Origin of the sequence: Sphingomonas sp., from assembly GCF_965200135.1 — a bacterium.
Lineage (GTDB): Bacteria > Pseudomonadota > Alphaproteobacteria > Sphingomonadales > Sphingomonadaceae > Sphingomonas.
In genome coordinates this window covers 108,485-220,586 of sequence record NZ_CBDATK010000007.1, presented here as the reverse complement: position 1 = coordinate 220,586, position 112,102 = coordinate 108,485, and the positions used below count along the sequence as shown (strand labels likewise).

Here is a 112,102-nt window from a genome sequence, read left to right as displayed (position 1 = left end):
ACCGGGCTGATGCTGGAACTGGCGCGGATCGATCCCGACGCGCCGGCAAAGGTGCGGGTGCCGCCCGCGGTCGGACCGGTGCCGCCGACAGCGCCGGTGGTGGCCGTCATGCCGCCGGAGCCGGCGGCGGCGGCGCGGCAGCCGCCATGGTGGCGGCGGTGGTTGGGATGACGGGTCGCATAGCGTCGCCGCGATCGGGTCTTCGCCGTCCCGGCGTGGCCAAGATGGAGGCGCGGCACCGCCGCCCCCGCCGATCGTGGCGTTGATCCGTGTTGCCGGAGAGCACGTCGCGCCTGTTCGGGTCGCGTGCGATGCGGTAGGCGTGGGGAATGGCTTCGACGATCAGGTGCGACGTCGCGATCGTCGGCGGCGGGCTGGCGGGCGGGTTGCTGGCGCTGGCGCTCGCCACGCGGCAGCCCGAGCTGGACGTGCGGCTGATCGAGGCGGGCGAGCGGCTGGGCGGTAATCACGTCTGGTCGTTCTTCGGCGCGGACATCGCCAAGACCGACCGCTGGCTGCTGACCCCGCTCGTCAGCCATGCCTGGCCCGGCTACGACGTCGCCTTTCCCGGCCATGCGCGGACGCTGGCGCAACCCTATTACTCGATCGAGAGCGAGCGGTTCGACGCGGGCGTGCGCGCCGCGCTGCCGCCGGAGCGGGTGATGCTGGGCGCGAAGGTGCTGGCCGTGTCGGCGACGGGGGTGGCGCTGCAATCGGGCGACCGGGTGGAGGCGACGGGCGTGGTCGATGCGCGCGGTGCCGGCGACCTGTCGCGGCTGGAGCTGGGCTGGCAGAAGTTCCTGGGCCGCGAACTGAAGCTGGCGGCGCCGCACGGCCGCGCGCAGCCGACGGTGATGGATGCGCGCGTGCCGCAGCTGGACGGCTATCGCTTCGTCTATACCCTGCCGTTCGACGAAACGCGGATGTTCGTCGAGGACACCTATTTCAGCGATACGTCCAAGCTGACCGCCGCGACGTTGCGCAAGCGGATCGACACCTATGCCGCCGCGCAGGGGTGGCAGGTCGCGGACGTGCTGCGCGAGGAGACCGGCGTGTTGCCGATCGCGCTGGGCGGCGATTTCGATGCCTATTGGCACTCGTCCGGGCGCGGGGTCGCCAAGGTCGGCATGCGCGCGGGCCTGTTCCAGCCGGCCACCGGCTATTCGCTGCCCGACGCGGTGCGGCTCGCCGTCAGGATCGCGGACACGCGCGACCTGTCGGGCGCGGCGCTGCACGACCTGACCCACGACCATGCGCGCGCCACCTGGCGCGACCGCCGCTTCTATCGGATGCTTAATGCCATGCTGTTCCGTGCCGCCGATCCACCCGAGCGCGTCCGCGTGATCGAACGCTTCTATCGCCTAGGGCCAGGCGTGGTCCGCCGCTTCTATTCCGGCCGGTCGACGTTCGGCGACAAGGCGCGAATCCTGATCGGCAAGCCGCCGGTGCCGATCGGCCGCGCGTTGACCGCGCTGCGAGGTGTATCGTGAAGACGGCGATCGTGATCGGGGCCGGGTTCGGCGGGCTGGCGCTCGCGATCCGGCTGCAATCGGCGGGTGTGCAGACCACCATCGTCGAGGGCCGCGACAAGCCGGGCGGGCGCGCTTATTATTGGGAACGGGACGGCTTCGTGTTCGACGCCGGGCCGACCGTCATCACCGATCCCGACTGTCTGAAGGAATTATGGGCGCTGTCGGGGCGCGACATGGCGGTCGACGTCGAGTTGGAGCCGGTGTCGCCCTTCTATCGGCTCAACTGGCCCGACGGGACGAACTTCGACTATTCCAACGACGAGGCGCAGCTGACGCGCGAGATCGCGAAGCTGAACCCGGCGGACGTCGCGGGTTATGCCAAGTTCCTGGAATATTCGGCGGGCGTCTATCACGAGGGCTATGAGAAGCTCGGCCATGCCGCGTTCCTCGACTTCGCGTCGATGATAAAGGCCGCGCCCGCGCTGATGAAATATCAGGCGTGGCGATCGGTCTATTCGATCGTGTCGAGTTACGTGAAGAACGAGAAGTTGCGCGAGGCGCTGTCGTTCCACACGCTGCTGGTCGGCGGCAACCCGATGACGACCAGCGCGATCTATGCGCTGATCCACAAGCTGGAGAAGGACGGCGGCGTCTGGTTCGCGAAGGGCGGGACCAACCGGCTGATCGCCGGCATGATCGCGCAGTTCGAACGGCTGGGCGGGGTCGTCCGGCTGGGCGATCCGGTGACCGCGATCGAGACGATGGGCGAGCGCGCCACCGGGGTGACGTGCGCCAGCGGCTGGCAGGGGCAGGCAGACGCGGTCGCCTGCAACGCCGACGTGATGCACGCCTATACGTCGCTGTTGCGCGACAGCCGCTCGGCGCAGCGGACGGCGCGGCGGCTGGAGCGCAAGAAATACTCGCCGTCACTATTCGTGGTGCATTTCGGGATCACCGGCACCTGGCCCGGCATTCCGCACCATTCGATCCTGTTCGGGCCGCGCTACAAGGAGCTGCTCGACGACATCTATACGCACGGCGTGGTGAGCGAGGATTTCTCGCTGTACCTGCACCATCCGACCGTCACCGATCCGTCGATGGCGCCGGAGGGGCATTCGACCTTCTATGCGCTGGCGCCGGTGCCGCACATGGGCAAGGCGCCGGTCGATTGGGACGTGGTCGGGCCGATCTTGGAGAAGCGCATCCTGGACGAGATCGGGCGGCGGCTGATCCCCGACATACACGATCGCATCGTGACGAAGTTCAGCTACGCCCCGCCCGACTTCGGCCGCGACCTGAACGCGCATCTGGGTAGCGCGTTTTCGCTGGAGCCGACGCTGTTGCAGAGCGCGTATTTCCGTGTCCACAACCGCGACGACACGATCGGCAACCTGTATTTCGTGGGCGCGGGGACGCATCCCGGGGCGGGCATCCCCGGCGTGGTGGGAAGTGCCAAGGCGACGGCGAAGCTGATGCTGGAGGAAGGGTGATGGCACACGAGACGCTTGGATACGGCAACCGGTGGTACGACAAGGTGGCGCGGCCGGAGCAGGTCAAGGTGCTCCGCGACTTGGGCTTGGCCCGAGGACGTGTTCGGACGATCTGGATCGTCGTCCAAGGTCTCGGAATCTTGGTCGCGGTGGCTGTCTATCAACTCTTCGCACGATGAAGCGCCTTGCCATCTATTGCGGCTCCGCAACACCGGCCGACCCCGCCTATGTCGACTTGGCCCGCGATGTCGGCCGCGCGCTGGCCGAGCGTGGGATCGGCGTCGTGTATGGTGGCGGTCGGCTGGGGCTGATGGGGGCGGTCGCCGACAGCGCGCTGGCGGCCGGCGGCGAGGTGATCGGGGTGATTCCGCAGGCGCTGGTCGATCTGGAGGTGGCGCATCGCGGGTTGAGCGCGCTGCACGTCGTCGAGACGATGCATCAGCGCAAGCAGGCGTTCACCGATCTGTCGGACGGCTTCGTGACGCTGCCGGGCGGGACCGGGACGATGGACGAGCTGTGGGAGGCGCTGAGCTGGGCGCAGCTCGGCTATCACGCCAAGCCGGTCGGGCTGTTGAATGCGTTCGGCTATTATGACGGGCTGGTCGCGTTCTGGGCGACGATGGCGGAGGTCGGTTTCCTGCGGCCGCAGCATCTGGAGTTGCTGATCGTCGGCAATGCGCTCGACGTGCTGCTGGAGCGGATGGCGGCGTTCGTGCCGGCGAAGGCGATCGTGGCGACGAAGGCGAGCGAGTTGTGAGGTCGACGGAAGAAGCGGGATTCCCGCTTTCGCGGGGATGACGAGGGCGCAGATCGTCGCGGCTGCAAGGGACTCGATTGCGGTCGGGTCGAAGTCCTTCGCTGCTGCGTCGAAACTCTTCGACCCGGTGACGCGCGAGCGGGCGTGGTTGTTGTATGCGTGGTGCAGGCGCTGCGATGACATCGCCGACGGGCAGGATCACGGCCACGGCATGACCGCGGTCGTCGACGCGCCGGCGCGGGTGGCGGAGCTGGCGGCGATGACCGAGGCGGCTTTGCGCGGCGAGAAGACGGGCGATGCGGCGTTCGACGCGCTGGCGCTGGTGGCCGCCGAGGTCGACCTGCCGCCGCAATGGCCGCGCGATCTGGTCGCCGGATTCGCGCTCGACGCGGAGGAGTGGCGGCCGCGCTCGACCAACGATCTGTATCGCTATTGCTACCATGTCGCGGGCGTCGTCGGCTGCATGATGGCGGTGGTGATGGGGGTCCGCCCCGACGACGAGGAAACGCTGGACCGGGCGTGCGACCTGGGGATCGCGTTCCAGCTGGCGAACATCGCGCGCGACGTGGCGGAGGATGCCGCCGCCGGGCGTTGTTATCTGCCGGTCGACTGGCTGGTCGAGATGGACGTGCCGCCGGGCGAACACATGAAGCCGCCGTATCGCCGGCGGCTGGCGGTGCTGGCGCGGCGACTGGCGGCGGGTGCGGCCGGGCATGAGGCGAGCGCGCGATACGGGACACCGGCGCTGCCGTTCCGCTCCGCCTGGGCGGTGCTGGCGGCGGCGGGCATCTACGGTGCGATCGGGCGCGAGGTGGCGGCGAAGGGCGAGCACGCCTGGGACCATCGCGTGACGACGTCGCGCACGGCGAAGCTGCGGTTCGTGGCGCGGGCGGGATGGCAGGCGGCGCGTCGAGAGCGGCTGTATCGACCGAGCGTTCGCGATCCGGCGCTGTGGACGCGGCCGCGCTGACGCGAGATCAGCCCGGTCGGCGCGGCGGCTTGATTTCGGCGACCTGCGCCCCCCGGAGGCGGCAATCGGCCTGGATGGTCGGGAAGTCGACGTCGCTGTTTTCGGCGAGCCGCTGCGGCAGGGCGGCATTGCACTGGGCGGCGGTTTCGTAACGGGCGGGGAGGACGCGCGCGTCGCGGCAGGCGTCGGTGCCGTCACCGCAGCCCATTATCGCCACCACGAAGAACATCGCGCTCATAGCGGGTGAAACGGGCGAGGGCGGGTGGGGTTCCTCGGGTTGGGGGCGACACTCCCGGCGGGTGGTCCGCGGTGAGCCCCCTCCGTCACCGTTGCGCGGCGCCGCCTCCCCGTGCCGGGGAGGATTTAAGCGGGGGGCGCGCGTCCTATATAGGCGTCAATGCCTCCCATGATCTCCGACCCGACCCGACCAGAGCGACCGCTGTGGCCGACGCTGCGGCGCTTTCTGCCGTATCTGTGGCCCGCCGGCGACACGGCGCTGAAGGCGCGGATCGTGGGGGCGATGCTGCTGGTGGCGCTCAGCAAGGTCACGCAGGTCTATGTCAGCGCCTATACGCTGAAATGGGCGGTCGACCGCATGGCGGCGGGACAGCGGTCGGCGGTGTGGGTCGTCGTCGCGCTGGTGGTCGGCTATGCCGGTGCGCGGTTCGCGACGACGCTGTTCGACAACGGCCGCAACGCGCTGTTCGAGCGCGTCGGACAGGATGCGACGCGAACGCTGGCGGTCAAGGTGTTCGCGCATCTGCATCAGCTGTCGCTGCGTTTCCATCTGGAGCGGCGGACGGGCGCGGTGACCAAGGTGGTCGAGCGCGGCACCAAGAGCATCGATACGATGCTGTATTTCATGCTGTTCAACATCGCGCCGACGGTGCTGGAGCTGGGGCTGGTCCTCAATATCTTCCGGGGGTCGTTCGGCTGGGGACTGGTCGCGGCGACGCTGGTGATGGTGGTCGCGTATATCTGGTTCACGCGGTGGGTGACCGACTGGCGCGCGGCGCTGCGGACGCGGATGAACGACCTCGACACCGGCGCGGTGGCGCATGCGGTCGACTCGCTGCTCAATTTCGAGACGGTGAAGTATTTCGGCGCGGAGGCGCGCGAGGCGAAACGCTATGAAAACGCGATGACCGCCTATGCCAACGCGGCGGTGACGTCGGAGAACTCGCTGGCGTGGCTGAACGTCGGTCAGGCGTTCATCACCGGGCTGATGCTGGCGGGCGGACTGGCGTTCGTGGCGCGGGGCTGGGGCGAGGGGCGGTATTCGGCGGGCGACGTGGTGCTGGTGTCGACGCTGCTCAGCCAGCTGTTTCGGCCGCTCGACCTGCTCGGCATGGTCTATCGCACGATCCGGCAGGGCGTGCTGGACATGGGCGCGATGTTCGACCTGGTCGATACGCCGGGCGAGATCGTCGACGCGGCCGGCGCGCTGCCGCTGGTCGTGGGCGCGGGGCACGTGCGGTTCGAGGGCGTGCGCTTCGCCTATGACGCGGGCGAAAAGGGGCGCGAGATCCTGCGCGGGATCGATCTGGACGTGCCGCCGGGCACCACCTGCGCGATCGTCGGCGTGTCGGGAGCGGGCAAGTCGACGATCGCGCGGCTGCTGTTCCGGTTCTACGACCTGACCGGCGGTCGGATCACCATCGACGGCCAGGACATCGCGGCCGTGACGCAGGACAGCCTGCGCCGGGCGATCGGAATCGTGCCGCAGGACACGGTGCTGTTCAACGACACGATCGGCTACAACATCGCCTATGGCCGGGAAGGTGCGGGCGCGGACGAGATCGCGCGGGCGGCGCGGGGCGCGTCGATCGCCGGGTTCATCGAGGCGCAGCCCGACGGCTATGCCACCCGCGTCGGCGAGCGCGGGCTGAAGCTGTCGGGTGGCGAGAAACAGCGCGTCGCGATCGCGCGGACGCTGTTGAAGGACCCGCCGGTGCTGGTGCTGGACGAGGCGACCAGCGCGCTCGACAGCCGCACGGAAGCGGCGATCCTCGACACGCTGGAGGCGGTGGAGCGCGGGCGCACGACGCTGGTCATCGCGCACCGGCTGTCGACGGTGGTGGGCGCGGACCAGATCGTCGTGCTCGACGGCGGTGAGGTGGCGGAGCGCGGAACGCACGCGGCGCTGCTGCGGCGCGGCGGGCTGTACGCGGAGATGTGGAACCGGCAGGCGGCGGAACGCGAGGTCGAGACGCTGGCGGCGGAGTAATCAGCCGCAGGTCAGCCTGATCTGTTTGGCGGCCTTGTCGAAGACCAGGGCGGAGCAGTGCCGGAGCTGGTCGTGACCGATCAGCAGGCTGCTGCGGCCCGGCTTGCCCTTGCCGACCACCTGTACCTCGTCCGGGTCGGCGTCCGCCTCGCGCAGCGTGTTCGCGGCGCCACCGTCGGCGACGCGGACCGCGAGGCTGGCGATCGTCAGCGGCCCCAACGCAAGCGGGTCGGCGAGCGTCAGGGTACGGACCGGGCGCTCCACCCCGAAGGCGATCGGCAGCGGCGCCGGGTCACCCGAAACGGTGCCGCGATGCGCGGCGGCCAGCGCGACCGCGGCCGCAGCGGTCGCCACCGTGCGCGGGGCGAGCGGGTCGAAGCGGACGACCGTGCGGACGCCGCCCAGCGTCATCTGCGCGGTGCCGACGCCCCAGCGGCTGTCGTCGTACGGAATGGTCAGCGTGCGTTCGCCGGGGCGCGACGGGCCGAGCACGAAGCGGACCACCTGCTCGGGCACGCCGCCGGGGCCGATGACGCCGTCGACGCCCTCGGCGAACGGCCGCTCGGTCCAGGCGACGCGGCGCTTGAACGCGACCGGGCCGAGCGTCAGGTCGGCGACGGCGGTGCGCGCGGGAAGCTTGACGGGGCCGACCACGAACCGCGCGCCGAACGGCCCGCCCTTCAGCCGCGCCCGACCGGCGGCGGTATCGGTGAAGACCGGCATCGCCGGCGCGCCCGGCGAGATGCGGACCCGCAGCGACACGCCCTGCACCGTCATCGCCACGATGGCGTCGCCATCGACGAGGCGTTCATCGACGGGCGTTGGCGCAGCGGCGGCGGCGAGCAGGGCCAGGGCGGCGAGGGGTTTGAGCATGACGCCCCCTTGGCCGACGATTGTGGCAACGCGGCGACGCTTCGCCCCGCGAGCGTTCGGCGATATAGGAGCGTGTCCCAATCGGAGTTCTCCATGCGCCGTTCCGTCCTGCTCGCCCCGATGCTCCTTGGCGTCGCGTTCGTCGCCGCGCCCCTGCTCGCCCAGAATGGTGGCCAGCCGCGCTATCTGCCCTGGGGGCTGGAACTGGCCGACATGGACCTGTCGGTGAAGCCGGGCGACGACTTCTTCGCATATGCCGAGGGCACATGGCTGAAGAACCATCCGATCCCGGCCGACAAGTCGAGCGCCGGGTATAACAGCGAGCTGCCCGACGAGATCCTGACGCAGGTGCGCCGCATCATCGAGACCGCCGCCGCCACGCCGGCGGACGCGACGCAGCGCAAGGTCGGCGATTTCTACGCCGCCTGGATGGACGAGGGCGGGATCGAGGCGCGCGGGCTGGCACCGTTGCGGCCGTGGCTGGCGCGGATCGACGCGGTCGGCACGCGCGGCGCGCTGGTGCAGTTGATGATGCGGCCGGGGTATCCGTCGCCGGTCGGGATCGGCATCTCCACCGACGCCGACGATCCGACCCGCTACATGGCCGATGCCGGGCAGGGGCGGCTGGGCCTGCCGACGCGCGATTATTACCTGCTGAGCGGCGAGAAATACGTCGGCATCCGCACGGCGTATCGCGACTATCTTATCCGTATCCAGACGCTGGCGGGGATCGCCGACCCGGCCGCGAAGGCGGATCGCATCATCGCGCTGGAGACGCGGCTGAGCCAGGACCAGTGGACGCCCGAACGGCGGCGCGATCCGGTGGCGACGCACAATCCGATGACGCGCGCGCAGCTTACCGCGCTGGCGCCGGAGTTCGACTGGACGCCGACGCTGGCGGCGATGGGGCTGGGCGGCGCGGCCAAGGTCAATGTGGCGGAGACCACCGCGGTCGCGGCGGCAGGCAAGCGGCTGGCGGACGTGCCGCTGGCGACGTGGAAGGAGTGGATGACCGCGCGCTTCATCAGCGATCACGCCGCCTTCCTGCCGCACGCCTTCGATCAGGCGAAGTTCGACTTCTATTCCAAGACGCTGCGCGACGTGCCCGAGCAAAGGGCGCGGTGGAAGCGCGGCATGGGCCTGATCGACGGCGCGCTGGGCGAGGCGGTGGGGCAGATCTATGTCGGGCAATACTGGACACCCGCGACCAGTCGCGCCGCCGACGAGCTGGTCGCCGACATGCGCGCCGCGTATCGCGAGAAGATCGAGGGCGCGACGTGGATGGACGCGCCGACGCGGCGCGCGGCGCTGGCGAAGCTCGCCTCGTTCGACCCGCGCGTCGGGCATCCGGCGCGGTGGATCGATTATGGCGGGCTGACGGTGAACCGCGCCGACCCGCTCGCCAACGACGTGGCGTCGGACGCTTTCCAGTGGAAGTTGCAGCTGGCGCGCTTTCCCAAGCCGGTCGATCGCGGGCTGTGGTACATGACGCCGCAGACGGTGAACGCCTATTACGATCCGACGCTGAACCAGATCACGCTGCCCGCCGCGATCCTCCAACCGCCGTTCTTCGATGCCAGCGCCGACCCGGCGGTCAATTACGCGGAGACCGGCGCGACGACGATCGGGCACGAGATGGGACACGGCTTCGACGATCAGGGCCGGCAGTTCGACGATAAGGGGCGGCTGCGCGACTGGTGGACCCCGGCGACGGCGAAGCTCTACACGGTGCAGGCCGATCGGCTGGCGACGCAGTTCGACACCTATGAGCCGATGCCGGGCGTGCGGATCAAGGGGCGGCTGACGCTGGGCGAGAACCTAGCCGATCTCGGCGGGCTGGAGACGGCGTATGCGGCATACCGGCGCTATGTGGCGCGGCATGGCGAGCCCGCGGTGCTGAACGGCTTCACGGGCGACCAGCGCTTCTTCCTCGCCTATGCACAGGCGTGGCAGGGCAAGACGCGCGAGGGGGCGCTGCGCGCGCAGCTGCTGTCTGATCCGCATTCGCCGGAGAAGTACCGGGTCAACGGCATCGTCCGGAACTTCGACCCCTGGTATCGTGCGTTCAACGTGCAGCCGGGCAACGCGATGTATCTGCCGTCGGCGGAACGGGTGCGGGTGTGGGGATGATACTGCCCGTAATTTAGGCACGCCGCCGCACTTTGCTGCATTGCGGTGCAGTGATTGCCTCTCCCGCAGAGGCGGGGAGGCGGTGCGGTCGGCAATGCGCGGGTGGCACGCGACGTGCAAAGCCCTCCCTCAGAACAAAGGGGGGCGGGCATGAAGCTTGTCATTGCGATCATCAAACCGTTCAAGCTGGACGAAGTGCGCGAGGCGCTGACGACGCTCGGCGTCGCGGGCATGACCGTCACCGAGGTCAAGGGCTTCGGCCGGCAGAAGGGGCAGACCGAAATCTATCGCGGCGCCGAATACGCCACCAACATGGTTCCCAAGATCAAGGTCGAGGTAGTGTGCGACACCGCGCTCGCCGACCGCGTGGTCGAGGCGGTGCAGCAGGCGGCGAACACCGGCGCGATCGGCGACGGCAAGATCTTCGTGCTCGATGTCGGCCAGGCGGTGCGGATCCGCACCGGCGAAACCGACGCGAACGCGCTGTGACAAGGGGGACGATCATGGGTCGAACGATCAAGGGTTTGGGCGCGGCAAGCCTCGCGCTTTTCGCGGCATTGCCTGCCTGGGCACAGGATGCGGCGTTGCAGAACGCGGCGACACCGCCCGCAGCAGCGACGGTCAACAAGGGCGACACCGCTTGGATGCTGGTTTCCACCGTGCTGGTGCTGGCGATGATCGTGCCGGGGCTGGCCTTGTTCTACGGTGGCCTGACTCGCGCCAAGAACATGCTGTCGACGATGACGCAGATCGGCGCGGTGGCGTGCCTCGCGATGCTGATCTGGGTGATGTGGGGCTATACCATGGCCTTCGGCGACGGCGGCAACGACTTCATCTCCGGTTTCGGCAAGGCGTTCCTGAAGGGCATCACGCCGGATTCGACCGCAGCGACCTTCACCGCCGGCGTCGCGATCCCCGAATATGTCTTCATCTGTTTCCAGATGACCTTTGCCGCGATCACGATCGCTCTGGTGCTGGGGTCGGTGGTCGAGCGGATGAAGTTCTCGGCCGTGATGGCGTTCGCCGCCGTTTGGCTGACGATCGTCTACTTCCCGATCGCGCACATGGTTTGGGCGTCGGGCGGGCTGTTCTTCAAGATGGGCGCGCTGGATTTCGCGGGCGGCACCGTGGTTCATATCAACGCCGGCGTCTCGGCGCTGGTCGCCGCGCTGATCCTGGGCAAGCGGATAGGCTATCCGGTCGAGCGGATGGCGCCGCACTCGCTGACGCTGACCGGGGTCGGCACCGGGCTGCTCTGGGTCGGCTGGTTCGGCTTCAACGCCGGCAGCGCGCTGGAGGCCAACGGGTCGGCGGCGCTGGCGATGATCAACACCTTCGTCGCCACGGCGTCGGCGGGCCTGTTCTGGATGCTGGCGGAGCGGCTGAACGGTCACAAGGGCTCGGCGCTCGGCTTCTGCTCGGGCATCATCGCGGGCCTCGTCGCGGTGACGCCGGCGGCGGGCAACGCCGGGCCGTTCGGTGCGATCGTGCTCGGCGCGGTGGCGAGCGTGATCTGCTATTATGCGGTGACGCTGCTCAAGCCCCGGCTCGGCTATGACGACGCGCTCGACGCGTTCGGCATCCACGGCATCGGCGGCATGATCGGCGCGATCGGCACCGGCATCGTCTACGCCCCGTCGCTCGGCGGGCCGGGCAAGCCGGACTTCGACATGGGCAAGCAGCTCGTGACGCAGATCCTGGCAGTCGGCACCACGATCATCTGGGCGGCGGTCGGCACGGTGATCGCGATCTACGTCGCCAAGGCGCTGACCGGACTGCGCGTCACCGAAGAGGTCGAGCGCGACGGCCTCGACATCGGCGAGCATGGCGAACGCGCCTATCAAGTTTGACAAGATTGGGCGGCGGGGACCCTCTCCCCTCGTCGCCCAACCGCGGTTCCTCCTGCGGACACACCTGGCCCCGGCAGCGATGCCGGGGTCTGTTTTTATGGCCGTGCGTTGGCACCTCTGAAGGAGGGTGAGATGGCCAAACTGGACGCTGACGAGCGCAATCACTTGACCGGCGCGAACTTCGCATTCCCGGATGAGCGCAAAATGCCAATCGAGGACGCCTGCCATGTCCGAAACGCGATCGCACGCTTCGATCAGGTCAAGTACGTGTCCGACCATGAGCGCGATGCCGCCTGGAGGCGGATCGTCGCGGCGGCGAGGAAGTTCGACGTCGAGGTGAGCGAAAAGGACTGGCGGGAGCTCGGCAAGTCGTAAGCTCCCGTCGCCTCAGTGCCCCACCGAGCGCGCGAGCGCGGTGATGAACGCGGCCAGCGGCACGCGGAAGATCAGCGCCACCAGCACGAACGCGGCAGGCCAAGCGAACGCCTCGACCAGTCGGATCAGCGCCAGCTTCCAGTCGGTCCCGGCGGTTGCCGGGACGACGACGGGTTGGGCCACCGGCTGAACCACCGGCTCGGCCGCCACCAGCGGCGCGGCGGCGCTAGCCACGGTTGCCACGCAGCGTCCCGAGCACGACGGCCGCCGCGCCCGCGACGAACGCCGCCGCCGTCCACGGCCGCGCCTTGGCGAAGCTGCGCGCCTTGTCGGCGATCGGGGCGTCGCCGCCGAAGTGCGAACGCAGGTCGTCAGTCAGCGCGGTCTTGCCGTTCGACGGCTGCGGGGCGGGATCGGTCATGAGGGTCTCCTGACGGGCGCGCCAGTGCACCCAACTGCCGTCCCCAACGCCCGATCTGCGGAAGAGTGCCGTAGCGGTCGTCAGCGCTGTGGCGCCGGTCGCCCCTCGACCGGCGGCGAGTATTGTCTGCTCCTTGCCGGCATAGCGGAGATTGCCGGGATTGTTGTCCCGGTATGGGTGCGTACCGTGCAGCGTCAGGGTGTGCCCGTCCGCGAAGACGTAGGTGACGTGCCCCCTGCTCGGCCCGGCGGCGTGGATGGGCAGCGACGCTGGTCCGTCATCGCTCAGTTCTTTTTGGTTGCGGCCAGCATCGCGGCGCGGACGGCGGCGAGATCGCACAACGGCGCGGTTCGCGTCGGCGCGCCGTTCGCCGCCAACACGATCTGCGACTGGCCAGTGTCGCCCGCCGTCCTGGGTCGGTAGAGCCGGATGTTCATGGGCTGTGGCGACGATTGCACATTATCTTCGAGCCGTGCCGCGGGAACCCGCGTCGCCGAGATCACGAGGGGGCGCCGGCCGGTCACCACCTCCACATGCGCCAGCGTGCAGTCCGCTCCCTCGACGTCCGCCAGTTGAACGTCCGGGAGGGTCGGATCGACGACCTGCACTTCCTCGGGCAAGCCGCCGGGTGTCGGCGTGGTCAGGAACACGAATCTCGTTTCCGACCGATCGGGCCGCGCGACGGTGTAGCGGATCAGTCCGGTGATGCCGCCCAGCGCCGCGGGGGCGAAGTGGGTGAGGAGCGCGGGTGCGGCCGCCGCCAGCGGCGCCGCCGCGAGTATCGGGACGAGGACAAGGGCGATGCGCTTCATGCGACCGAGGATATGATCCATTCGCGTCGAGCGCCACGCCGACGCTAGCCGGTCGCTACGGCAAATGGCTTCATCGATCGGCCGACGTCTGGTTCATGGAAGGGGCGCGGATCGGCTGCGCTCCCGCTCGGCCCATTTCGCGCGGATCGTCTCGCTGGTGTCGCGGCTGCCGTCATGGCTCCAGCCGGGCGGGCGCCAGATATAGCCGAGCTTGTGCCGCCACGGCGCGGCGGCGACGTCTCTGGCGATGCCGACCCATTCGTGGAACGCCGCCCATAGCAGCGAAAAGGAGCCGAGGTCCTTGACCAGCCCATAACGCGGCCGGTCGTCGTCGCGCTCGGGGGTGAAGGTGCCGAACAGCTTGTCCCAGACGATGAACACGCCGGCATAGTTGGTGTCGAGGTAGCGCGCGTTGGTGGCGTGATGGACGCGGTGATGCGACGGCGTGTTCATCACCGCCTCGATCGGGCGCGGCAGGCGGCCGACCGCTTCGGTATGGATCCAGAACTGATAGATCAGGTTCAGCCCGGCGACGAAGAACACCATCGCCGGCGGAAAGCCGATGAGGAACAGCGGCAGCCGGAACAGGAAGGCGGCGGAGACGAAGCCGGTCCAGGTCTGACGCAGCGCGGTGCTGAGATTATAGTGCTGCGACGAGTGGTGGATGACGTGGCTCGCCCAGAACCAGCGGACGCGATGCGCGGAGCGGTGGAAGACGTAGTAGAGCAGGTCGTCGAGCACGAAGCAGAGCGGCCACCAATACCAGGCCCAGCCGATCGAGAAGACGGCATAGCGCGACAGCCACGTCGCCAGCGCGAATACCGCCCCGCCCGACAGCACGCCCGCGACGGTGGAGCCGAGCCCGAGTGCGAGGCTGGTCAGCGTGTCGCGCGGACAATAGCGATGCCGATCCCGTGCGCGGGCGACGAGCATTTCCGCCAGGACGAGCACGACGAAGGCGGGGACGGCGTAGTCGATCGGGTTGGGGAGCGTGTCCACCGCGGCAACTTACAGCAATGTCAGCAGGGCAGGCAAATCCTCCCGCGCGCGGTTCCCCCTGCCGTGCCGGGGAGGATCTAGACCTTGGCCAGCCTTCGCAGGTCGATGACGTCGACGCCGGCCAGCATCACGGCGCCGAAGCGACGTTCGTTGGTCTCGATCGTGACGCCGCCCGCGATCGGGCGCACCGCCGACCAGCTGACCTCGCGTACCGCCGCGCGGGCGCCGTGGCGCTTGATCGCGGCGAGGCGGCCGTCCTCGCCGACCGCGAGCGCGCCCGCGCCGTCGGCGCCGACCACCACGTCGGCGGCCGCGAACCCCGCGAGCGCGGCCTCGGCGGCGGCGGCGGCTTCTTCCGGGCTGGCGATGCGCGCGTCACGGCCGAGGCGGAGCGCCCAGGCGATCGCGGCGAGGATCAGGATGGCGGCGAGCGACCCGCCGAGCTGGAACCAGTTCACCGCCGATCCACCGCCGAGTCGGCACTGGCGAGCGCGTCGAGCGTCGGGCGCAGGCCGGCGAGGTCGTAGCCCGCCCCTTCCGCCTGCGCGACCAGCACCGCCGGGTCGCGGCCCGCGCGGGCAGCGGCGAGCGCCCACAGGTTGCACGAGCGCGTCCCCGAGCGGCAATAGGCGAGCACCGGCCCGTCGGCGGCGGTGATCGCGGCGACCATCGCGTCGATCTGCGGATGCGAGAAGCCGGCATGCGTCACCGGGATCTCGGCATAGGCGAGCCCGGCGGCCTCGGCGGCGGCGCGGATGTCGGCGCCGCTGGGCTGGCCGGGCTGTTCGTCGTCGGGCCGGTTGTTGACGATCGCGACATAGCCGGCGGCGGCGATGGCGGGGAGGTCTTGCGGATCGATCTGCGGGGCGACGGCGAAGCGGTCGTTGAGGGGGCGAAGGTCGGGCATGAGCCCTCTTAGGCAATCCTCCCCTGGAAGGGGAGGTGGCATCGCGCAGCGATGACGGAGGGGGTTTTCCGTGTCGCGCGGCGCCCGCGGCCCGCCCCCTCCGTCACGCGTTTTGCGGGCGCCACCTCCCCGCGAGCGGGGAGGCTTTCAGGTGGCGTCGCGGATTACCTGGATGAAGGCGTCGCCATAGGCGTCCAGCTTGCGGGCGCCGATGCCGCTCAGCACCGCCAGTTCCGCGCGCGAGGTCGGGCGGCGCGCGGCCATGTCCCGGAGCACGGAATCGTGGAAGATGACGTAGGGCGGGACGCCGCCCTCTTGCGCCAGCTCGCGGCGGCGGCTGCGGAGCGCCTCGAACAGCGGCGTGTCGGCCGGGTTCGCGGCCGGCGGCTGGTCGCGGCGGCGACGGCGTTCGCGCTTGGGCTGGACCGTGAGCGACAGCGTTTCCTCGCCCTTCAGGATCGCGCGGGCACCGGGGCCGAACTCCAATCCGCCATGCTCGTTGGCGCGCAGCGCGTCGCGGGTGACGAGCGCGCGGTTGACCGATTTCAGCAGCGGCGCGTCGTCGGCGCCGACCAGGTTCCACACCGACAGCGCCTCGTGCCCATTGGTCAGGCTGCGCTCGGTCGACTGGCCGGTCAGCACCTGTTCGATATAGCCCGCGCCGAACAGCTGGCCGGTGCGGAACACGGCAGAGAGGTATTTGCGCGCCAGCTCGGTCGCGTCGACGCTCTGGCCGGTGCCGACGCCCAGGCAGTTATCGCAATTACCGCAGTCCGCCGCGAGTTCTTCGCCGAAGTGGCGGAGCAGCAGGCGGCGGCGGCACCCGGCGGTCTCGACCAGCGCGCCCAAGGCCGTCAGCCGCTGGCGCTCGCCGGGCTGGCGTGACGGCTCGACCTCCGCCAGATGGCGGCGGGCGCGCGCGAAGTCGTCGGCGCCCCAGAACAAATGGGCCACCGCCGGGTCGCCGTCGCGCCCGGCGCGGCCGGTTTCCTGATAAAAGGCCTCGATCGACTTGGGCAGGCCGGCATGGGCGACGAAGCGGACGTCGGGCTTGTCGATGCCCATCCCGAACGCGACGGTAGCGCACATCACCATGTCCTCCGACGCGACGAAATCGGCCTGGTTCTTCTGCCGCAGCGCCGGTTCCATGCCGGCGTGATAGGCACGCACCGGGCGGCCGGTGCGGGCGAGTGCGGCGGCCATGCGCTCGGTGCCGGCGCGGCTTTGCACGTAGACGATGCCGGCGCCGCGCTGTTCGGCGATCAGGTCGGCGATCTGGCGCGTGGCGTTGTCGCGCGGCGCGATGGCGTAGCGGATGTTGGGCCGGTCGAAGCCCGATACGATCAGCCCGTCGGCGGGGATGCCGAGCTGCACCGCCACATCCTGGCGCGTGTGCTCGTCTGCGGTGGCGGTCAGCGCCAGCCGCGGCACGTCGCCGAAGCTGTCGAGCAGCGGTTTGAGCAGGCGATAGTCGGGGCGGAAATCATGCCCCCACTCGCTGACGCAATGCGCCTCGTCGATCGCGAAGAGGCTGATCCTGGTCTGCGCGAGGAGGTCGCGGAAATAGCCCTGCGAGGCGCGTTCGGGCGCGACGTAGAGCAGATCGAGGTCGCCCGCCTTCAGCCGGGCGATCGTCTCGGCGCGGTTTTCGTCCGCCGAGGTCAGCGTCGCGGCGCGGATGCCGACCGCGGTGGCGGCGCGAAGCTGATCGTGCATCAGCGCGATCAGCGGCGACACGACGACGCAGGTGCCGTCCAGCATCGTCGCGGGCAGCTGATAGCAGAGCGATTTGCCCGCGCCGGTCGGCATCACCGCCAGCGTGCGCTCGCCGTTGAGGACGCGCGCGACGACCTGTTCCTGGACGCCGCGAAAGGCGGGGAAGCCGAAGACCTGGCGGAGGGCGGGGAGCGGATCGAGGAGCATGAAGGCGCGCCCTATATCGGGCGGACGGCGCGTCGTGCTAGGGTCAACGGATGGACGTGACCGACAATCGCGGCGAGCGCCGCTACGAGCTGTCGACCGAGGCCGGGCCGGCGATCGCCGCCTATGACCTGGACGGCGACACCATCACCTTTACGCACACCGTCGTGCCGCCTGAGGCGGAGGGGCATGGCGTCGGCTCGCGGCTGATCGCCGGGGCGCTCGCGGACGCAAAGGCGCGGGGGTTGAAGGTGGTGCCGCAATGCCCGTTCGTGGCGGCATATCTGCAGCGTCATCCCGACGCCGCGACGCCGGCCTAGAGCATCGTGCACAATAGCCGACGCACCTTCCTCTGTCCGGCACGAACGGGTCAGATATAGCGCCCGATGCTTTAGCTCCCGTCGAACAGCGGTAGCGCCGCGCCGTCGCCGCCGAAATTGGAGACGGTAACGCCGACCAGTCGGATGCCGGTCTCGGGCGGGTAGATCGATCGCACGAGGTCCAGGCTCGCCTGGCGCAACAGCGCGTGGTCGGCGACCGGGGCGGGGTGGCTGCGGCTGCGGGTGATCTGGCGAAAGTCGCCGAACTTGATCTTGACCGTGACGGTGCGGCCGAACGCCGCCGCCTTCTCGCACCAGGTCCAGACGTCGTCGGCCATGCGGAGCACGCCAGCCTCGATCTCGGCGGGGTCGATGAGGTCGCGGTCGAAGGTGGTTTCGGACCCCGACGACTTGCGGACGCGATCGGGATTGACCGGGCGGTGGTCCTCGCCGCGTGCGATCGCGTGATACCAGCCGGCGCTGCTGCCGAAATGCTCCTCCAGAAAAGCGAGCGGCCTGGCGCGGAGATCGGCGCCGGTCTCGATCCCCAGCCGCTTCATCTTCGCCGCGGTGACCGGGCCAACGCCGTGGAAGCGCGACACCGGCAGCGTTTCGACCCACGCCGCGCCCATCTCGGGCGTCACCGCGAACTGGCCGTTGGGCTTGCGGTGGTCCGACGCGAGCTTCGCCAGGAACTTGTTGTAGCTGATCCCCGCCGAGGCGTTGAGCCCGGTCTCTGCCAGGATGCGCGCGCGGATCGCCTTGGCGGTGGCCCAGGCGGTGGGCAGCGCGGCGCGGTTGGCGGTGACGTCCAGATACGCCTCGTCCAGCGACAGCGGCTGGATCAGGTCGGTATAGTCGGCGAAGATCGCGTGGATCTGGCGCGACACCGCCTTGTACACCTCGAAGCGCGGGCGGACGAAGACGAGGTCGGGACAGCGTCGCAGCGCGGTGATCGAGGGCAGCGCGGAGCGGACGCCGAACGCGCGTGCCTCGTAGCTCGCCGCCGCCACCACGCCACGCGCCGCCGGAGAGCCGACCGCGACCGGCCGGCCGCGCAAGGTAGGCTCGTCGCGCTGTTCGACCGACGCATAAAAGGCGTCCATGTCGATGTGGATGATCTTGCGCGTGACGGGGTCCGGCATCGCGGGCACGTTAGCAGGTCGCGAACGTAGGGGGAACGGCGACCCGCGTCGTCAGGCGGGCTTGGCCGGCATCATGTCCGCGACCTTGCCGATCAGCGCGTCGAGCGAGAAGGGCTTGGTCAACAACTCCATGCCCGGTTCCAGATGGCCGTTGCCGACCGCCGCGTTCTCCGCATAGCCGGTGATGAAGAGCACCTTCAGCCCCGGCCGCAGCGAGCGCGCGGCATCGGCGACCTGACGGCCGTTCATGCCGTTCGGCAGGCCGACATCGGTAATGAGCAGGTCGATCCGCGCGCCCGACTGCAACACCTTGATCCCCGCCGCGCCGTCCGCCGCGCCGATCACGGTGTAGCCGACATCGTCGAGCACCTCGTCGACCAGATGGCGGATCGTCGCCTCGTCGTCGACGATCAGGATCGTGCCGCCGGTGGTGCTGCCCGTCGCGGTGGCGAGGGGAGCGCCGTCGTCGGCCTGCTCGGCGCCCAGATGGCGCGGCAGGTAGATGCACATGGTGGTGCCCGACCCGACCTCCGAATAGATGCGGACCTGCCCCCCCGACTGGCGCGCGAAGCCGTAGATCATCGACAGCCCCAGGCCGGTGCCCTGGCCGATCGGCTTGGTGGTGAAGAACGGCTCGAAGGCGCGGGCGACGGTGTCGGTGTCCATGCCGGTGCCGGTGTCGGTGACGCAGATCGACAGATACTGGCCGGGCGGCAGGTCGCGGTCGCGCGCGGCGCGGTCGTCGAGCCACTTGTTGCCGGTTTCCACCGTGATGCGGCCGCCGTCGGGCATCGCGTCGCGCGCGTTGATGCACAGGTTGAGCAGCGCGTTCTCCAGCTGGCCCGCGTCGATGTTCGCGGTCCACAGCCCGCCGGCGCCGACCACCTCCAGCGTGTTGGCGGGGCCGATCGTGCGGCGCAGCAGCTCTTCCATGCCCGCGACCAGCCGGTTGACGTCGGTCGGCTTTGGATCGAGCGTCTGGCGGCGCGAAAAGGCGAGCAGCCGCTGGGTCAGCGCGGCGGCGCGGCGGCCGGCGCCCTGCGCGGCGACGATGAAACGGTCGAGATCGTCGACCCGCCCACGCGCGATGCGGAGCTGGAGCAGCTCCAGATTGCCCATCATGCCGGTGAGCAGGTTGTTGAAGTCGTGCGCGAGGCCGCCGGTAAGCTGGCCGACCGCCTCCATCTTCTGCGCCTGTCGCAGCGCTTCCTGTGCGCTCGCGAGTTCGGCGTCGCGGTCGCGCTCGTCGGTGATGTCGCGGCCCGATGCGTAGATCAGCTGCCCCTCCGGCGCGGCCACCCAGGAGATCGTGCGGTAACCGCCGTCACGGTGACGATAGCGATTCTCATAGGTCGGCAGGGCCTGTGACGAGGCGGTGACGAGCGCCTGTGCGCTGGACGGATGATCGTCGGGATGGATGATGTCGAGATAGGAGCGGCCGACCAGCTCCTGCTCGGACCAGCCCAGCACGGTGGTCCATGCGGGATTGGCCGCACGGAACGTGCCCGTGTCGTCGAGGACGACCAGCAGATCGCGCGAATTGCCCCACGTCCGGTCGCGATCGACAATGGCGTCGCGGACCCGCTGTTCCAAGGTGGCGTTCAGTGCGCGCAGATCGCTCTGGCTTTGCGATAGCGCGCGGTCGGCGAGCACGCGGCCGGTAGTCTCGTTGGTGAAGACGAACAGCCCGGCGACTTCGCCCATGGGATCGAGGATGCGCGAGTAGGAAAAGGTGAACCAGGTCTCGGCGGGGCCGCGATCGGTGCCGAGCTTCCACGGCAGGTCGGTGAACCGCTGACGGTGCCCGGCGAACGCATCGTCGATGATCGGTTTCGCCTGCTCCCAGCCGTCGGCCCAGACGTCGCGGAACCGCGTCCCCATCGCCCAGGGCAGTCGCGGCCCGAGCAGCGGCGCATAGGTGTCGTTGAAGAAGAAGCTCAGCTCGTCGCGACCCCAGGCGAGGATCATCGATTCCGGCGAGTTTAGCACGGTGCCGAGCGTCACCTTGAGCGTGTCCGGCCAGCCGGCGGGCGGACCCAGCACATGGTCCGACCAATCGCGCGCGAGGATCAGCCGCGTCGCCTCGCCGCCGCCGTCGAGGAAGCGGAGCGACGGGGGGAGCGGGTGGACCGGTGGGAGAGCGCTTGCCATGCCGACACCGCTCTAGCGAACAGGGCGCGTTTTGGAACCGCTCGCGCGCCTGCGAGAGCAACCAGATCATCGAACGGTGGCAGGTCCGGCCATGACCGCCGGTGGCATGGGTCGGAAAGCATGCTAGCCGTCGTCCCGATGCGGCAATCGGAGGGTGCATGGCGGAAGCGACGGAGGCCGGAAATGCGGGCGCGGGCATGTCCTATGACGAGGTCGTGCGCGGCCGCCGCAGCATCCGCGGCTATCGGCCCGATGCGGTGCCGAGGGCGCTGATCGAGGAGGTGATCGGCCTGGCGATGCGGGCGCCGTCGTCGATGAACACGCAGCCGTGGCATTTTCATGTCCTGACCGGCGACGCGCTGGACGCGATCCGGCGCGGCAACACCGAGCGGATGGTGGCGGGCGTGCCGCAGTCGCGCGAGTTCCGCACCGGCGAGGCGTTCGCGGGCCATCACCGCGACCGACAGGTGGGGGTCGCCAAGCAGCTGTTCGCCGCGATGGGGATCGCGCGCGAGGACAAGCCGCGGCGCGACGACTGGGTGCTGCGCGGGTTCCGGCAGTTCGACGCGCCGGTGTGCGTCGTCATCACCTATGACCGGGTGCTGGGCGGCAGCGACGACACCGCCTTCGACTGCGGTGCGGTAGCGACCGCGCTGGTCAACGCCGCCTGGTCGCGGGGTCTCGGCACCGTCATCAACAGCCAGGGCATCATGCAGTCGCCGGTGGTGCGCGAGCACGCGCGCATCCCCGACGATCAGGTCATCATGAAGAGTATCGCGCTGGGCTGGCCCGATCATGACTTTCCGGCAAACGCGGTGGTGTCCGAGCGGCGCGCGGTCGGCGAGGCGGCGACGTTCGTGGGCTTTTCCGACTGAACGAGAACGCTTGCGCCCTCGTGCCGCGCCCATGCGTTGGCATGCGACGACAGAATAGAAACGTCGAGGGAGAGTGTCCGGTGACCGAGCAAGCGCAGCCGCTGCCATGGCGGACGGAGCCGAGTGCGCTGGGATCGACCACCTGCGCCTGGTGCCATCGCGATATCAACCTGCCGGCGCTGCCGTGTTCGACCGAACCGGTCGAGGGGCTGCTCCGGATGAACACGCGGGCGGGGCAGGGCGAGCGCTGCAAATATGAGCTGTCGACCCGCGCGCCCGAACTGCTCGACGCACCGCTGGCGCTTTGACGCGTACCGTTTCGCGACGCGGCCCGACGCGGTAGGCCGGGCCGATCAGGGACGTGAAGTCGAGAATAGGGACGGATAGGATGCGGGCACCGATCTGGGCAGCAGGCGCGATCGCCGCCTTGCTTGCGGTGCCGCCGATCGTCGCGTCGCCCCCGAAGCCGGCACCGCGCGTGGCCAGCTTTGCCGACCACCAGGCGCAGTGCGTGGGCAAGGAGGGGTGGAGCGATCCGGCCCCGCCGATCCGCATCTTCGGCAACGTCTATGACGTCGGCACCTGCAACATCGTGGTCCTGCTGATCGCGGGCGACAGGGGCGCGGTCGTCATCGACGGCGCGACCGCCGAGGCCGTTCCGTCGATCGTGGCCAATATCGAACGGCTGGGGTTCAGGCCGTCCGACGTGAAGCTGCTGCTGTCGACGCACGAGCATGGCGATCATGCCGGCGGTCTGCGCGATCTCCGCCGGCGGACGGGCGCGACGATGGCGGCCACGCCGGCCGCCAGGGCCGCGCTGGAAAGCGGCGTGCCCGCGCGCGATGACCCGCAGCGGACCGGCAGCGTCCCGGAGTTTCGCGGCGTGCCGGTCGACCGGACGGTACGCGACGGCGAGGTCGTGGCGCTCGGCTCGCTGCGGCTGACCGCGCATGCGACACCGGGGCATGCGCCGGGCAGCACGTCGTGGTCGTGGCGGTCGTGCGCGAACGGCATTTGCCATCGGATCGTCTATGCCGACAGCGTCAGCGCGATCTCTTCGGAAGGCTATCGCTTTGCTCGGCACCCGGCCTATGTCGCCGCTTTCCGGGCGAGCCTCGCCAGGATCGCGGCCCTGCCGTGCGATCTGATCGTTACCCCGCACCCCGCCGCGAGCAGCCTCTACGAGCGCCTCGCGGGCAGCATGCCCCTGTCCTCCGCCTCGGCATGCGCGGCCTATGCCGACAGCGGCAGGACGAAGCTGGATCAACGACTTGCCGCCGAAACCAGACCTGGCGCTTCCGGTCAGGATTGACGGCATTTCACCTCGTCATGGCCGGCCGTACTCGATACCGCGTGCCTACAGCGTCCGACGTCCTGAGATGGCTATCGGATGGCTTACCGGATTACGAAGCTGGAGCCTGCGGCGATCGTGATGGCGCGCGCCGCATCAGCATGAAGCGGCTCGGCGCTGCCCTGCTCTGGCTGTAATTTACCGTCATTCCGACGCTGTGCCTCTACTGAACCGGGCAGCCGTTCGGCTTCATCCGGTAGGCATGTTGGAAAGCCGCGAGACCGAACCGGCTAAGTCACTGAAAGGTAATGGAGCGGGTGAAGGGAATCGAACCCTCGTCATAAGCTTGGAAGGCTTCTGCTCTACCATTGAGCTACACCCGCCCGCACCGGCGGCGACGTCGCACAAGAGCGACGCCGCCGTCAACGTCACCAGATGTGGACGCGCTGGTCGGGGGCGAGATACAGCTTGTCGCCCGGCTTGACGTTGAACGCGGTGTACCAGGCGTCGACGTTGCGAACGATGCCGTTGACCCGATAGAATGGCGGCGAGTGCGGGTCGGTCAGCAGCCGCGCGCGCGCCGCGCCCTCGCGGACCTTCGATCGCCACGCCTGGGCATAGGCGAGGAAGAAGCGCTGGTCGCCGGTCAGGCCGCCGATCACCGGCGCGCGGCCGTGCTTCGCCTGGTACTTCTGATACGCCGAATAGGCCGCCTCGATCCCGCCGAGATCGCCGATATTCTCGCCCAGCGTCAGCGCGCCCTGCACGTGCACGCCGGGGATCGGCTCATACTGATCGAACTGGCCCGACAGCGCGGTGGTGCGCTGTTTGAAGGCGGCGTGGGCGGCGGGCGTCCACCAGTTCTCGATCTTGCCGGTCGGCCCGAACAGGCTGCCCTCGTCGTCGAAGCCATGGCCCATCTCGTGCCCGATCACCGCGCCGATCGCACCGTAATTGACCGCCGCGTCGGCGCGCGGATCGAACATCGGCGGTTGCAGAATTGCGGCCGGGAAGGTGATCTGGTTCGACTGCGGGTTGTAATAGGCGTTCACCGTCTGCGGCGTCATCTCCCACAACGCGCGGTCGACGGTCTTGGGCAGCCGGGAGAGATCGAGCTGGTGCTGGAACTCGCCCGCGCGCACCGCATTGCCCAGCGGATCGCCGCGCACGACGCGGAGCGACGTATAGTCGATATACTGGACCGGGTGGCCGATGCGGGGATCGAACGCGGCGAGCTTCGCCAGCGCCTTCTCGCGCGTCGCCGGGTCCATCCAGCTGCTGGCCGAGATGCGGTCGTGATAGGCCGCGCGCAGGTCGCCGATCAGCTCGGCCATCTTCGCCTCGCTCTCCGGCGGGTAGTGGCGCGCGATGTAGATGCGGCCGACCGCCTCGCCCATCGTGCCGTTGACCAGCCCGACGCCACGCTTCCACCGCGCGCGCTGCTCCTGCTGATCGCTGAGCGTGCGGCCGTAGAAGTCGAAGGTCGCGTCGTCGAAGGTGCGCGGCAGCACCGCCGCATTGGCCGCGACGAAGCGGAACTTCATCCAGTCCTGCCAGGTCGCGACCGGGGTCGCGGCGTAGATCTTGCCCAGCTCCGTCAGCGCCGTCGACGTGCCCATGATGATCGGGCCGCTGCCGATGCTGCCATAGCCGGCGGTGGTCAGCATCGATGCCCAGTCGAACTCCGGCGCCAGCCGCTGACGCCCGGCGGCGTCCATCGGCTTCAGCATCGCCATCAGGTCGCGCTCCTGGACGGGCGACCACTCGACCTTCGCCATCGCGGTTTCCAGCGCGACGATGCGGTCGGCGCGCGCGCCCGCGTCGGCGACGCCGGCAAGCGTCAGCATCTTTTCGACATAGGCGCGATAGGCGGCGCGGAACTGATCGTATTTGGCGCCGGTCAGCAGGTAATAGTCGCGCCCGCCCATGCCGAGCGACCCCTGGCTGGCGGCGACGGTGTAGCGGGTCGGGTCGGTCGGGTTGGGCAGCTGGCCGATCTCGACCGGCGAAGCGTAGCCGACGGTCGCGAACAGCGTCTGCAGCTTCGCCTTGTCGCTGGCGGCGTCGATCTTCGCGAAATAGGGGCGCAGCGGCGCGGTGCCGGCGCGCTCGATCGCGGCCTCGTCCATGAAGCTGGCGTAGAGGTCGCCCATCTGCTGCGCGCCCGCGCCGATCGCGGCGGGGTTCTTCGCGGCATCGTCCAGGATCGCGCGGACCTGCAGCTCGGCCTGGTCGACCAGCACCACCGCCACGCCCGCCGAGGTGCGGTCGGCGGCGATCGCCGTGCGCCGGTCCCAGGCGCCGTTGGCGAAGGTCCAGAAGTCGTCGCCGGGCTTCACCGCCGGGTCCTGCGCGGTCAGGTCGACGCCGAAACTGCCGTAGCGCGGGCCGGCGGCGGGCTGGCTCGCAGTCTGGGCGGGGGTCGGCGAGGCGGTCTGGGTCATGGCGGGGCCAGCGAAGAGCAACAGCGCGCCGCACAACGCAGATTGTCGGTGGAAACGGAACGACATGGTATTTCCCCTCTCGATCGCTGCATCGCTATGCCGCGTCACGGGTTGGCGCAAGTCACCTTGGACAAACAGGAAAGTCGGGAGATCGGGTTGCGGAGCGAAGGGGTGACGGTGGCGATCTGCGTGCCGGTGCGCGATGAGGCGGCGGCGTTGCCGTCGCTGCTCGACGCGCTGGCGGGACTCGATCGGCGCGGGCTGGCGGTGACGTTCTGCTGTTATCTGGACAGCTGTACCGACGCGAGCGAGGCGCTGCTGCGCGCCGCGCCGGTGCGGGTCGAGGTGGGGCCGATGCGCGCGGACGCCAACGCGGGCCGCGCGCGGGCGGCGGCGATGGCGATGGGGCTGGCGACGGTCGGCTATGAGGCGGGCGCGCTGCTGCTGTCGACCGATGCCGACAGTCGGCCGCGATCCGACTGGTTGCAGGCGGCGTGCGCGGCGCTGGCGGTCGCGGACGTGGCGGCGGGGCGCATCGAATGCGATCGCGTCGACGCACGGCAGGTCAGGGTGGAGCGCTATTACGACCGGCTGCACGGCTATCGCCGCGCGGTCGATCCGGTGCCGTGGGAGGCCGGCGGGTGCCATCATGCCGGCGGCGCGAACCTGGCGGTGCGCGCCGACGTCTATCATGCGCTCGGCGGGTTCCTGCCGCTGCCGGCGGGCGAGGACGCGCGGCTGCTCGACGATGCCGCGCGGGCCGGGTTCCGGGTTCGGCACGATCCGGCGATGGCGGTCGAGACGTCGGCGCGGCGGATCGGTCGCGTGCCGGGCGGGCTGGCGACGAGCCTCGACGCGCTGGCCGCGAACGGCCTGCCGCGCGTCCAGCACCCGGCGGCGGCGGCGTGGCAATACGCGCGTCACGCGCTGGCGCGGGCGATGTTCGCGCGGGGTGACTGGGCAGCGGTCGGGCAGGCGGTCGGGCTGAGCGCGGACCATGTGCTCGGCGTCGCGCGCGACTGCCCCAATGCGGAGGCGTTCGCGATGCGGATCGTGCCGGCGGCGCCCGACGCCGCGCGGCTGGTGCCGCTGGCCGAGGCGGAGCGGGCGCTCGCCGCGCTGGAGCTGGCGCTGTGCCGGGGGGCGGCATGACGATGAATACGCTGTTGCGCGGCGCGATCGACGCGGCGGGCTGGCGCGGGACGCCGGCGGGCGATCCCGCGGGGTTCGATGCCTATGTCGATCTGCTGCGTGTGCTCTACGAGACGGGACGGCGCGACCTGCCGCTGGGGCGACTGCTGGAAGGGCATGTCGACGCGACGCAGATCGTGCGGCGCTATGGGTCGCCCGATCAGGTTGCGGCGCTGGGCGAGGCGATCGGCGGCGGCGCGCTGCTCGGGGTGTGGAACGCGTGGCTGGCGGGCGAGCCGCTGGTGCTCGCCGACGGACGGCTGTCGGGGGGCAAGAGCTATGCGTCGGGCGCGGGCGTGCTGACGCATGCGCTGGTCACCGCCGACACGCCGGATGGCGCACAGCTCGTGCTGGTCGATCTGGCGCGCACCGTGCCGGCGATCGATCGCGACTGGTGGCGGACGACGGGGATGCAGCGCTCCGAGACGCATCAGGTGCGCTGGGCGGACGCGCCGGTCGCGGCGGGCGATCCGGTCGGCGCGCCGGGCGACTATGTGCGTGAGCCGTATTTCAGCGGCGGCGCGCTGCGCTTCGTGGCGGTGCATGCGGGCGGCGTCGCCGGGCTGGTCGACCGCACGCGCGATCACCTGGTCGCCGCGGGCCGCGCGGCCGATCCGTTCCAGGCGGCGCGGCTGGCCGAGCTGTTCGCGCTGGCCGAGGGCGCGGCGGCGGCGGTGCGGCGGGCCGCGCGATCCTGGTTCGAGGTTGACGGTGAAGCGCGGCTGGCGCGGGTCGCGGCGGCGCGGCTGGCGGTCGCGGAGGCGGCGGGGCGGGCGATCGCGGTAGCGCAGGAGGCGGTCGGGCTGCCGGGGCACTTCGTGTCGCATCCGTTGTCGGCGCAGCTGGCGGACCTCGCGGTCTATCTGCGCCAGCCCGCGCCCGACGCGCAGCGGCTGCGGGTCGGCGCGGCGGTGGCGGCGGGATTGCTTGGGCCGGCGCTGTGAAGGCGATCGACCTGGCCGGGTTCGGCGCCAAGTTCGCGGGCGAGGATGATCCCTGGGCGACCTTCACCGCGCGTGACGAGGCGGTGAAGCGCGCCGCGATCCTGCATGCGCTGGGGCCGGGCCCGTGGGGGCGGGTGCTGGAGTTGGCGAGCGGCAACGGCTCCAACAGCGCCGCGATCGCGCCGGGCGCGCTGCGGCTGGACGCGACGGAGGGCACGGCGGAGGGGGCGGCACTGACCGCGCGGGCGATCGAACGCTGGCCGCGCGCGACGGCGAGCGTGCTGGTGTTGCCGGGCCGGGCGCCGCGACCGGTCTATGACGCGGTCGTGCTGGCGGAGCTGCTCTATTACCTGTCGCCGCGCGAGATGGCGCGGGTGGCGCGCGACGTGGCGGCGGTGCTCCGGCCGGGCGGGCGGCTGGTGCTCGCGCATCACCGCATCGACTATTACGACTTCGCGCAGCACGCGGCGGGCATCCAGGCACGTTTCCTGCACGCGGCGGGGCGCCGGTGGCGGGTGCGGCCGGTGCGGTTCACGGGCAAGTGGCAGGTGGTGGTGGCTAGCTAATTCCTCCTCGCTTGCGGGGAGGGGGACCGCTCGCGCAGCGAGTGGGGAGGGGGTGGGCCGCGCGCGTCGTCCCTTGAGGATAGCCCCCTCCGTCACGCGCTTCGCGCGCGCCACCTCCCCGCAGGCGGGGAGGATTAGTGGGATGCTTACCGTTCGACCCGCATAGCGCCGCGCGATGTATCACGATCCCGCGCTCGCCAAGGCCCTGGCCGACCCGCGCCCCGTTTCGGCGGTCAGCGCGGGCGCGGGGCTGGCGGGGCTGGCGGGGGTGATCGGCTGGGTGGCGGTGGCGCGCGCCGTCGGCATGGACGGGCCGTATGCGGCGCTGTGCAACCTGCTCGCCTGCGCGGTGCCGATGGTGATCTGGTCGCTCGCGGTCGACAAGGTGCATCGGCGGCCGTCGACCGGCATCGACTGGGCGCTGCGGCGATCGTGGCGCGACACGCTGGACGTCAGCCTGGTCAAGCTCGCCGGGTTGTTCGCGACCTGGGCGGTTATCGCGCTCGTCTATGCGACGGGGCGCTTCTACTGGCAGGGCAATTTCGCGTTCGCGATGTGGTGCTTCACCCGCGCTGCGCCGGTGCTGTTCGTGGTCGCGCTCCCGTACGTGCTGTGGCTCGACCGCTATGTGGTCGAGCCGAAGGACGGTGCGTGGCATCTCGGCGCGTGGCTGTGCGGACAGGCGGGGGTCGAGCGCGACGCGATCGCCGATCATGCGCGGAACTGGGCGGTGAAGGGGTTCTTCCTCGCCTTCATGCTGGCGATCGTGCCGCCGGGCTATGCCGACTTCGTGCGACGCGACATGACCAGGCTGTTGACCGACCCGGTGGCGCTGACCGGGTGGCTCGTCACCTTCATGTTCGTGGTCGACGTGGCGTTCGCGAGCGTCGGCTACATGCTGACGCTGCGGCCGCTCGACAGCCACATCCGCTCCGCCAGCCCGTTCGCGAGCGGCTGGGCGGCGGCGCTGATCTGTTATCCGCCCTTCATCCTGATGGCGGACGGCGGGCCGCTGGATTATCATCCGGGCACCAGCGACTGGACGCACTGGTTCGCGGGGCATCCGCTGTCGCTGTGGCCGGTCGGCGCATGCCTGGTGGCGCTGACCGCGATCTACGCGCTGTCGACGGTGGCGTTCGGGCCGCGCTTCTCCAACCTCACGCATCGCGGCATCATCACGCATGGGCCGTATGCGTGGTCGCGGCACCCGGCCTATCTGTCGAAGAACCTGTTCTGGTGGCTGTCGACGCTGCCGGTGCTGACGCTCGGCAGCTGGGTGGACGCCGGCCGCGCGACGCTGATCCTCGCGGCGGTGAGCGGCGTCTATTGGTGGCGGGCGAAGACGGAGGAGCGGCATCTGGGGCTGGACCCGGCCTACCGCGCCTATGCCGACTGGATGGAGCGCCGCGCGCCGATACCGCGCCTGTTCCGATGGGTGCGCGGCGGCTAAAAGCTGTATTCGTCGTACACCCGCGAGACGTCGCCGTTCCACTCGCCATGATAGCGGTCGAGCAGCACCTGCGCCGGCACCTTGCCCGCGCGGACGATCTCGCGCAGCGGGTCGAGGAAGCCGGTCTCGTTGTCGCCCGCGACATTGCCGCGCGCTCGCGCCGCCAGCCCGGCATGCGCGATGTCCAGCACCTCGCCGGCGATGTCGCGGAGCCGCCCGCCGCCCGGCAACGGCGCGTCGAGCGCCAGCCGGGGAACGCTGTCGCGCAGCGCTTGGCGCCCCTCCAACGACCAGTCCTTGACCAGATCCCATGCCGCATCGAGCGCACCGTCGTCATAAAGCAGCCCGACCCACAAAGCGGGCAGCGCGCAGATGCGGTTCCACGGCCCGCCGTCGGCGCCGCGCATCTCCAGAAAGGTCTTTAGCCGGACCTCCGGAAAGGCGGTCGACAGATGGTCGGTCCAGTCGTCCAGCGTCGGCAGCTCGCCCGGCAGCACCGACAGCCGCCCTTGCAGGAAGTCGCGAAACGACAGCCCTGCCGCGTCGATGTAGCGGCCGTCGCGATAGACGAAGTACATCGGCACATCGAGCGCATAGTCGGCGTAGCGTTCGTAACCGAAGCCGTCCTCGAACACGAAGGGCAGCATGCCCGTGCGCGCCGGATCGGTGTCCGACCAGATATGGCTGCGGAACGAGAGCATGCCGTTGGGCTTGGCCTCGGTGAAGGGCGAGTTGGCGAACAGCGCGGTCGCCAGCGGTTGCAACGCCAGCCCGACGCGGAACTTCTTGGCCATGTCGGCTTCGGACCGGTAGTCGAGATTGACCTGGATCGTGCAGGTCCGCAGCATCATGTCGAGCCCCAGCGAGCCGACGCGCGGCATGTGGCGGCGCATGATGTCGTAGCGGCCCTTGGGCATCACCGGCAGCTCGGCGCGGGTCTTGTCGGGCCACATGCCGAGGCCGAGGAAGCCGAGGCCGAGCCGTTCGCCGACCGCCTTGACCTGATCCAGATGCCGGCCGGTCTCCGCACAGGTCTGGTGCAGCGTCTCCAGCGGCGCGCCGGACAGCTCGAACTGACCGGCGGGCTCCAGGCTGACCGACCCGTCCGCGCCCGACAGCGCGATCATGGTGTCGCCCTCCATCACCGGCGTCCAGCCATAGTCGCCCAGCGCCGTCAGCAGGTCGCGGATGCCGCCGGGCTCGTCATAGGAGGGGGCGTGGTGGTCGGCGCGGGCGTAGACGAACTTCTCGTGCTCCGTCCCGATCCGCCAGCGCTCCGGCGGCTTTTCGCCGCGGGCGAACGAGGCGATCAGCTGGTCGCGCGATTCGATGACCGGCGAGTTGCTCTTGGAAACCATGGTGGTCGTCATCGCCCGCCCTTACGCCGCGATCATCGGCTTCGCCAGCGGGTCTTGGTCGCCGCGAGTCAGCTCGGTCGGGGCGTCCGGATCGGCGTGAACTGGGCGGAGACGAGCTGCCACTTTGCGGCGGCGTAGCGCGCGACGTAGAGGACACGTATCGCGCGCTCGCCGATCGACTGCCGCTCGGTGACGATCGCGGTCGTGCCGGCGATGCTGACGGTCCGCTCGTCGGTGGTGATGACGGGGACGGGCGTCTTCTTGTCGGCGGCGTAGAAGCCGAGCATCTTCTCGCGCGGATCGACCTCGCCGATCGGCGATACCTCGACATAGTCGGGTGCGGTCAGACGGGCGAGCGCGGCCTGGTCGAAGCCGCGCCGCGCGGCGCCGACGGCGTCGATCAACGCCGTCACCGCCGTCACGTCGGCAGGTCGCGGCTGGGCCGCGCCGGCTGGAACTGCGGCGATGGCGAGCGCCATCGTGACAAGCGCGCTACGGATCATGACTCTCCTTCGACAATGCGCCCACCTACGGCGGCGGCGACGCGATCGCCAGCGGCTATCGGGTGGCGAGCCGGGTCAGGCCGTACATCGCGTCGCGGGTGCGGCGGCGGTCGCGCAGCGTGTCGATCGCGGCCGGCAGGGTCGCGGCGCGACGCGCGTCGGCCTCCGCCACCATCGCGGGCTGCGCGCGCATCGCGCGGGCGCGGGTGTCGGCGCAGGCGGCGCGAGCGGCATCGACGACCGCGTCGGTCGCCGCGTCCGTGTACGAGGCACGGACGGCGGCACCGACGACGCAGGCCTCATAGGCTTCGACATGGCCATCGCCACCGGTGGCGAGCGCGGGCGCGGCACCGAGCGCCCCGACCAGGATCATGGCGAAAACGATCGGCTTCATCGCGCGGCTCCCCCTTGCAATCGTTACGGTAGTGACACGGGTTCGTTAACGACCGCTACCCCCAAACGGTAAACGTCGATGCAATCCGCCCTCACCAGTCGCCCGCCGCCGCCATCCACAGGCTGACCGCCGCCGCCGCCGCGGTCTCCGCGCGCAGGATGCGCGGGCCGAGCGTGACGCCGACTGCGTAGGGCAGCGCGCGGATGATGGCGCGCTCCTCGTCGTCGAAGCCGCCTTCGGGACCGATCAGGATCGCCGCCGGGCCGGGCTGGGCGCGCATCGCCGCGAACGCAGGCACGCCGCCGGTCTCGTCGGCGAAGAACAGCGTCCGTTCGCCCCCTGCCTGCATCGACGCCCAGTCGCGGATCAGCGCGGGAAGTTTCACCGCGTCCGCCATCGTTGGTATCGCCGTCCGGCCACATTGCTCCGCCGCCTCGATCAGGTGTGCGCGCAGCCGGTCGGTATTGGGATGATCGACCACGGTGCGCCGCGTCACCACCGGCACCAGCCGCGCGACGCCCAGCTCGCATGCCTTTTCCGCCAGCCAGTCGACCCGGCCTTTCTTCAGCGGCGCGGCGCAGAGCCACAGGTCGGGCACCGGTTCGCGCGGGCGGAGCCGCTCGGTCACGGCGAGGACCAGACGGCGCTTGCCGACCTCGGCGACGGTAGCGAGCCACTCGCCGGTGCGGTCGTCGAACAGCTTGACCGGATCGCCGATCTTCGCCCGCATGACCTGCGCGAGGTAATGCGCGGGCGGGCCGTCGAGCGTCAGCGGACCGGGCACGAGTTCGTGGTCGACGAACAGCCGCGGCGTCGAGCGCGGCGGCCAGGCGGGGACGGCGGTCATCGGCCGCCCCGGCGCTTGCGTCGCCAGCGGCGGATCAGCACGGCGGCGACGACCAGCACCAGCGCGCCCGCGAACACCGCCGTCGCGACGGTGCCCGCGACGCGCAGGATCGCCCAGAACAGCGCCTCGATGAAGCGCCCGATCGCGACTGAGAGGCCTACCAAGCTGTTGCGAACCCGAGCATCCGACATCGGATAGCGGGTGTGGGGTGCCGGGGCCACTTTTCCGTCACCCGGTCTTGAGCCGGGATCCCAATTCTTCTGCCGACCCAGGTAGCGGGACCCCGGCTCAAGGCCGGGGTGACGGAAGAGCGCTCGGACGGTAACGCCGCCTCCATGTCCGACCTCACCCCCGACACCCAGCACCCCGGCCTGATCGGGCTGCTGCCACGTACGGTGCGCGGGCTGGCGCTGCTCGCGCGGTTCGATCGGCCGATCGGGTGGTGGCTGCTGTTCTGGCCCGGCGCGTGGGCGGTGGCGCTGGCGGGCGGCGCGTTCGCGCGCTGGCCGTTGCTGCTGTTGCTGCTGGTCGGCAGCATCGCGATGCGCGGCGCGGGCTGCGTCTATAACGACATCGTCGACCGCGATCTGGACGCGCAGGTCGCGCGCACCCGCGCCCGGCCGATCCCGAGCGGCGCGGTGTCGGTGCGTGGGGCGGGGGTATGGCTGATCGTGCTCTGCCTCGTCGGGCTGACGGTGCTGGTGCAGCTGCGGCCGCTGGCGGCGGCGGTGGCGGTGGCGAGCCTGCTGCCGGTCGCGGCGTATCCGTTCATGAAGCGGATCACCTGGTGGCCGCAGGCGTGGCTGGGGCTGGTGTTTTCCTGGGCGGCGCTGGTCGGGTGGGCGGAGGTGACGGGCCGGTTCGCGCCGGCGGCGGTGCTGCTCTACGCCGGCTCGATCGCGTGGGTGATCGGCTACGACACGATCTATGCGTTGCAGGATCGCGAGGACGACGCGCTGGTCGGCGTGCGCTCGTCGGCGCTGCGGCTGGGGCGGCATGTCCGTGGCGGCGTCGCGCTCGCCTATGCGCTGGCAGTGGCGCTGTGGGCGGCGGCGATCTGGACGGTACGTGCGGATCCGCTGGCGGGCGTCGCGCTGGTGCCGGCGGCAGGGCATCTGGCGTGGCAGGTGCTGACGCTGCGCGCGGACGACGGCGCGGGCGCGCTGCATCGCTTTCGCAGCAACCGCTTCACGGGGCTGCTGGTGTTCATGGCCTGCCTGGTCGTCGGCACGGCGCCGTGAGCGCGGGGTTTGGGGTGGCGCCGCGCGCGCGCCGACCCTAGATCGCGTCCATGCTCTCCCCCGATCAAGCCCGCGAGCGCGCGGCGGATATCGTCGCGCGCGCGACCCGTGGCGGCGCGGATGCCGCCGACGCGGTGTTCGCCGCCGACGCCTCGACCGAAGTCTCCGTCCGCCTGGGCAAGCTGGAGGACGTCGGCCGCTCCGAGGGCGCGGAACTCGGCCTGCGCGTCTTCGTCGGCAAGCGTTCCGCCTCCGTCTCGACCTCCGACCTGTCGCCCGCCAGCCTCGACACCGCCGTCGAGCGCGCGGTGGCGATGGCGCGCGAGGCGCCGGAGGACCCGTGGGCGGGCCTCGCGCCTGCCGACCGGCTGCTCCACGGCGAGCCGCCGCAGCTCGACCTGTGCGACGCCGAGGACGCCGATCCCGCCGAGCTCAAGGCGCTGGCGCTGGAGGCGGAGGACGCCGCGCGCGCGGTGCCCGGCGTCACCAACAGCGAGGGCGGCGGCGCGTCGGCGTCGCGGCACGTCTGGGCGCTGGCGACGTCGACCGGCTTCGCGCACGCCTATGCGACGACCGGCTTCGGCCTGTCCGCGAGCGTGCTCGCGGGCGTCGCCGAGACGGGGATGCAGCGCGACTATGCCTATCATTCCAGCCGCCTTCGCCGCCACCTCGACCCGGCCGCCGAGATCGGCCGTCGTGCCGGCGAGCGGGCGGTCGCGCGCGTCGATCCCGGCAAGCTGGACAGCGGGCCGATGCCGGTGGTCTTCGATCCGCGCGTCGGCGGATCGCTGCTCGGCCACTTCATCGGCGCGATCGCGGGCCAGTCGATCGCGCGCAAGACCAGCTTCCTGCTCGAATCGCTGGGCCGTGAGGTGTTCGCGCCCGGCATCACGATCGAGGACGATCCCCACCGCCCGCACGGACTGCGCTCGCGGCCGTTCGACGGCGAGGGGCTGCCGGTGTCGCCGTCGACGATCGTCGCGGCGGGGATGCTGGAGACCTGGCTGCTCGATTCGGCATCGGCGCGTCAGCTCGGGCTGGAGCCGACCGGCCATGCCGCGCGCGGCGTCAACGGCGCGCCGGGCGTGTCGACGGGCAACCTCCACATGGTCGCCGGGCACGTGCCGCCGGAGACGCTGATCGCCGACGTCGGCGACGGCGTCTACATCACCGAGCTGATGGGGCAGGGCGTCAACGGCACCACCGGCGACTACAGCCGGGGCGCGGCGGGGTTCCGCATCGTCGGCGGCGAGTTGGCCGGGCCGGTCGCGGAGTTCACGATCGCGGGCAACCTCAAGGACATGTTCATGGCGTTGACGCCTGCCAGCGACCTTGATTTCCGCTATGGCACCAACGTGCCGACGCTGCGGGTCGACGGGATGACGATTGCCGGCGGCTGACCTGCTCGACGCCGTGACCGCGATCACGGCCGAGGCGGGAAAGCTGGCGCTGGGGCGGTGGCGCGGCGATTTCGCGCGCTGGCAGAAGGACGACGCCTCGCCGGTGTCCGAGGTCGATCTCGCGGTCGACGCCTTCCTGCGCGCCGAGCTGTCGCGCCTGTCGCCGCGCGCCGGCTGGCTGTCCGAGGAGACGGCGGATCATCCCGACCGGCTCGCCTGCGACCGGGTCTGGGTGGTCGATCCGATCGACGGGACGCGCGACTATATCCGCGGCCGCGACGGCTGGTGCGTGTCGGTGGCGCTGGTCGAGCGCGGCCGCGTCATGCTGGGCGTGCTGGACGCGACCGCGCGCGGCGAGATGTGGCGCGCGGCGGTGGGCGAGGGGGCGTGGCTGAACGGCGCGCGCCTCCAGACCGGCACGCGAACCGAGCTGGCCGGCGCGCGCATCCCGGCGGACGCGCTGCCCAAGGCGGACCGGCTCTTCGCCTGCGTCGCCAAGCCCAACTCGATCGCGCTCCGCATCGCGATGGTCGCCGCCGACCGGGCCGATCTGGTCGCGACGCTGCGCTGGGGGCACGAATGGGACATCGCCGCCGCCGCGCTGATCGCGACCGAGGCGGGCGCGCGGGTCACCGACGCGCTGGGCGTGCCGCTGCACTTCAACAAGCCGGACCCGCAGGCGTTCGGCGTGCTGGCGACCGCGCCGGGGCTGCACCGGGCGGCGGTGGAGCATCTGGCGGAGCGCGCCGGACGGCTTTCGTACATCGGTTGACCCGGCGGTCCTTCCGCTTGCGCCGGCGCCGCCACGCTGTCAGCGTCCGCCGATGACCGCCCGATCGCTCAATGCCGCCGAACGCGAGTTCGCCCGCAACGTCTACCAGGACAGCATCAAGTACGACGACGTGTCGATCAGTGACGTTTCGGCGGGGGGTCAGGTCATCACCACCCACTTCAACGGTCACTTCACGATCCGGTGGAAGAACGGCTACACCGACATCATGAGCAGCGAGGGTCGCAAGGCGACCTTCATCCACGAGATGTGCCATGTCTGGCAGGGCAGCAACAACGGCCGCTGGTCCGGCACCTACCAGGCCAAGTCGATCGCGGCGCAGATCGGCGCCGGCATCAGGGACATCATCCACGAGGGCGATTATGCGGGCGCGGTCAAGCATTGGGACGAGCACCGCGGCAAGGCCTATCTGATCGACGCCGCCCAGTTCGGCCAGCCCTGGACGAGCTTCAACGTCGAGCAGCAGGCGATGATCGTCGAGACCTGGTACGAAAATGACGCGGTGCGCCGACAGTATAGCGGCGACGACGGACCCGGCGTGTTCGGCGCCGGCATGTCGCTCTACGACGCCCGCTATCCCTATATCCGCGACGTGATCCGTGGCCGCAATCCGCTGGCGGCGTACCGGCCGGTGGACCTGCCACCAGGCGCCGATCCACAGATGAAGGCGATTCAGGACACGCTGGTGGCGCTCGGCTACCTCTCGCCCGGGCAGGCGGACGGACTGGTCGGCCGCACGCGAAGCGCGACGCTGGATGCGGTCAAGGCGTTCCAGGCGAGGAACGGGCTCGACCCCGACCGCGATCTCGGCGGCCCGAACAGCGCCACGCGGCTGGCGCTCGCCAGGCCGGCGTCGACGTTGCGGCGCGCGCCGTGATGCGGCGCCTCTCGATGATGGGGTGGACCGTGGCGGCGCTCGCCTGCTTGGCCTGCGCCAGGGCCGATCGGGGCATGCTGCAGCCGCTGGCCGACCCGGGCGTCCTGCTGGTCTCGACGCAGGGATTGCCCGGCGACACGGCTCGGCTGGCGGCGGGCGGCGTCACCGCCGACGTCACCGGCGCCTGGTCGTCGAGTGGCCCGTCGGTCGAGGTCGTCTATCGCGGCGGCGCGGTGCCGGCGCGCGTGCCGGTCGCGCCGACGCTGACGTGGCGCGGTCGGACGACGTCGGCCAGCCACGCGTGGGACACCACGGCCGCCGTGCCCGGCAACGCGGTCGGCCGGCCGTTGCTGGCGGGTTCGCTGACGATCGGCCGGCGCGAGCGGCGGCGTGTGCAGATCGAGTTCTCGGGCGCGGGCGACGGGCCGACGATCGACGACGAGGTAACGGTGGCGGTGCCGATGCCGGATCGGGCGCGCCCCGTCCGCTTCAAGCTGTCACCCGAATAGCCGCCGTTCAGCCCTGCCCCTCGTCCTTGTACTTCAATTCCAGAAACCGCCCGCGCGTCTGCAGCTGGTCGAGGTCGCCCGCCGCGAGCCGCCCGGTCATTTCCTCGATCTCGCGCTCGATCAGCTTGAGGCCGTCGACAAGTTCCGCGTCCGGGCTGCGGCCGTTGCGTTCGACGGCGCGCAAGGTGGTCGGGACGCGGCCATAGTCCTGAATGAACGCGGGCAGCTGCTCGCCGACCAGCCTGCGGACCTCGAACGCGGGTTCGCTATTGTCCTCGACGCGCGCGAGTTGCGGCGTCAGCGCCTCCAGCCGCTGATTGATGCGATCGACCAGCCGGACGGCGGGGGCGGGGAGCGCGGGGCGCTGCGCTTCCAGCCAGCGCTCGGTCTGCGCGGGCAGCGACTTCAGCTCGACCTGGCGCAGCTTTTCCTCGGTCGGCGCGCGCGGGCCGGGGGCGAGCAGGATGGCGAGGTTCACCGCCATCAGCAGCATCACCACCGACAGGAAACCGAACAGCCCGATGCCGCCGACGACCAGCCCCAGCACGATCGCCGCGACCAGGATCAGCGCGTCGGCGATCGCGACCTGGCGCAGCTTGCGGCCGACCTGGCCCGCGGTGCGCCGCACGCGCCGCCGATGCGTGTCGACGCGCGTGCCATAATCGCCCGCGATCCGTTCCATCGCGGCGCGCGCGCGCGCGATCTGATCGTCGACGTCGCTCATCGGATCAGATGGCTTCCAGCTGGAACTGCGCGGGCGCGGGGCCGGACAGCTTGCCCTGCGACGCCCCCTCGGCGCGCGCGATATAGCCCTTCGACTTCTCGACCTCGCTGCCCAGCGCGGTCACGGTGGTCTTCATCGAATCGAGCGCCTTGGCCTTGAAGGTGTCGATCGCGTCCATCGTGTCGTAGATGTTCTGGAACGCGCGTTGCAGCGTCTCCAGCGGGATCGTCGCCGACGCCGCCTGTTCGTGGATGCGCGCGGTGTTGTCCTTCAGCAGCTTGCCGGTCGAATCGATGATGTTCGCCGTCGTCGTGTTGAGCTGGGTGATCGATTCCAGCACCAGCCGCTGGTTGGTCAGTGCGCTCGCGACCGTCACCGCCGTCCGCAGCGCCGACACGGTGGTGGTGGACGCGCGATCGACGCCCTTCACCAGCTCGACATTGTTCTTCTTGACCAGGTCCAGCGCCAGATAGCCCTGCACCGTCACCGCCATCTGCGTCAGCAAATCCTGCGTGCGCTGGCGGGTGTAGAACAAGGCGGTCTCACGGATCGCCTTGGCCTTGGCGGGGTCGGTGTGGTCCAGCTCGTTCGCCTTGTCCTCCAGCCGCGCGTCCATCGTCTTGGACAGGTGGATCATCTGTTCCAGCTTGCCCATCGCCCCCCACAGATTGGCACGCTCGGTGTCGATCGCGGCGTTGTCCATCAACAGCTCGTCCTTGCCGCTGGCGAGGCTCTTCAGGATCGAGCTGATGTGCGTCTGCGACGATTTGTAGCCGTCGAAGTAATTCCGCATCTTGTTGCCGAACGGAATGATCCCGAACAGCTTCTGCGGCGCGGTCAGGTTGCCCTTCTTGCCGGGATCGAGGTCCTCGACGACGCGGCGCAGCTCGGCCAGGTCCTTGCCGACCCCGCCCTCCTGATCCATCGCGCGCACCGGGCGGTCGAGGAAGCGGTTGGACTGGCCGGCGGCGTCGCGGATCTCCTTGCCGCCCATCGCGGTGATCGCATCGACGCGGCGACCGAAGTCGGGCGAGTTGACGTCCTGAGCGACCAGCTCGGCGACGAAGGTATCGACCCGCTCCTCCAGCTTCGACCGGGCATCGTCGCCGACCGGCACCAGCCCCGCCGCCTTCTCCGCGCGCACGACGGGCACGGGCGTGGGCGGGGTGAGCACCAGGTCGGGCTCCGCGGTCAGTGTCTCGGTCGTCGTCGCCATCGAAATCTCCACGGGCCTTGGCCGCGATTGTGGCCCTGACGGCGCCGCCGTTCAAGTGTATTGTTGAACTAGGACGCCGGGCTTCGCGACAAGCGTGCGACGGCGTGGCTTGACGGGCAGGGGACCGGCGGGGCCTATCCGCGCTCGAAACGCATTGGAGTCGCAGCCATGTTTCGCCGAGCATTGGTGCCGTTGCTGGCCGTCGCGCTGGCAACGAGCGGGGCAGCCGCTGCGCCCTCCCAGCCGCGTATTGCGGGGTTCAAGGCGTTCCTGTTCAACAGCGAGACGGGCACGCTGTCGAAGGACATGATGCCCAACCAGAGCGAACTCGGCAATGTGGTGGCGGGCGATCTTGCCTCGGTGTCGACGTTCGTCGTGGTCACGGTCAGCTTCGGCCCACAGGCCGCGATCCCAGACCGCCCGCGTGTCCGGCTGCTCGCCCGCACCGAGGGCCGCCGGGGGCGCTTGCTGCTCGACCGGACCTCCCGCGTCGGCCCGGTCGCGCGAGACGGAACGACGCATGTGGGTTTTTGGCTGGACGACACCGGGTGCGAGACGATCGACCTACAAGCCACCCTGATCGGCGCCACGGCGCCGGCTCGCGTGAACGAGACGCTGTCGTTCCATTGCTACGAGTGAGGGAGGCGAACCATGCAGGCGATCGTCGGAGCGGTTGGAGACGGAGCGGCGAACGCGATCAGCGATGTCGCGCTGGTGCAGGCGATCCTGGTCAAGACAGTGCGGGCCGCGGGGGCTGCGCAACCCGCATCGCCTAGTCATCCCGCGGTGCCCGCGCGGGCGGCCGGCCCATATCTGGCGAGCTATAGCGGCACCTTCGGTCCGACGACGAACGCGGCGATCCGCGCCTTCCAGGCGGATCATGTATTCCGGTCGCCGGCGGGGCAAACCGTCGCCAACGCTCGCGCGACCGAGGGGACGGTGGCGCCCGGCGACGCGACATGGGAGCGGCTGGTCGCGCAGGTCCCCGCCGACTTCAAGAATCTGCGTGCGCTGGTCGGTCACAAGACGGTCTACATCGAGGCGACCGCCGACGAGCTGCAGGCCAAGCTGACCGAGCTGGCAGGCAAGACCTTCACCGACACCTTTCGCGTTAAGGTGGCAGCGACGATCAGGCGCATGCATGCCGATCACGGCATTGCCATCGGTGTCGATCCGCGCGGCGACCGGCGCGACTTCCAGACGCAGTGGAGGATAAGACACGATACCCCGGCGAACACCAACGCCGGGCCGGGCGAGAGCAACCACAATTTCGGCGGCGCCGTCGACCTCGGCTTCGACGGGTGGCGCTGGCTGAAGTCGGACGGCACCGTGGTGACGGAGCAGCCATGGTTGAACCGCATGACGAAGCTCGACGCGGCGGCGACGACGCCGTTCTGGGATGCGTTACGGACGGCGGGCACGGCGTCGGGCGCCTTTCGCGGTCCCGCCGGCGATCGTCCCCACCTGCAGAACTGGAATGACGCCAACGTGTCGATGCGGACCAGGTTGGCGGCGCATCTGGCCGCTTCGGGGACCATGCAATGGTCTGCGGCGCACGGAGTGTACAGCTGCGACTTGGGTTTCGGCGGCGCCAAGATCGCGGTCGGAACGGCGATGGAGGTGTGGAACCACGAGGCGACGGTTGATGCCGCGGCAATAGCCCGCTTGCGTGCCGCCGCGCCGCGTCGGCCGGGCGCGCCGGGTGCGGGCGGACCGCCGGGACGTCCGGGGGCGCCGCCTACTGTCCCACAAACGCGACCCGGCGCGCCGGCTGCAGCGACAGCGGGGCGGCCAGCCGCACCAGTCGACCCGCGCGCCGCTGCCGCGGCGGAGGTCACGGCCATGCGCGACGCCCTGCGCCACGAGTTCGAATTGGCTGACACGAACTGGAGGAATTGGACAGCCAACTGATCGCGCGTGGCGAATAGTCGAGGCGTCGCCGCACGCCACCCTTCCCGCATCGCAGCAATTCGGCTATGGGCGCCGCCGAACCTTTGGGCGCACGCGCCCTCGCTTGAAATCGGGACCCGCAATGAACCTCCGCAACGTGGCGATCATCGCCCACGTCGATCACGGCAAGACGACGCTCGTCGACCAGCTCTTCCGTCAGTCCGGCACCTTTCGCGACAACCAGCGGATCGAGGAGCGGGCGATGGATTCGAACGACCTCGAAAAGGAGCGCGGGATAACCATCCTCGCCAAGCCGACGTCGGTCGACTGGACCCCGCCGGGCGGCACCGAGTCGATCCGCATCAACATCGTCGACACGCCCGGCCACGCCGATTTCGGCGGTGAGGTGGAGCGCATCCTGTCGATGGTCGACGGCGTCGTCCTGCTGGTCGACTCGTCCGAGGGCGCGATGCCGCAGACGAAGTTCGTGACCGGCAAGGCGCTGGCGCTGGGCCTGAAGCCGATCGTCGTCGTCAACAAGGTCGACCGCAGCGACGCGCGTATCCAGGAAGTGCTGGACGAGGTGTTCGACCTGTTCGTGTCGCTGGACGCCAATGACGAGCAGCTCGATTTCCCGGTGCTCTACGCCTCGGGTCGCAACGGCTATGCCTCGACCGACATGGACGCGCGCGAAGGCACGCTGATCCCGATGTTCGAGACCATCGTGTCGCATGTCCCGGCCCCCGAGGTCGAGGTCGAGGACGTGCCCTTCACCTTCCTGGTGACGCTGCTGGATCGCGACAACTTCCTCGGCCGCATCCTGACCGGCCGCGTCAATTCGGGCACGGTGAAGCTCAACCAGCCGATCCATGCGCTCGATAACGACGGCAACATCGTCGAGACGGGCCGCGCGTCGAAGATCCTGTCGTTCCGCGGCCTCGACCGCGTGCCGGTGGACGAGGCCAAGGCGGGCGACATCATCAGCCTCGCCGGGCTGGCGGTCGCGACCGTGTCGAACACGATCGCCGACCCGGCGGTCAGCGAGCCGCTGCACGCGCAGCCGATCGACCCGCCGACGCTGTCGATGCGCTTCGCCGTCAACGATTCGCCGATGGCCGGACGCGAGGGCACCAAGGTGACCAGCCGCATGATCCGCGACCGCCTGCTCCGCGAAGCCGAATCCAACGTCGCGGTGAAGGTGACCGAAGCCGCCGATCGCGACAGCTTCGAGGTCGCCGGGCGCGGCGAGCTGCAGCTGGGCGTGCTGATCGAGACGATGCGCCGCGAGGGCTTCGAACTCGGCATCAGCCGGCCGCGCGTGCTGTTCGGTGAGGACGAGGCGGGCAAGAAGACCGAGCCGTACGAGACCGTCATCATCGACGTCGACGAGGAGCATTCGGGCACGGTCGTCGAGAAGATGGCGATCCGCAAGGCGGAGCTGACCGACATGCGCCCGTCGGGCGGCGGCAAGACCCGCATCACCTTCTCCGCGCCGTCGCGCGGGATGATCGGCTATCACGGTGAGTTCCTGTCGGACACGCGCGGCACCGGCATCATGAACCGGCTGTTCGAGAAATACGGCCCGCACAAGGGCAACATCGAAGGTCGCAAGAACGGCGTGCTGATCTCCAACGGGTCGGGCGAGGCGAACGCCTATGCGCTTGGCTTCCTGGAGGAGCGCGGCGTGCTGATGGTGGCGCCGGGCGACCCGTTGTATGAGGGCATCATCATCGGTGAGAACGCCAAGACGGACGACCTCGAGGTCAATCCGATGAAGGCGAAGCAGCTGACGAACTTCCGCGCGTCGGGCGGCAAGGACGACGCCATCCGCCTGACCCCGCCCAAGAAGCTGACGCTGGAACAGGCGATCGCCTATATCGATGACGACGAGATGGTCGAGGTGACGCCGAAGTCGATCCGCCTGCGCAAGCGGTTCCTCGACGCGAACGACCGCAAGAAGGCGTCGCGGCAGAAGGTCGCGGCCTAGACCGGGTCGACAGTCGGGGCTGAAGTGGTGTGTCTGCCGGAGCGTCAGCCGGTGCATTGCCCCTTCAGTCGCTGGCGCCACGCAGGCGGAGGGAGTGGGTGTTCGAAGCGCTCACGACCGATTGCGCCGACAGCTTCGTTTTGCTGGAAAGCATCGTCGTCCGCGCGCACCAGCAGGCGGCGAACGGAAAAGGGAAGTCAGCATCAGGGGCCGGGGCGCGCGCGACGTGGTCCGACGATCAAGGTCCATGGCCTGGTGGGCGCGGTCGGTCGATCGCTGCGCCTGACGGCATCGCCGGTCAGGCTGGCAATGCCTTGCGCGCAGCCATCGTCTCCTAGCTTGCCGAACGGGTAATCCTTCGAGTCGCTGTCGAGAGGTTGCGGTATTCCGTCCCACACGACCTCGTCGCCGAGGGACGCCGCGACCGCATCGAGCGCTGCTTCAGCGGGCTCAAGCACGTCCGCCGCTCCGCCGCACGCCATGACCGGCGCACTGTCCGGTTCGCCGGGTCCGTACCCCGCGACCATGATCTAGTCGGTCGAGCGTCGATCCCATCTAGTGAGCCGGCATCTCCATCAGCTCGACCAGCACGCCCCCCATGTCCTTGGGGTGGACGAAGACGATCGGCGTGCCGTGCGCGCCGATGCGCGGCTCCCCCAGCACGGTCGCGCCCGTTGCTTTGAGGTCGGCGACGGCGACGTGGATATCCGGCACCTCGAAGCAGACGTGATGCTGCCCGCCGGCGGGGTTCCTGCGGAGGAAACCGGCGATCGGCGAGGCGTCGTCATACGGCTCGATCAGCTCGATCTGCGTGTTGGGCGCGTCGACGAAGCAGACGCGCACCCCTTGCGCGGGCAGGTCGAACGGGTCGCCGATCGCGGCGGCGCCGAGGAGGGTCCGCCAGATTTCGATCGACCGCTCGATCGACGGCGTCGCGACCCCGATGTGGTTGAGGCGGCCCAATGCCGATACCGTTGTCACTCCTCGATCCGCCGCTGCCGCGCCGCCATCGCGGCACCCTCGATCACGCCTTCGAGACGACTGACGCGATCGCGAAGCTCGCCATGCGCTTCCGCCAGACGCGACAACCGCTCACTTTGCGCCTTCGCCGTGTCCCTGAGAAGACGAACATCCTCCTGCAGCAGCAACACGGTGCGAAGTGCTTTTAAGGCATCGCCTATCCCGCTCACTGCCGATCACCCTCTCCATCAAGGACACGGTCGACCACGCTGTTGGCACGCTGGATCGCGGCGATCGCTTCCTGGATATCGGCCTGCATCCGGGGAACCGCTTCTTCGACCTCTTTCGCCAGCAGCGCCAACGCTTCTTCCTGATCCGCTTGGCCTTCGGTAATGAACCGGCCGGTGGCCTCCCGGACGACATGCCCGACGGAGTGTCCGCTGATGGCCGCGAAGGCGTCCAGCGCGGCCTTGTGGTCCGGTGTGGTCAGAAAGGTGACGCGTTCGGTCTGCATCGGTTGCATCCTTCACATCACCTTATAATGCAATCCCGCCTCATTCACAACGGGATGTTGTCATGCTTCTTCCACGGGTTTTCCAGCTGCTTCCCCCGCAGCTTCCGTAATCCCAGCGCGATCCGCCGCCGCGTCGAGTGCGGCTGGATGACCTCGTCGATGAAGCCCTTGCTCGCCGCCACGAAGGGGTTGGCGAACCGCGCTTCATATTCGGCGGTCCGCTCGGCGATCTCCTCCGGCGTCCTTCCGCGGAAGATGATCTCCACCGCGCCCTTCGCACCCATCACCGCGATCTCGGCGGTCGGCCAGGCGTAGTTGAGGTCGCCGCGCAGGTGCTTGGACGCCATCACGTCATACGCCCCGCCATACGCCTTCCGCGTGATGACGGTGATCTTCGGGACGGTCGCCTCGGCATAGGCGAACAGCAGTTTGGCGCCATGTTTGATGATGCCGTTATGCTCCTGCGCGGTGCCCGGCAGGAAACCCGGCACGTCGACGAAGGTGACGATCGGGATGTCGAACGCGTCGCAGAAGCGCACGAACCGCGCCGCCTTTTTCGAGCTGTTGATGTCGAGCACGCCGGCCAGCACGGTCGGCTGGTTGGCGACTAAGCCGACGCTGCGTCCCTCGACCCGCCCGAAGCCGCAGATGATGTTGGCGGCGTGGCCCGGCTGAACCTCGAAGAAATCGCCCTCGTCCACGACTTTCGCGATCAGCTCGTGCATGTCGTAGGGCTGGTTCGCCGACGCGGGGATCAGCGTGTCCAGCGACGCCTCGATACGGTCCCACGCATCGGCGGTCGGCCGCTCGGGCACGCCCGCCTTGTTCGACGACGGCAGGAAGTCGATGAAGTCGCGCGCCGCCAGCAGCGCCTCGATATCGTTCTCGAAGGCATTGTCAGCGACGCTGGTCTTCGTGGTGTGCGTCACCGCCCCGCCCAGCGCCTCCTGCGTCACCACCTCGTTGGTCACCGTCTTGACCACGTCGGGACCGGTGACGAACATGTAGCTCGAATCCTTCACCATGAAGATGAAGTCGGTCATCGCCGGCGAATACACCGCGCCGCCCGCGCACGGCCCCATGATGAGCGACAGCTGCGGCACCACGCCCGACGCCAGCACGTTGCGCTGGAACACCTCGGCATAGCCGCCCAAGGACGCGACGCCCTCCTGAATGCGCGCGCCGCCCGAATCGTTGAGGCCGATCACCGGCGCGCCGACCTTCAGCGCCATGTCCATGATCTTGCAGATCTTCTGCGCGTGGCGTTCGGACAGCGAGCCACCGAACACGGTGAAGTCCTGGCTGAACACGAACATCAGCCGGCCGTTGATCGTGCCCGACCCGGTGACGACGCCGTCACCCGGAAAGACCTGATCCGCCATGCCGAAGTCGACCGCGTTGTGCTCGACGAACATGTCGAGCTCCTCGAACGAGCCCTGGTCGAGCAGCACGTCCAGCCGCTCGCGCGCGGTCAGCTTGCCCTTGGCGTGTTGCGCGGCGATGCGCTTTTCGCCCCCGCCCAGGCGGGCGGCGGTGCGGCGGCGGTCCAGTTCGGCGATCGTCGAGCTCATGCCCCATGTCATTCGCCAAGCCCGACCCGATTGCAACCTAGCGGAGCACGTCGCGCAGCCGGTCGCGGTCCAGCGCGCCTTCCCACCGCGCCACCACGATCGTCGCGACCGCGTTGCCGATGAAGTTGGTCAGGCTGCGGCATTCGGACATGAAGCGGTCGACGCCCAGGATCAGCGCCATGCCCGCGACCGGCACCGTCGGCACGATCGACAGCGTCGCCGCCAGCGTAATGAAGCCGGCGCCCGTCACGCCCGCCGCGCCCTTCGAAGACAGCATCGCGACGCCGAGCAACAGCAGTTGCTGCTCCAGGCTCAGCGCCGTGCCCGTCGCCTGCGCGATGAACAGCACCGCCAGCGTCATGTAGATATTGGTGCCGTCCAGGTTGAACGAATAGCCGGTCGGCACGACCAGCCCGACGACGGGCTTGGCGCACCCCGCCGCCTCCAGCTTTTCGATGAGCGCCGGCAGCGCGGCCTCCGACGACGAGGTGCCGAGCACCAGCAGCAGCTCGGTGCGGAGGTAACGGATCAGCTTCAGGATCGAAAAGCCCGCCAGCGCCGCGATGGCGCCGAGCACCACCAGCACGAACAGCGCCGAGGTGAGATAGAAGGTCGCGACCAGCCCGCCCAGATGCGCGAGGCTGCCCAGCCCGTATTTGCCGACGGTGAACGCGATCGCGCCGAACGCCCCGATCGGCGCCGCGCGCATCAGGATCGCGACCATCCGGAACACGACCAGGCTCAGCCGCTCCATCAGCTCAGCGACGGGCCGCGCGGGGGCGCCGACCAGGCTCAGCGAGACGCCGAACAGCACCGCGACGAGCAGTACCGGCAGGATGCTGGTGCCCGTGAACGCACCGACCAGCGTGTCGGGAATGATGCCCAGCAGGAAGTCGACGATGCCGCTCTCGTGCGCCTGTTGCGTGTAGGTGGCGACCGCGCCGGCATCCAGCGTCGCCGGATCGACCCGCATCCCCGCGCCCGGCCGCACCAGATTGCCGATCACCAGCCCGACGACGAGCGCCAGCGTCGACACGGTGAAGAAATAGGCGAACGCCTTGCCCGCGACACGCCCCAGGTCCTTCAGCGCCGCGATGCCGGCGATCCCGGTCGCCAGCGTCAGGAAGATGACGGGCGCGATAATCATCTTTACGAGCTTGATGAACGCATCGCCGAGCGGCTTCAGCGACGCCCCGAACGCGGGGTCGATGGCGCCGACCGCCGCGCCGAGCGCGATGGCGACGATGACCTGGAGGTAGAGGTGGCCGGTCCAGTGGCGGCGGGGTGGGGGTGGAATGGCTATGTCCGCGACCATCCACCGCTCCCCGGACATGAAAAAGGCGGGGCCGTAGCCCCGCCCTTAATTTGGTGCAGTCAAGCTGCTTGTTAACAGCTGGACGCGATCTCTGAGGTGCGATGGATCAAACAGAATTATGTAGAAGTCAAGCCCACCTGTGACCAAGGGTGAAATGGTCGCGACCTAGCTTGCCACTTCGACTGCGAGCCGTAGGTTCGGTCCTGGAGAGGATCGACATGCAGAGGCTCGGCTTAGATATCGGCACGAACAGCATCGGTTGGTGCCTGACGGAACACGACAGCCGAATCGTCGATATCGGCGTGCGTATCTTCAGCGATGGTCGGGATGCCAAATCCGGCGCCTCTCTGGCAGTCGATCGCCGCGTCGCGCGGGGGATGCGGCGGCGGCGCGACCGCTATCTGGGCCGGCGATCCGCGTTTCTGGACGCGCTGGTCGACCACGGTCTGATGCCGGCCGATGCCGACGATGCGAAGCTCATCGCGGCGAAGGACCCATATGACCTGCGCGCCCGGGCGCTGACCGAGCGGCTCGATCCGTACGAGATCGGCCGCGCGCTGTTCCACCTCAACCAGCGTCGCGGCTTCAAATCCAACCGCAAGGCGGAGCGGCGGGCGAGCGACAACGAAGACGGCAAGATCGCGAGCGGTGCCAGGGCGCTGGATCAGGCGATGGCCGAGGCCGGTGCCGACACGCTGGGCGAGTTCCTCGCCGGCCGCGAGGAAAAGCGCGTCCGCATGGACAGCGACGCGCAGGCCTACGACTTCTACCCCCAGCGCCGTCATGTCGAATATGAGTTCGGCCGCATCTGGGAGGAGCAGGCGGCCCACCATCCCGACCTGCTCACCGTTGGCGCGCGCGCCGCGCTGCACCGCATCCTGTTCTTTCAGCGACCGCTGAAGGAGCCGGAGGTCGGCGTCTGCACCTTCGTCAACAGCGACCGCCGCCTGCCCAAGGCGCACCCGCTGTTTCAGGAGCGGCGACTCTACGAAGAGGTCAATCAGCTGGAGATCACCGTCCCCGGCGAGGCCTCGCGCAAGCTGACGCTCGACCAGCGCGACACGCTCGTCCGCATCCTGCGTGAAAAACGCGAGGTCGCCTTTACGACGTTAGCGGGTGGCAAGTGGTTGAAGCTGCAACCGGGCGAGAGCTTCAACAAGGCGAGCGAGACGCGCACCCACCTGCGCGGGAACGAGGTCTATGCCGCCCTCGCCGACAAGAAGCGGTTCGGCGGAACGGCATGGGCGAACAAGCCGCCCGAAGCGCAATGGCGGATCGTCGAGCGGCTGCTGGAAGAAGAGGACCCGGACCTGCTCCACTCCTTTCTGACCGAGGAATGCGGCCTGGACGAGGAGCAGGCGCGAGCATCCGCCAAGGCGCCACTACCCGAAGGACACGGACGTCTCGGCGAAACGGCGACGCGGCTGATCCTGGCAGAGCTGAAGAAAGAGGTCGTCACCTACGACGAGGCGGTCCGGCGCGCGGGCTGGCACCATAGCGACGACCGCACCGGCGAGGTGCTGGAACAGCTCCCCTATTACGGCGAACTGCTCAGCCGCGACATTCCGCCGGGCACGCAGCTTGCGTCCGATCCGCCGGAGAAGCGGTGGGGCAAGATCACCAACCCGACCGTTCACATCGGGCTTCGACAGCTGGAGAAACTGGTCAACGCGATCATCGCGGTCCACGGCCGCCCGGACCAGATCGTCGTCGAACTCGCCCGCGATCTGAAGCTCAACGAGAAGGACAAGGAAGAGCATAACCGGCGCATCGGCAAGGACACGGCCGCCGCGGTCGAGCGCAGCGAGAAGCTGCGGACGGAAGGCATCCCGGACACCGGCGCCAACCGGGCGCTGCTCAAGCAATGGGTCGAGTTGAACCCGGCCAATGCGCTCGATCGTCGCTGTCCGTATTGCGCGGAGCCGATCGGCATGCGCCAGCTGTTCTCTGGCGAGGCGGATGTCGATCACATCATCCCCTATTCCCGCTCGCTGGACGACAGCGGCGGCAACAGGATCGTCGCGCATCGGAGCTGCAATCGGGCGAAGGGCAATCGCACCCCCTTCGAACGCTGGGGCCACGAGCCGGATCGATGGGACCGCATCGCCGTCCAGGTCGCGCGGCTGCACAAGTCGAAGCAGTGGCGCTTCGGCCCCGACGCGATGGCGCGGGTGGAAAAGGACGGCGGCTTCGTCGCGCGGCAGCTGACCGACACGCAATATCTGTCGCGGCTCGCGGGTAAATATCTGCGCTCGCTCTACCCGACCAAGGACGACGGCAGCGTCTATGTCATTCCCGGCCGGATGACGGCGATGCTGCGTCGGCTATGGGGGCTCAACGGCCTGCTGCCCGACCATAACTATGTCGAGAACAGGCACAGCGACGCACCGAAGAACCGCCTCGATCACCGTCATCACGCGATCGACGCGGCGGTGACGGCCGTGACGACGCGCGGTTTGCTTCAGCGCATCGCCCGCACCGCGGGGCTTGCCGAGGACAAGCACCTGGATCGCCTGTTCGAGGATCTGGAGCAGCCCTGGGAGGGGTTTCGCGAGGAATTGCGGGAGCGGGTGCTGCGGGTGACCGTCAGCCACAAGGCCGATCACGGACGCCAGAGCAAGCCGTCACGCCATCACGACAATACGGCGGCCCGTCTGCACAACGATACCGCCTACGGCCTGACGGGAGCGGTCGCCCGCGACGGCAAGACCCCGATCGTCGTTCACCGCATCGCGCTGACCAGCATTAAGCCGGAAGATATCTCCAATTCGGATCGAATACCCGATGCCGAACTGCGCGACGTGCTGCGCGAGGCGACCCACGGCCACACCGGGGCCGCGTTCACCGCGGCGCTGATGAAGCTGAAGCGCGAGGGCGCCACCTCGCGCCTCGATCGTAACGGCCGCCCCCAGTTCAAGGGGTTGCGTCATGTCCGTGTCCGCGAGCCGCTCAACGTGATCGCGATCAACGATCGCGACGGCAAGCCGTACAAGGCGTACAAGGGCGACGCGAACGCCAGGTTCGAGCTGTGGCGCCTGCCCGACGGCAAGCTGCACACGCGCGTGGTGACGATGTTCGAGGCGCATCGGCCCGACGGCGACGACCAGCGCCCGCATCCGGCCGCGAAAAGGCTGTTGAAGCTCCGTCAGAACGACATTCTGGCGATCGAACGCAACGGCAACCCGCGCGAGATCGTCCGCGTCACCGGCTTCAACGTCCAGGGCCGGTTGACGCTCGCCGCGGCCAACGAGGCGGGCAATCTGAAGGAGCGCGACGCCGTCAAAGGCACCGATCCGTTCAAATATGTCTATCTGTCCGGCGGCAGCATCCTCAGGGCGAAGGCACGTCAGGTGCGAATGGACCCATTGGGGAGGATTTTCGACCCCGGCCCGCGCTGACTTGCGTCCCGGTTCGCGCTAGCCTCCACCGGGGGAGGCCAGCGTGGATCGCATCATCGACATCGCCACCGATGGCCGGCACCTCTCCGCGCATCGCGGCTTCATGATCGTCGCGGAGGGGCACGAGGAGGTCGGGCGCGTCCCGCTCGACGATGTCGGCGCGGTGATCGTCCACGCGCACGGCGTCACCTGGACCACCAGCCTCGTCGTCGCGTTGGCCGAACGCGGTGCGGTCATGCTGCTGTGCGGGGCTAACCACGCGCCCGTCGCCGTGTGCCTGCCGATCGCGGGTCACCACGCGCAGAACGGCCGCATGCGCGCGCAGTGGGAGGCGCGGCGGCCGCTCGCCAAGCAATTGTGGCGCGCGGTGGTGGTCTCGAAGGTGCGCTGGCAGGGCGCGGTGATCGCCGCGCACGGCGGCTCGGCCGCGCCCTATGACTTCCTCGCGCGGCGCGTCGGCTCGGGCGATCCCGACAATATCGAGGCGCAGGCGGCGCGCCGTTATTGGAGCGAGTTGATGGGCGGCGGCTTTCGCCGTGATCGCGACGCGAGCGGCACCAACGCGATGCTCAACTACGGCTATGCCGTCATGCGCGCCGCCTGCGCCCGCGCGGTGGTTGCGGCTGGGCTTCATCCATCGGTGGGCATTCATCACGCCAACCGCGGCAACCCCCTGGCACTCGCCGACGACCTGATCGAGCCGTTCCGGCCACTGGTCGATACGCTCACCGTGCGGCTGCGCGCCGACGGCCATGACGAGGTCACGCCGGCGGTGAAGCGGGCCTATGCGGGACTGATCGCCGTCGACCTGCCGGGCGAGGACGGCGTTACCACCGTCTGGCAAGCCGCCACCCGCGCCGCCGCGACGCTGGCGCGCAGCTTCCAGTCGGGCAGCGCCGCCGACCTGATCCTGCCGCGCCCACCATCCGCGCTCGAGCTCGCCGGGCTCGCGACGCCGGTTGCGTGAGCGCGACGCAGCTCAGCGGCTATCGCCTGATGTGGATATTCGTCATGTTCGATCTGCCCGTCGGCACCAAGGCCGAGTCACGCGCGGCGACGAAGTTTCGCGAATATCTGCTCGACGAAGGTTTCGAGAAGTCTCAGTTCTCGATTTACGCGCGGTTCTGCAACGGCAAGGAACAGTATGAGGCTTATTTGCGCCGCATCGAGGGCAACCTGCCGGACCGGGGGGACATCCACATCCTGAGCTTCACGGACAAGCAATACGAGAACATCGTCCGATTCGCGGGCCAACGCCGACGGCGTGTCCGGAAGAATCCCGATCAGTTGGCGCTTTTCTGATGCGAGGGTTGGCGATTTGGCGGGCTGGGGAAGCGGGTATCTCGTTGAAGATCAACGACATACCCGCCCCTCGGTCATAACCGCTCAGAGATCGCGGTCCAACAGCAACGTGGCGGTTAGATCAAGAACCGGAGGCGTAGTCATAACCGCTCAGAGATCGCGGTCCAACAGCAACGCGATCACCGACCACATGGGAAAGGGTGTTGTCATAACCGCTCAGAGATCGCGGTCCAACAGCAACTACAACGAGCTTCAGGCCGCCGCTGCCGGCGTCATAACCGCTCAGAGATCGCGGTCCAACAGCAACCGACGAGGCGACGGAGTGGTTCGTCTTCCTGTCATAACCGCTCAGAGATCGCGGTCCAACAGCAACCGGAAGCAGCGTCAGCTGGTGCGAACCGTTGTCATAACCGCTCAGAGATCGCGGTCCAACAGCAACTTCTTCGTACGCATCGGCGTTGGCGTCAGAGTCATAACCGCTCAGAGATCGCGGTCCAACAGCAACTTCCTCCTCCCACGTGAAGCCGTCGCCGCCGGTCATAACCGCTCAGAGATCGCGGTCCAACAGCAACTCGATCCTGCTCAATCACCCAATTCGCCCAGTCATAACCGCTCAGAGATCGCGGTCCAACAGCAACGAAGGCCATTGTTCGGCCATAGCAGCTAGAGTCATAACCGCTCAGAGATCGCGGTCCAACAGCAACTGGTATCTGAGCGCCAGCGTCGCCTACTACGTCATAACCGCTCAGAGATCGCGGTCCAACAGCAACCCGCATGTGGTCGAGCTGTCCGGCTTCGGCGTCATAACCGCTCAGAGATCGCGGTCCAACAGCAACATCAGCACTACCGTGGAATGAGGCGGCGCGTCATAACCGCTCAGAGATCGCGGTCCAACAGCAACCATCCGAGGTGTCTCTACGCTGGATCGTCGGTCATAACCGCTCAGAGATCGCGGTCCAACAGCAACACCGTTGGGGCCGCTAATCTCCGTGGCCTTGTCATAACCGCTCAGAGATCGCGGTCCAACAGCAACCTTGCGCGCCCACGTCCCCGGCACCCGCCAGTCATAACCGCTCAGAGATCGCGGTCCAACAGCAACGCCAGTGTAGTGCAGGTGGCTTGGGTCGTGGTCATAACCGCTCAGAGATCGCGGTCCAACAGCAACCCCAGTCGAAACCGTGCCTCCACTGCCTACGTCATAACCGCTCAGAGATCGCGGTCCAACAGCAACACCTTGAAGTTGCGGCCGGCGCCGATGAAGGTCATAACCGCTCAGAGATCGCGGTCCAACAGCAACGCTAGCGCCAGTGCTGCGCCGTTCGCGACGGTCATAACCGCTCAGAGATCGCGGTCCAACAGCAACCGTCAGGACGATCGTGGCGCGGGGCGGCGCGTCATAACCGCTCAGAGATCGCGGTCCAACAGCAACGTCGTGGACCTGAGCCACGATGCAGAGGAAGTCATAACCGCTCAGAGATCGCGGTCCAACAGCAACGCGTCCAACCTCGTCCGCGTCGTTCCCGGCGTCATAACCGCTCAGAGATCGCGGTCCAACAGCAACATCAGAGACGATTGGACCATCGGTCGAAGTGTCATAACCGCTCAGAGATCGCGGTCCAACAGCAACACGAGCAAGGCGCTGCGTAGCCTCGACATTGTCATAACCGCTCAGAGATCGCGGTCCAACAGCAACTCATCGAGCGTCATGCCAGAGCCATGACAGGTCATAACCGCTCAGAGATCGCGGTCCAACAGCAACGCAGTCCTCGTCCATCCAGTCGATCAGTGAGTCATAACCGCTAAGAGATCGCGGTCCAACAGCAACGCCGTGCCAATCGCAGCCGTCCCGCCTTGCGTCATAACCGCTCAGAGATCGCGGTCCAACAGCAACTGTATTCCACTTGGCGCACTGGCGTAAGCTGTCATAACCGCTCAGAGATCGCGGTCCAACAGCAACCATCCACCTATCGTACATCGTGCGCGCTAAGTCATAACCGCTCAGAGATCGCGGTCCAACAGCAACGCGTCCGCAGTCCATCGGGCGTCGGCGAGCGTCATAACCGCTCAGAGATCGCGGTCCAACAGCAACAGAGCAGCCGCGCGCGACGTGTCGCGATCGGTCATAACCGCTCAGAGATCGCGGTCCAACAGCAACGTCAAACACCGTGGGGAAGCCGACTTCGGTGTCATAACCGCTCAGAGATCGCGGTCCAACAGCAACGCGGTCGCTGACCGCACCCATCGCCCGGTCGTCATAACCGCTCAGAGATCGCGGTCCAACAGCAACAAGCCGAGGACGCTCATCGGTTGGAAATCCGTCATAACCGCTCAGAGATCGCGGTCCAACAGCAACGATCGTGGCCTTGTGGTGTGACTGCCAGCGGTCATAACCGCTCAGAGATCGCGGTCCAACAGCAACTCGAATTGCGAACGCACGATGTCACGTTGCGTCATAACCGCTCAGAGATCGCGGTCCAACAGCAACAACGACCTGGTCTGGATCGACACTACGCAGGTCATAACCGCTCAGAGATCGCGGTCCAACAGCAACTTTTAGACCCCCGACAGCGGCCGATCCGAAGTCATAACCGCTCAGAGATCGCGGTCCAACAGCAACCTGACCGATCTCGTGCCCCCCGGCTTTGCAGTCATAACCGCTCAGAGATCGCGGTCCAACAGCAACCACCGCCGTGGTGTAGCGCGAGCGCAGCGTGTCATAACCGCTCAGAGATCGCGGTCCAACAGCAACTCTTCTATGACAACAACAGCGCGCACGGCAGTCATAACCGCTCAGAGATCGCGGTCCAACAGCAACTGACCGGCGCTGGAGGGGTCAGTTCGAGCAGTCATAACCGCTCAGAGATCGCGGTCCAACAGCAACCTCGTTGGTCTCGAACAGCACGAGCTCGCTGTCATAACCGCTCAGAGATCGCGGTCCAACAGAAACGGCGACGCGGACGTCGCGGCGACGGTAAGTGTCATAACCGCTCAGAGATCGCGGTCCAACAGCAACGGCGGGCAGGTGCAGCCCGCCGACAAGCCCGTCATAACCGCTCAGAGATCGCGGTCCAACAGCAACGATCAGATTGTCGGGGTCCGTCGACAGCCCGTCATAACCGCTCAGAGATCGCGGTCCAACAGCAACGCGTTCCTCGTCGAGCGATCTGGGGCCGTAGTCATAACCGCTCAGAGATCGCGGTCCAACAGCAACCTGCTGTCGACGGGCGCGGCCGACGCCAGCGTCATAACCGCTCAGAGATCGCGGTCCAACAGCAACGTGAACGCGGCGGCAATGATGGTGGCGGCGGTCATAACCGCTCAGAGATCGCGGTCCAACAGCAACTTCGGCAATAGATGCCCGTCCGACACGGCAGTCATAACCGCTCAGAGATCGCGGTCCAACAGCAGTTAGCGATCCTTGTGGCCGCGCACCGGGTGGGTCATAGCCGCTCAGAGATCGCGGTCCAATAGCATTGGCTGACACAGGCCGAGACCGGCCATTGCGGTCCGCAAAATAGATGGAGCCTGCAACGTGCCGACCCAAACCGTTGTCTCCCCGGACGCAAGCGTGCAGCATCTGGCGCGGGAGGTCCGTGATGCCGGACGTCACCTTCAGTCCGACACCGACATGCAAACCGGATGGACGCGCGCCGACATCCGCGCGCTGTTCGACCTCCCCTTCGCTGAGCTCCTGTTTCGCGCCCAGACCGTCCACCGCGCTCGTCACGCCGCCAACGAAGTCCAGCTCTGCACGCTGCTGTCGATCAAGACCGGTGGCTGCCCGGAGGATTGCGGCTACTGCTCGCAGTCCGCGCACCACGGCACCGGGCTCAAGGCCGAGAAGCTGATGGACGTCGAGAGCGTACTCGCCGCCGCGCGTGAGGCCAAGGCCGCGGGATCGCAGCGTTTCTGCATGGGTGCCGCGTGGCGCAGTCCCAAGGATCGCGACATCCCCAAGGTCGCCGCGATGATCCAGGGCGTCAAGGCGATGGGGCTGGAGACGTGCATGACGCTGGGGATGCTCGACGCGCCGCAGGCTCGCGCGCTCGCCGACGCGGGGCTCGATTACTACAACCACAATCTCGACAGTTCACCCGAATATTACGAGCGCGTCACGACGACGCGGACGTTCCAGGACCGGCTCGACACGCTCGGCCACGTTCGCGACGCGGGGGTGGCGGTGTGCTGCGGCGGTATCGTCGGGATGGGCGAGACGCGCGAGGACCGTATCGGCTTCGTCCATGCGCTCGCCACACTTCCGCGCCATCCTGAAAGCGTTACCGTCAACGCGCTGGTGCCGATCCGGGGCACGCCGCTGGGCGACATGCTCGCGGGTACGCCGATGGCCAAGATCGACGACATTGAGTTCGTCCGCGTCGTCGCCGCCGCGCGGATCGCCATGCCGCTCAGCATGGTGCGGCTGAGCGCGGGGCGCGAGAGCATGTCGGAGGCTACTCAGGCATTGTGCTTCATGGCCGGTGCCAACTCGATCTTCACCGGGGACAAGCTGCTGACCACCGGCAACGCGGGCGACAGCGCCGATGCGGCGTTGTTGGCGAAATTGGGGCTGGTGCCGATGGCGGGCGAAGAACCGATGCGGGTGGCGGCGGCTTGACGTTGCGGCGCGCCGCGATGTTCGTCCTTTTCTCTGCCCTGTTCGCGGGCGTGGCGACCTACGCCGTCGCCTTGGCGCAATGGGGCGACTGCTCGCCCTCCGCCGTTCACTGCGAGGCGGATCGGGTGCGGGACGGGCGCGTCATCCTCGCGGTTTGCGTCGTCGGTTATGCCGCTTGGGCGCTGTTCATCCTGAAGCGTTGGAAGGTTCTCTAGTGTTCAAGAAAATCCTGGTCGCCAATCGCGGCGAGATCGCGTGCCGGGTCATGCGGACCGCCAAGCGGATGGGGATCGCCACGGTCGCGGTGTACTCCGACGCCGACGCGCGCGCGCCGCATGTGCTGATGGCGGACGAGAGCGTGCGGCTGGGGCCGGCACCGGCCGCGGACAGTTATCTCAAGGCCGAGCTGATCCTGCTCGCCGCGCGCGAGACCGGCGCCGACTGCATTCACCCCGGCTACGGCTTCCTGTCGGAGCGCGAGAGCTTCGCGCGCGCCTGTGCCGATGCGGGGATCGCGTTCGTCGGTCCGCCGCCCAACGCGATCGCGGCGATGGGCGACAAGATCGAGTCCAAGAAACTCGCCAAGGCGGCGGGCGTCAACGTCGTGCCGGGCTTCCTGGGCGAGATCGCCGACACCGACGCCGCCGTGAGGATCGCGGGCGACATCGGCTACCCGGTGATGATGAAAGCGTCGGCGGGCGGCGGCGGCAAGGGCATGAGGCTCGCCTGGTCCGAGCAGGACGTTCGCGAGGGCTTCGAGGCGACCAAGCGCGAAGGGCTCGCCAGCTTCGGCGACGACCGCGTGTTCATCGAGAAGTTCATCGAGAGCCCGCGCCATATCGAGATCCAGGTGCTCGGCGACCAGCACGGCACCGTGTTGTATCTCGGCGAACGCGAATGCTCGATCCAGCGTCGTCACCAGAAGGTGGTCGAGGAAGCGCCATCGCCGTTCGTGACGCCCGCGATGCGGCGCGCGATGGGCGAGCAGGCGGTCGCGCTCGCCAAGGCGGTCGGCTATTACTCCGCCGGGACGGTCGAGCTGATCGTCTCGGGCGCCGACACCACCGGTGAGGGCTTCTACTTTCTCGAGATGAACACCCGGCTTCAGGTCGAGCACCCGGTGACGGAGGCGATCACCGGCCTCGACCTGGTCGAACAGATGATCCGCGTCGCCGCCGGCGAGCCGCTGGCGTTCGGACAGGACGACGTGCGACTCGACGGCTGGGCGATCGAAAACCGCGTCTATGCCGAGGACCCGTATCGCGGTTTTCTGCCGAGTACCGGCCGGCTGGTCCGCTACGCGCCGCCCGAGGCGGAAGCACATCAGGAACCGGTGCTGCGGGAAGGTGCTTCGACTTCGCTCAGCAGGAACGGCATGGGGAGCGATGGTGTCTCTCAACCTCCGTTCGCCCTGAGCGAAGTCGAAGGGCAAATCCCCTACACCCGCGTCGACGACGGCGTCCGCGAGGGCGGCGAGGTGTCGATCTTCTACGATCCGATGATCGCCAAGCTGGTCACCTGGGCACCGACGCGCGAAGCCGCGATCGACGCGCAGATCGCGGCACTCGACCGGTTCGTCATCGAGGGCGTCGGCAACAACATCGATTTCCTGTCGGCGCTGATGCAGCACCCCCGCTTCCGTGACGGCGCGATCACGACGGGCTTCATCGCCGAGGAATACCCAGACGGCTTCCACGGCGCGCCCGCCGACGCCGCGCTGATCCGCACGCTTGCCGCCGTCGCCGCCTTCGCCGCCACCGCCGAGGCCGATCGCGCGCGTCGCACCGACGGTCAGCTCGGTTACCGTCTGTCACCGCCGGGCGAGTGGGTCGTCCGCATCGGCGAGCACGCGCATCAGGTCCTGCTCGCCGCCGACGCGATCGTGGTCGATGGCGAAGAACTCGACTTTGCCGCCGAGTACACGCCCGGCGACACGCTGGTCGAAATCGAGGCGGAGGGCGAGCATCTCGCCGTTGGGCTGCGGCGCACCCGCGACGGATTCCGCCTCACCGCCCGCGGCGCAGGCCATGTCGCCCGCGTCCTTCCCGCGCACGTGGCGCCCTATGCGCGACACCTGATCGACAAGGTGCCGCCCGACCTCAGCCGCTTTCTGCTCGCGCCCATGCCGGGCCTGCTCGTCCGCCTCGATGTCGGTGAGGGCGACAAGGTCGAGGCGGGACAGCCGCTCGCCGTGGTCGAGGCGATGAAGATGGAGAACATCCTGCGTGCCGGGAAAACGGGCGTGGTGAAGTCCGTCGAGGCAAAGGCGGGGGAGAGCCTGGCGGTCGATCAGGTGATCCTGGAACTGGAATGAGCTGCGTCAGCCCGTCATTTTGCCGGGTCGATCACGCCTGACGCGTGCCCGACACGACGACGCACGGCAAAGCTTGCGACATATTCGCACTGGACCGCAACGCGCCCCGTCCCCATCTGCGCCAGCGATGCGCCGTTTTGCCGCCCTTGTCGCGCTAGCCGCCCTTGGCGCCTGCACCGTCGGTCCCGACTACCACCCGCGTACGACCGCCCAGCTCGGCGTGCCCGACGTGTATTCGCTACCCGCCGGCCCGCGTGCCGAGGACCTGACGCACTGGTGGCAACGGTTCGGCGACCCCGAGCTTTCCCGTCTGGTCGAGCAGGCGCGCACCACCAACACCGACCTCGCGCAGGCGGTCGGCCGCCTGCGGCAGGCGCGCGAGTCGCTGGTTCAGAGCCGCGCGAACCTGCTCCCCACCATCAGCGGTTCGGCCGGATACAACCGCTCGTTCAACCTGCGTGGCGGTGCCAGCAACCTGACCCTGCCGGACGGGACGGTGACCACCATCACCCGCTCCGCCGGCGACAGCTTCTCGCTCGGCGCCGACGCGCAATATCAGCTCGGTCTGTTCGGCGAGGTCCGCCGCACCGTCGAGGCGAGCCGCGCGGAGAACGACGCCGCGCGCTTCGACTATGCGACCGTGCTGGTGTCGGTGACGAGCGAGGTCGGACGCAACTACGTGCTCGCCCGCGCCTATCAGGCCCAGATTGCGAACGCGCAGGCGTCGCTCGCCATCCAGGACGACAATCTTGAGATCGCTGGGTTTCGCGTCCAGGCGGGGCTGGTGTCGTCGCTCGACGCCGAGCAGGCGCGCACGCAACGCGCGCAGACCGCCGCCACGGTGCCGCAGCTCCAGCAGCAATATGACCAGACCGTCGCGCGGCTGGGCGTGCTGACCGGGCAGGCGCCCGGTGCGCTCCGCGCCGAGCTGGCGGCGACCCGGCCGATCCCGACCGCGACGGCGGTGGGCGCGGGCATCCCCGCCGACGTGCTGCGCCAGCGTCCCGACGTCCGCGCCGCCGAGCGCGCGCTCGCCGCCGCCACCGCGCGGATCGGCGTCGCCAAGGCGCAGCTGTATCCGGCGCTCGCGATCACCGGCAACATCGCCACCAACGCGACCTCGCTCGGCAATCTGGCGAGCACGGTCACCGGCGGATTGTTCGCCGGGCTGACGCAGGCGATCTTCAACGGCGGGCGGCTGCGCTCGCAGGTGCGCGGGCAGGAGGCCGCCGCCGACGTCGCGCTCGCCGCCTACAAGGGCACGGTGCTGACCGCGCTGGAGGATGTCGAGAATGCGCTGTCCGCGTTGACCGCCGCCGACGCCCGCCAGCGCGAGTTCGCGATCGCGTTCGACGCCGCCAGCAACGCCGCGATCCTGGGCCGCTCGCAATATCGCAGCGGCCTGACCGACTTCACCACGCTCCAGAACCAGGAGCTGGCGCTGCTTTCCGCGCGCAACGGGCTGACCGGGGCGCAGGCCGACCGCGCCGCCGCGCTGGTCCAGCTCTACGCCGCGCTCGGCGGCGGCTGGGACGAGACCATTCTTCCCGATGGGCGCGTGCCGCCCGCGAACACAGGCGCACGCTGATGGCCGATGCCGCGATAGACGACTTCCTCGGCGTGAAACCCGCGCCAGCGTGGCACCGCTGGGCCAAATGGGCGTTGGTCGCGATCGGCGTCGTGCTGCTGCTCCTGCTGGCGCAACGGTTGATCTTCGGCGGCACCGTCGCGGCCGAATATGCCACCGCCCCCGTCGCGCGCGGCGACCTGACCGTCAGCGTGTCGGCGACGGGCAAGCTCGCGCCGACCAATCAGGTCACGGTCGGCTCGCAGCTGTCGGGGCTGGTCACCAAGGTCGTGGTCGACGTCAACGACCGTGTCGTCGCCGGCCAGCCGCTGGCACTGATCGACCCGCAACAGATCGACGACCAGATCCGCGCCGCCGAGGCCACGCTCGCCGCCAATGGCGCGCAGGTCGCGCAGGCGCAGGCGACGGTGGGGGAAGCGCAGGCGCAGCTGGCGCGGTTGAACGAGGTCTATCGCCTGTCGAAGGGCCGGGTGCCGTCGGCGACCGAGCTTCAGACCGGCCGCGCCAACGCGCAGCGCGCGGTCGCCGGCCTGCGCGTCGCGCAGGCGCAGGTCGCCGCCGCCCGCGCTCAGCTCGCGCAATCGCAGACGCAGCGCGCCCGTGCCATCATCCGCTCGCCGGTGTCGGGCGTCGTGCTGGCGCGTCAGATCGATCCCGGCGCCACCGTCGCCGCCTCGTTCAACACGCCGACGCTGTTCGTCATCGCGGAAGACCTGACGAGGATGAAGCTGGAGGTCGCGATCGACGAGGCGGACGTCGGCGCGGTGCAGACCGGCCAAAAGGCGAGCTTCACCGTCGATGCCTTTCCCGGCCGCACCTTTCCCGCACAGATCACCCGCGTCGACGTCGGCTCCAACCTGACGGTCAGCTCGGCGAGCGCGACCACGACGACGACCACCACCACCGGCCAGGTCGTCAGCTACGCCGCCGACCTGTCCGTCGCCAACCCGGACGGCCAGCTCCGGCCGGGCATGACCGCGACCGCCGACATCGTCACCGCCGACAAGCGCAACGCGCTGCTCGTCCCCAACGCCGCGCTGCGGTTCAAGCCGGCCGCCGCCGCGGCGGGACAGGGGGGCATCACCAGCTCGCTGACCTTCGGCCCCCGTCGCAATCGTCCGGAGCGTACCGCAACGCTCGGCCGCGGTGCCACACAAACGGTCTATATCAAGGGCGCGGACGGCACCCCGCAGGCGGTGCAGGTCACCACCGGCGACACCGACGGCACGCAGACCGAGGTGCTGAGCGGCGGCTTGCGGCCGGGGATGCAGGTCATCACCGGCGTGTTGTCGACCGACGACGCGGGCGGCGGCGGGGCACGACGTGGCGGCGCGCGGCGGCAGGGGGCGAGCGGTGGCAACTAGGGCCCTCTCCCCCGCAGGGAGAGGCTAGGTGGACCCGCTTATCTCGCTGCGGGCCGTCACCAAAACCTATGGCGCCGGCGCGACCGCGTTTCAGGCGCTGAAGGGCGTCGACCTCGACATCGCGGCGGGGGATTTCGTCGCGATCATGGGGGCGTCGGGGTCGGGCAAGTCGACGACGATGAACATCCTCGGCTGCCTCGACGTGCCGAGCGCGGGCACCTTCCTGTTCCGGGGGCATCATGTCGAGGCGCTCGACCGCGACCAGCGTGCGCTGCTGCGGCGCCGCTATCTCGGCTTCGTGTTCCAGGGCTTCAACCTCCTCGCCCGCACATCGGCGCTGGAGAACGTCGAGCTGCCGCTATTGTATCGCGGCGACGAGAAGCGCGCGCGCCACGACCTCGCGATGGCGGCGCTCGACAAGGTCGGGCTGGCGAACTGGTGGGATCACACGCCGGCCGAACTGTCGGGCGGGCAGCAACAGCGCGTCGCCATCGCGCGCGCGATCGTCACCACGCCCGACGTGCTGCTCGCCGACGAGCCGACCGGCAATCTCGACAGCGAACGCTCGGTCGAGATCATGGAGCTGCTGACCCAGCTCAACCGCGACAGCAACATCACCGTGCTGATGGTGACGCACGAACCCGACATGGCCGCGTTCGCGCGGACGGTGGTGCATTTCAAGGACGGGCTGGTGGAGCGGGTCGAGGCGCAGCATCGCCCGGGCGAGGCGGTGGACGGATGACACGTACCATTTTGCGCCCATGATCGGCACCACTCTCCTCCTCGCGCTGCGGTCGATCGCGCGGCACAAGCTGCGGTCGTTCCTGACGATCCTCGGCATCATCATCGGCGTCGGCGCGGTGGTGACGATGGTGACGCTGGGCAAGGCGACCACGGCCGCCGTGCAGAAGCAGATCAGCGCGCTCGGCACCAACATCCTGCAGGTCCGGCCCGGCCAGGGCTTCGGGCGCGGCGGCGGTGGCCCGCGTCCGCCCGACTTCAAGCCGGAGGACGTGACCGCGATCGCCGCGCAGGTCGCGGGCGTCACCGCCGTCGCGCCGCAGGCGTCGGCGACCGCGACCGGCATCTACGAGGGTGCGAACTGGTCCACCACGGTCAACGGCACCACCGACGCGATCTGGCAGGTCCAGCCCTGGCCGCTCGTCAAGGGCCGCACGTGGACGCCGGCGGAGGAACAGGCGGGAAAGGCGGTCTGCGTCATCGGCAATACCGTGCGCAAGAACCTGTTCCCCGGCATCGACGCGGTCGGCAAGCGTTTCCGCATCGGTGCGGTCTCGTGCGACGTGATCGGCGTGCTCACCACGCGCGGACAGGCGGGGTTCGGCGGCGATCAGGACGACACGGTGGTGATGCCGATCAAGGCGGTGCAGCGCCGCTTCACCGGCAGCCGCGACATCCGCCTGATGCTGGTCGGCGTCGATACCCGCTTCGCGACCAGCGCCGTCCAGTCCTCGATGACCGACCTGCTGCGCGAGCGGCGTGGCATCACCGTGGGCAAGGACGATGATTTCAACATTTTCGACACGAAGCAGATCAGCGACACGCTGACCGGGACGACGACATTGCTGACATCGATCGTTGCGGTGGTGGCGGCGATCAGCCTGGTCGTCGGCGGCATCGGCATCATGAACATCATGCTGGTGTCGGTCACCGAGCGGACGCGCGAGATCGGCATTCGCCTCGCGATCGGCGCGGTGGCGCGCGAGGTGCTGTTGCAGTTCCTGGTCGAGGCGGTGGCGCTGTCGTGCCTGGGCGGGCTGATCGGGCTGGTGGTGGCGCAGGGCGTGATCGGCATCATCACGCCGCTGATCCAGGTGCCGTGGATCTTCGTGCCGGAGATCAACGTGGTGGCGTTCGCGATCTCGGCGGTGATCGGCGTGGTGTTCGGGTATTTTCCGGCAAGACGCGCGGCTGGGCTGAACCCGATCGACGCCCTGCGGCACGAGTGAGGCGCGATCCTCCCCGCTTGCGGGAAGGTGGCACGCGCGTAGCGCGGGACGGAGGGGGCGGGCCGCGAGCGTAGCGCGATGAGGAGAACCCCCTCCGTCACGCTACGCGCGCCACCTCCCCGCAGGCGGGGAGGATTTCAGACCATCCCGCGCAGCCGCGCCAGCTCCGCCGGCGTATCCACATCGACCAGGTCCGCCGCGTCCGTCACCACGTGCCGCCCCGCGCGGATCAGGTCGCGCGCGCCGTTTTCCCCCTCCAGCGCCAGCAGCGCCTCGAACCGCCCGCGCCCGAACAGCGCCGGGGGCGTCGCCGCGTGTCCGTCGCTCGACGCCACCACCGTATCCGGCCCCGTCGCCGCGTCGAACAGCCGCAGGACATGCGTGGCGGTGACGCACGGCATGTCGGCGAGCGCGACCAGCACCGCGCTCGCACCCTGTGCCTTGGCGTGGGCGACGCCGAGCCGCAGCGACGACGCCATGCCCTGCGCCGGGTCCGGGTTGGCGATCATCCGAAAACCGAGCGTGTCGTAGGACAGGGGGTCATCATCGACCACCGCGACCTGCTCGCGGAACGGCAACGCCGCCAGCGTCACCGCCGCGTGCATTCCCAGCGGCCGGTTCAGGAGCGGCTGGTGCAGCTTGGGCGCGTCGCCGAACCGCTGCGACAGACCCGCCGCCAGCAGCACCAGAACCGTGTCCTCAACCGCGATCACGCCCCATCCCGTGCCAGCTGCCGACCATCGCCGCGGCGATCGACAGCGCGATCTCCGACGGGCCGATCGCGCCGATGTCGAGGCCGACGGGCGCGTCGATGCGGTCGATGTCGGCCGCCGCGACGCCCGCCGCCGCCAGCCGCTCGCGCCGCGCCGCATGGCTCTTGCGGCTGCCAAGCGCGCCGACATAGCCGGCCGAACTCGCCAGCGCCGCGAGCAGCGCCGGATCGTCGATCTTGATGTCGTGGCTGAGCGTCACCACCGCCGTCGCGGGTCCCGGCCGATAGGCGGCGACCGCCTCGTCCGGCCAGCGATCGTCCAGCGTGACGCCGGGAAAGCGCTCGTCGGTCAGGAACCGCGCGCGCGGGTCGATCACCACCGTCTCCACCCCCAGCGCCGCCGTCAGCTTCGCCAGCGTCTGCGCGATCTGCACCGCGCCGACGATCAGCAGCCGGCGCGGCGGGTCATAGCGGTTGAGGAACGCCTCGCCCGTCGCCTGCGGGCGCAGGTCGCTGTACCCGCTCGTCAGGTCGGTGGTAACGGTCAGCGCGTCGCCCCGGTCGCGCGCCTCGGCGACGCGCTCGAACAGCTCGGGGTCGAAGCCCTCCGCCGACACCGGCTGCACGATCACCTCGATCTCGCCGCCGCACGGCAGCCCGACCTCCCACGCCGCCGCGTCCGCGACGCCATAGCGGCGGCGCTGGAACGGCGCGCCCGCGATCACCTGCGCGGCGGTTTCCATGATGTCGCTCTCGACGCAGCCGCCCGAAACGGAGCCCTCGAACCGCCCGTCGCCATGGACCAGCATGTGGCTCCCGCGCGGTCGCGGCGCCGATCCCCAGGTGGAGATCACGGTGGCGAGCGCCAGCGGCTCACCCTTCCACGCCCGCGCGGCGGCGATGACGGAATCGTTCTCGGCCATTCTCTACTCCAGTCCTCCCCACATAGTGGGGAGGGGGACCGCCGCGCGCCAGCGCGGTGGTGGAGGGGGCTCACCGCGGGCGACGCACTCGCGGCCCGCCCCCTCCACCACCCGGCTGCGCCGTGCGGTCCCCCTCCCCGCAAGCGGGGAGGAATTACATCGCCGGCAAGCCGGCCAGCAGCTTGTCGGGCGTGATCGGCAGGTCGTACACCCTGACGCCGCAGGCATTGTAGACCGCGTTCATCACCGCCGCGCCCGCGCCGGAGATGCCCAGCTCGCCCACGCCCTTGGCGCCGACCGGATTGGCGTGGTCGTCGACCTCCTCGATGAAGTTCACCTCGATCGCCGGCACGTCCGCCGACACCGCGACGTGATACTCGCCGAAGTCGGGCGTCACGAACGCGCCCGTCCGCACGTCGACCACGGCGTGTTCCATCAACGCGTAGCTGATCCCCCAGATCATGCCGCCCAGGATCTGCGACCGGGCGGTCTTCTCGTTGAGCACTCGGCCGATGTCGAACGTGCCGACCATGCGGCGCACCCGCACCTCGCCCGTGACCGCGTTGACCGCGACCTCCGCGAACTGCGCGCCGTGGCTCGCCTGGCTGGTCGCCTTGCTCTCCTTGCCCGGCCCGGTCTTGCCGGTCGCCTCGATCGGCGTTCCCCGCGTCAGCTCCGCCAGCGTCGCCTCGCGGCCGCCGGCGCGGACGCAGCCGTCCTTCAGCGTCAGCTCGTCGGGCGCCGCGTTCATCCGTCGCGCCAGCTCGACCAGGATGTCCTCGCATGCCAGCGCCACCGCGCTCGCCGACGACCCCGCGCCGAACGACCCGCCCGAACCGGCGGTCGGCGGCAGGTCGGTGTCGCCCAGCCGCACGTCGACGCGATCGACCGGCATGCCCAGCATCTCGCCCGCGGTCTGCGCCAGGATCGTGTAGGTGCCGGTGCCGATGTCGGTCATGTCGCACTCGACCGTCGCGCGCCCGTCCGCCTCCAGCCGCACCCGCGCCTGCGCGTTGACGGTGAAATTGCCGCGCAGGCTGGCCGCCATGCCGACCCCGATCAGCCACTCGCCCTCGCGCCGCGATCCCGGCGTCGGCATCGTGTCGGACCAGCCGAACCGCGCCGCGCCCTCGGTGTAGCAGTCGAGCAGCCGCCGCGTGGAGAACGGCTTGCCGCTCAGCGGATCGACGTCGGGCTCGTTGCGGCGGCGCAGCTCTATGGGATCGATCCCGATCATCTCCGCCAGCTCGTCCATCGCGCCCTCGACCGCGAACGAGCCGATCGCCTCGCCGGGCGCGCGCACCGCGCCGGTGGCGGGCAGGTCGACGCGGACCAGATCGGTGCGGAAATGCCGCACCTCGCCGCGATACAACGGCAGCGTCCCGAACGGCACCGGCTCCAGGAACTTCGAATCGTCGTTCTGCGCCGCCACGCTTTCATGCGCGATCGCGCCGATCACGCCGCGTTCGTCCGCGCCGAGCCGTACCCGCTGCACCGTGTCGGAGCGGTGATGAACCAGCGCCGCCGACTGTGCGCGCGGGATGGAAACCTTGACCGGCCGCCCGATCCGCTCCGCCGCGATCGCCGCCAGGATCACCTCCGGCCCGACCCCGGTCTTGCCGCCGAAGCCGCCGCCGACGAACGGCGCCAGCACCCGCACACGATCGGCGTCGATGCCCAGCGCCTTGGCGATCGTCGCCTTCGCCGCGCCGATCACCTGATTGCTCGACCGGACGGTGAGCTTGCCGTCCTCCCACCACAGCGTCGAGCCATGCGGCTCCAGCGCGGCGGGGAAGTGGACCGGCGTGCGCCAGGTCCGGTCCAGCGTCACCGCACTCGCCGCCAGCGCGCCCTCGAGGTCGCCCTTGGCGATGGTGGGCAGGAAACCGATGCCGTGATCGCTGACCGGCGTCTCCGCCGCGACGTCGTAGCGCCCCGGCACCTCGTCGACCGCGACCCGCACCCGCCGGGCCGCCTCGCGCGCGATCTCGGCGCTCTCGGCGACGACCAGCGCCACCGGCTGGCCCAAATGGAAGATCCGCGCCGACCCCTGCGTCGAGAGGTTCTGCGAGTTCGATCCTCCCGCCGGCATCCGCGCGTCGTCGTGGATCACCGCCAGCACCCCGGCCAGCGCCTCGGCGGCGGCGGCGTCGATCCCCGTCACCCGGCCCGCGCCCACCGGCGCGCCGACGATCGCGGCATAGGTGGTCCCCGCCGGTGCCCGCTCGACCGCATATTGCGCGTCGCCGGTCACTTTCGCCGGCCCGTCGATCCGGTCGAGCGGCCGGCCCAGCACGCCCTGCTCCGCCCGGTCGAGCGCCGCCGGCCGATACGGCGCGTCCATCATCAGCTCAGCCATCGGTCAGCTCCCTGAGTGAGGCGATCAGCACCCGCCGCGCTAGCGGGATCTTGAAGTCGTTGTCACCCGCGCCGCGCGCCTCCGCCAGCAGCACGTCCGCCGCGCGTGCGAACAGCGCGTCGGAGGGGGTCTCGCCGACCAGCACCGCGTCCGCCGCCGGATCGCGCCACGGCACGGTGCCCAGCCCGCCGAACGCCAGCGTCGCGTGCTCGATCCGCCCGTCCGCCATCCGCACCACGCCCGCCACCGACACCAGCGCAAAGGCATAGGACGCGCGGTCGCGTACCTTGCGATAGACCTGACGGTCACCGGCGGGCGGCGGCAGCTCGATCGCGACGATCAGCTCGCCCGGCGCCAGCACCGTCTCCACCGCGGGCGTCTCGCCGGGCCGACGGTGGAACTCGCCGAGCGGCACCTGCCGCCGGTCGGTCACCACGACGGCATCCAGCGCCCGCAGCGCCACCGCCATGTCGCTCGGATGCGTCGCGAAGCACTGCGCGGAGCCGCCCAGCACCGCCAGGTTGCGCGTATAGCCGCCCTGCGCCGCACAGCCGCTGCCCGGCACCCGCTTGTTGCAGGCGGCGGCGGTGTCGTAGAAATAATAGCATCGCGTCCGCTGCAACAGATTGCCGCCGACCGTCGCCATGTTCCGCAACTGCCCCGACGCGCCCGCCAGCAGCGCCCGCGCCAGCACCGGATAGCGCGCGATCACCGCCGGGTGCGCCGCCAGGTCGCTGTTGGGCACCAGCGCGCCGATCCGCAGCCCGCCGTCGGGCAGGTCCTCGACCCCGGCGAGCTCGAGGCGGCTGATGTCGACCAGCGTCGCCGGCGCCTCGATCTCCAGCTTCATCAGGTCGATCAGGTTGGTCCCGCCCGCGATGAACCGCGCGCCGGCCGCCGCCCCGGCCGCGACGGCCGCCGCCGCCGAGTCGGCGCGGACATAGTCGAACGTCCTCATGCTTCGGCGACCTCTGCTATCGCATCGACGATGTTGGGATAGGCCGCGCACCGGCACAGATTGCCGCTCATCCGCTCCGATATCTCGGCCCGGTCGAGCACCGGCGCGGCGAGGTCGCCCGTGGCGTGGCTCGCCCACCCCTTGGCCGCCTCGTCCAGCATCCCCACCGCCGAACAGATCTGCCCCGGCGTGCAATAGCCGCACTGATAGCCGTCATGGGCGATGAACGCCCGTTGTAACGGATGCAGCGCGTCGCCGTCGGCGATCCCTTCGATCGTCGTGATCGCATCGCCCTGGTGCATCACCGCCAGCGTCAGGCAGCTCAGCACGCGTCTACCATCGATCAGCACCGTGCACGCGCCGCACTGGCCGTGGTCGCAGCCCTTCTTCGCGCCGGTCAGACCGACATGCTCGCGTAACAGATCGAGCACAGTGGTGCGGATGTCGGGCTCCGCATGGTAGGCCCGGCCGTTGATCGTCCATTCCATCGCGAAAGGCTCTCCCGATGCTCGCCGCCCTATCGAGCGCGCTGTTCGCCGCATCGACGCTAGCGCTCGCCGTCACCGCAAGCCAGAGCGAACCGGTGTCCCAGCGTCCGATCCTCATCGCCCATCGCGGCGCCAGTGGGCTGCGGCCCGAACACACGCTCGCCGCCTATGAGCTTGCGATCGAGCAGGGCGCCGACTTCATCGAGCCCGATCTGGTGCCGACCAAGGACGACGTGCTGGTCGCGCGGCACGAAAACGAGATCGGCGGCACCACCGACGTCGCCGCGCACCCGGAGTTCGCGAGCCGCAAGACGACCAAGACGATCGACGGCCAGCAGGTCACCGGCTGGTTCACCGAGGACTTCACCCTCGCCGAGCTGAAGACGCTGCGGGCCCGCGAGCGCCTGCCGCAACTGCGGCCCGGCAACGCCGCCTATGACGGCCGGTTCGAGATCCCGACGCTGGCGGAGATCATTGCGCTCGCCAAGCGCCGCTCGGCGGAGACCGGGCGGACGATCGGCATCTATCCCGAAACCAAGCACCCGACCTATTTCGCGTCGATCGGCCATCCCACCGACGCGGCGCTGGTCACGCAGCTGCGCGCCGCCGGCTGGGACCGGGCGGACGCGCCGGTGTTCATCCAGTCGTTCGAGGTAAAGAACCTCCAGCGGCTGCATGGTATGACGAAGATCAGGCTGATCCAGCTGCTCGACGGCACCGGCGCCCCCGCCGATGGCGCGCAGCCCAGCTATGCGGCGATGACCACCCCCGCCGGGCTCGCCGCCGTCGCGCGCTATGCCTATGGCATCGGCCCGAACAAGGCGATGTTGTGGTCGGGCGATACGCCCAGCCCGCTCGTCGCGCAGGCGCATGCGGCGGGGCTGAAGGTCCACCCCTGGACCTACCGCGCCGAGGAGATGTTCCTGCCCGCGCGCTTCAAGGGACAGGCGGGCCACGCCGGCGTGCGCGCGGAGATCGCGTCGGCACTGGAGCAGGGGATCGACGGCTTCTTCACCGATTTTCCGGCGGACGGCGCGCTGATGCGTGATAGGGAGTGAGGATGCGTCGACTGGCCCTGCTACTCCTCCCGCTGGCGGCGGGCGGCTGCGTCCGCACCGTCGCCTCCGTCGTCACCGCCCCGGTCCGCGCGACCGCGCAGGTGGTCGACTGGACGACCACCAGCCGCTCGGAGGCCGACCGCAACTACGGTCGCAAGATGCGAAAGGCGGAGGAGCGCGAGGGCAAGGAGCGCCGCGCCTGGGCGAAGCGGTGCGACGGCCACCCCGAGCGCGAGGATTGCGACGGGTATCACGGCTTCACCGCGGACAGCGTGCGGTAGGTCGAAGACCAGCGGCCGAAGGCGGCGGCTCCTCTTCTACCCCGCCAGCACCCGCGCCACCGCCAGCAGCACCTCGGGCTTCACCTGTACGCCCAGATGCGGACTTCGCACCTCGATCGCTGCGCCGACCTCGTCGCGACAGATCGCGCCCGCCACCAGCCCGTCCGACCGGCTCCAGATCGCCGTCGACGGCACCGGCAGCGGCCCGGCGATCAGCGCCGCGCGCGCCATCACTGCCGGATCGTCCAGTCGCTCGCCCGTGACCCATTCGAACGCGCGCCAGACGTTGGTCGCCTTGCCCGGCCCCGCGAAGGGCGACGAGATCGTCACCACCTGCCGCACCAGCTCGGGCCGCCGGTGCGCCACCAGTCGCGCGAGCATGCCGCCCAGGCTTACCCCGATCAGCGTCACCGGCCCCGCTTCGGCGTGCAGCGCCGCCACGCCCGCGACGATCCGCTCGCCGTCGACCCCGACCGTGCGCGCCCCCAGGTTGCGCCCCAGTCCCCACCCGACCGCGCGATAGCCGAGCTGCGTCAGGAACCGCCGCAGCACGAAGGTCGACCGGTCCGAGTTGAACAGTCCCGGCAACAGCATCACCGCCCGCCCGTCGCCACGCGGCGCGGCGTTCAGCGCGGCGCGATGCCGGGGCCAGCTCGCCACCGTCCACGCCGCGCGCGGCAGCTCCGCCGCCCACAGGGCCTTGGACGGCGCGCGCGGCGCATCGGCGGGATCGGGCGTGGTCATCTTGGCGCTGTCCTACAGCGGCGAGGGCATGTCACGGTCCGCGTCGTGCCGATCCGGTCCGCCTCACCCACGTCGCCCGCGCCGCATTTCCGCGGTGACGGGGTGCGAGGATCGTGAGGTTCCGGCGTTCGCCACCGAGCGCCCGGCGATGCGCCACCGCTCAGAACCACCCCATCACCGTCACCGGAAACGGCGTCCACCGGCCGACCCGCACGCCCGCCGCCGCCAGCGCCGCGCCCGTCCAGCTGTTGCAGGTCCAGAACAGCGAATAGCGCCCGCGCGCCTCGTAGAACACGTCGTTGCCCGCATAGCCCGGCCAATGCCGCCGGCTGAGCAGCGACGCGCGGATATAGGCCGCCAGCCGGCGATACTCCTCGGGCCGCAGCACGATCCGGCGCACCGCCACGCCCGCGCGCGGCGCCGGCACATGCTCGACATGGAGCAGCGTCCGGTCGCTCCCCCACGCCGCGCCGATCACCACCTGCGGCCGCACGTCGCCCCAGGTCGCGGTCTTGAGGTAGAAGTCGCGCTCGCCCCAGCCGATCGCGACATGATCGTAACCGGCGAAGCGGGGGTCGCGCAGGTCGGCGGCCGGGGCGAACCCGCGCCAATCCACCCCCGCCGCCGCCTTGGGCATCACCAGCCCGGTGTGGATGCCGTTCGATTCGACCCAGATCGTCACGCCGTTGGCGGGCGGTCGCCACCCGGCGTTGACGGGCACCGACCCGCCGATCAGCCCCGCCGCGGCATAGCCGAGCAGCAGCATCAGCAATGCCTGCCCTGCCCAGGCAACCGCGACGCGCAGGCGAGCGTTTCGTGTCATCGATCCGGGGTGCTAGGGTAAGCGCATGGCAGAAGATACGCACGTTCTGGACCGCCCGCCGCCGGGCGCCGCCGCCGACTGGACGATCCCGCAGGGCTGGGACGCCTATACGCCTGAAGAACACGCCACCTGGGACACGCTGTTCGCGCGGCAGCGCAAGCTGCTGCCTGGCCGCGCGTCGGCCGCCTATCTGCGCGGGCTCGACGCGCTGAAACTGTCCGAAGGCGGCATTCCCGATTTCGAGGAGCTGTCCGAGCGGCTGGGCAAGCTGACCGGCTGGCAGGTCGTCGCCGTCCCCGGCCTCGTGCCCGACGAGGTGTTCTTCGACCACATGGCGAACCGCCGCTTCGTCGCGGGCAGCTTTATCCGCCGCCCCGACCAGCTCGATTACCTGCAGGAACCCGACGTCTTCCACGACGTGTTCGGCCACGTGCCGATGCTCGCCGACCCGGTCTTCGCCGACTATCTGGAGGCCTATGGCAAGGGCGGCCAGCGCGCGATGCAGCACGACGCGCTCAAATGGCTCGGGCGGCTGTACTGGTACACGGTCGAGTTCGGCTTGATCCGCGAGGACGGCGACCTGCGGATCTATGGCTCGGGCATCGTCTCCAGCTTCGCCGAGACCAGGTTCGCGCTGGACGATGCGTCGCCCAATCGGATCGGCTTCGATCTCGCCCGCGTGATGCGGACCGAGTATCGGATCGACGACTTTCAGCAGAACTACTTCGTCGTGCCCGACTTCGACGAGCTGCTGCGGGTGACGGTCGAGACCGACTTCGCACCGCTTTACGAGCGGCTGAAGCAGCTCCCCGACATCCCCGTCGCCGAAGTTCTGCCCGAGGACCACGTCATCACCGCCGGCACGCAGGCGTATGCGAAGCGTCGCACTTAAATCCTCCCGGCACGGGGAGGTGGCAGCCGCAGGCTGACGGAGGGGCGGGCCGCGAGTACCGCGTTGGCGCGCGATCCTATAAATCCAACGCCCACCCGTCGCGCCCGCGCGGATCGGGCGGCGTGCTCGGCACGAACCGCTCAGGCCCGGCGGCCAGCCGCAGGATCGTCCAGTCGCCGCGCACGTCGGCCGCGACCAGCCGACACCCGCACGCCTCGTAGGCCGCGAGCACCTCGCCGCGCTGCGTCTCCAGCAACCCCGCCAGCACGATCGCCGCGCCGGGCGCCGCGATCGCCGCCAGCTCCGCGGCCATCGACACCAGCGGCCCGGCGAGGACGTTGGCGACGATCAGGTCATAGGGCGCCCGCCCGGTGATCGCCGGGTCCAGCGCCCCGTCGGCGACGGCCCAGTCGACCCGCTCGACCCCGTTCACCTCGGCATTGCGGCGCGCGACGTCCACCGCCACCGGATCGATGTCCGTCGCCATCACCGCGCTCGCCGGCCACAGGTGCCGCGCGGCAAAGGCGAGCAGCCCCGTTCCCGTACCCACATCGATGACGTTGCCGACATCGCGCGCCGCCATCGCGTCCAGCATCGCCAGGCACCCGGCGGTGGTCTGGTGATGCCCCGTCCCGAACGCGCGCCCGGCATCGATCAGGAAGGCGCGGCCCCCTGCCGGTGCCGCGACCTCGTGTCCGGCGGTATGCACCACGAAGCGCCCCTCGCGGATCGGCTCCAGCCCCGCCTGGCTCAGCGTCACCCAATCCTCGTCGCCTAGTCGTTCGATGACCGGCGTCGCCTCCCACGCGCTCGGCGCGAGATCGCGCAGCCCGGCGATCGCGACCGCATCCGGCTGGCGCTCGAAATAGGCGTCGAGCCGCCAGCGCTCGCGATCGTCCTCGACCTCCTCGGTCGTCATCAGCACGGCGTCGAGGTCGATCACCCCCGCGTCGATCGCCTCCGCCTCGTCGCGGGTGCAGGGCAGGGTGACCTTCCAGCTACCTGACATAGGAGGCCCCGTTCACGTCGAGCACCGCGCCGGTCATCGACGGCGGCGCCTCCAGCGCCAGGAAGCGGACCACGTCCGCCACCTCCGCGGGGTCGGCGACCCGCCCGAGCGGGATATCGGCAAGCAGCTTGTCGCCACCCCGGCTCGCTAGATAATCCTCCGCCATGCCGGTCATCGTGAAGCCGGGACACACCGCAAAGGCGAGGACACCATCGCGCGCGTAACCCCGCGCAATCGTCTTGGTCATCGCGACCATCCCCGCTTTCGAGGCCGCGTAATGCCAGTGCTGGGGCGAGTCGCCGCGATACGCCGCGCGGCTGGCGACGTTGACGATGCGACCGGGCCTGTTCGTCGCATGCCAGTGGAGCACCGCCAGCCGGCAAAGCTCGGCGGACGCGGTCAGGTTGACCCGCATCGTCCGCTCCCATCCCGCGAGCCAGGCGTCGTCGTCGCCGTCGAGCGGGTTCGCCTCGAACACCCCGGCATTGTTGACGAGCACGTCGATGCGGCCGTCCGCCGCGGCGAGCGCGCGCTGCCACAGGTCGCCCGCCGCGCCGGGCCGATCGAGGTCGGCAGCCAGCCCTGAGCGGGTGGCATGGCCGATCACGGTCGCGCCGGCGGTGGTCAGGGTCTGCGAACAGGCCGCGCCGATGCCGCGCGACGAGCCGGTGAGGAGGATGGTGGTCATGGCGGCACCATAGCCATCCGGGCCGGCGCGGGGGAGGGGGTTAGGCGACCTTCGCCAAGAACGCTTCGGCTGCGTCTTCCAGTTCGCCGAGCCGACCGTCGACCTCGCCGAAGTCCCGGCCCAACCGGTCGATCTCGCGCGCTACGCCCTCCGTATCCGCGCGGATCGATGCGATCGTTTCCGACGATGAATCCGCGGCGAGGGCGGTTTCGTCGACGGCGGCGGTGATGGCGGTGACGGTCTGGGCCTGGGCTTCCATGGCGAAGCGGATGCGCTCCGCTGATTCCTGGACCTCGGCGACGGTCGATTTGATCGACGCGTTGGTGTCGACGGTCGAGCGGGTCGCGGACTGGATCGCGGCGATCTTGGCGGCGATGTCGTCGGTGGCGCGCGCGGTCTGGCTGGCGAGGCTCTTCACCTCCTGCGCCACCACCGCGAAGCCGCGCCCGGCGTCGCCGGCGCGCGCCGCCTCGATGGTGGCGTTGAGCGCGAGCAGATTGGTCTGGCCGGCGATGTCGCGGATCAGCCCCAGGATGCTCTCGATCGACTTGGCGTGGTCGGAGAGCGCCTCGCTCATGCCCACCGCACGGCCCGCCTGCGCGCTGGCGCGGTTGGCGATGTCGGCCGCCGCCTCGACCTCGGTCCTGGCGTCCTCGATCGCACGGATCAGCCCCGCCGCGGTCTGCGCCGCCTCGCGCATCGCCACCGCCGACTGCTCCGCCGCCGCCGCGACCTCGCTCGCCTTGCCCAGAACACCGCGCGCGGAGGTGGAGGCGTCGCCGGCCTGCACGCGGATGCGTGTGCCCAGCTGCGCCGCACCGCCGATCGCCCGGGCGATGGTTTCACGGAACGCATCGCCTCGGGTCTGCCGCTCCAACCGCGCGCGCCGCTCGTCGTCCTGCGCCAGGTGCGTGGTCATGATGTCGGATTCGACCAGCGACAGGCGCATCACCGTATCCGCCAGACGCTGCAGTCGAGCCGCATCGGCGCCGCAATGCGCGGCCACGCGGGCGATCGTGATGCTGTGCGAAATGGCCAGTGCCGATTGCATCGCGGGTAGCGGCACGTTCGCCGCGCGCGAGTCGACCGCATGGCGCACGGCCATCTCGGCCCACGCCTCTCCGCAAGGTGCGGCGTATTTGGTGCGCGCGTAGAGCACGCTGCCCGTCACCCGCCGATCGAGCCGCTCCGGCGTGAAGTAATCGCGGATATGTGCCGCCGCCCGCAACGAAATATAATGATTCCAAAAGGCGCGGGCAATCGTCTGAAGGTCGTCGTCGGTGAGCAGTTCGACGATCTCGGCACTGTTGCCGGCGATCGTTCCGTCCCAATCATAGTCGGCGACATGCTCCCGGACCGCGCGCCGGGCGCCGCTCCATTTGCCGACCGCGTCCTGCTCGTCCGCCATCGCCCGATCTCAGGCCGCGACCTGCGCCACGAAGTCGCCGGCACTCGCCTTGAGTTCGGCGAGGCGTCCGTCGAACAGGTCGAAGCCGCGCCCGACGCCGTCGATCTCGCGCGCCACCGCCTCCGTATCCTCGCGGATCGCGGCGATGGTGCCCGACATCGAATCCGCGGCGAGGGCGGTTTCGTCGACGGCGGCGGTGATGGCGGTGACGGTCTGGGCCTGGGCTTCCATCGCGAAGCGGATGCGCTCGGCGGACTCCTGGACCTCGGCGACGGTCGATTTGATCGACGCGTTGGTGTCGACGGTCGAGCGGGTCGCGGACTGGATCGCGGCGATCTTGGCGGCGATGTCGTCGGTGGCGCGCGCGGTCTGGCTGGCGAGGCTCTTCACCTCCTGCGCCACCACCGCGAAGCCGCGACCGGCGTCGCCGGCGCGCGCCGCCTCGATGGTGGCGTTGAGCGCCAGCAGGTTGGTCTGCCCGGCGATGTCGCGGATCAGCCCCAGGATGCTCTCGATCGACTTGGCGTGATCGGAGAGCGCCTCGCTCATCCCCACCGCGCGGCCCGCCTGCGCGCTGGCGCGGTTGGCGATGTCGGCCGCCGCCTCGACCTCGGTCCTGGCGTCCTCGATCGCACGGATCAGCCCCGCCGCGGTCTGCGCCGCCTCGCGCATCGCCACCGCCGACTGCTCCGCCGCCGCCGCGACCTCGCTCGCCTTGCCCAGAACACCGCGCGCGGAGGTGGAACTCTGCGACGCCTGCAGGCGCAGCGCGCCACCCTCGTGGCTCGCCTCGACCACCGTGGCGGTGATCTTTTCGCGGAACTCGATCGCCAGGCGGTCGCGCTCCGCCCGCTCGCTGAAGCGGCAATAGCCGTTGAACAGCGAGCAGAAGATGTCGCCTTCCAGCGATCGCATCCTGAGCAGCAGATCGCGATAGCGCGCGCGCAGCGCTTCATCGGCCACGCACCGCTCGACGATTTCGAAGGTCGTCCGTCCGCCGGCGTCGATCATCGCCAGGATCGGGGTCAATCCGACGTCGATCGCATAGGCGGAGGCCACCGTCCGCTCCGCCGACTCGACCCACTTCTTTTCGGTCAGGCGGGTGAACCGATTGCGGAGATAGGCGACGGCCAGATCGTACATGTGCTCCTGATCGTGCGGCGCCCAGTTCTGCTGCGCGCCATAGACGCGCCGCCGCCGTTCCCAATGCTCGATCGCGATCGAGCGGGCGTCCGGCTCCAGCACCGCCCACAACTGCTCCGCCAGCGCCACCTCGTCGGGGCCGATGTCGAACACGCGCAGCCGCTCGGCCAGATCAATCGTCTTGCTGATGCTCTCGGGCGGGGGAAGGATCGACGGCAAGGCGGGTTCTCCAAACTCTGACGCCGGCGATAGACCCGCTTGGTTAAGAGGGGGTTAGAACCCGGCGCTCGGCTTGCATCGGCGGCGGCAGCGGCATAGGCGCTGAGCCGTACCCGACCCGTCATAGGAACCGCCCGCCTTGGCTTCGCACACCTCCACCCGGCCGCTCTCGCCGCATCTGCAGATCTGGCGCTGGGGCCCGCACATGCTGGTCTCGATCGTCCACCGCGCGCTGGGCGTCGGCATCGCGCTGGTCGGTCTGCCGCTGTTCGTCTGGTGGCTGGCGGCCACGGCATCGGGACCGGAGAGCTACGAGGCCTTCGTCGACTGGTTCACCTATCACGACGGGCGGCTCAACATCGTCGGCTGGGTGTTGGCGGTGGGGCTGAGCTGGGCGGTGCTCCAGCACTTGATGTCGGGCATCCGCCACCTCGTGCTCGATACCGGCGCCGGCTATGAACTGAAGCGCAACAAGCTGGGCGCGATGGGGACCTTCGTCGCGTCGGCGCTGCTCACCGCTGCGTTGTGGGCCTATATCCTGGGGATGAAGTGATGGGCACGGGCACCAGCATCGGCCGGGTCCGTGGTCTCGGCGCCGCCAAGGAAGGCACGCATCACTGGTGGCACCAGCGGCTGACGGCGGGCTTCAACGTCGCGCTGATCGGCTGGCTGCTGCTCTCGCTCGCACGGCTGCCCGGTTTCGACTTCGGAACGGTGCATATGTGGCTGTCGCAGGCGTGGGTCGCGGTTCCGGCGGCGCTGCTGGTCGTCAACCTCCTCTACCACATGCGGCTCGGGCTGCGGGTGGTGATCGAGGACTATCAGCATGACGAGACGCGCGTGGTGCTGATCGTGCTGCTCAACCTCTATACCGCGGTGCTCGCGGCGGTGGCGCTGTTCGCTCTGCTCAAGCTCGCCTTTACCGGAGCGCCGCGCTGATGCCGTCTGCGTACAAGATCGTCGACCACACCTATGACGCGGTGGTCGTCGGTGCCGGCGGCTCCGGCCTGCGCGCGACGATGGGGATCGCCGAGACCGGGCTGAAGACCGCCTGCATCACCAAGGTGTTCCCGACCCGCAGCCACACCGTCGCCGCACAGGGCGGCATCGCTGCGTCGCTGGGCAACAACTCGCCCGACCACTGGTCGTGGCACATGTACGACACGGTCAAGGGCTCCGACTGGCTCGGCGACCAAGACGCGATCGAATATATGGTGCGCGAGGCACCCGCCGCCGTGATCGAGCTGGAGCATGCCGGCGTGCCGTTCAGCCGCAACGACGACGGCACCATCTATCAGCGCCCGTTCGGCGGCCACATGCAGAACATGGGCGAGGGCCCCCCCGTCCAGCGCACCGCCGCCGCCGCCGACCGCACCGGTCACGCGATGCTGCACGCACTGTATCAGCAATCGCTGAAATACGACGCCGACTTCTACGTCGAATATTTCGCGCTCGACCTCATCATGGAGGACGGCGTCTGCCGCGGCGTCATCGCGCTGTGCATGGACGACGGCTCGATTCATCGCTTCCGCGCGCATCAGGTGGTGCTGGCGACCGGCGGCTACGGCCGCTGCTATTTCTCCGCGACCTCGGCGCACACCTGCACCGGCGACGGCAACGCGATGGTGCTGCGCGCCGGCCTGCCGTTGCAGGACATGGAGTTCGTGCAGTTCCACCCGACCGGCATCTACGGCGCGGGCGTGCTCATCACCGAGGGCGCACGCGGCGAGGGCGGCTACCTGACCAACAGCGAGGGCGAGCGGTTCATGGAGCGCTATGCCCCGTCGGCGAAGGACCTGGCGTCGCGCGACGTGGTGTCGCGGTCGATGGCGATGGAGATGCGCGAGGGGCGCGGCGTCGGCCCGCACAAGGACCATATCTGGCTCCACCTCGACCATATCGATCCCAAGGTGCTGCACGAGCGGCTGCCGGGCATCACCGAGACGGGCAAGATCTTCGCCGGCGTCGACCTGACGCGTCAGCCGCTGCCGGTTACCCCGACCGTCCATTACAACATGGGCGGCATCCCGACCAACTATCACGGCGAGGTCGTCCGGTTGCAGGACGGCAATCCCGACACCGTCGTCCCCGGCCTGTTCGCGGTCGGCGAGGCGGCGTGCGTGTCGGTCCACGGCGCCAACCGGCTCGGGTCGAACAGCTTGATCGACCTCGTCGTGTTCGGCCGCGCCACCGGCAAGCGCATCGCCGAGGTGCAGAAGCCCGGCCAGACGCACGCGCCGCTGCCGTCCGGCTCCGAAGAGCTGGCGCTGGGTCGCCTCGACCGCTTCCGCCACGCCGCCGGCGGTTCGCCCACGGCCGAGATCCGCAACGAGATGCAGCGCACGATGCAGAAGCACTGCGCCGTGTTCCGCGACAACGCGCTGCTCGGCGAAGGGCAGACCAAGATGCGCGAGGTCTATGCGCGCCTGAAGGACGTCGGCATCGTCGACCGCTCGCTGATCTGGAACACCGATCTGGTCGAGACGCTGGAACTCGACAACCTGCTCGCGCAGGCGGTGGTGACGATGGAGTCGGCGGCCAACCGCAAGGAATCGCGCGGCGCCCACGTCAACGAGGACTTCCCCGACCGCAACGACGCCGAATGGATGAAGCACACCATCACCACCTTCGACGGCTGGGGCGGTGAGGGCGGATCGGTCGCGATCGATTACCGCCCGGTCCACGACTACACGCTGACGGATGACATCGACTACATCAAGCCGAAGAAGCGGGTGTATTGATCGGCGGACTTGAGTTGCCGATATGACATTGTCATAATGTCTGAATGGCAACACGAGCGGCAAAACCCGTAACGGTGACCCTGGGTCGGTTGGGCGAGGAGGCGCAACGACGGGTCGCCTCCGGTTATTATGCGTCGCTGAGCGAGGTCGTTCGCGCGGGGCTGCGTGCGCTCGACCGCGAGGAACGCGCGGTCGACGCAGGGCTACGCGATCGGGTGGCCGCGTCGCTCGCCGACCCTCGTCCGTCCCTCTCGCAGGATCAGGTATTCGCGGCGTTGCGGGCCCGTCACGGCGGCGCGTGACCCTTCGGATCATCTGGCGGGTTCCGGCACGAGATGACCTGCTGGAACTCTATGATTGGATTGCCCGGCACGCCGGGTCCGAGACCGCCTACGAATATACCGCCGCGATCGAAGCCTATGCGGCAAAGCCTGCCGGTCTGCCGGAGCGGGGCGCGCCACGTGATGAACTCGCTCCCGGCATCCGCACCATCGCCTATCGTCGTCGCACGACGATCGCCTACCGTATCCTGCCCGACGCGATCGAGGTCGTCAGGTTAGCGCATGGCGGACGCGACCTCGGTCGGGTGTTCGACGAAGACGCGGAGTAGTGACGGCAGGCAGACTAATCCTCCCGTCCCCGCCCTCTCGCGAATACTAGGCCCAGCACACCGGCGACGATGCCCAACCCTACCACCGCCGCCGTCTTCGGGTGCAGCATCGCGCTGGTGTAGAGGCTGTGCCGCATCCGGCCCGGATGCTCGCCCGAGCGTTCGTCGCCGGCCGGGCCACCGTCGAACAGGTTGCTCGGCCCCGGCTGCGGCGTCGAGGGCGAGTAGCTCGCCTTGGCGAGCAGCGGCGCCAGCTTTTCGTAGAGGCCGGGAAAATGCTGCGAGAACAGCACCTGCATCCGCCCGACGCCGCCGACCGTCACCTCGCGCCGCGGGTGGACGCAGGCGTCGAGGATCGCGTCGGCGACCAGTTGCGGGTCATAGATCGGCGGCGGGATCTGCGCCTCGCCCGCCTCGCCGCCGCCGGGCTTACCATGGTTGCTCGCGTGCTGGCCGACGGGGGTGTCGATGCCGGACGGCTTGACCAGCGTCACCGAGATCGGCGCGCCGTCGGCGGCCAGCTCCATCCGCATCACCTCGACGAACGCCTTGGCCGCGTGCTTGGTCGCCGAATAGATGCCGAGCGGCGGCGCGGGCATGTCGGACGCGAGGCTGCCCACGGTCACGATCGCGCCGCCACCCGCCATCTTCAGGTGTGGGACGGCGGCGCGACAGCCGTGGACGACCCCGAAATAATTGGTGCGGAACAGCTGCGCCTGCTCGTCGAGCGGGATGTCGAGCACCTTGCCGTAGATCGCGGCACCGGCGTCGTTGACCCAGCTGTCGATCCGCCCGAACCGCGCGACGGCCTGCGCCGCCGCCGCGTCGATCGCCGCGGCGTCGCCGACGTCCGCCGCCACGAAGTCGGCGCGGCCGCCCGCATTGTTGATCTCGCGCGCGATCTCGCCTAGCGCCTCGCCCGATCGTGCGATCAGGAATACCGCCGCTCCTGCCCTGGCCGCGGTGCGCGCGGTGACCAGGCCGATGCCGGAACTCGCGCCGGTGATGACGATGACCTGCTCGGCGAGCGGCTTCAGCCTGGGGGACATGCGCGTGGACTCCGATGAACCGCGGCAACCGGTCGCACGGCCATGAAGTTCCGCCGCTTGACAGCGACTTGCGCAGCGCGAAACACAGGTGGCGATGTACCGCCTGCTCCGCTCCGCTCTGGTCGCCACCGCGCTGCTGCCGCTCGCGGCGTCGGCGCAAGTGCCCGGCTATCAGCCGCCGCAGCACCTCTACGCCACGCCGCTGGTCGACCGCGCGACGCCCGAAGAACTCGCCATGCTCGCCGATCAGGGTGTGGCGATCGAGCGCGATCGCCCACCGGCACAGGCGCTGGCCGAGCACCGCCGGCTCGATGCCGCACTGGCTGCGCTGCAACCACAGCGGCGCGGCACCGTCGACGCCTATGTCGTCGCGGTGGCGCTCGACAGCGATCCGGTGTTCGGTCGCGAGGCGCGCGAGGCGGGGAAGGTGCTCGCCCGCCGCTATGGCGCCGCCGGGCGCACCATCGTCCTCGCCGGCAGCGACGGCAGCGGCCCGTCGACCTTGCCGATGGGATCGCCCGCCGCGATCACCGCCACCCTCGCGCGCGTCGCCGAGCTGATGGACCGCAACGAAGACGTCCTGATCCTCTACACCACCAGCCACGGCGCGCCGTTCGGGATCGTCTACAACGACGGCGATCAGGGGTTCGGCGCGATCTCGCCGACGCGGCTGTGGACGACGCTGTCGACGCTGGGGATCAGCAACCGGCTGCTGCTCATCTCGGCCTGCTTCTCCGGCGTCTTCGTGCCGCTGCTGGCGTCCGACACCACCGCAATCATGACCGCCGCATCGGCGGACCGGACCTCGTTCGGGTGCCAGGCGGACATGGACTGGACCTTCTTCGGCGACGCGGCGATCAACCACGCGCTTCGCAAGCCGCAGCCCTTCGCCGCCGCCGCCGCCGAGGCGCAGGGCCTGATCGGCGGTTGGGAAGGGCAGGGGAAGCTGACCCCGTCGCAGCCGCAGCTGTCGATCGGCGAGGGCGCCAAGCGCTGGCTCGCCGCGCTGGAGGCGCACCTGCCGCCCGCCACGCCGGCGGTGGGTCGGCCGGCGACGCTGTCGCTCGGCGCGGCGGCGGAGCATATGCGCGGGCGCTGAGCGGACCGGAGCGCCGGCTTGCCTCGCGGAACGATCTGCGCGCGGGGCGGTTACCGGGCGCGATGACCGGCACCGACAGCAACGCATCGCGCTACCCTCTCCTCGCCGCGCCGCAGGTCCAGCTTGCCGGTCCGGTGAACGAGCAGATGTACCTCAATTTTAAGCAGCAGCTCGGCTACGCCAATGGCGGCGGGCCGCTGGTGGTGTCGATCACCACGCTGGGCGGCGACCCGGAGCTGGCACGCGCGATGGCGGACGATATCCGTCTGATCCGCGAGTATAACGGGCGCGAGACGTTGTTCCTCGGCAAGGTCGCGGTCTATTCGGCGGGCGCGACCTTCATGTCGGGTTTCCCCGCCGACAAGCGCTGGCTGACGCGCGGGTCGCGCCTGATGCTGCACGAGCGGCAGATGAGTTCGACCCTGCAGCTCAACGGCCCGCTCAACACGCTGCGCTATTCGCTGGAGGCGAAGCTCGCCGAGATCGAGGATTCGATCCGCATCCAGGACGAGGGCTTTCGCGCGCTGGTGGCGGGGTCGCAGGTGACGTTCGACCAGCTGAAGCAGAAGGCATCCTCCGCCTGGTATATCGAGGCCGAGGAGGCGCGCGATCTGGGGCTGGTGCTGGACGTGATCTGATCGGCAGGGTGCCGGGAAGCCCCGTGGACGTCTGCACGGAGCCTGCATCCCCGCTCCTCGTGATCCATGTTTGCCGGACGCCGCGCCCCGCCGCATGCCAGCCTCGTCACAACAGCGAGGACCAGCATGACCGCCACCGACGACCTGCCCGCCACGGCGCTACCGCCTCCCCCAGCCGCCGAGCGCCGTTCTCCCGGCGTCAAGCTGCTTATCGCGCTGTTGCTGGCGGTGATGCTGTCGGTGCCGCTGTTCGCCGTTTATCTGCTCGTCTGGGATCGGCAGAGCCAGGCCGATACCGCGCGCACCTCGATCGTGGCGGGCTGGGGCGCGCCGCAGCGGCTGGCGGGACCGGTGCTCGTCATCCCCTATCAGGCGCAGTCGACCGAGACCGTGACCGAGAACGGCCGCGCCACCACCCGCGTCGTCACCGTCGAGCGTGAGTTGACGCTCGCGCCCGACAAGGCCGACCTGACGACCAGCGTCGACCCGGAGCGCCGCCGCAAGTCGATCTACGAGGCGGTCATCTACACCGCGACCGCGAGCGGGAACGTCAGCTTCAGCCTGCCCACGGATATGGCGCGGTCCGGCGTCGAGGCGGGGCAGCTTCAGCTCGCCCGCGCCGAACTCCGCTTCGGGCTGGCCGATCCGCGCGGCCTCGTCGGGTCGCCGCCCGCCGTCACCGTCGCCGGCCGCGCCGCCGCGCTGCGGCCGGGCAGGGGGCCGGCGGAAACCGGCGGGGCGGGCTTCGTCTCGCCCGTCGATGCCTCCGCGCTGGCGACGGGCACGATCCCCGTCAGCTTCCGCTTCGCCTTCCGCGGCAACGGGTCGCTGGCGTTGCTGCCGCAGGCCGGCGACACGCGGTGGCAGGTGACGTCGCCCTGGCTCAGCCCCGGCTTCTCGGGGGGCTTCCTGCCCGTCGCGCGTCAGATCCGCGGCAGCACCGACGCCAAGCCCGGCTTCGACGCGACGTGGCGCGTCGGCAATCTGGCGCTCGGTCGCGCGCTGGTCTCGACCGGCGAGGTCGCGGGCGGCAGCGTCGATCCGGTGTCGCGCACGCCGGATGCCGCCGTTCCCGCCGGCGACTACGAGGCGCGCGTCGACCTCGTCTCGCCGGTCGACCTGTACAGCCAGGTCAATCGCTCGGTGAAATACGGCTTCCTGTTCATCGGCTTCACCTTTGCCGCGTTCCTGATGTTCGACGTCATCGCCGGGGTTCGCGTCGCGATGCCCGAATACTTCCTCGTCGGTATCGGACTGGTGCTGTTCTTCGTCATGCTGCTGGCATTCTCGGAGGTGATCGGCTTCGCCGCCGCCTATCTGGTCGCGGCCGGCGCGATCATCGGGTTGCTCGCCGCCTATTCCGCCGCCGTGCTGCGTAGCTGGCAACGGGGCGGCATCATCGCGGCGTTGCTGTCGGGGCTCTACGCGGTGCTGTACGTGCTGCTCAGCCTGGAAGCCTATTCGCTGCTGATCGGCTCCGTGCTGCTCTTCATCGCGCTGGCCGGGGTGATGTACGTTACCAGACGGCTCGATTGGAGCGGCGTCCGCGCTGCGTAAGTCGTTGCGGCCTAATATGTTGAGTGAGGGGGCGCGGTTCGCTATCGCGCTCTCAAGCTCACGAGGTATCCATGGCCGATTTCCGCCTGCCCAAGAACAGCGTCGTCAAGAAGGGCAAGGCGCATCCCGCCCCGACCGGCGCCAAACGGGTCAAGAAGTTCAAGATCTACCGCTACGATCCCGACAGCGGCGCGAACCCGCGCTACGACACGTTCGAGCTCGACCTCGACACCACCGGCCCGATGGTGCTCGACGCGCTCATCAAGCTCAAGGCGGAGCAGGACTCCTCGCTGACGTTCCGCCGCTCGTGCCGCGAGGGTATCTGCGGCTCGTGCTCGATGAACATCGACGGTCGCAACGGGCTCGCCTGCACCACCGCGATCGAGGACGTGAAGGGCGAGGTGAAGATCACGCCGCTCCCCGCGATGAACGTCATCAAGGACCTCGTCCCCGACTTCACGCACTTCTACGCGCAATATTCGTCCATCAAGCCCTGGCTGCAGACTGTCAGCCCCGCGCCCGCCGGCAAGGAGCGACTGCAGGCACCCGAGGATCGCGCCAAGCTGGACGGGCTGTACGAGTGCATCCTGTGCGCCTGCTGCTCGACTTCGTGCCCGAGCTATTGGTGGAACAGCGACAAGTTCCTGGGGCCGGCGATCCTGTTGCAGGCGTACCGCTGGCTCGCCGACAGCCGCGACGAGATGACCGGCGAGCGGCTCGATCAGCTGGAGGACCCGTTCCGCCTGTATCGCTGCCACACGATCATGAACTGTGCGAACGTCTGTCCCAAGGGCCTCAACCCCGCCAAGGCGATCGCCGAGATCAAGAAGATGGAAGCCGAACGGGTCATCTGACGCTTTGGTCATCCCGGCCTTGAGCCGGGATCCCGCTTCTTCTTCGACCGGGGCAAGGCAGCGGGACCCCGGGTCAAGCCAGGGGTGACGAGAGAATGGACGAACAGGTGTCCCCCTTCACCTTCGACGACGCGCCCGAGGAACCCGGCTGGAAGCGCTGGCAGTTCCGCGACCCGACGCGCTTCAACGCCTTCATCGAGCCGCTCTACGTCCGCATGGATGGCGACATGGCGCGCGTCCGCATGCTGCCCCGGCGCGAACATTCCAACATGCGCGACGCGGTGCATGGCGGCGCGCTGCTCGGCTTCATGGACGTGGCGCTGTTCGCGGCCTCGCGCGGCTTCGGCGTGCTCAGCGCCGGCGGGGCGGTGACGCTGGACCTGTCGGCGCAGTTCATCGGCGCGGGGCGGCTGGACCTGGCGTTGGAGGCCCGCATCGAGCTGCTGCGCGAGACGGGTCGGATGCTCTTTCTGCGCGGCTTGGTGGTGCAGGAGGAGACGCCCACGATCGCCAGCTTCACCGCCACGCTGCGGAAGATGGGCTAGACCTCCCTCTCCCTGTAGGGAGATGGACATGACCTCCGCCGTCCTCCCCGCCTACCAAGCACTCGTCGCCGCCGGCGAACTCCGGCCCGACCCGGAACAGGTGGCGGCCGCCACCCGCCTCGACGCGCTCGCGGCCGAGCTGGAGCACCCGAAGACGACCGGCTTCTTCCGCCGCCGCCCCGTGCCCCCGCGCGGCGTCTATCTCTGGGGCGACGTCGGGCGCGGCAAGTCGATGCTGATGGACCTGTTCTTCGCGCATGTCGGCGTCGCGCGAAAGCGCCGCGTCCACTTCGCGGAGTTCATGCTGGAGGTCCACGGCCGCATCGCCATCGAGCGGCGCAAGGAAGTGGGCGACCCGATCGCCCCCGTCGCCGCGGCGCTGGCCGAGGAGACGCGCCTGCTCGCCTTCGACGAGATGATGGTCACCAACAGCCCCGACGCGATGATCCTGTCGCGGCTGTTCACCGCGCTGATCGCGGCCGGGGTGACGATCGTCACCACCTCCAACCGCGCGCCCGCCGATCTCTACCGCGACGGCCTCAACCGCGAGCATTTCCTGCCCTTCATCGCCCTGATCGCGCAGCGCCTCGACGTACTCGCGCTCAACGGGGCGGTGGATTACCGTCGCGACCGGCTCGGCAGCCAGGACACCTGGCTGGTGCCCAACGGCGCGGAGGCGACGCGCCAGCTTTCCGCCGCCTTCTTCCGCCTCACCGACCACGAGGTCACCGAGCCGATCCCCGCCGACGACCTCGCCGTCCAGGGCCGCACGCTCCACGTTCCCAAGACGCTGAGGGGTGTCGCGGTGTTTTCGTTCAAGCGGCTGTGCGGCGAAGCGCGCGGCGCCGCCGATTACCTCGCGGTCGCGCGCCGCTATCACACCGTCATCCTCGTCGGCGTGCCCGTGCTCGGACCGGAGAACCGCAACGAGGCCGCGCGGTTCGTCCAGCTGATCGACGCGCTCTACGAGCACAAGGTGAAGCTGCTCGCCGCCGCCGACGCGCAACCCGACGCCCTTTACCCGACCGGCGATGGCCGGTTCGAGTTCCAGCGGACGGTCAGCCGGCTGGAGGAGATGCGGTCGGAAGCGTATCTTGCAGAGGGGCACGGTCGGCCTAACTGATATTGCGAACCAGTCTCAATACTTGTGCTTAACGGTTGCCGATCTATCCGCAACCGCCTATGCGCCTCCCGGTTCTTTGGCACGCACAGGGGAATTACGTGGCCCGCAAGAAGATTGCGCTGATCGGCGCCGGCAACATCGGCGGCACGCTCGCCCATCTCGCGGCGTTGAAGGGGCTGGGCGACGTCGTCCTGTTCGACGTGGTCGAGGGCGTGCCGCAGGGAAAGGCGCTCGACCTCAGCCAGTGCGGCCCGGTCGAGGGCTTCGACGCGACGATCACCGGCACCAACGACTATGCCGACATTCGGGGCGCGGACGTCATCATCGTCACCGCCGGTGTCGCGCGCAAGCCGGGGATGAGCCGCGACGACCTGCTCGGCATCAACCTCAAGGTGATGAAGGCGGTCGGCGAGGGGATCAAGGCGAACGCGCCGGACGCCTTCGTGATCTGCATCACCAACCCGCTCGACGCGATGGTGTGGGCGCTGCGCGAGTTTTCCGGCCTGCCGCACGAAAAGGTGGTCGGCATGGCCGGCGTCCTCGACAGCGCGCGGTTCAGCCACTTCCTGGCCGACGAGTTCAAGGTCTCGGTCAAGGACGTCAACACCTTCGTCCTGGGCGGCCACGGCGACACGATGGTGCCGGTGCTGGAATATTCGACCGTCAGCGGCATTCCGGTCAGCGACCTGATCGAGATGGGCTTCTCGACCCGCGAAAAGGTCGACGAGATCGTCAAGCGCACGCGCGGCGGCGGCGGCGAGATCGTCGCGCTGCTCAAGACCGGCAGCGCCTATTACGCGCCCGCGACCAGCGGCATCGCGATGGCGGAGGCCTATCTCTACGACCAGAAGCGGGTCCTTCCCGCCGCGGCGCACCTGACCGGCCAGTACGGCATCGACGACCTGTATGTCGGCGTCCCGGTGGTGATCGGCGCCGGTGGCGTCGAGAAGGTGATCGAGGTCAAGCTGTCCGACGAGGCGAAGGGCAACCTTCAGGTCTCGGTCGACTCGGTGCGGGAATTGCTGGTGGCGTGCCGGGGCATCGACGGTTCGCTGGATTGAAAGGTTCTCCTGCGCAGGCAGGGGTCCAGACTGAGGGGGCGGTGGAGAAGCCTGGATACGGCTACATTATGGCGAGCGGCAGGAATGGAACGCTGTACCTCGGATCGACGAGCGATCTGGCCGCGCGGGCCTATCAGCACCGCAACGGCCTGATGGATGGCTTGACGAAGAAGCACGGTTGCAGGCTGCTCGTGTGGTATCAGGGGCATGACGAGATCGAAGGCGCCCGCGCCCGCGAGTTGCAGATGAAGAAGTGGAAACGTCAGTGGAAGCTGACGACAATCGAGCAGATGAACCCCGACTGGCACGATCTGTACCCGTCGTTGTTCTGACCACCATGTGCTCCTGCGAAGGCAGGAGCCCAGACTGGGTCCCCGCCTTTGCGGGGAAACAAGAAGGGCCAATACCCAAATGAGCATCCTCGTCGACCGGAATACCAAGGTCATCACCCAGGGCATGACCGGCGAGACCGGCAGCTTCCATACCAAGGCGGCGCTCGATTACGGCACGCAGATGGTCGGCGGCGTCACGCCCGGCAAGGGCGGCACCGAGCATCTCGGTCTGCCGGTGTACAACACCGTCGCCGAAGCCAAGGCGAAGACCGGCGCCACCGCCAGCGTCATCTACGTGCCGCCCCCCTTCGCCGCCGACTCGATCCTGGAGGCGATCGACGCCGAGGTGCCGCTGATCGTCACGATCACGGAGGGCATTCCGGTGCTCGACATGGTCAAGGTCAAGCGCGCGCTCAGCGGCTCGAAGTCGCGGCTGATCGGGCCGAACTGCCCCGGCGTGCTGACGCCCGGTCAGTGCAAGATCGGCATCATGCCCGGCAGCATCTTCTCGCAAGGGTCGGTCGGCGTCGTCAGCCGCTCGGGCACGCTCACCTACGAGGCGGTGTTCCAGACCACCAACGCCGGGCTGGGCCAGACTACCGCGGTCGGCATCGGCGGCGATCCGGTCAACGGCACGAACTTCATCGACGTGCTGGAGCTGTTCCTCGCCGACGACGCGACGCAGTCGATCATCATGATCGGCGAGATCGGCGGTTCGGCCGAGGAGGAAGCGGCGCAGTTCCTGAAGGACGAGGCGAAGCGCGGGCGCAAGAAGCCGATGGCTGGCTTCATCGCGGGCCGCACCGCGCCGCCGGGTCGTCGCATGGGCCATGCCGGCGCGATCGTCTCGGGCGGTCAGGGTGGGGCCGAGGACAAGATCGCGGCGATGGAAGCGGCCGGGATCAAGGTCGCGGCCTCGCCGTCCGAGCTGGGCTCGACGCTGGTCAGCGTGCTTCGAGGCTGAATGCGTCCCCGCGAAGGCGGGGACCCAGACTTGGCTCCCGGCTCCGCGGGAGCGAGATTAGGACCGTGCCGATGGGCTACGAGAACAACGACTTCAGCGACATCGCCGCCGGCATCAGCCCGGCGTTCGTCGAGCAGCTCTATGCCCGCTACAAGACCGCGCCGGACGCGGTCGAGCCGGCGTGGCGCGGGTTGTTCGAGGGGCTGGACGGCAGCGAGGCCGGGCCGAGCTGGGGCAACGCCGCCTGGCCGCCCGCGACCACCGACGACCTGACCGCCGCGCTCGATCCGACCCAGATGGAGCCCGCGCCCAAGCCCGCGCGGGGTGCGAAGCCCGCGCCGGTCGCCGCGCCCGCGCCGTCGCAGGACGCGGTCATCAAGGCGGCGTCCGACGCGATCCGCGTCCAGCTGCTGATCCGCACCTATCGCGTGCGCGGGCACCTGGCCGCCAATCTCGATCCGCTCGGCCTTGCCGGCACGCGCGAGCTGCCTGCCGATCTTACCACCGATTATTACGGCTTCACCGACGCCGATATCGACCGGCCGGTCTATCTCGGCGGCACGCTGGGGATGGAATGGGCGACCGTTCGCGAAGTCGTCGACACGCTGCGCGCCAATTACTGCGGCAATGTCGGCCTCGAATACATGCACATCGCCGATGTCGAGGAGCGCCGGTTTCTCCAGGAACGGATGGAGGGCAAGGACAAGGCGATCGACTTCACGCCGCAGGGCAAGAAGGCGATCCTGAACAAGGTCGTCGAGGCCGAGCAGTGGGAGAAGTTCCTCGGTAAGAAGTATGTCGGGACCAAGCGCTTCGGGCTCGACGGTGGCGAGAGCATGATTCCCGCGCTCGAATCCGTCATCAAATACGGCGGCCAGATGGGCGTGCGCGAGATGGTGTTCGGGATGGCGCATCGCGGCCGTCTCAACGTCCTCGCCAACGTGCTGGCGAAGCCGACGCGCGTGATCTTCCACGAGTTCGCGGGCGGCTCCGCCAACCCCGACGACATCGGCGGGTCGGGCGACGTGAAGTACCATCTCGGCACGTCCACCGACCGCGAGTTCGACGGCATCAAGGTCCATCTGAGCCTCGTCGCCAACCCCTCTCACCTGGAGGCGGCGGACCCGGTGGTGCTGGGCAAGATCCGTGCGGTGCAGACGCTCGCCAACGACCTGAAGGACCACACCGCCTCGCTGCCGGTGCTGATCCACGGCGACGCGGCGTTCGCGGGGCAGGGCATCGTGTGGGAGTGCCTCGGCTTCTCCGGCATCCGTGGCTACAACACCGGTGGCTGCGTCCACTTCATCATCAACAACCAGATCGGCTTCACCACCAGCCCGCAGTTCGCGCGCTCGTCTCCCTATCCGTCGGACGTCGCGAAGGGGGTGCAGGCCCCGATCTTCCACGTCAACGGCGACGATCCGGAGGCGGTGACGTTCGCGACGAAGATGGCGGTCGAGTTCCGGCAGAAGTTCCACCGCGACATCGTCATCGACATGTGGTGCTACCGCCGTTTCGGTCACAACGAGGGCGACGAGCCGGGCTTTACGCAGCCGCTGATGTACAAGGCGATCCGCGACCACGCGCCGGTCAGCGAGGTCTATGCGAAGCGGTTGGTCGAGCAGGGTGTCATCGACCGCTCGTGGCTGGACGAGAATATCAAGCAGTACACGACGCTGCTCGAAGGCGAGTTCGAGGCCGGCCAGTCGTACAAGCCCAACAAGGCGGACTGGTTCGCCGGCCGCTGGTCGGGCCTCCACTCGCCCGCCGATGCGGAGAGCGCACGGCGCAGCGTCGACACCGGGATCGAGCCCAAGCTGCTGGCCTCGCTCGGTCGCACGCTGACCTCGCCGCCCGACGACCTGACGATCCACAAGACGCTTGGCCGCGTCCTCGACGCCAAGCGGGCGATGTTCGACAGCGGCGAGAACTTCGACTGGGCGACCGGCGAGGCGCTGGCGTTCGGCTCGCTGCTGTCGGAGGGCTATGGCGTGCGGCTGTCGGGGCAGGATTCCGGTCGCGGCACCTTTTCGCAGCGTCATGCCGTCTGGGTCGATCAGACCGACGAGCACAAATACGTGCCGCTCTGCACTGTGCCGCATGGCCGCTTCGAAGTGCTCGACAGCACGCTGTCGGAATATGGCGTGCTCGGCTTCGAATATGGCTACGCGCTCGCCGACCCGAAGACGCTGGTGATGTGGGAAGCGCAGTTCGGCGACTTCGCCAACGGCGCGCAGATCATGATCGATCAGTTCATCGCATCGGGCGAGGCGAAGTGGCTGCGCGCCAACGGCCTCGTGATGCTGTTGCCGCACGGCTATGAAGGGCAGGGGCCTGAGCATTCGTCGGCGCGCCCCGAGCGCTTCCTGCAGCTGTGCGCGGGCGACAACATGCAGGTCGCGAACTGCACCTCGCCGGCCAACTACTTCCACCTGCTGCGCCGGCAGATGCACCGTCCGTTCCGCAAGCCGCTGGTGGTGTTCACGCCGAAGTCGCTGCTCCGCCACAAGCTGGCGGTGTCGAAGGCGGCGGACTTCGGCCCCGACAGCCACTTCCAGCGCATCCTGTCCGACCCGAACGGCGCCGGCGATGCCGACACGAAGCGGCTGGTCCTGTGCACCGGCAAGGTCGCCTACGACCTGATCGAGGCGCGTGACGCGGCGGGCGACACGACCACGCAGATCGTTCGGCTGGAACAGCTCTATCCCTTCCCCGGCGAGCCGCTGGCGGTGCGGGTCGCGCGCATGTCGGCGCTGGAAGAGGTCGTCTGGTGTCAGGAGGAGCCGAAGAACAACGGCTACTGGTCCTTCGTCGAACCCTTCATCGAGGAGTCGCTCGCCGAGGCGGGCTGTTCGATCCAGCGCGCGCGCTATGCGGGTCGCGCGGCATCGGCGTCGCCGGCGACGGGGCTGATGAAGCGCCACCAGCTCGAACAGGGCGCGCTGGTCGCCGACGCGCTGGGCCATTCCGTCCGCGGCGAAGTTCGCCGCAACCGCGAGACCGACCGCAAGGCGGGCAAGGCGGGCGCGTAGAAACTAATGGGTTCCCGCGAGGGCGGGAACCCGGTCTGGCCTCCCGCCGCAGCGGGAGCGCATCGAGGTGAAGGTAAGATGGCAACCGAAGTTCTGGTCCCCGTGCTGGGCGAATCGATCACCGAAGCGACGCTCGGCGAGTGGCTGAAGCAGCCCGGCGACAAGGTCGCGGTCGACGAGCCGATCGCCAGCCTTGAGACCGACAAGGTCTCGGTCGAGGTGCCGTCGCCCGTCGCGGGCACGATGGGGCAGCATGCCGTTCAGGTCGGCGATACCGTCGCGGTCGGCGCGATGATCGCGACGGTCGAGGCGGGTGCCAGTGTCGGTGGCGGTGCGCCCGCCCAGGCCGAAGCACCGCAGCCGGCCGTGACGCGCGGCCCCGCCGAGGCTTCCGCTCCCGCCGGTGAAGGCGTCGCCGCGACGGGAGCCGCCGCGCTGTCGCCCTCCGTCCGCCGCGCGGTGCTGGAGACCGGCGTCGATCCCGGCACCGTCACCGGCACGGGCAAGGACGGCCGCCTGACCAAGGACGACGTCATCGCCGCGTCGCAGAAGCCCGCCCTTCAGCCAGCGGCTCCCGCGCCTGCGGCACCGGCCCCGCAGACCGCCTCCGTCGCCGCGTCGGCCGGCCGCAAGGAAGAGCGCGTCCGCATGACGCGGCTTCGCCAGACGATCGCGCGCCGCCTCAAGGAGGCGCAGAACACCGCCGCGATGCTGACGACGTTCAACGACGTCGACATGACCGCCGTCATCGAGGCGCGGACGAAGTACAAGGATCTGTTCGAGAAGAAGCATGGCGTCCGCCTGGGCTTCATGGGCTTCTTCGTGAAGGCGGCCTGCATGGCGCTGAAGGACGTGCCATCCGTCAACGCGTCGATCGACGGCGACGACATCGTCTATCACGATTATGCCGACATCTCGGTCGCGGTGTCCTCGCCCGGCGGCCTCGTCGTCCCCGTCATCCGCGACGCCGACCGGCTGTCGGTCGCCGGCGTCGAACGCGCGATCGGCGATTACGGCAAGCGCGCCAAGGACGGTACGCTGAAGATGGACGAGATGCGGGGCGGCACGTTCACCATCTCCAACGGCGGCGTGTTCGGCTCGCTGATGTCGACCCCGATCATCAACCCGCCGCAGTCGGCGGTGCTGGGCCTCCATCGCATCGAGGACCGTCCGGTGGTCCGCGACGGCCAGGTCGTCGTCCGTCCGATGATGTACCTGGCGCTCAGCTATGACCACCGCCTGATCGACGGCCGCGAGGCGGTGACGTGGCTGGTCGCGCTGAAGAATGCTATCGAGGACCCGACACGGTTGCTGATCGACTTGTGAGGACGACGATGGACTGGCGGGACCATATATATTCGAACCCGGATATCGGCGGAGGCAAGCCGATTTTCCGTGGTAGCCGCTTCAAGGTAGCGTTCGTGTTGGATTTGATGGCGGCCGGTTGGACGCATGAGCGGATGGTGGGCGAGTATCCGGGCATCCGTCCCGAGTTCCTGCCGGCAGCCGCCTCATTCGCTGCCGATCTGATGCGAGACGAGGATTATGTCGCGATCGGGCAGGCGCAAACTGCTTGAGGTTTCTGCTCGATGTCCATGTCGGCGCGAGTGTTGCCAGTGCATTGCTGCGGCAGAACCACGACGTGCTCAGCGCGATCGATGGCCACGCCGACTGGACTGATGTCGCACTGCTCGATCTCGCCGTGCGAGAGAACCGCGTGCTTATCACGGAAGACCGCGACTTTTCGGACCTGATCTATCGTGACGCGAGCGAGGCGCCGCCAGGCGTGATCTATATTCGCTGCGGTCCGGCCGACCTACCGACGATGGCTGACCGATTGATCCTGGTCCTCGCAAACACGAACGTGGTTGGCCATATGGTCGTTATTCAGCGAACAAGCGTGCGACACCGATCCCTTCCAGGAAAGAAGGCCAACGATGCCTGATACTTACGACTACGACGTTCTCGTCATCGGCGCCGGTCCGGGCGGTTACGTGGCGGCGATCCGTGCCGCGCAGCTGGGGCTCAAGACCGCGTGCGCGGACAGTCGCGAGACGCTGGGCGGCACCTGCCTCAACGTCGGCTGCATCCCGTCCAAGGCGATGCTGCACGCGTCCGAGTTCTTCGACGCCGCTGCCAACGGCGCGATGGCGAAGATGGGGATCAAGGTGACGCCCGAACTCGATCTCGACACGATGCACGGCCAGCGGCGCGATGCGGTCAAGCAGCTGACCGGCGGCATCGAGTTCCTGTTCAAGAAGAACAAGGTGACCTGGCTGAAGGGTCGCGCCACCTTCACCGACGCGCACAGCGTCACCGTCGACGGCCAGACCGTCACCGCGAAGAACATCGTGATCGCCACCGGTTCTTCCGTCACGCCGCTGCCGGGCGTCGAGGTCGACCAGAAGGTCGTCGTCGACTCGACCGGCGCGCTGGAGCTGGCGAAGGTGCCCGAGCACATGGTGGTGATCGGCGGCGGCGTCATCGGGCTGGAGCTGGGTAGCGTCTGGCGCCGGCTCGGCGCGCGCGTGACCGTGGTCGAATATCTCGATCAGATCCTGCCCGGCTTCGACGGCGACGTCCGCAAGGAAGCCAACCGCATCTTCAAGAAGCAGGGCTTCGAATACCGCCTCGGCAACAAGGTCGTCGGCGTCACCGTCCAGGGCGACAAGGCCAGCGTCCAAGTCGAACCGGCGAAGGGCGGGGAGGGCGAGAGCATCCAGGCCGACGTCGTGCTGGTCTCGATCGGGCGCCGCGCCAACACGGACGGGCTGGGTCTCGACGCGATCGGCCTGGCGCCCAACGCGCGCGGGCAGATCGAGGTCGATCACGACTTCCGCACCGGCGTCGACGGCGTTTGGGCGATCGGCGACGTCGTGCCCGGCCTGATGCTCGCGCACAAGGCGGAGGACGAGGGCATCGCGGTCGCCGAGAACATCGCCGGCCAGCACGGCATCGTCAATCACGACATCATCCCGTCCGTCGTCTACACGCTGCCCGAGATCGCCGGCGTCGGCCTCTCCGAAGAAGTCGCGCGGGAGCAGCTCGCCAAGACCGGGGGCGAGATCAAGGTCGGCAAGTTCCCGATGGCGGGCAACAGCCGCGCCAAGACCAACCACGAGCCGGACGGCTTCGTAAAGATCATCGCCGACGCGAAGACCGACCGCGTGCTCGGCGTCTGGGCGATCGCCAGCGTCGCCGGCACGATGATCGCGCAGGCCGCGCAGGCGATGGAGTTCGGCGCCACCAGCGAGGACATCGCCTATACCTGCCACGCGCATCCGACACATTCGGAGGCGATCAAGGAAGCGGCGATGGCGGTGCGCGGCAAGGCGATCCACGTCTGAACCGCAACCCGCGCGCGAGCAGGCAGGGCAGGCCCGGTTCCACGTATCCGGTCTCGCCCTCGCTCGCGCGGGGGCAGGCGGGCGAGACCGGCTGGTCAAGGCTACCCCGCCTCGGGTAGATCAAGCCGGAGGGATGATCGACCATCCATTCTCCCGTGGACCTGTGTGAGGCACCACGGCCCTTAAGGATCAGCCCCATGCGCGCCATCGCCCTCCTCGTCCTCGCCGCGGCCCCGCTCTCCGCCGCGCAGGCGCCCCGCATCGACCCGGCGCTGAGCGCGGCGGTCGCGGCACCCACGCGTACGCCCGCCAACGTCGCACGCGATCGCTATCGCCACCCGGCGGCGACGCTGACCTTCTTCGGCATCCGACCCGACCAGACGGTGGTCGAGATCTGGCCGTCGGGCGGCTGGTACACCGAAATCCTGGCGCCCTATCTGGCCGGACGCGGCCGCTACATCGCCGCCACCCCCGACGCGCGAGGTCAGGCCGGCGTGCGCCGGCTCCAGGCCGCGAATGCCGCGCGCTATGGCAAGGTACGCTTCGCCACCTTCCCCGCCGCCGCCGGGCAGGTGGGTGTCCCGGCCGGCACCGCCGACCTCGTGCTGACCTTTCGCAACGTCCACAATTGGCGCTTCGGCCCGATCGACCGGACGCAGGCGGCGTTCGATCAGATGTTCGCGATGCTCAAGCCCGGCGGCACGCTCGGCCTCGTCGAACACCATCTGCCCGAGGGGTCGGCCACGACGGAGGGCGAGAGCGGCTATATGAAGCGCTCGACCGTCGTCGCCTATGCCACCCGCGCCGGCTTTCGCCTGGCGGGCGAAAGCGAGGTCAACGCCAACGCGCGCGACACGCACGATTACCCCAAGGGCGTCTGGACGCTGCCGCCCAGCTATACCGACGGCGCCACCGACCGTGCCCGCTACGCCGCGATCGGCGAGAGCGACCGCATGACGCTGCGGTTCACCAAGCCGCGCCGTTAGGTCGCCGTTCACGTCGGCGCGTCATCGTCCGTGACGCGCTACCCTTCGACAGCGCCGCCCTCCAGTTCCGCGATGCGCGCGACGATCTCGGGCTCCAGCTTGTAGATCTCGGTCAGCGCGCTCATCGGATGCCGGGTCTCCGCCTTGCCCGCGAAGGTGCCGACATGGCGTGTCGTCGGGCTGTTGAAGTGCAGCCGCGCCAGGCTCTTGCGGTTGTTGTCGTCGAGCAGGATCGCGCAATAGGATTTGCTGTCGCGGATCACGACGCGCTTGGGATCGACGTGACGCGCTGCGATCGCCTGGACGATGCGGAAGCCCGCGATCTCGTCTTCCGTCGTGATGACACCTTCTTCCGGCGCGGACATGTCGTCGGTCGCGCCGTCGGCGGCCTCGATCGGTACGGGATTGGCGACGGCGAGCGCGCTGGTCAGCCGCTCGTTGACGCGGTCGCGCACCAGGCCCGCGATCGAGGCGGCGATCACCGGCGCCAGCTGCTCCTTGACCGCGGCGGTGAAGCGAACGCCCGGCTGGACGCGGGTCACCATCATCCGCACGAACTCGTCGGACGGCTGCGCGAACTCGCGTTCCAGCTCGATCCGCATCTGCGATTCCAGCTTCAGCCGCCCCGCCTCCGCCAGGATCAGGTCGATGTCGAACTGGTGCCGCCCGAACCGTTCCAGCGTGACCGGATCGCTGCGCCGGATCGAGTCCATCGAAAAGACGAAGAACGGCTTGTCGTCCATCTTGTTGGGGCGTTCGATGTCGGAATAGAATTGATACACGACGCCGTTGGTCAGCACCGCGATCCGCGCGTCGGTGGTGGCGAAATAGCGGAACAGCTGGCTGGCATGTTTCAGGTCGAGGTCGACCGACGACGGCTTGCACTCGATCAGCATCGCGACGCTGCCGTCGATGCAGACCGCGTAATCGACCTTCTCGCCCTTCTTGACCCCGACATCGGCGGTGAACTCCGGGATCACCTCGCCGGGGTTGAAGACGTCGTAGCCGAGCGCCTGCAGGAACGGCATCACCAGCGCGGTCTTCGCCGCCTCTTCGGTCAGCAACAGCTCGCGATGCTGCGACGTGCGCTTTTCCAGCTCGATCAGCTTGGTCGCCAGTTCCATCGTCCGCCCCTCATGTTCGGCGGAAGTCTAGCGAGGCGGGCGCGGCCGAACAGGTCGGCCGCGCTACCTTTCACACTTGTAACGTTACGCCGGCGGCTGGCGTTCGCGCCACCAGCCCCACGCGATCGCCGCGCCGAGGACGAAGCCGCCAGGCGCGAACAACACCACCGCGGCGAGGCCGAGCTTGCCGCCGAGGCTGGAGGGAACGACGGGGGGCATCGCCGTCGCATACCACGGCTTCGTGAGCAGGATGTGAACCGATCGGAACCCCCGCCCGGCTGCGCGCGTCGGGGCGGGATGGATCGCGCCGTGCTGGAAGCCCGCTGGCTGACGCTGACCCGACGGACGCTGCCGCCGCTGGCGGTCGCGCGCGGCTGGCCGGTCAGCGCCGATCATTGCTTCCAGCGCATCCTGCTCGACCACGCGGTCGGCGGCTGCTGGTACGCGCAGGTCGAGCGCCGCCCCGCCTACCGCCACCTCGACACGGCGCGGCTCGCGGCGGCGGTGGCGCTGGGGGACGCGGTCGCGGCAGGCGAGGCGGACCTTGCCGCGCTCAACCGGCAGTCGCTGGCGTGGCGCGGAAAGGCGCCGCCCCGGCCTTAGGCGACGCCGTGCGCCTTGAACCAGCGCAGCGCCCGCGCCCATCCGTCGGCGGCGTCCGCCGCGCGATAGCTGTCGCGGTAGTCGGCGTGGAAGCCGTGCGGCGCGTCGGGATAGACGACGATCTCCGAGGGCTTGCCCGCCGCCTTCAGCGCCGCGCGCATCGCCGCGACCTCGGTCTGCGGAATGCCCTGATCCAGCGCGCCGTACAGCCCCAGCACCGGCGCGTGCAGCTCGTCCGCGCGTTCGGCCAAGCCGCCCAGCCGTCCGTACCACGCCACGCCTGCCCTGATGTCGGGATCGACCATCGCCGCGCGCCAGACCACCGACCCGCCCCAGCAGAAGCCGGTGATGCCGATCGACGCAGGCTTCGTGAAGGGCCGCCCCTTCAGCCACGCCGATACCGCGCGCACGTCGCCGTCGACCTGCGGGATGCCCGCCTGCTGCACGACCGGCATGATCTGTTTGAAATCGGTCAGGCTCGGCAGATCGACGCCCGAACGGTAGAAGAAGTCGGGCGCGATCGCGACATAGCCCGCGCGCGCCAGCCGCCGGCAGACGTCCTTGATATAGGCGTGGATGCCGAAGATCTCGTTGACGACGATCACCGCGGGGTGTCGCCCGGTCCCGCGCGGCCGCGCGACAAAGGCGGGCAGCGGCTGCGGCGCGCCGTTGGGGATCGTCACCTCTTCGATCGTCAGCCCGTCGACCGGCGTCGTTACCGGCCGCGCCTCCGCCGACCAACCCGCGAGCGCATAGCCCGCCGCGAACATCGACACGGTGGCGCGCCGCGTGAGGTGCAGATCCTGGGGGTGCGTGCCGTCTGGACGGGTGAGGGTCGTCATGGTGGTGCTCCGGTGGTGACGACTCCGGGTAACGTCATGTCGCCCGAGCGCAAAGCCGCAGCCACCCGATCAGGGGATCAGGCGGTCGGCGCGCAGGCGTTCGAACAGGGCGAAGAAGGCGTCGTCGGTCGCGAGATAGTCGGTGAAGCCGAGCCGGCGGCTCTTCGACATGTCGGTCACCACCTCGATTGGGCGGCCAAGGTCGGCGTCGGTGTGCCAGGGCGAGGCGAGCCGGCCCAGATCGGCCTCGGCGAGCTGCTCGCGCGCGGCGATGATTCGCCAGACGGCGGCGTCGCTGGCCATCTGCGACGCCAGCGGGCGGGCGATGCCGTCGAAGGGCGCGGCCTCCAGCCCGAACCATTCGGCGATCCGCGTCCACATCCACTGCCACCGAAAGACGTCGCCGTTGACGACGTTGAACGCCTGGTCGTGCGCCGCCTCCGTTGCCGCCGCCCACAGCAGGTGGCGTGCCAGCTGGCCGGCGTCGGTCATGTCGGTCAGCCCGGTCCATTGCGCCGTCGACCCGGGAAAGGCGAACGGCCGGCCCGTTTCCCGGCACAGGGTCGCATAGACCGCGAGCGTCGTGCCCATGTTCATGGCGTTACCGATCGCCTTGCCGATCACCGTATGGGGGCGATGGACGCTCCAGGTGAAGCCGTCGCGCGCCGCCGCGGCGAACACCTCGTCCTCCTGCGCGCAGTAGAAGTTCTCGACATCGAGCCGGCCCTGGTCCTCGCGAAACGGCGTCTGCGGCAGCGTTCCCTGGCCATAGGCCTCGAACGGACCGAGATAGTGTTTGAGGCCGGTGACCAGGGCCACGTGGCACGGCCCTGCCGCCGGCGGTAGCGCATCGAGCAGGTTGCGGACCATGGCGGCGTTGACGCGGATGTTCTCCGCCTCGCTGTCCTGGCGAAGCCAGGTGGTGATGAACACGGCATCCGGCGCAACAGGCGCGAGTGCCCGCGCCGTGGCGCCGGCATCCCGAAGGTCAGCCGCGACCGACAGGATGCCGGCGCGAGCCGCCGGACGGCGGGCGAGCCCGTGGACCGTCCACCCGCGCGCCACCAGCAAGTCGGCCGTGGCGCCGCCGACGATACCGGTCTCGCCCACGACCAGTGCTGTCTTCTGCATCAAGTCCATCCGATCGCGTCATCAGGCCGGTTCGTCCGGCAGCCCGCATCGGTAAAGATCGTCGGGGCGCGGGTGTCCGCGTGTGGCGTGCTGGTTGCGTCGATCAGCCCTTCCTGCCGCCGAACAGTCGCCCCAAAACCGCTTCCGCCACGATCTGCGCCGCTTGGCCCAGCTTCGCTGGTTCGACCGGCGGCAGGGGCGGGACGGTGCCCGTCGCGCCCTCCGGCGGCGTCGGGGCGTGCGCGCGGCGAGTGCGTTCCGCCGCCATCGTCGCAAAGCCGGCGGCGACGGTCAGGCCCTTGGCGATCGCCGCTTGCCCTTCCGGACTGGCCGCGCGCGCGATCAGCGCCTCGCCGCCCTTGCGCCATTCCCTGGGGATTTTCACACCCGCAACCTGTTTGGGCAGCTTGATCTTGTTCTTCTTCGCCACGACCGTCTCCCGGTGTTGTAGTCAGACACTACACCATGGCAGGTTGCGTGTCACGCGCCGGCGATTGCACCGGGCGTGACGGTCGTCATTGCGGCGACTCCTCCGTGCCGGTTTCGAGCGCTCGCGCTGCCTGCTTCTGTTCGGCCAGCGTCGGTTCGCGTGGCGGCGGCGCCGGTTCGGCGGGAGCGGCGACGGGCTCCGGCGGTGGTGCCGGCGGGGCGGGCGCCTCCTCGACCGGCGGCGGCGCGACCGCGACCGGGGCCGGAGCGGCAACGGGCACAGGGGCCATCGGCGGCGACGCGGAAACGGGTGACCGCTCCGGCTCGGGCGCGGCCGCTACGGACGGGGCGGGGGGCTCGACCGGGGGAGCATAGGCAGCGGGTGTATCGACCGGGCGACCTCCCGCGGGTCGGCCGGCGTTTTCACCACGCGCCACAACCCCGGCCTGGGTGCGTTCGGCCATGTCGGTACCCATTTGGAAACGACCGCGCGCCGGCGTCGGGGCCGCGACCGGTGCCGGTCCGACCGTCGCGGAAGCGAGCGGCGGTGTCGCCTCCACCATTCCGCCGCGTCGCCGTCCGCCCGGCCGGGGCATTCCGCCATCCGCCGATCGTCCTCCCGCCATCGGCGCGGTGGGTGTCGGTCGATAGCCGTTGCCCGTTGGCGGAGTGGTGCGGTTCCAGCCGGTCGAGCTGTCGCCGGTCGGGCGCGACTGCCGCCCGCCAGACGCAACCCGTCGCTCGTCACGCTCTGCACGGTAGCGGTCGCGCCGCGCACGCCAGTTCCCATAGCCCTGGCCTTGCCGCCACTGGTCCCAATCGCGGTTGTCTCGCCAACGCGCGCCCTGTGAGCCGAAGTCGAACGACAGCCAGATGCCGCCGTCTGCCACCGGATCGCGCGGCGACTGCGCCGCGAACCACAGCCGCCGCCCCAGCGCGAACAGCGAGTCCGCGTCGCCGCGCCGCCCCTCCGCCTGCTCCCAGGGTAGCGCCCGCCCGCTATCGTCGAACGCCGCGATCATCCGGCCGCGCTCATAGGCGTAGCTGTAGTAGCGGTCGCGCACGAGAAACGGCACGGTCATGTCGGGCGGGTAGAAATATAGCCGCGTGTCGTAGCGATCGACCGGCACCGCGATCACCAGCGCGCCGTCGCGCAGTCGCCACGCATTGCGCGTCGCCGACCCTTGTGAAAAGGCGAAGTCGGGCGGCGAGTTCGCGATCGCCTCGACCATCGCATCCGCATCGTCCAGCCAGCGATACGCCGCCGATGGTTCGGGCGCGTAGGGCGGTGCCGGTGCGTAGCCGGGTGCATGGGTATAGCCGTTGGCGGGGGCTCGACCGTCGGCATCGCGCGCCGCTGCCCCGGTCGTATACACCGCCGACGGAACGGCCGGTAACGGGCGTGGCACCACCGCCACTGCCGGAGCTGCGGCCCGTGTCGCGGCCCGACGAGCCGCCGCCTGCCGAGCCGCCAGCCGCCGTGCCGCCGCCCGCTTGCTCGCGGCCGTGGCCTTCGCTTTCGCCGCCGCGGTCTGCACCCGCGGCGCGGCCTCCGCCGACCCGGTCATCAACGCCAGCACCGCCACCGCCGCCAGCCACCGCCGAAGTTTCGTCATCCCCATTCTCCCCTATTGCGGCGATCATGATGCCCCCGACATGAACGGCCGCTGCAACGACGTACGGTGGCGTCGTGCCCGTCGCAATCCTATCTATCGGCTGGCCCCCGTCGCGGAACACAAGTAGAACCACGCCCATGTCCCTCAGCACCATTTCCGTCCGCGGCGCGCGCGAGCACAACCTCAAGGGTGTCGACATCGACATCCCGCGCGACACGTTGACGGTCATCACCGGCCTGTCGGGGTCGGGCAAGTCGAGCCTCGCGTTCGACACCATCTATGCGGAGGGTCAGCGTCGCTACGTCGAGTCGCTGTCGGCCTATGCGCGTCAGTTCCTGGAGCTGATGCAGAAGCCCGACGTCGACCATATCGAGGGCCTGTCGCCCGCGATTTCGATCGAGCAGAAGACCACCAGCCGTAATCCGCGCTCGACGGTCGCGACCGTGACCGAGATCTATGATTACATGCGCCTGCTGTGGGCGCGGGTAGGCGTGCCCTACAGCCCCGCGACCGGTCTGCCGATCGCCGCGCAGACGGTGTCGCAGATGGTCGACCGCGTGCTGGCGCTGCCCGAAGGCTCGCGTCTCTACCTCCTCGCCCCCGTCGTGCGCGGCCGCAAGGGCGAGTATCGCAAGGAGCTGCTGGAGTGGCAGAAGGCGGGCTTCACCCGAGTCCGCATCGACGGCGAGGTGCACGAGATCGACGAGGCGCCCGCGCTCGACAAGAAATACAAGCACGACGTCGAGGTGGTCGTCGACCGGCTGGTCGTCGGGTCGGACATCGGCACGCGGCTGGCCGAAAGTTTCGAGACCGCATTGAAGCTCGCCGACGGTCTCGCCTATGTCGATCTGGTCGACGGCGTCGTGCCGGGGCGCGAAGACGAGGCCGCGTCGGCGGGCGCGATGAAGAACGCCGGCATCCCCGCCAACCGCATCGTGTTCAGCGAGAAGTTCGCCTGCCCCGTCAGCGGCTTCACCATCGCCGAGATCGAGCCGCGGCTGTTCTCCTTCAATGCCCCGCAGGGCGCGTGCCCCGCCTGCGACGGGCTCGGCGAGAAGCTGCTGTTCGACGACGACCTCGTCGTCCCCAACCACGACCTGACGATCAAGAAGGGCGCCGTTGTCCCCTGGGCGAAGTCGCAGCCGCCCTCGCCCTATTACATGCAGGTGCTGGGCAGCCTCGCGCGCCAGTTCGGCTTCTCGCTCGACACGCCGTGGAAGGATCTGCCCGAGGAGAACCGCCACGCCATCCTCCACGGCACCGCCGGCAAGCCCGTCACGCTGACCTTCGTCGACGGCAAGAAGTCCTACGACGTCACCAAGCCGTTCGAGGGCGTGATCGGCAACCTCAACCGCCGCATGCTCCAGACCGAGAGCGCGTGGATGCGTGAGGAGCTGTCGCGCTATCAGACCCCCAAGCCGTGTGAGACCTGCCACGGCGCGCGGCTCAAGCCGGAGGCGCTGGCGGTCAAGATCGCGCGGCAGGACATCAGCCACGCGACGCACCTCAGCGTCGTCGACGCGCTCGCCTTCTTCCAGGCGATGCCCGAGACGCTCAACCCGCAACAGCGCGAGATCGCCGAGCGCATCCTCAAGGAGATCGTCGAGCGCCTCGGCTTCCTCAACAATGTCGGCCTCGACTATCTCAACCTCGATCGCACGTCGGGCACGCTGTCGGGCGGCGAGAGCCAGCGCATCCGGCTGGCGTCGCAGATCGGGTCGGGCCTGTCGGGCGTGCTCTACGTCCTCGACGAGCCCTCGATCGGGCTGCATCAGCGCGACAACGACATGTTGCTCGCGACGCTGCGCCGGCTGCGCGACCTCGGCAACACCGTGCTGGTGGTCGAGCATGACGAGGACGCGATCCGCACCGCCGATTACGTCATCGACATGGGGCCGGGCGCGGGCGTGCATGGTGGCGAGATCGTCGCGCACGGCACGCTGCCGCAGCTGCTCGCGGCCGAGGGTTCGATCACCGCCGACTATCTCAACGGCACGCGCGAGGTCCCTGTCCCGGCGAAGCGCCGCAAGGGCACCGGCAAGAAGCTGACCGTCCATAACGCCACCGCCAACAACCTGACCGGCGTCACCGCATCGATCCCGCTCGGCACGTTCACCTGCGTCACCGGGGTCAGCGGCTCGGGCAAGTCCTCCTTCACCATCGACACGCTCTACGCCGCCGCCGCACGCCACCTGAACGGCGCGCGCATCCTGGCGGGCAAGCACGACAAGGTGACGGGGCTCCAGCACCTCGACAAGGTCATCGACATCGACCAATCGCCGATCGGCCGCACCCCGCGCTCCAACCCCGCGACCTATACCGGCGCCTTCACGCAGATCCGCGACTGGTTCGCCGGCCTGCCGGAGGCGCAGGCGCGCGGCTACAAGCCCGGCCGCTTCTCGTTCAACGTGAAAGGCGGCCGCTGCGAGGCGTGCCAGGGTGACGGCGTGCTCAAGATCGAGATGCACTTCCTCCCCGACGTCTACGTCACCTGCGACGTCTGCCACGGCGCGCGCTACAATCGGGAGACGCTGGAGGTGAAGTGGAAGGGCCACTCCATCGCCGACGTGCTCGACATGACGGTGGAGGACGCCGCCAGCGCCTTTGCGGCGGTGCCCGCGATCCGCGACAAGATGGCGATGCTGGTCGAGGTGGGGCTGGGCTACGTCAAGGTCGGCCAGCAGGCGACGACGCTGTCCGGCGGCGAGGCGCAGCGCGTCAAGCTCGCCAAGGAACTGGCGCGCCGCGCGACCGGCCAGACGCTCTACATCCTCGACGAGCCGACCACCGGGCTGCATTTCGAGGACGTGCGGAAACTGCTGGAGGTGCTCCACGCGCTGGTCGAGCAGGGCAACACGGTGGTGGTGATCGAGCACAACCTCGACGTCATCAAGACCGCGGACTGGGTGCTGGACCTCGGCCCCGAAGGCGGCGTCAAGGGCGGCGAGATCGTCGCGGAGGGAACGCCGGAGGTGGTGGCGGCGGCGTCGCGGAGCTTCACGGGCCGCTATCTGGCGCCCCTGCTAAGGGGGCGGGGTGATGTCAGGGCGGAGGCGGCGGAGTAGGTCTTGGCATCTTTCGTCCGGTACGAAGACGAGAGCGACATCCGCATCGGCCGCCGTCACGACCGCCGGTGACGTGCCGCTCAACGGGCGATCGCTATACGAAGCTCGCGCGGATCGGGCCTTCGAGCCAGGGTGGTCCTACCGATCCGATCCAGCCGATGTCGCCGTGAACGCCTAGCTCCGCACCATCCCCACGTCCGCGAAGCGCCTCGGCTCCATCGGTGGGGTCGTGGGGTCGGCGAGGTCGCATTGCCACAGGCCGACGTCGATCCAGCGGCCGCCCTTCCAGCCGACTTCGCGCAACACGCCGGCGCGGCGGAAGCCGGATTGTTCGTGCAGCGAAATCGAGGCTTCGTTGGGTAGCGCGATGCGGGCGATGGCCTGCGTGAAGCCCTGCGCGCGGAGCGTGTCGATCAGCGCTTCGTAGAGCAGGCGGCCGGCACCCTGGCGCTGGGCGGCGTCGGCGACGTAGACGGTGGTCTCGACCGCCCAGCGATAGGCCGGGCGGGTGCCGTAGGCGGTGGCATAGGCATAGGCGAGGACGCCTTCCTCGCCGGCGTCGGCGCCCGGACTGCCGGTCGTCGCGACCAGCCAGGGATAGAGGCCGTCCGCGCCCGCCATGCGCTCGCGCATCTCGGCCTCGCCGGGCGCCGTCGTTTCGAACGAGGCGGTGCCGACGAGCACATGGGGCGCATAGATCGCGACGATCGCGGCCGCGTCCTCCGCACGCGCCGGGCGTAACGCGATCACCAGCCGAACCGTGCCAGCACGAGGTCGAGCAGGCGTGCGTCGCCGGGTGCGGGCGCGCTCGGCCCAAGGCCGCCGCATTCCAGGCAGCGTGCCTGGATCGAGCCGCCCGCGGCCAGGCGGCGCATGTCGCCGAGCGCGCGGGCGAGCAGGCCGCGCTGAGCCGCCGCCACATGCGCGAACACGTCGCCGCCGGCCTCGTCCTCGTCGCCGCCGCCGCCAAGCCCCTGTGCGAGCTGGGCGATCCAGCCGGGCTGCTTTTCAAGATAGACGGCGTGCCAGCCGTCGCCCTTGATCCCGGCGCGACGTGCCGCCTCGCGCAGCGCGTCGTCCATCGTGCCGAAGCGGTCGACCAGTCCGAGCTGACGCGCGGTGCCGCCGTCCCAGACGCGCCCCTGACCGATCTCGTCGACGCGCTGCGGCGTCATGCGGCGGGCGGCGGCGACGCGGGCGATGAACTGGCGATAGCCGTTCTCGATGCCGGCCTGCAGTACCCCGTCGAGCACCGGATTGGTGCCGCCGAACACGTCCGGCTGACCCGACAGCGGCGTGGTGCGGACGCCGTCGGTGGTGATGCCGATCTTGGCGAGCGCGTTCTCGAACGTCGGGATGATGCCGAAGATGCCGATCGAGCCGGTGATCGTGCCCGGCTCCGCGAAGACGGTGTCGCCGGCGGTCGAGACCCAATAGCCGCCGGATGCGGCGAGGCCGCCCATCGAGACGACCACCGGGATCTTCCGCTGCTTGGCTTCGAGGATGGCGAGGCGGATCTGTTCGGACGCGAGCGCCGACCCGCCGGGCGAGTCGACGCGGACGACCAGCGCCTTGAGCGTGTTCTTCGCCAGCCCGTCGAGCATCGCGCGGCTGATGGTCTCGCCGCCGGCGCTGCCCGGCCCCGCCTTGCCGTCGACGATGTCGCCCGCGACGGTCAGCACGCCGATCGCGTCGCCGCCGGTGGGCAGCGGGTGCGCGGCGAGCCAGTCGGTGTAGGCGATGGTATCGAAATTGCCGGCCGGCTTGGCGTCGTCCGACCCGGCGAGCCTCGCGACGCGGGTGCCGAAGGCGGTGCGGTCGCCGAGATGGTCGACCAGCCCGGCGCGCAGGTTCGCCTGGGCGATGTCGCCGCCGGTCGCCTGCACCACCTGGTCGGGGTGCTGGAGCATGGCGGCGAGCTGTGCCTTGGGCCGGGCGGCATGGACCGCCTCCTGCCACTGCGCGAACAACGTGCCGAGCAGCGCCTGGCTCGCGGCGCGGGCGTCGGGGCTCTGATCGGCGCGGATATAGGGCTCGACGAAGCTCTTGTAGCGGCCGACGCGGTAGACGTGGGTGGTGATGCCGAGGCGGTCGATCAGCCCCTTGTAATAGAGCTGCGACCCGCCCGGCCCGGTGAACAGCGTGCCCCCCATCGGATGCACCCAGATCTCGCTGGCGTTGCTGGCCAGGCGATAGCCGCCGTCGGTATAGGCGGTGGCATAGGCGAGGACGGGCTTGCCGCCCTGGCCGTTGGCGCCGTCACGTACCCGCTTCAGCGCCGCGCCGACCTCCGCGATCGCCGCCGGATAGCCGCCGCCGAACGAGTCGAGGTCGAGCACGATCGCCTTCACCCGGGCGTCGGTCTGCGCGGCGTCGATCGAGCGGAGCAGGTCGCGCAGCCGGTACTGGCGCGGCGCGCCGCCGCCCGACAGGGCCGCCAGCGTGGCGGGCTCGGCGAGCTGCTCGACGATCGGCCCGTCGAGGCGCAGCACCAGTGCCCCGTCGCCGATCGCCTTCGCGCCCGGCCGCGCGGACAGCGCCGCGAACACCAGGCCGAAGAAGATGAGCATGGCGACGAGCACCAGCCCGTCCTTGATCCCGACCAGCAGTTTCCAGGCGCTCTTGACCAGGTTCAACGGGAGTCTCCTTCGCCGGACGGCTTAGCCGAGGGTGTGATGCGCGAGCAATACGCGTTGCGCCGCCCAACGCGGTCGGTCGCATCGGCGGCGACCGGGACGGGCGTTCGCGGTGCGCGTCTCCACCGTGCACCTCGCGAGAGGTCCCTTTCGGCATGTAGTGCGATCATCCCCAGGGGCGCTCCCGAAACCACTTGGTGATGACGTACTTCACCCCGACACGGACCTTCATGCCCTGATGGATCGTCGCCGGGTTGAGGGTGCCGTCCGGGCGCCGGTTGTTCCAGCAGACGAGCTTGCCGGTTTCGGGCTGGATGATCTTGTCCGCCACCTTGAAGCGGGTGGCGCCGCCCGCTTCAGGCGTGTTCAGATAGACCATGAGCGTCCAGGTGCGGTTGCCCGCGACGCTGCAATAGCGATCGTAGTCGGCGCCGGTCGGTTCGAAATAGTCGGTGTGGCCCTTGAACTCCTGACCGACGGCATAGCGCTGGCCCTGAAGCGGCTCGCCGTGCGCTCCGTCGAGGCCGGTGAACGCGGCGATGCGGCGTTCGGCCTGCTGCACGACCGGGTCGGCGGCGGCGAGGTCGCCGGTTTCGCTGGTGCGATAGCCGGCGTCGCCGTTGGCGTCGGCGATGGTGGAGGGGCGGCGAACGGCGTCGATGCGGTCGACAAGCTGCGTGCAGAGGTCGGGAGGGAGGAAGCCGCGCGCGACGAACAGCGTCAGCTTCGGGGACGGGAGCTTCTGGACGCCTGCGTTGGTGAGGATACGGGCGACGATCGCGTCGCCGGGATGGCCCGAGCCGAGAGTGGGGAGGTCGGTCATGGTCTCCTCATACGAAATCTCCGGGTGGGCGGTGCTAACGTTTTTGCAGCAGGAACGCCCGATCCGCAGGAACGACGAGGGAGGCGCCTGAGGATTACGGCACGGCCATCAGATGCGCCGCTTGACGCATGACGGCAACAAGGGCTTGCTAAGCCCCTGGGCCTATGGGCAAGGGTAAGGCATGCGATTGGTCATGGACGGGCGCGCGCGACGCCTTTTGCGGCGCCTGCCGGCCGTCAACATCTATTCGGGAATGGAACTGCTGCTGCTCGCCGGGCTGGCGTTGCAGTCGGCGCGGCTGGTGTGGGCCGTGGTGACGCCGGTCAATCCGCTCGGCGACTGGCGGCCGGCGGCGCCGGTGGTGGCGGGGCTGCCCGCCGATGCGCTCGCGTCGTTCGACCCGTTCTTCCGATTGCAGGGCGACAGCGCACCCGCGACGGTGACCTCGCTGCAACTGACGCTGTTCGGAACGCGGATCGACGAGGCGCAGGGCGGCGGCTCGGCGATCGTCGCGGGGCCGGACGGCGTGCAGCGGTCGGTCGCGGTCGGCGAGGAGGTGGCGCCGGGCACGCGGCTCAAGGCGGTGTTCTTCGACCATATCACGTTCGATCGCGGCGGCACGGAGGAGGACCTGTTCCTCGACCAGTCGCGCGGCGGCCAGGCGACGCCGATCACGGCCCCCGCCGGCGCGTCGCCGCCGAGCCCCGGCGCGGCCTCGGGCGTGCCGGTGTCGCAGATCAGGCAGGAGATCGGCTTTATCCCGCGAATCGACGGCGGCCGGCTGACCGGGCTGGTGGTGCGGTCGCAGGGCACGGGTTCGGTGTTCCGCCAGGCGGGGCTGCGCGACGGCGACGTCGTCACCGCGATCGCGGCGCGGCCGGTGCAGGGGCCGGACGACCTCGACCGGGTGGCGGTCGACTTCAAGGGCGGCGGCAATATCCCGATCACCGTCGAGCGCGGGACTCAGACGCTCCAGCTGGCTCTAGCCGTGGCGCCCGCGCGATGAGGCGCTTCCTCGCCCCGGTCGCGATCCTGGCGGCGACGCCCGCGGTCCTCGTGCTGCCGGCCGCACCGGCGGGCGCCCAGACCACGCTCAACGTCCGCGACGCCGACATCCGCGCCTTCATCGCCGATGCCGCGCGGGTCACCGGGCGCACCTTCATCATCGACAGCCGCGTCCAGGGCAAGGTGACGGTGGTCACCGACCGGCCGCTGTCGCGATCGGAATATTTCGAGGTGTTCCTGTCGACGTTGCGCGCGAACAACCTGGTCGCGGTGCCGACCGCGAACGGCGCGCTTCGTATCCAGCCGCTCGACAACGCCGCCGCGCAGCCGAGCCGGATCGGGGTGGCGGGTGCCAACCGCAACAGCTTCGTGACGGAGATCGTCCGGCTGCGGACGGTCGACGCGCAGTCGGCGCTCGATACGGTACGGCCGCTGGTCAGCCAGCAGGGTTCCGTCAGCGCCAATCGGGCCGGCAACAGCCTGGTGGTGGTCGACTTCGCCGACAACATCCGCCGCGTGCGCGAGGTGCTGCGCCGGCTGGATGTCGACGCGGCGTCGACGCGCGTCATCGCGCTCAAGAACGCCAGCGCGCGCGAGATCGCGACCGCGTTGCAGGGGCTGAGCGGGTCGGGGCAGGCGGGCGGCGGCGGCGTCTCGCCGGGCGCGGGCGTGTCGATCGTCGCGGTGGAGGGGTCGAACTCGGTCGCGTTGCGCGGCGATGCGGCGGCGGTGTCGCGGCTGGCGGCGGTGGCGCAGCAGCTGGACGTCGATGCGCGCAACGGGACGCAGATCAAGGTCGTGTTCCTGGAGAATGCGGACGCCGAGCAGTTGCTGCCGGTGCTCCAGCAGCTGGTCGGGCAGACACCCGATCAGATCACGACGCAGCCGCTGACCCGGACCAGTTTCGGCAGCACCAATTCGGGCACGGGCACGCAGAACAGCACGGGGGCGATCGCGC

110 protein-coding genes, 1 tRNA gene and 1 CRISPR repeat array (2 of these 112 cut by a window edge) are annotated in these 112,102 nt (G+C 69.3%); of the genes, 65 read left to right on the top strand and 46 right to left on the bottom strand.

Annotation, left to right across the window (positions count from 1 at the left end; genetic code table 11):
• From ACOFKS_RS09200 to ACOFKS_RS09175, 6 genes are all read left to right on the top strand, one after another.
• Window positions 1-171 carry the 3' portion of a hypothetical protein gene (locus tag ACOFKS_RS09200; protein WP_419808942.1) on the top strand. Its footprint begins 129 nt before the window's first position, so only the last 171 of its 300 coding nucleotides appear in the window; its start codon lies beyond the left edge, outside the window; the stop codon is at window positions 169-171.
• Between the two features lie 158 nt (window positions 172-329).
• Entirely contained in the window at window positions 330-1,490 is a 1,161-nt protein-coding gene (crtY, locus tag ACOFKS_RS09195) for a lycopene beta-cyclase CrtY (RefSeq protein ID WP_419808941.1), read from the top strand.
• Window positions 1,487-2,962 (top strand): phytoene desaturase, encoded by a 1,476-nt coding sequence (locus ACOFKS_RS09190; RefSeq protein ID WP_419808940.1) that lies wholly within the window; start codon window positions 1,487-1,489, stop codon window positions 2,960-2,962. Before crtY ends, ACOFKS_RS09190 begins: the two co-directional genes overlap by 4 nt.
• The gene (locus ACOFKS_RS09185; RefSeq protein WP_419808939.1) at window positions 2,962-3,141 is read left to right on the top strand and encodes a hypothetical protein; all 180 of its coding nucleotides are present in this window, start codon (window positions 2,962-2,964) and stop codon (window positions 3,139-3,141) included. Before ACOFKS_RS09190 ends, ACOFKS_RS09185 begins: the two co-directional genes overlap by 1 nt.
• Window positions 3,138-3,719: a TIGR00730 family Rossman fold protein gene (locus ACOFKS_RS09180; protein ID WP_419808938.1), complete on the top strand. Its 582-nt coding sequence runs from the start codon at window positions 3,138-3,140 to the stop codon at window positions 3,717-3,719. The genes ACOFKS_RS09185 and ACOFKS_RS09180 overlap by 4 nt, the downstream gene beginning before the upstream one ends.
• 37 nt (window positions 3,720-3,756) lie before the next feature.
• On the top strand, window positions 3,757-4,689 hold the full coding sequence (locus ACOFKS_RS09175; protein ID WP_419808937.1) for a phytoene/squalene synthase family protein: 933 nt from the start codon (window positions 3,757-3,759) through the stop codon (window positions 4,687-4,689).
• Between the two features lie 7 nt (window positions 4,690-4,696).
• Here ACOFKS_RS09175 and ACOFKS_RS09170 read toward each other — a convergent pair whose 3' ends face one another.
• Window positions 4,697-4,918: a hypothetical protein gene (locus ACOFKS_RS09170; RefSeq protein ID WP_419808936.1), complete on the bottom strand. Its 222-nt coding sequence runs from the start codon at window positions 4,916-4,918 to the stop codon at window positions 4,697-4,699.
• Window positions 4,919-5,086: 168 nt separating this feature from the next.
• On the opposite strand from ACOFKS_RS09170, the gene ACOFKS_RS09165 reads away from it, so the two are divergent.
• Entirely contained in the window at window positions 5,087-6,916 is a 1,830-nt protein-coding gene (locus ACOFKS_RS09165) for an ABCB family ABC transporter ATP-binding protein/permease (RefSeq protein ID WP_419808935.1), read from the top strand.
• On the opposite strand, the gene ACOFKS_RS09160 is transcribed toward ACOFKS_RS09165, so the two are convergent.
• On the bottom strand, window positions 6,917-7,789 hold the full coding sequence (locus tag ACOFKS_RS09160) for a hypothetical protein (protein WP_419808934.1): 873 nt from the start codon (window positions 7,787-7,789) through the stop codon (window positions 6,917-6,919).
• Between the two features lie 93 nt (window positions 7,790-7,882).
• Between ACOFKS_RS09160 and ACOFKS_RS09155 the strand changes: the two genes are divergently transcribed.
• The 4 genes from ACOFKS_RS09155 to ACOFKS_RS09140 all read left to right on the top strand — a co-directional run bounded on the left by ACOFKS_RS09155 (window position 7,883) and on the right by ACOFKS_RS09140 (window position 12,144).
• Window positions 7,883-9,919 (top strand): M13 family metallopeptidase, encoded by a 2,037-nt coding sequence (locus ACOFKS_RS09155; RefSeq protein ID WP_419808933.1) that lies wholly within the window; start codon window positions 7,883-7,885, stop codon window positions 9,917-9,919.
• Window positions 9,920-10,069: 150 nt separating this feature from the next.
• The gene (locus ACOFKS_RS09150; RefSeq protein WP_419808932.1) at window positions 10,070-10,408 is read left to right on the top strand and encodes a P-II family nitrogen regulator; all 339 of its coding nucleotides are present in this window, start codon (window positions 10,070-10,072) and stop codon (window positions 10,406-10,408) included.
• 14 nt (window positions 10,409-10,422) lie between these two features.
• Window positions 10,423-11,769, top strand: a complete 1,347-nt coding sequence (locus ACOFKS_RS09145; protein WP_419808931.1) for an ammonium transporter — start codon at window positions 10,423-10,425, stop codon at window positions 11,767-11,769.
• Between the two features lie 132 nt (window positions 11,770-11,901).
• The gene (locus tag ACOFKS_RS09140) at window positions 11,902-12,144 is read left to right on the top strand and encodes a DUF6582 domain-containing protein (protein WP_419808930.1); all 243 of its coding nucleotides are present in this window, start codon (window positions 11,902-11,904) and stop codon (window positions 12,142-12,144) included.
• A 12-nt stretch (window positions 12,145-12,156) separates the two neighbouring features.
• Here ACOFKS_RS09140 and ACOFKS_RS09135 read toward each other — a convergent pair whose 3' ends face one another.
• From ACOFKS_RS09135 to recQ, 7 genes are all read right to left on the bottom strand, one after another.
• Window positions 12,157-12,387, bottom strand: coding sequence for a hypothetical protein (locus ACOFKS_RS09135; RefSeq protein ID WP_419808929.1), 231 nt, complete (start codon window positions 12,385-12,387; stop codon window positions 12,157-12,159).
• Window positions 12,371-12,565, bottom strand: a complete 195-nt coding sequence (locus ACOFKS_RS09130) for a hypothetical protein (RefSeq protein WP_419808928.1) — start codon at window positions 12,563-12,565, stop codon at window positions 12,371-12,373. The genes ACOFKS_RS09135 and ACOFKS_RS09130 overlap by 17 nt, the downstream gene beginning before the upstream one ends.
• Before the next feature lie 284 nt (window positions 12,566-12,849).
• Window positions 12,850-13,377: a hypothetical protein gene (locus tag ACOFKS_RS09125; RefSeq protein WP_419808927.1), complete on the bottom strand. Its 528-nt coding sequence runs from the start codon at window positions 13,375-13,377 to the stop codon at window positions 12,850-12,852.
• A 93-nt stretch (window positions 13,378-13,470) separates the two neighbouring features.
• Window positions 13,471-14,376, bottom strand: a complete 906-nt coding sequence (locus ACOFKS_RS09120) for a sterol desaturase family protein (protein ID WP_419808926.1) — start codon at window positions 14,374-14,376, stop codon at window positions 13,471-13,473.
• Between the two features lie 77 nt (window positions 14,377-14,453).
• Window positions 14,454-14,834: a hypothetical protein gene (locus ACOFKS_RS09115; RefSeq protein WP_419808925.1), complete on the bottom strand. Its 381-nt coding sequence runs from the start codon at window positions 14,832-14,834 to the stop codon at window positions 14,454-14,456.
• Entirely contained in the window at window positions 14,831-15,283 is a 453-nt protein-coding gene (locus ACOFKS_RS09110) for a TIGR01244 family sulfur transferase (protein ID WP_419808924.1), read from the bottom strand. Before ACOFKS_RS09110 ends, ACOFKS_RS09115 begins: the two co-directional genes overlap by 4 nt.
• A 147-nt stretch (window positions 15,284-15,430) precedes the next feature.
• Entirely contained in the window at window positions 15,431-17,206 is a 1,776-nt protein-coding gene (gene recQ, locus ACOFKS_RS09105; protein ID WP_419808923.1) for a DNA helicase RecQ, read from the bottom strand.
• Between the two features lie 50 nt (window positions 17,207-17,256).
• On the opposite strand from recQ, the gene ACOFKS_RS09100 reads away from it, so the two are divergent.
• Window positions 17,257-17,523, top strand: coding sequence for a GNAT family N-acetyltransferase (locus ACOFKS_RS09100; RefSeq protein WP_419808922.1), 267 nt, complete (start codon window positions 17,257-17,259; stop codon window positions 17,521-17,523).
• 71 nt (window positions 17,524-17,594) lie between these two features.
• On the opposite strand, the gene dinB is transcribed toward ACOFKS_RS09100, so the two are convergent.
• The gene (gene dinB, locus ACOFKS_RS09095; RefSeq protein ID WP_419808921.1) at window positions 17,595-18,668 is read right to left on the bottom strand and encodes a DNA polymerase IV; all 1,074 of its coding nucleotides are present in this window, start codon (window positions 18,666-18,668) and stop codon (window positions 17,595-17,597) included.
• Window positions 18,669-18,719: 51 nt separating this feature from the next.
• Window positions 18,720-20,819 (bottom strand): ATP-binding protein, encoded by a 2,100-nt coding sequence (locus ACOFKS_RS09090; protein WP_419808920.1) that lies wholly within the window; start codon window positions 20,817-20,819, stop codon window positions 18,720-18,722.
• A gap of 197 nt (window positions 20,820-21,016) precedes the next feature.
• Between ACOFKS_RS09090 and ACOFKS_RS09085 the strand changes: the two genes are divergently transcribed.
• From ACOFKS_RS09085 to bla, 3 genes are all read left to right on the top strand, one after another.
• Window positions 21,017-21,694, top strand: coding sequence for a nitroreductase (locus tag ACOFKS_RS09085; protein ID WP_419809281.1), 678 nt, complete (start codon window positions 21,017-21,019; stop codon window positions 21,692-21,694).
• Between the two features lie 80 nt (window positions 21,695-21,774).
• On the top strand, window positions 21,775-22,002 hold the full coding sequence (locus ACOFKS_RS09080) for a hypothetical protein (RefSeq protein ID WP_419808919.1): 228 nt from the start codon (window positions 21,775-21,777) through the stop codon (window positions 22,000-22,002).
• An 80-nt stretch (window positions 22,003-22,082) separates the two neighbouring features.
• Window positions 22,083-23,006, top strand: a complete 924-nt coding sequence (gene bla, locus ACOFKS_RS09075) for a subclass B3 metallo-beta-lactamase (protein ID WP_419808918.1) — start codon at window positions 22,083-22,085, stop codon at window positions 23,004-23,006.
• Between the two features lie 288 nt (window positions 23,007-23,294).
• Here bla and ACOFKS_RS09070 read toward each other — a convergent pair.
• Window positions 23,295-23,368, bottom strand: a tRNA-Gly gene (locus ACOFKS_RS09070).
• 45 nt (window positions 23,369-23,413) lie between these two features.
• Complete coding sequence (locus ACOFKS_RS09065) at window positions 23,414-25,495, bottom strand: M13 family metallopeptidase (RefSeq protein ID WP_419808917.1); 2,082 nt, start codon at window positions 25,493-25,495, stop codon at window positions 23,414-23,416.
• 60 nt (window positions 25,496-25,555) lie between these two features.
• Between ACOFKS_RS09065 and ACOFKS_RS09060 the strand changes: the two genes are divergently transcribed.
• From ACOFKS_RS09060 to ACOFKS_RS09045, 4 genes are all read left to right on the top strand, one after another.
• Window positions 25,556-26,581 (top strand): glycosyltransferase, encoded by a 1,026-nt coding sequence (locus ACOFKS_RS09060; protein WP_419808916.1) that lies wholly within the window; start codon window positions 25,556-25,558, stop codon window positions 26,579-26,581.
• Window positions 26,578-27,564, top strand: coding sequence for an acyl-CoA dehydrogenase (locus ACOFKS_RS09055; RefSeq protein WP_419808915.1), 987 nt, complete (start codon window positions 26,578-26,580; stop codon window positions 27,562-27,564). Before ACOFKS_RS09060 ends, ACOFKS_RS09055 begins: the two co-directional genes overlap by 4 nt.
• Window positions 27,561-28,130 (top strand): class I SAM-dependent methyltransferase, encoded by a 570-nt coding sequence (locus ACOFKS_RS09050; RefSeq protein WP_419808914.1) that lies wholly within the window; start codon window positions 27,561-27,563, stop codon window positions 28,128-28,130. The genes ACOFKS_RS09055 and ACOFKS_RS09050 overlap by 4 nt, the downstream gene beginning before the upstream one ends.
• Window positions 28,131-28,305: 175 nt before the next feature.
• Window positions 28,306-29,580: a methyltransferase family protein gene (locus ACOFKS_RS09045; protein WP_419808913.1), complete on the top strand. Its 1,275-nt coding sequence runs from the start codon at window positions 28,306-28,308 to the stop codon at window positions 29,578-29,580.
• Here ACOFKS_RS09045 and ACOFKS_RS09040 read toward each other — a convergent pair.
• The 5 genes from ACOFKS_RS09040 to ACOFKS_RS09020 form a co-directional block, all read right to left on the bottom strand.
• The gene (locus ACOFKS_RS09040) at window positions 29,577-30,950 is read right to left on the bottom strand and encodes a glutamate--cysteine ligase (protein WP_419808912.1); all 1,374 of its coding nucleotides are present in this window, start codon (window positions 30,948-30,950) and stop codon (window positions 29,577-29,579) included. The two genes, ACOFKS_RS09045 and ACOFKS_RS09040, sit on opposite strands and share 4 nt — an antisense overlap.
• 56 nt (window positions 30,951-31,006) lie before the next feature.
• A complete protein-coding gene (locus ACOFKS_RS09035; RefSeq protein WP_419808911.1) occupies window positions 31,007-31,441 on the bottom strand; it encodes a DUF4440 domain-containing protein in 435 nt (144 codons plus the stop codon).
• A gap of 55 nt (window positions 31,442-31,496) precedes the next feature.
• Complete coding sequence (locus ACOFKS_RS09030; RefSeq protein WP_419808910.1) at window positions 31,497-31,835, bottom strand: hypothetical protein; 339 nt, start codon at window positions 31,833-31,835, stop codon at window positions 31,497-31,499.
• Window positions 31,836-31,926: 91 nt separating this feature from the next.
• The gene (locus tag ACOFKS_RS09025; RefSeq protein ID WP_419808909.1) at window positions 31,927-32,682 is read right to left on the bottom strand and encodes a 16S rRNA (uracil(1498)-N(3))-methyltransferase; all 756 of its coding nucleotides are present in this window, start codon (window positions 32,680-32,682) and stop codon (window positions 31,927-31,929) included.
• A complete protein-coding gene (locus ACOFKS_RS09020; RefSeq protein WP_419808908.1) occupies window positions 32,679-32,846 on the bottom strand; it encodes a hypothetical protein in 168 nt (55 codons plus the stop codon). Before ACOFKS_RS09020 ends, ACOFKS_RS09025 begins: the two co-directional genes overlap by 4 nt.
• Window positions 32,847-33,017: 171 nt before the next feature.
• Here ACOFKS_RS09020 and ubiA point away from each other — a divergent pair, with 171 nt between their 5' ends.
• The 5 genes from ubiA to ACOFKS_RS08995 all read left to right on the top strand — a co-directional run bounded on the left by ubiA (window position 33,018) and on the right by ACOFKS_RS08995 (window position 37,499).
• Window positions 33,018-33,923, top strand: a complete 906-nt coding sequence (gene ubiA, locus ACOFKS_RS09015) for a 4-hydroxybenzoate octaprenyltransferase (protein ID WP_419808907.1) — start codon at window positions 33,018-33,020, stop codon at window positions 33,921-33,923.
• Window positions 33,924-33,973: 50 nt separating this feature from the next.
• On the top strand, window positions 33,974-35,323 hold the full coding sequence (locus ACOFKS_RS09010; RefSeq protein WP_419808906.1) for a TldD/PmbA family protein: 1,350 nt from the start codon (window positions 33,974-33,976) through the stop codon (window positions 35,321-35,323).
• Complete coding sequence (locus tag ACOFKS_RS09005; RefSeq protein WP_419808905.1) at window positions 35,310-36,095, top strand: 3'(2'),5'-bisphosphate nucleotidase CysQ; 786 nt, start codon at window positions 35,310-35,312, stop codon at window positions 36,093-36,095. The genes ACOFKS_RS09010 and ACOFKS_RS09005 overlap by 14 nt, the downstream gene beginning before the upstream one ends.
• A gap of 52 nt (window positions 36,096-36,147) precedes the next feature.
• A complete protein-coding gene (locus ACOFKS_RS09000; RefSeq protein WP_419808904.1) occupies window positions 36,148-36,990 on the top strand; it encodes a peptidoglycan-binding domain-containing protein in 843 nt (280 codons plus the stop codon).
• 74 nt (window positions 36,991-37,064) lie between these two features.
• On the top strand, window positions 37,065-37,499 hold the full coding sequence (locus ACOFKS_RS08995) for a hypothetical protein (protein ID WP_419808903.1): 435 nt from the start codon (window positions 37,065-37,067) through the stop codon (window positions 37,497-37,499).
• Between the two features lie 7 nt (window positions 37,500-37,506).
• Here ACOFKS_RS08995 and ACOFKS_RS08990 read toward each other — a convergent pair whose 3' ends face one another.
• Window positions 37,507-38,223: a hypothetical protein gene (locus tag ACOFKS_RS08990; protein ID WP_419808902.1), complete on the bottom strand. Its 717-nt coding sequence runs from the start codon at window positions 38,221-38,223 to the stop codon at window positions 37,507-37,509.
• A gap of 4 nt (window positions 38,224-38,227) precedes the next feature.
• Window positions 38,228-39,439 (bottom strand): toxic anion resistance protein, encoded by a 1,212-nt coding sequence (locus ACOFKS_RS08985; RefSeq protein WP_419808901.1) that lies wholly within the window; start codon window positions 39,437-39,439, stop codon window positions 38,228-38,230.
• Window positions 39,440-39,631: 192 nt separating this feature from the next.
• Here ACOFKS_RS08985 and ACOFKS_RS08980 point away from each other — a divergent pair, with 192 nt between their 5' ends.
• From ACOFKS_RS08980 to ACOFKS_RS08965, 4 genes are all read left to right on the top strand, one after another.
• Complete coding sequence (locus ACOFKS_RS08980; protein ID WP_419808900.1) at window positions 39,632-40,078, top strand: hypothetical protein; 447 nt, start codon at window positions 39,632-39,634, stop codon at window positions 40,076-40,078.
• A gap of 12 nt (window positions 40,079-40,090) precedes the next feature.
• Window positions 40,091-41,350: a hypothetical protein gene (locus ACOFKS_RS08975; protein WP_419808899.1), complete on the top strand. Its 1,260-nt coding sequence runs from the start codon at window positions 40,091-40,093 to the stop codon at window positions 41,348-41,350.
• Window positions 41,351-41,471: 121 nt separating this feature from the next.
• Window positions 41,472-43,316, top strand: a complete 1,845-nt coding sequence (gene typA, locus ACOFKS_RS08970; RefSeq protein ID WP_419808898.1) for a translational GTPase TypA — start codon at window positions 41,472-41,474, stop codon at window positions 43,314-43,316.
• Between the two features lie 98 nt (window positions 43,317-43,414).
• On the top strand, window positions 43,415-43,654 hold the full coding sequence (locus tag ACOFKS_RS08965; protein ID WP_419808897.1) for a hypothetical protein: 240 nt from the start codon (window positions 43,415-43,417) through the stop codon (window positions 43,652-43,654).
• Between the two features lie 217 nt (window positions 43,655-43,871).
• On the opposite strand, the gene mce is transcribed toward ACOFKS_RS08965, so the two are convergent.
• Genes mce through ACOFKS_RS08940 form a run of 5 tightly spaced genes read right to left on the bottom strand, consistent with a single transcriptional unit; the run spans window position 43,872 to window position 47,676 of the window.
• Window positions 43,872-44,297, bottom strand: coding sequence for a methylmalonyl-CoA epimerase (gene mce, locus ACOFKS_RS08960; protein WP_419808896.1), 426 nt, complete (start codon window positions 44,295-44,297; stop codon window positions 43,872-43,874).
• On the bottom strand, window positions 44,294-44,506 hold the full coding sequence (locus ACOFKS_RS08955; RefSeq protein WP_419808895.1) for a hypothetical protein: 213 nt from the start codon (window positions 44,504-44,506) through the stop codon (window positions 44,294-44,296). Before ACOFKS_RS08955 ends, mce begins: the two co-directional genes overlap by 4 nt.
• Complete coding sequence (locus ACOFKS_RS08950) at window positions 44,503-44,790, bottom strand: hypothetical protein (RefSeq protein WP_419808894.1); 288 nt, start codon at window positions 44,788-44,790, stop codon at window positions 44,503-44,505. The genes ACOFKS_RS08955 and ACOFKS_RS08950 overlap by 4 nt, the downstream gene beginning before the upstream one ends.
• 44 nt (window positions 44,791-44,834) lie before the next feature.
• Window positions 44,835-46,361: an acyl-CoA carboxylase subunit beta gene (locus ACOFKS_RS08945; RefSeq protein ID WP_419808893.1), complete on the bottom strand. Its 1,527-nt coding sequence runs from the start codon at window positions 46,359-46,361 to the stop codon at window positions 44,835-44,837.
• Window positions 46,362-46,398: 37 nt separating this feature from the next.
• Window positions 46,399-47,676 carry a dicarboxylate/amino acid:cation symporter gene (locus tag ACOFKS_RS08940; RefSeq protein ID WP_419808892.1) on the bottom strand — a complete coding sequence of 426 codons (1,278 nt, stop codon included), beginning with the start codon at window positions 47,674-47,676 and terminating at the stop codon, window positions 46,399-46,401.
• Between the two features lie 218 nt (window positions 47,677-47,894).
• On the opposite strand from ACOFKS_RS08940, the gene cas9 reads away from it, so the two are divergent.
• The 10 genes from cas9 to ACOFKS_RS08890 all read left to right on the top strand — a co-directional run bounded on the left by cas9 (window position 47,895) and on the right by ACOFKS_RS08890 (window position 64,227).
• Window positions 47,895-51,074 carry a type II CRISPR RNA-guided endonuclease Cas9 gene (gene cas9, locus ACOFKS_RS08935; RefSeq protein ID WP_419808891.1) on the top strand — a complete coding sequence of 1,060 codons (3,180 nt, stop codon included), beginning with the start codon at window positions 47,895-47,897 and terminating at the stop codon, window positions 51,072-51,074.
• 43 nt (window positions 51,075-51,117) lie between these two features.
• The gene (cas1, locus tag ACOFKS_RS08930; protein WP_419808890.1) at window positions 51,118-52,041 is read left to right on the top strand and encodes a type II CRISPR-associated endonuclease Cas1; all 924 of its coding nucleotides are present in this window, start codon (window positions 51,118-51,120) and stop codon (window positions 52,039-52,041) included.
• Window positions 52,038-52,376 carry a CRISPR-associated endonuclease Cas2 gene (gene cas2 / locus ACOFKS_RS08925; protein ID WP_419808889.1) on the top strand — a complete coding sequence of 113 codons (339 nt, stop codon included), beginning with the start codon at window positions 52,038-52,040 and terminating at the stop codon, window positions 52,374-52,376. The genes cas1 and cas2 overlap by 4 nt, the downstream gene beginning before the upstream one ends.
• A 73-nt stretch (window positions 52,377-52,449) precedes the next feature.
• Window positions 52,450-55,851: a CRISPR direct-repeat array (repeat unit 36 nt; unit sequence GTCATAACCGCTCAGAGATCGCGGTCCAACAGCAAC).
• Window positions 55,852-56,004: 153 nt separating this feature from the next.
• Entirely contained in the window at window positions 56,005-56,991 is a 987-nt protein-coding gene (gene bioB / locus ACOFKS_RS08920) for a biotin synthase BioB (RefSeq protein WP_419808888.1), read from the top strand.
• 17 nt (window positions 56,992-57,008) lie between these two features.
• A complete protein-coding gene (locus ACOFKS_RS08915) occupies window positions 57,009-57,206 on the top strand; it encodes a hypothetical protein (protein WP_419808887.1) in 198 nt (65 codons plus the stop codon).
• A gap of 50 nt (window positions 57,207-57,256) precedes the next feature.
• A complete protein-coding gene (locus tag ACOFKS_RS08910; protein WP_419809280.1) occupies window positions 57,257-59,305 on the top strand; it encodes a biotin carboxylase N-terminal domain-containing protein in 2,049 nt (682 codons plus the stop codon).
• 127 nt (window positions 59,306-59,432) lie between these two features.
• Window positions 59,433-60,893, top strand: a complete 1,461-nt coding sequence (locus ACOFKS_RS08905) for an efflux transporter outer membrane subunit (RefSeq protein ID WP_419808886.1) — start codon at window positions 59,433-59,435, stop codon at window positions 60,891-60,893.
• On the top strand, window positions 60,893-62,257 hold the full coding sequence (locus tag ACOFKS_RS08900; protein WP_419808885.1) for an efflux RND transporter periplasmic adaptor subunit: 1,365 nt from the start codon (window positions 60,893-60,895) through the stop codon (window positions 62,255-62,257). Before ACOFKS_RS08905 ends, ACOFKS_RS08900 begins: the two co-directional genes overlap by 1 nt.
• 28 nt (window positions 62,258-62,285) lie before the next feature.
• A complete protein-coding gene (locus ACOFKS_RS08895; protein WP_419808884.1) occupies window positions 62,286-62,999 on the top strand; it encodes an ABC transporter ATP-binding protein in 714 nt (237 codons plus the stop codon).
• Window positions 63,000-63,018: 19 nt separating this feature from the next.
• Window positions 63,019-64,227 carry an ABC transporter permease gene (locus ACOFKS_RS08890; RefSeq protein ID WP_419808883.1) on the top strand — a complete coding sequence of 403 codons (1,209 nt, stop codon included), beginning with the start codon at window positions 63,019-63,021 and terminating at the stop codon, window positions 64,225-64,227.
• A gap of 137 nt (window positions 64,228-64,364) precedes the next feature.
• On the opposite strand, the gene ACOFKS_RS08885 is transcribed toward ACOFKS_RS08890, so the two are convergent.
• The 5 genes from ACOFKS_RS08885 to ACOFKS_RS08865 all read right to left on the bottom strand — a co-directional run bounded on the left by ACOFKS_RS08885 (window position 64,365) and on the right by ACOFKS_RS08865 (window position 69,667).
• A complete protein-coding gene (locus tag ACOFKS_RS08885) occupies window positions 64,365-64,940 on the bottom strand; it encodes a nucleotidyltransferase family protein (protein ID WP_419808882.1) in 576 nt (191 codons plus the stop codon).
• Window positions 64,927-65,862 carry an XdhC family protein gene (locus tag ACOFKS_RS08880; protein ID WP_419808881.1) on the bottom strand — a complete coding sequence of 312 codons (936 nt, stop codon included), beginning with the start codon at window positions 65,860-65,862 and terminating at the stop codon, window positions 64,927-64,929. The genes ACOFKS_RS08885 and ACOFKS_RS08880 overlap by 14 nt, the downstream gene beginning before the upstream one ends.
• Before the next feature lie 154 nt (window positions 65,863-66,016).
• A complete protein-coding gene (locus ACOFKS_RS08875; RefSeq protein WP_419808880.1) occupies window positions 66,017-68,221 on the bottom strand; it encodes a xanthine dehydrogenase family protein molybdopterin-binding subunit in 2,205 nt (734 codons plus the stop codon).
• The gene (locus ACOFKS_RS08870) at window positions 68,214-69,179 is read right to left on the bottom strand and encodes an FAD binding domain-containing protein (protein WP_419808879.1); all 966 of its coding nucleotides are present in this window, start codon (window positions 69,177-69,179) and stop codon (window positions 68,214-68,216) included. The genes ACOFKS_RS08875 and ACOFKS_RS08870 overlap by 8 nt, the downstream gene beginning before the upstream one ends.
• Complete coding sequence (locus ACOFKS_RS08865; RefSeq protein ID WP_419808878.1) at window positions 69,176-69,667, bottom strand: 2Fe-2S iron-sulfur cluster-binding protein; 492 nt, start codon at window positions 69,665-69,667, stop codon at window positions 69,176-69,178. The genes ACOFKS_RS08870 and ACOFKS_RS08865 overlap by 4 nt, the downstream gene beginning before the upstream one ends.
• Before the next feature lie 17 nt (window positions 69,668-69,684).
• On the opposite strand from ACOFKS_RS08865, the gene ACOFKS_RS08860 reads away from it, so the two are divergent.
• Complete coding sequence (locus tag ACOFKS_RS08860) at window positions 69,685-70,725, top strand: glycerophosphodiester phosphodiesterase (protein WP_419808877.1); 1,041 nt, start codon at window positions 69,685-69,687, stop codon at window positions 70,723-70,725.
• 2 nt (window positions 70,726-70,727) lie between these two features.
• Complete coding sequence (locus ACOFKS_RS08855) at window positions 70,728-71,006, top strand: hypothetical protein (RefSeq protein WP_419808876.1); 279 nt, start codon at window positions 70,728-70,730, stop codon at window positions 71,004-71,006.
• Window positions 71,007-71,042: 36 nt separating this feature from the next.
• Here ACOFKS_RS08855 and ACOFKS_RS08850 read toward each other — a convergent pair whose 3' ends face one another.
• Together ACOFKS_RS08850 and ACOFKS_RS08845 are read right to left on the bottom strand one after the other, a co-directional pair.
• Window positions 71,043-71,750, bottom strand: a complete 708-nt coding sequence (locus ACOFKS_RS08850) for an esterase/lipase family protein (protein WP_419808875.1) — start codon at window positions 71,748-71,750, stop codon at window positions 71,043-71,045.
• A gap of 160 nt (window positions 71,751-71,910) precedes the next feature.
• On the bottom strand, window positions 71,911-72,573 hold the full coding sequence (locus ACOFKS_RS08845; RefSeq protein WP_419808874.1) for a TIGR02117 family protein: 663 nt from the start codon (window positions 72,571-72,573) through the stop codon (window positions 71,911-71,913).
• Between the two features lie 25 nt (window positions 72,574-72,598).
• Between ACOFKS_RS08845 and phhA the strand changes: the two genes are divergently transcribed.
• On the top strand, window positions 72,599-73,465 hold the full coding sequence (phhA, locus tag ACOFKS_RS08840) for a phenylalanine 4-monooxygenase (RefSeq protein ID WP_419808873.1): 867 nt from the start codon (window positions 72,599-72,601) through the stop codon (window positions 73,463-73,465).
• Window positions 73,466-73,541: 76 nt separating this feature from the next.
• Here the strand turns inward: phhA and ACOFKS_RS08835 are convergent, their stop codons facing one another.
• Genes ACOFKS_RS08835 through ACOFKS_RS08820 form a run of 4 tightly spaced genes read right to left on the bottom strand, consistent with a single transcriptional unit; the run spans window position 73,542 to window position 77,932 of the window.
• Window positions 73,542-74,474, bottom strand: coding sequence for a 50S ribosomal protein L11 methyltransferase (locus ACOFKS_RS08835; protein WP_419808872.1), 933 nt, complete (start codon window positions 74,472-74,474; stop codon window positions 73,542-73,544).
• A complete protein-coding gene (locus ACOFKS_RS08830) occupies window positions 74,464-75,162 on the bottom strand; it encodes an SDR family NAD(P)-dependent oxidoreductase (protein WP_419808871.1) in 699 nt (232 codons plus the stop codon). The genes ACOFKS_RS08835 and ACOFKS_RS08830 overlap by 11 nt, the downstream gene beginning before the upstream one ends.
• Window positions 75,163-75,202: 40 nt before the next feature.
• A complete protein-coding gene (locus tag ACOFKS_RS08825; protein WP_419808870.1) occupies window positions 75,203-76,570 on the bottom strand; it encodes a methyl-accepting chemotaxis protein in 1,368 nt (455 codons plus the stop codon).
• A 9-nt stretch (window positions 76,571-76,579) separates the two neighbouring features.
• Window positions 76,580-77,932 (bottom strand): methyl-accepting chemotaxis protein, encoded by a 1,353-nt coding sequence (locus ACOFKS_RS08820; protein ID WP_419808869.1) that lies wholly within the window; start codon window positions 77,930-77,932, stop codon window positions 76,580-76,582.
• A gap of 139 nt (window positions 77,933-78,071) precedes the next feature.
• Between ACOFKS_RS08820 and sdhC the strand changes: the two genes are divergently transcribed.
• The 5 genes from sdhC to ACOFKS_RS08795 all read left to right on the top strand — a co-directional run bounded on the left by sdhC (window position 78,072) and on the right by ACOFKS_RS08795 (window position 81,283).
• A complete protein-coding gene (sdhC, locus tag ACOFKS_RS08815) occupies window positions 78,072-78,485 on the top strand; it encodes a succinate dehydrogenase, cytochrome b556 subunit (protein WP_419808868.1) in 414 nt (137 codons plus the stop codon).
• Window positions 78,485-78,871 (top strand): succinate dehydrogenase, hydrophobic membrane anchor protein, encoded by a 387-nt coding sequence (sdhD, locus tag ACOFKS_RS08810; protein ID WP_419808867.1) that lies wholly within the window; start codon window positions 78,485-78,487, stop codon window positions 78,869-78,871. The genes sdhC and sdhD overlap by 1 nt, the downstream gene beginning before the upstream one ends.
• Window positions 78,871-80,673, top strand: coding sequence for a succinate dehydrogenase flavoprotein subunit (gene sdhA / locus ACOFKS_RS08805; protein ID WP_419808866.1), 1,803 nt, complete (start codon window positions 78,871-78,873; stop codon window positions 80,671-80,673). The genes sdhD and sdhA overlap by 1 nt, the downstream gene beginning before the upstream one ends.
• A 74-nt stretch (window positions 80,674-80,747) precedes the next feature.
• A complete protein-coding gene (locus tag ACOFKS_RS08800) occupies window positions 80,748-80,975 on the top strand; it encodes a ribbon-helix-helix domain-containing protein (RefSeq protein WP_419808865.1) in 228 nt (75 codons plus the stop codon).
• A complete protein-coding gene (locus ACOFKS_RS08795) occupies window positions 80,972-81,283 on the top strand; it encodes a type II toxin-antitoxin system RelE/ParE family toxin (RefSeq protein WP_419808864.1) in 312 nt (103 codons plus the stop codon). Before ACOFKS_RS08800 ends, ACOFKS_RS08795 begins: the two co-directional genes overlap by 4 nt.
• A 14-nt stretch (window positions 81,284-81,297) precedes the next feature.
• On the opposite strand, the gene ACOFKS_RS08790 is transcribed toward ACOFKS_RS08795, so the two are convergent.
• Window positions 81,298-82,332 carry an SDR family oxidoreductase gene (locus ACOFKS_RS08790; protein ID WP_419808863.1) on the bottom strand — a complete coding sequence of 345 codons (1,035 nt, stop codon included), beginning with the start codon at window positions 82,330-82,332 and terminating at the stop codon, window positions 81,298-81,300.
• Window positions 82,333-82,426: 94 nt separating this feature from the next.
• On the opposite strand from ACOFKS_RS08790, the gene ACOFKS_RS08785 reads away from it, so the two are divergent.
• From ACOFKS_RS08785 to ACOFKS_RS08715, 15 genes are all read left to right on the top strand, one after another.
• Complete coding sequence (locus ACOFKS_RS08785; protein ID WP_419808862.1) at window positions 82,427-83,431, top strand: C13 family peptidase; 1,005 nt, start codon at window positions 82,427-82,429, stop codon at window positions 83,429-83,431.
• A gap of 62 nt (window positions 83,432-83,493) precedes the next feature.
• Entirely contained in the window at window positions 83,494-84,069 is a 576-nt protein-coding gene (locus ACOFKS_RS08780; protein ID WP_419808861.1) for an ATP-dependent Clp protease proteolytic subunit, read from the top strand.
• A 126-nt stretch (window positions 84,070-84,195) separates the two neighbouring features.
• Window positions 84,196-85,626, top strand: coding sequence for a cell envelope integrity protein CreD (creD, locus tag ACOFKS_RS08775; RefSeq protein WP_419808860.1), 1,431 nt, complete (start codon window positions 84,196-84,198; stop codon window positions 85,624-85,626).
• 71 nt (window positions 85,627-85,697) lie between these two features.
• Window positions 85,698-86,480, top strand: a complete 783-nt coding sequence (locus tag ACOFKS_RS08770; RefSeq protein WP_419808859.1) for a succinate dehydrogenase iron-sulfur subunit — start codon at window positions 85,698-85,700, stop codon at window positions 86,478-86,480.
• Between the two features lie 95 nt (window positions 86,481-86,575).
• The gene (locus tag ACOFKS_RS08765; RefSeq protein ID WP_419808858.1) at window positions 86,576-87,025 is read left to right on the top strand and encodes a PaaI family thioesterase; all 450 of its coding nucleotides are present in this window, start codon (window positions 86,576-86,578) and stop codon (window positions 87,023-87,025) included.
• 28 nt (window positions 87,026-87,053) lie between these two features.
• The gene (gene zapE / locus ACOFKS_RS08760) at window positions 87,054-88,148 is read left to right on the top strand and encodes a cell division protein ZapE (protein WP_419808857.1); all 1,095 of its coding nucleotides are present in this window, start codon (window positions 87,054-87,056) and stop codon (window positions 88,146-88,148) included.
• A gap of 98 nt (window positions 88,149-88,246) precedes the next feature.
• Window positions 88,247-89,209, top strand: coding sequence for a malate dehydrogenase (gene mdh / locus ACOFKS_RS08755; RefSeq protein ID WP_419808856.1), 963 nt, complete (start codon window positions 88,247-88,249; stop codon window positions 89,207-89,209).
• A 68-nt stretch (window positions 89,210-89,277) separates the two neighbouring features.
• The gene (locus tag ACOFKS_RS08750) at window positions 89,278-89,541 is read left to right on the top strand and encodes a GIY-YIG nuclease family protein (protein ID WP_419809279.1); all 264 of its coding nucleotides are present in this window, start codon (window positions 89,278-89,280) and stop codon (window positions 89,539-89,541) included.
• Window positions 89,542-89,620: 79 nt separating this feature from the next.
• Window positions 89,621-90,505, top strand: coding sequence for a succinate--CoA ligase subunit alpha (sucD, locus tag ACOFKS_RS08745; RefSeq protein WP_419808855.1), 885 nt, complete (start codon window positions 89,621-89,623; stop codon window positions 90,503-90,505).
• 71 nt (window positions 90,506-90,576) lie between these two features.
• The gene (locus tag ACOFKS_RS08740; protein ID WP_419808854.1) at window positions 90,577-93,537 is read left to right on the top strand and encodes a 2-oxoglutarate dehydrogenase E1 component; all 2,961 of its coding nucleotides are present in this window, start codon (window positions 90,577-90,579) and stop codon (window positions 93,535-93,537) included.
• A 78-nt stretch (window positions 93,538-93,615) separates the two neighbouring features.
• The gene (gene odhB / locus ACOFKS_RS08735; protein ID WP_419808853.1) at window positions 93,616-94,863 is read left to right on the top strand and encodes a 2-oxoglutarate dehydrogenase complex dihydrolipoyllysine-residue succinyltransferase; all 1,248 of its coding nucleotides are present in this window, start codon (window positions 93,616-93,618) and stop codon (window positions 94,861-94,863) included.
• 8 nt (window positions 94,864-94,871) lie between these two features.
• Window positions 94,872-95,114, top strand: coding sequence for a DUF433 domain-containing protein (locus ACOFKS_RS08730; protein WP_419808852.1), 243 nt, complete (start codon window positions 94,872-94,874; stop codon window positions 95,112-95,114).
• Entirely contained in the window at window positions 95,111-95,482 is a 372-nt protein-coding gene (locus ACOFKS_RS08725; protein ID WP_419808851.1) for a DUF5615 family PIN-like protein, read from the top strand. The genes ACOFKS_RS08730 and ACOFKS_RS08725 overlap by 4 nt, the downstream gene beginning before the upstream one ends.
• Complete coding sequence (gene lpdA, locus ACOFKS_RS08720; RefSeq protein WP_419808850.1) at window positions 95,475-96,884, top strand: dihydrolipoyl dehydrogenase; 1,410 nt, start codon at window positions 95,475-95,477, stop codon at window positions 96,882-96,884. The genes ACOFKS_RS08725 and lpdA overlap by 8 nt, the downstream gene beginning before the upstream one ends.
• Window positions 96,885-97,081: 197 nt before the next feature.
• Window positions 97,082-97,870 carry a class I SAM-dependent methyltransferase gene (locus ACOFKS_RS08715; protein ID WP_419808849.1) on the top strand — a complete coding sequence of 263 codons (789 nt, stop codon included), beginning with the start codon at window positions 97,082-97,084 and terminating at the stop codon, window positions 97,868-97,870.
• Between the two features lie 38 nt (window positions 97,871-97,908).
• On the opposite strand, the gene ACOFKS_RS08710 is transcribed toward ACOFKS_RS08715, so the two are convergent.
• Together ACOFKS_RS08710 and ACOFKS_RS08705 are read right to left on the bottom strand one after the other, a co-directional pair.
• Window positions 97,909-98,994, bottom strand: coding sequence for a type I restriction endonuclease (locus tag ACOFKS_RS08710; protein ID WP_419808848.1), 1,086 nt, complete (start codon window positions 98,992-98,994; stop codon window positions 97,909-97,911).
• Window positions 98,995-99,078: 84 nt separating this feature from the next.
• On the bottom strand, window positions 99,079-99,213 hold the full coding sequence (locus tag ACOFKS_RS08705) for a hypothetical protein (protein ID WP_419808847.1): 135 nt from the start codon (window positions 99,211-99,213) through the stop codon (window positions 99,079-99,081).
• Between the two features lie 90 nt (window positions 99,214-99,303).
• On the opposite strand from ACOFKS_RS08705, the gene ACOFKS_RS08700 reads away from it, so the two are divergent.
• Window positions 99,304-99,597: a GCN5-related N-acetyltransferase gene (locus ACOFKS_RS08700; protein WP_419808846.1), complete on the top strand. Its 294-nt coding sequence runs from the start codon at window positions 99,304-99,306 to the stop codon at window positions 99,595-99,597.
• Here ACOFKS_RS08700 and ACOFKS_RS08695 read toward each other — a convergent pair.
• The 4 genes from ACOFKS_RS08695 to ACOFKS_RS08680 all read right to left on the bottom strand — a co-directional run bounded on the left by ACOFKS_RS08695 (window position 99,594) and on the right by ACOFKS_RS08680 (window position 103,615).
• Window positions 99,594-100,439 carry a dienelactone hydrolase family protein gene (locus ACOFKS_RS08695; RefSeq protein WP_419808845.1) on the bottom strand — a complete coding sequence of 282 codons (846 nt, stop codon included), beginning with the start codon at window positions 100,437-100,439 and terminating at the stop codon, window positions 99,594-99,596. The genes ACOFKS_RS08700 and ACOFKS_RS08695 overlap by 4 nt on opposite strands.
• 69 nt (window positions 100,440-100,508) lie before the next feature.
• Complete coding sequence (locus ACOFKS_RS08690) at window positions 100,509-101,570, bottom strand: SDR family oxidoreductase (protein ID WP_419808844.1); 1,062 nt, start codon at window positions 101,568-101,570, stop codon at window positions 100,509-100,511.
• Window positions 101,571-101,673: 103 nt separating this feature from the next.
• The gene (locus tag ACOFKS_RS08685; RefSeq protein WP_419808843.1) at window positions 101,674-102,000 is read right to left on the bottom strand and encodes a hypothetical protein; all 327 of its coding nucleotides are present in this window, start codon (window positions 101,998-102,000) and stop codon (window positions 101,674-101,676) included.
• An 85-nt stretch (window positions 102,001-102,085) separates the two neighbouring features.
• A complete protein-coding gene (locus ACOFKS_RS08680) occupies window positions 102,086-103,615 on the bottom strand; it encodes a hypothetical protein (RefSeq protein WP_419808842.1) in 1,530 nt (509 codons plus the stop codon).
• A 137-nt stretch (window positions 103,616-103,752) separates the two neighbouring features.
• Here ACOFKS_RS08680 and uvrA point away from each other — a divergent pair, with 137 nt between their 5' ends.
• Window positions 103,753-106,680: an excinuclease ABC subunit UvrA gene (gene uvrA, locus ACOFKS_RS08675; protein WP_419808841.1), complete on the top strand. Its 2,928-nt coding sequence runs from the start codon at window positions 103,753-103,755 to the stop codon at window positions 106,678-106,680.
• 174 nt (window positions 106,681-106,854) lie between these two features.
• Here the strand turns inward: uvrA and ACOFKS_RS08670 are convergent, their stop codons facing one another.
• The 3 genes from ACOFKS_RS08670 to ACOFKS_RS08660 form a co-directional block, all read right to left on the bottom strand.
• Window positions 106,855-107,430, bottom strand: a complete 576-nt coding sequence (locus tag ACOFKS_RS08670; RefSeq protein ID WP_419808840.1) for an N-acetyltransferase family protein — start codon at window positions 107,428-107,430, stop codon at window positions 106,855-106,857.
• Window positions 107,427-109,316: a signal peptide peptidase SppA gene (gene sppA / locus ACOFKS_RS08665; RefSeq protein WP_419808839.1), complete on the bottom strand. Its 1,890-nt coding sequence runs from the start codon at window positions 109,314-109,316 to the stop codon at window positions 107,427-107,429. The genes ACOFKS_RS08670 and sppA overlap by 4 nt, the downstream gene beginning before the upstream one ends.
• Window positions 109,317-109,482: 166 nt before the next feature.
• Window positions 109,483-110,139, bottom strand: coding sequence for a prolyl hydroxylase family protein (locus ACOFKS_RS08660; RefSeq protein ID WP_419808838.1), 657 nt, complete (start codon window positions 110,137-110,139; stop codon window positions 109,483-109,485).
• Between the two features lie 181 nt (window positions 110,140-110,320).
• Here ACOFKS_RS08660 and ACOFKS_RS08655 point away from each other — a divergent pair, with 181 nt between their 5' ends.
• Together ACOFKS_RS08655 and gspD are read left to right on the top strand one after the other, a co-directional pair.
• Window positions 110,321-111,145 carry a type II secretion system protein N gene (locus ACOFKS_RS08655; protein WP_419808837.1) on the top strand — a complete coding sequence of 275 codons (825 nt, stop codon included), beginning with the start codon at window positions 110,321-110,323 and terminating at the stop codon, window positions 111,143-111,145.
• On the top strand, window positions 111,142-112,102 hold the beginning of the coding sequence (gene gspD / locus ACOFKS_RS08650) for a type II secretion system secretin GspD (RefSeq protein WP_419808836.1). Its footprint extends 1,265 nt past the window's final position; the window shows 961 of its 2,226 coding nt (coding positions 1-961); the start codon lies at window positions 111,142-111,144; its stop codon lies off the right edge, out of view. Before ACOFKS_RS08655 ends, gspD begins: the two co-directional genes overlap by 4 nt.

Excerpts from the sequence above, each read along its gene's own strand:
- crtY (WP_419808941.1), top strand. The coding sequence starts at position 330 with ATGGCTTCGACGATCAGGTGCGACGTCGCGATCGTCGGCGGCGGGCTG.
- ACOFKS_RS09185 (WP_419808939.1), top strand. The coding sequence starts at position 2,962 with ATGGCACACGAGACGCTTGGATACGGCAACCGGTGGTACGACAAGGTG.
- ACOFKS_RS09180 (WP_419808938.1), top strand. The coding sequence starts at position 3,138 with ATGAAGCGCCTTGCCATCTATTGCGGCTCCGCAACACCGGCCGACCCC.
- ACOFKS_RS09175 (WP_419808937.1), top strand. The coding sequence starts at position 3,757 with ATGACGAGGGCGCAGATCGTCGCGGCTGCAAGGGACTCGATTGCGGTC.
- ACOFKS_RS09170 (WP_419808936.1), bottom strand. The coding sequence starts at position 4,918 with ATGTTCTTCGTGGTGGCGATAATGGGCTGCGGTGACGGCACCGACGCC.
- ACOFKS_RS09165 (WP_419808935.1), top strand. The coding sequence starts at position 5,087 with ATGCCTCCCATGATCTCCGACCCGACCCGACCAGAGCGACCGCTGTGG.
- ACOFKS_RS09160 (WP_419808934.1), bottom strand. The coding sequence starts at position 7,789 with ATGCTCAAACCCCTCGCCGCCCTGGCCCTGCTCGCCGCCGCCGCTGCG.
- ACOFKS_RS09155 (WP_419808933.1), top strand. The coding sequence starts at position 7,883 with ATGCGCCGTTCCGTCCTGCTCGCCCCGATGCTCCTTGGCGTCGCGTTC.
- ACOFKS_RS09150 (WP_419808932.1), top strand. The coding sequence starts at position 10,070 with ATGAAGCTTGTCATTGCGATCATCAAACCGTTCAAGCTGGACGAAGTG.
- ACOFKS_RS09145 (WP_419808931.1), top strand. The coding sequence starts at position 10,423 with ATGGGTCGAACGATCAAGGGTTTGGGCGCGGCAAGCCTCGCGCTTTTC.
- ACOFKS_RS09140 (WP_419808930.1), top strand. The coding sequence starts at position 11,902 with ATGGCCAAACTGGACGCTGACGAGCGCAATCACTTGACCGGCGCGAAC.
- ACOFKS_RS09130 (WP_419808928.1), bottom strand. The coding sequence starts at position 12,565 with ATGACCGATCCCGCCCCGCAGCCGTCGAACGGCAAGACCGCGCTGACT.
- ACOFKS_RS09125 (WP_419808927.1), bottom strand. The coding sequence starts at position 13,377 with ATGAAGCGCATCGCCCTTGTCCTCGTCCCGATACTCGCGGCGGCGCCG.
- ACOFKS_RS09110 (WP_419808924.1), bottom strand. The coding sequence starts at position 15,283 with ATGCCCGACCTTCGCCCCCTCAACGACCGCTTCGCCGTCGCCCCGCAG.
- recQ (WP_419808923.1), bottom strand. The coding sequence starts at position 17,206 with ATGCTCCTCGATCCGCTCCCCGCCCTCCGCCAGGTCTTCGGCTTCCCC.
- ACOFKS_RS09100 (WP_419808922.1), top strand. The coding sequence starts at position 17,257 with ATGGACGTGACCGACAATCGCGGCGAGCGCCGCTACGAGCTGTCGACC.
- dinB (WP_419808921.1), bottom strand. The coding sequence starts at position 18,668 with ATGCCGGACCCCGTCACGCGCAAGATCATCCACATCGACATGGACGCC.
- ACOFKS_RS09090 (WP_419808920.1), bottom strand. The coding sequence starts at position 20,819 with ATGGCAAGCGCTCTCCCACCGGTCCACCCGCTCCCCCCGTCGCTCCGC.
- ACOFKS_RS09085 (WP_419809281.1), top strand. The coding sequence starts at position 21,017 with ATGTCCTATGACGAGGTCGTGCGCGGCCGCCGCAGCATCCGCGGCTAT.
- bla (WP_419808918.1), top strand. The coding sequence starts at position 22,083 with ATGCGGGCACCGATCTGGGCAGCAGGCGCGATCGCCGCCTTGCTTGCG.
- ACOFKS_RS09065 (WP_419808917.1), bottom strand. The coding sequence starts at position 25,495 with ATGTCGTTCCGTTTCCACCGACAATCTGCGTTGTGCGGCGCGCTGTTG.
- ACOFKS_RS09055 (WP_419808915.1), top strand. The coding sequence starts at position 26,578 with ATGACGATGAATACGCTGTTGCGCGGCGCGATCGACGCGGCGGGCTGG.
- ACOFKS_RS09045 (WP_419808913.1), top strand. The coding sequence starts at position 28,306 with ATGTATCACGATCCCGCGCTCGCCAAGGCCCTGGCCGACCCGCGCCCC.
- ACOFKS_RS09040 (WP_419808912.1), bottom strand. The coding sequence starts at position 30,950 with ATGACGACCACCATGGTTTCCAAGAGCAACTCGCCGGTCATCGAATCG.
- ACOFKS_RS09035 (WP_419808911.1), bottom strand. The coding sequence starts at position 31,441 with ATGATCCGTAGCGCGCTTGTCACGATGGCGCTCGCCATCGCCGCAGTT.
- ACOFKS_RS09030 (WP_419808910.1), bottom strand. The coding sequence starts at position 31,835 with ATGAAGCCGATCGTTTTCGCCATGATCCTGGTCGGGGCGCTCGGTGCC.
- ACOFKS_RS09025 (WP_419808909.1), bottom strand. The coding sequence starts at position 32,682 with ATGACCGCCGTCCCCGCCTGGCCGCCGCGCTCGACGCCGCGGCTGTTC.
- ubiA (WP_419808907.1), top strand. The coding sequence starts at position 33,018 with ATGTCCGACCTCACCCCCGACACCCAGCACCCCGGCCTGATCGGGCTG.
- ACOFKS_RS09010 (WP_419808906.1), top strand. The coding sequence starts at position 33,974 with ATGCTCTCCCCCGATCAAGCCCGCGAGCGCGCGGCGGATATCGTCGCG.
- ACOFKS_RS09000 (WP_419808904.1), top strand. The coding sequence starts at position 36,148 with ATGACCGCCCGATCGCTCAATGCCGCCGAACGCGAGTTCGCCCGCAAC.
- ACOFKS_RS08995 (WP_419808903.1), top strand. The coding sequence starts at position 37,065 with ATGCTGCAGCCGCTGGCCGACCCGGGCGTCCTGCTGGTCTCGACGCAG.
- ACOFKS_RS08990 (WP_419808902.1), bottom strand. The coding sequence starts at position 38,223 with ATGAGCGACGTCGACGATCAGATCGCGCGCGCGCGCGCCGCGATGGAA.
- ACOFKS_RS08985 (WP_419808901.1), bottom strand. The coding sequence starts at position 39,439 with ATGGCGACGACGACCGAGACACTGACCGCGGAGCCCGACCTGGTGCTC.
- ACOFKS_RS08975 (WP_419808899.1), top strand. The coding sequence starts at position 40,091 with ATGCAGGCGATCGTCGGAGCGGTTGGAGACGGAGCGGCGAACGCGATC.
- typA (WP_419808898.1), top strand. The coding sequence starts at position 41,472 with ATGAACCTCCGCAACGTGGCGATCATCGCCCACGTCGATCACGGCAAG.
- ACOFKS_RS08950 (WP_419808894.1), bottom strand. The coding sequence starts at position 44,790 with ATGCAGACCGAACGCGTCACCTTTCTGACCACACCGGACCACAAGGCC.
- ACOFKS_RS08945 (WP_419808893.1), bottom strand. The coding sequence starts at position 46,361 with ATGAGCTCGACGATCGCCGAACTGGACCGCCGCCGCACCGCCGCCCGC.
- ACOFKS_RS08940 (WP_419808892.1), bottom strand. The coding sequence starts at position 47,676 with ATGGTCGCGGACATAGCCATTCCACCCCCACCCCGCCGCCACTGGACC.
- cas9 (WP_419808891.1), top strand. The coding sequence starts at position 47,895 with ATGCAGAGGCTCGGCTTAGATATCGGCACGAACAGCATCGGTTGGTGC.
- bioB (WP_419808888.1), top strand. The coding sequence starts at position 56,005 with ATGCAAACCGGATGGACGCGCGCCGACATCCGCGCGCTGTTCGACCTC.
- ACOFKS_RS08915 (WP_419808887.1), top strand. The coding sequence starts at position 57,009 with ATGTTCGTCCTTTTCTCTGCCCTGTTCGCGGGCGTGGCGACCTACGCC.
- ACOFKS_RS08910 (WP_419809280.1), top strand. The coding sequence starts at position 57,257 with ATGCGGACCGCCAAGCGGATGGGGATCGCCACGGTCGCGGTGTACTCC.
- ACOFKS_RS08905 (WP_419808886.1), top strand. The coding sequence starts at position 59,433 with ATGCGCCGTTTTGCCGCCCTTGTCGCGCTAGCCGCCCTTGGCGCCTGC.
- ACOFKS_RS08900 (WP_419808885.1), top strand. The coding sequence starts at position 60,893 with ATGGCCGATGCCGCGATAGACGACTTCCTCGGCGTGAAACCCGCGCCA.
- ACOFKS_RS08890 (WP_419808883.1), top strand. The coding sequence starts at position 63,019 with ATGATCGGCACCACTCTCCTCCTCGCGCTGCGGTCGATCGCGCGGCAC.
- ACOFKS_RS08880 (WP_419808881.1), bottom strand. The coding sequence starts at position 65,862 with ATGGCCGAGAACGATTCCGTCATCGCCGCCGCGCGGGCGTGGAAGGGT.
- ACOFKS_RS08875 (WP_419808880.1), bottom strand. The coding sequence starts at position 68,221 with ATGGCTGAGCTGATGATGGACGCGCCGTATCGGCCGGCGGCGCTCGAC.
- ACOFKS_RS08870 (WP_419808879.1), bottom strand. The coding sequence starts at position 69,179 with ATGAGGACGTTCGACTATGTCCGCGCCGACTCGGCGGCGGCGGCCGTC.
- ACOFKS_RS08865 (WP_419808878.1), bottom strand. The coding sequence starts at position 69,667 with ATGGAATGGACGATCAACGGCCGGGCCTACCATGCGGAGCCCGACATC.
- ACOFKS_RS08860 (WP_419808877.1), top strand. The coding sequence starts at position 69,685 with ATGCTCGCCGCCCTATCGAGCGCGCTGTTCGCCGCATCGACGCTAGCG.
- ACOFKS_RS08855 (WP_419808876.1), top strand. The coding sequence starts at position 70,728 with ATGCGTCGACTGGCCCTGCTACTCCTCCCGCTGGCGGCGGGCGGCTGC.
- ACOFKS_RS08850 (WP_419808875.1), bottom strand. The coding sequence starts at position 71,750 with ATGACCACGCCCGATCCCGCCGATGCGCCGCGCGCGCCGTCCAAGGCC.
- ACOFKS_RS08845 (WP_419808874.1), bottom strand. The coding sequence starts at position 72,573 with ATGACACGAAACGCTCGCCTGCGCGTCGCGGTTGCCTGGGCAGGGCAG.
- phhA (WP_419808873.1), top strand. The coding sequence starts at position 72,599 with ATGGCAGAAGATACGCACGTTCTGGACCGCCCGCCGCCGGGCGCCGCC.
- ACOFKS_RS08835 (WP_419808872.1), bottom strand. The coding sequence starts at position 74,474 with ATGTCAGGTAGCTGGAAGGTCACCCTGCCCTGCACCCGCGACGAGGCG.
- ACOFKS_RS08830 (WP_419808871.1), bottom strand. The coding sequence starts at position 75,162 with ATGACCACCATCCTCCTCACCGGCTCGTCGCGCGGCATCGGCGCGGCC.
- ACOFKS_RS08825 (WP_419808870.1), bottom strand. The coding sequence starts at position 76,570 with ATGGCGGACGAGCAGGACGCGGTCGGCAAATGGAGCGGCGCCCGGCGC.
- sdhD (WP_419808867.1), top strand. The coding sequence starts at position 78,485 with ATGGGCACGGGCACCAGCATCGGCCGGGTCCGTGGTCTCGGCGCCGCC.
- sdhA (WP_419808866.1), top strand. The coding sequence starts at position 78,871 with ATGCCGTCTGCGTACAAGATCGTCGACCACACCTATGACGCGGTGGTC.
- ACOFKS_RS08790 (WP_419808863.1), bottom strand. The coding sequence starts at position 82,332 with ATGTCCCCCAGGCTGAAGCCGCTCGCCGAGCAGGTCATCGTCATCACC.
- ACOFKS_RS08785 (WP_419808862.1), top strand. The coding sequence starts at position 82,427 with ATGTACCGCCTGCTCCGCTCCGCTCTGGTCGCCACCGCGCTGCTGCCG.
- ACOFKS_RS08780 (WP_419808861.1), top strand. The coding sequence starts at position 83,494 with ATGACCGGCACCGACAGCAACGCATCGCGCTACCCTCTCCTCGCCGCG.
- creD (WP_419808860.1), top strand. The coding sequence starts at position 84,196 with ATGACCGCCACCGACGACCTGCCCGCCACGGCGCTACCGCCTCCCCCA.
- ACOFKS_RS08770 (WP_419808859.1), top strand. The coding sequence starts at position 85,698 with ATGGCCGATTTCCGCCTGCCCAAGAACAGCGTCGTCAAGAAGGGCAAG.
- ACOFKS_RS08765 (WP_419808858.1), top strand. The coding sequence starts at position 86,576 with ATGGACGAACAGGTGTCCCCCTTCACCTTCGACGACGCGCCCGAGGAA.
- zapE (WP_419808857.1), top strand. The coding sequence starts at position 87,054 with ATGACCTCCGCCGTCCTCCCCGCCTACCAAGCACTCGTCGCCGCCGGC.
- ACOFKS_RS08750 (WP_419809279.1), top strand. The coding sequence starts at position 89,278 with ATGGCGAGCGGCAGGAATGGAACGCTGTACCTCGGATCGACGAGCGAT.
- sucD (WP_419808855.1), top strand. The coding sequence starts at position 89,621 with ATGAGCATCCTCGTCGACCGGAATACCAAGGTCATCACCCAGGGCATG.
- ACOFKS_RS08740 (WP_419808854.1), top strand. The coding sequence starts at position 90,577 with ATGGGCTACGAGAACAACGACTTCAGCGACATCGCCGCCGGCATCAGC.
- odhB (WP_419808853.1), top strand. The coding sequence starts at position 93,616 with ATGGCAACCGAAGTTCTGGTCCCCGTGCTGGGCGAATCGATCACCGAA.
- ACOFKS_RS08730 (WP_419808852.1), top strand. The coding sequence starts at position 94,872 with ATGGACTGGCGGGACCATATATATTCGAACCCGGATATCGGCGGAGGC.
- lpdA (WP_419808850.1), top strand. The coding sequence starts at position 95,475 with ATGCCTGATACTTACGACTACGACGTTCTCGTCATCGGCGCCGGTCCG.
- ACOFKS_RS08715 (WP_419808849.1), top strand. The coding sequence starts at position 97,082 with ATGCGCGCCATCGCCCTCCTCGTCCTCGCCGCGGCCCCGCTCTCCGCC.
- ACOFKS_RS08710 (WP_419808848.1), bottom strand. The coding sequence starts at position 98,994 with ATGGAACTGGCGACCAAGCTGATCGAGCTGGAAAAGCGCACGTCGCAG.
- ACOFKS_RS08705 (WP_419808847.1), bottom strand. The coding sequence starts at position 99,213 with ATGCCCCCCGTCGTTCCCTCCAGCCTCGGCGGCAAGCTCGGCCTCGCC.
- ACOFKS_RS08695 (WP_419808845.1), bottom strand. The coding sequence starts at position 100,439 with ATGACGACCCTCACCCGTCCAGACGGCACGCACCCCCAGGATCTGCAC.
- ACOFKS_RS08690 (WP_419808844.1), bottom strand. The coding sequence starts at position 101,570 with ATGCAGAAGACAGCACTGGTCGTGGGCGAGACCGGTATCGTCGGCGGC.
- ACOFKS_RS08680 (WP_419808842.1), bottom strand. The coding sequence starts at position 103,615 with ATGACGAAACTTCGGCGGTGGCTGGCGGCGGTGGCGGTGCTGGCGTTG.
- uvrA (WP_419808841.1), top strand. The coding sequence starts at position 103,753 with ATGTCCCTCAGCACCATTTCCGTCCGCGGCGCGCGCGAGCACAACCTC.
- ACOFKS_RS08660 (WP_419808838.1), bottom strand. The coding sequence starts at position 110,139 with ATGACCGACCTCCCCACTCTCGGCTCGGGCCATCCCGGCGACGCGATC.
- ACOFKS_RS08655 (WP_419808837.1), top strand. The coding sequence starts at position 110,321 with ATGCGATTGGTCATGGACGGGCGCGCGCGACGCCTTTTGCGGCGCCTG.